This is a genomic window from Bacillus sp. XT-2 (assembly GCF_025696525.1).
Taxonomy (GTDB): domain Bacteria; phylum Bacillota; class Bacilli; order Bacillales; family Bacillaceae; genus Bacillus; species Bacillus halotolerans.
Genome location: NZ_JAHVOC010000002.1, coordinates 1 through 115,343, shown reverse-complemented (window position 1 = coordinate 115,343; position 115,343 = coordinate 1). Strand labels below are relative to the sequence as shown.

Annotated in this window: 112 protein-coding genes, 4 tRNA genes and 4 pseudogenes (1 of these 120 running past the window's edge); 39 read left to right on the top strand and 81 right to left on the bottom strand. The window is 44.6% G+C overall.

From position 1 onward, the window contains the following. Positions 1-660, top strand: the end of a protein-coding gene (locus KXD37_RS06670; protein ID WP_151174634.1) for an amino acid permease. It extends 768 nt beyond the left edge of the window; 660 of the gene's 1,428 nt are visible here — the last part of the coding sequence; the start codon falls outside the window, past its left edge; it ends in the stop codon at positions 658-660. 43 nt (positions 661-703) lie between these two features. Here the strand turns inward: KXD37_RS06670 and KXD37_RS06665 are convergent, their stop codons facing one another. From KXD37_RS06665 to KXD37_RS06580, 18 genes and pseudogenes are all read right to left on the bottom strand, one after another. Beyond that, entirely contained in the window at positions 704-2,005 is a 1,302-nt protein-coding gene (locus KXD37_RS06665) for a pyrimidine-nucleoside phosphorylase (RefSeq protein ID WP_024123413.1), read from the bottom strand. A gap of 28 nt (positions 2,006-2,033) precedes the next feature. Further along, positions 2,034-3,215: a nucleoside permease NupC gene (gene nupC, locus KXD37_RS06660; protein WP_024123414.1), complete on the bottom strand. Its 1,182-nt coding sequence runs from the start codon at positions 3,213-3,215 to the stop codon at positions 2,034-2,036. A gap of 92 nt (positions 3,216-3,307) precedes the next feature. Then, positions 3,308-3,979 carry a deoxyribose-phosphate aldolase gene (gene deoC, locus KXD37_RS06655; RefSeq protein WP_059353261.1) on the bottom strand — a complete coding sequence of 224 codons (672 nt, stop codon included), beginning with the start codon at positions 3,977-3,979 and terminating at the stop codon, positions 3,308-3,310. A 105-nt stretch (positions 3,980-4,084) separates the two neighbouring features. Then, positions 4,085-5,026 (bottom strand): DNA-binding transcriptional repressor DeoR, encoded by a 942-nt coding sequence (gene deoR, locus KXD37_RS06650; protein ID WP_103672009.1) that lies wholly within the window; start codon positions 5,024-5,026, stop codon positions 4,085-4,087. Positions 5,027-5,158: 132 nt separating this feature from the next. Continuing rightward, complete coding sequence (locus KXD37_RS06645; protein ID WP_188323396.1) at positions 5,159-5,989, bottom strand: DUF1206 domain-containing protein; 831 nt, start codon at positions 5,987-5,989, stop codon at positions 5,159-5,161. 64 nt (positions 5,990-6,053) lie between these two features. Continuing rightward, positions 6,054-7,163, bottom strand: coding sequence for an ethanolamine utilization protein EutH (gene eutH, locus KXD37_RS06640; protein WP_106019822.1), 1,110 nt, complete (start codon positions 7,161-7,163; stop codon positions 6,054-6,056). 72 nt (positions 7,164-7,235) lie between these two features. Beyond that, positions 7,236-8,582 carry an MmgE/PrpD family protein gene (locus KXD37_RS06635; RefSeq protein WP_263463425.1) on the bottom strand — a complete coding sequence of 449 codons (1,347 nt, stop codon included), beginning with the start codon at positions 8,580-8,582 and terminating at the stop codon, positions 7,236-7,238. Further along, a complete protein-coding gene (locus KXD37_RS06630) occupies positions 8,579-9,721 on the bottom strand; it encodes a M20 peptidase aminoacylase family protein (RefSeq protein ID WP_127696296.1) in 1,143 nt (380 codons plus the stop codon). The genes KXD37_RS06635 and KXD37_RS06630 overlap by 4 nt, the downstream gene beginning before the upstream one ends. Positions 9,722-9,736: 15 nt before the next feature. Further along, positions 9,737-10,486, bottom strand: a complete 750-nt coding sequence (locus KXD37_RS06625) for an amino acid ABC transporter ATP-binding protein (RefSeq protein ID WP_024123422.1) — start codon at positions 10,484-10,486, stop codon at positions 9,737-9,739. Between the two features lie 12 nt (positions 10,487-10,498). Then, positions 10,499-11,173 carry an amino acid ABC transporter permease gene (locus KXD37_RS06620; RefSeq protein ID WP_024123423.1) on the bottom strand — a complete coding sequence of 225 codons (675 nt, stop codon included), beginning with the start codon at positions 11,171-11,173 and terminating at the stop codon, positions 10,499-10,501. Positions 11,174-11,195: 22 nt separating this feature from the next. Further along, a complete protein-coding gene (locus KXD37_RS06615; RefSeq protein WP_127696295.1) occupies positions 11,196-11,990 on the bottom strand; it encodes an amino acid ABC transporter substrate-binding protein in 795 nt (264 codons plus the stop codon). Positions 11,991-12,013: 23 nt separating this feature from the next. After that, complete coding sequence (locus KXD37_RS06610) at positions 12,014-12,511, bottom strand: GNAT family N-acetyltransferase (protein ID WP_254517952.1); 498 nt, start codon at positions 12,509-12,511, stop codon at positions 12,014-12,016. A 13-nt stretch (positions 12,512-12,524) separates the two neighbouring features. Then, positions 12,525-13,850 (bottom strand): LLM class flavin-dependent oxidoreductase, encoded by a 1,326-nt coding sequence (locus KXD37_RS06605; protein WP_024123426.1) that lies wholly within the window; start codon positions 13,848-13,850, stop codon positions 12,525-12,527. A gap of 186 nt (positions 13,851-14,036) precedes the next feature. After that, positions 14,037-14,244: pseudogene (locus tag KXD37_RS06600) on the bottom strand (hypothetical protein). Further along, positions 14,240-15,226 (bottom strand): penicillin V amidase, encoded by a 987-nt coding sequence (yxeI, locus tag KXD37_RS06595; RefSeq protein WP_024123427.1) that lies wholly within the window; start codon positions 15,224-15,226, stop codon positions 14,240-14,242. Before yxeI ends, KXD37_RS06600 begins: the two are co-directional and overlap by 5 nt. Positions 15,227-15,376: 150 nt before the next feature. Further along, positions 15,377-16,189 (bottom strand): sugar-phosphatase, encoded by an 813-nt coding sequence (gene yidA / locus KXD37_RS06590; RefSeq protein WP_127696294.1) that lies wholly within the window; start codon positions 16,187-16,189, stop codon positions 15,377-15,379. Positions 16,190-16,228: 39 nt separating this feature from the next. Then, a complete protein-coding gene (locus KXD37_RS06585) occupies positions 16,229-16,789 on the bottom strand; it encodes a hypothetical protein (protein WP_024123429.1) in 561 nt (186 codons plus the stop codon). Next, positions 16,779-17,201, bottom strand: a complete 423-nt coding sequence (locus KXD37_RS06580; protein ID WP_127696293.1) for a DUF3255 family protein — start codon at positions 17,199-17,201, stop codon at positions 16,779-16,781. The genes KXD37_RS06585 and KXD37_RS06580 overlap by 11 nt, the downstream gene beginning before the upstream one ends. A gap of 104 nt (positions 17,202-17,305) precedes the next feature. Here KXD37_RS06580 and cotNE point away from each other — a divergent pair, with 104 nt between their 5' ends. After that, positions 17,306-17,671 (top strand): inner spore coat protein CotNE, encoded by a 366-nt coding sequence (gene cotNE / locus KXD37_RS06575; RefSeq protein ID WP_106019828.1) that lies wholly within the window; start codon positions 17,306-17,308, stop codon positions 17,669-17,671. 246 nt (positions 17,672-17,917) lie between these two features. Then, positions 17,918-18,271, top strand: a complete 354-nt coding sequence (locus KXD37_RS06570; protein ID WP_127696292.1) for a hypothetical protein — start codon at positions 17,918-17,920, stop codon at positions 18,269-18,271. Positions 18,272-18,314: 43 nt separating this feature from the next. Here KXD37_RS06570 and KXD37_RS06565 read toward each other — a convergent pair whose 3' ends face one another. Continuing rightward, positions 18,315-18,713: a hypothetical protein gene (locus KXD37_RS06565; protein ID WP_024123433.1), complete on the bottom strand. Its 399-nt coding sequence runs from the start codon at positions 18,711-18,713 to the stop codon at positions 18,315-18,317. Positions 18,714-18,887: 174 nt separating this feature from the next. Between KXD37_RS06565 and KXD37_RS06560 the strand changes: the two genes are divergently transcribed. Then, positions 18,888-19,853 carry an iron-hydroxamate ABC transporter substrate-binding protein gene (locus KXD37_RS06560; RefSeq protein ID WP_095712639.1) on the top strand — a complete coding sequence of 322 codons (966 nt, stop codon included), beginning with the start codon at positions 18,888-18,890 and terminating at the stop codon, positions 19,851-19,853. Positions 19,854-19,894: 41 nt separating this feature from the next. Here KXD37_RS06560 and KXD37_RS06555 read toward each other — a convergent pair whose 3' ends face one another. From KXD37_RS06555 to iolA, 15 genes are all read right to left on the bottom strand, one after another. Beyond that, on the bottom strand, positions 19,895-20,242 hold the full coding sequence (locus tag KXD37_RS06555; protein ID WP_106019830.1) for a YxeA family protein: 348 nt from the start codon (positions 20,240-20,242) through the stop codon (positions 19,895-19,897). 13 nt (positions 20,243-20,255) lie between these two features. Beyond that, on the bottom strand, positions 20,256-22,124 hold the full coding sequence (yxdM, locus tag KXD37_RS06550) for an ABC transporter permease YxdM (RefSeq protein ID WP_095712637.1): 1,869 nt from the start codon (positions 22,122-22,124) through the stop codon (positions 20,256-20,258). Further along, positions 22,099-22,872 (bottom strand): ABC transporter ATP-binding protein YxdL, encoded by a 774-nt coding sequence (gene yxdL, locus KXD37_RS06545; RefSeq protein WP_095712636.1) that lies wholly within the window; start codon positions 22,870-22,872, stop codon positions 22,099-22,101. The genes yxdM and yxdL overlap by 26 nt, the downstream gene beginning before the upstream one ends. A 143-nt stretch (positions 22,873-23,015) precedes the next feature. Continuing rightward, positions 23,016-23,993, bottom strand: a complete 978-nt coding sequence (gene yxdK / locus KXD37_RS06540) for a two-component system sensor histidine kinase YxdK (RefSeq protein ID WP_103672019.1) — start codon at positions 23,991-23,993, stop codon at positions 23,016-23,018. Then, complete coding sequence (yxdJ, locus tag KXD37_RS06535) at positions 23,990-24,679, bottom strand: two-component system response regulator YxdJ (protein WP_106019833.1); 690 nt, start codon at positions 24,677-24,679, stop codon at positions 23,990-23,992. The genes yxdK and yxdJ overlap by 4 nt, the downstream gene beginning before the upstream one ends. A 107-nt stretch (positions 24,680-24,786) precedes the next feature. After that, on the bottom strand, positions 24,787-25,659 hold the full coding sequence (gene iolJ / locus KXD37_RS06530; RefSeq protein ID WP_127696290.1) for a 6-phospho-5-dehydro-2-deoxy-D-gluconate aldolase: 873 nt from the start codon (positions 25,657-25,659) through the stop codon (positions 24,787-24,789). 20 nt (positions 25,660-25,679) lie between these two features. Continuing rightward, entirely contained in the window at positions 25,680-26,516 is an 837-nt protein-coding gene (gene iolI / locus KXD37_RS06525) for a 2-keto-myo-inositol isomerase (RefSeq protein WP_127696289.1), read from the bottom strand. An 86-nt stretch (positions 26,517-26,602) separates the two neighbouring features. Next, positions 26,603-27,472 (bottom strand): sugar phosphate isomerase/epimerase family protein, encoded by an 870-nt coding sequence (locus tag KXD37_RS06520; RefSeq protein WP_059335278.1) that lies wholly within the window; start codon positions 27,470-27,472, stop codon positions 26,603-26,605. A gap of 21 nt (positions 27,473-27,493) precedes the next feature. Further along, positions 27,494-28,528, bottom strand: a complete 1,035-nt coding sequence (iolG, locus tag KXD37_RS06515; protein WP_103672023.1) for a bifunctional inositol 2-dehydrogenase/D-chiro-inositol 1-dehydrogenase — start codon at positions 28,526-28,528, stop codon at positions 27,494-27,496. Between the two features lie 22 nt (positions 28,529-28,550). Beyond that, positions 28,551-29,867 (bottom strand): myo-inositol transporter IolF, encoded by a 1,317-nt coding sequence (gene iolF / locus KXD37_RS06510; protein WP_106021864.1) that lies wholly within the window; start codon positions 29,865-29,867, stop codon positions 28,551-28,553. Between the two features lie 14 nt (positions 29,868-29,881). After that, positions 29,882-30,775 (bottom strand): myo-inosose-2 dehydratase, encoded by an 894-nt coding sequence (gene iolE, locus KXD37_RS06505; protein ID WP_106019837.1) that lies wholly within the window; start codon positions 30,773-30,775, stop codon positions 29,882-29,884. Between the two features lie 15 nt (positions 30,776-30,790). Beyond that, positions 30,791-32,704, bottom strand: coding sequence for a 3D-(3,5/4)-trihydroxycyclohexane-1,2-dione acylhydrolase (decyclizing) (gene iolD / locus KXD37_RS06500; RefSeq protein WP_151174636.1), 1,914 nt, complete (start codon positions 32,702-32,704; stop codon positions 30,791-30,793). A 32-nt stretch (positions 32,705-32,736) separates the two neighbouring features. After that, entirely contained in the window at positions 32,737-33,714 is a 978-nt protein-coding gene (gene iolC, locus KXD37_RS06495; protein ID WP_263463424.1) for a 5-dehydro-2-deoxygluconokinase, read from the bottom strand. A gap of 23 nt (positions 33,715-33,737) precedes the next feature. Continuing rightward, the gene (gene iolB, locus KXD37_RS06490) at positions 33,738-34,553 is read right to left on the bottom strand and encodes a 5-deoxy-glucuronate isomerase (protein ID WP_263463423.1); all 816 of its coding nucleotides are present in this window, start codon (positions 34,551-34,553) and stop codon (positions 33,738-33,740) included. A 74-nt stretch (positions 34,554-34,627) separates the two neighbouring features. After that, positions 34,628-36,091 carry a methylmalonate-semialdehyde dehydrogenase gene (gene iolA / locus KXD37_RS06485; RefSeq protein WP_263463422.1) on the bottom strand — a complete coding sequence of 488 codons (1,464 nt, stop codon included), beginning with the start codon at positions 36,089-36,091 and terminating at the stop codon, positions 34,628-34,630. A gap of 409 nt (positions 36,092-36,500) precedes the next feature. Here iolA and iolR point away from each other — a divergent pair, with 409 nt between their 5' ends. The 7 genes and pseudogenes from iolR (at position 36,501) to KXD37_RS06450 (ending at position 42,346) form a co-directional block, all read left to right on the top strand. Further along, the gene (gene iolR / locus KXD37_RS06480) at positions 36,501-37,256 is read left to right on the top strand and encodes a myo-inositol utilization transcriptional regulator IolR (protein ID WP_024123450.1); all 756 of its coding nucleotides are present in this window, start codon (positions 36,501-36,503) and stop codon (positions 37,254-37,256) included. A gap of 53 nt (positions 37,257-37,309) precedes the next feature. Next, the gene (locus tag KXD37_RS06475) at positions 37,310-38,242 is read left to right on the top strand and encodes an aldo/keto reductase (protein ID WP_024123451.1); all 933 of its coding nucleotides are present in this window, start codon (positions 37,310-37,312) and stop codon (positions 38,240-38,242) included. A 216-nt stretch (positions 38,243-38,458) separates the two neighbouring features. Next, positions 38,459-39,109, top strand: coding sequence for a hypothetical protein (locus KXD37_RS06470; protein ID WP_263463421.1), 651 nt, complete (start codon positions 38,459-38,461; stop codon positions 39,107-39,109). A 3-nt stretch (positions 39,110-39,112) separates the two neighbouring features. After that, positions 39,113-39,421, top strand: a complete 309-nt coding sequence (locus tag KXD37_RS06465) for a DUF2653 family protein (RefSeq protein WP_106021861.1) — start codon at positions 39,113-39,115, stop codon at positions 39,419-39,421. 220 nt (positions 39,422-39,641) lie between these two features. Further along, on the top strand, positions 39,642-40,202 hold the full coding sequence (locus tag KXD37_RS06460) for a CGNR zinc finger domain-containing protein (RefSeq protein WP_106022022.1): 561 nt from the start codon (positions 39,642-39,644) through the stop codon (positions 40,200-40,202). A 143-nt stretch (positions 40,203-40,345) separates the two neighbouring features. Then, positions 40,346-40,834, top strand: a pseudogene (locus KXD37_RS06455) (HPP family protein). 126 nt (positions 40,835-40,960) lie between these two features. Further along, positions 40,961-42,346 (top strand): sugar porter family MFS transporter, encoded by a 1,386-nt coding sequence (locus KXD37_RS06450; protein WP_263463420.1) that lies wholly within the window; start codon positions 40,961-40,963, stop codon positions 42,344-42,346. A 44-nt stretch (positions 42,347-42,390) separates the two neighbouring features. On the opposite strand, the gene htpG is transcribed toward KXD37_RS06450, so the two are convergent. Both htpG and KXD37_RS06440 read right to left on the bottom strand, forming a co-directional pair. Then, entirely contained in the window at positions 42,391-44,271 is a 1,881-nt protein-coding gene (gene htpG, locus KXD37_RS06445; protein ID WP_024123457.1) for a molecular chaperone HtpG, read from the bottom strand. 189 nt (positions 44,272-44,460) lie between these two features. Next, positions 44,461-44,712, bottom strand: coding sequence for a hypothetical protein (locus tag KXD37_RS06440; RefSeq protein WP_106021858.1), 252 nt, complete (start codon positions 44,710-44,712; stop codon positions 44,461-44,463). A gap of 118 nt (positions 44,713-44,830) precedes the next feature. Between KXD37_RS06440 and KXD37_RS06435 the strand changes: the two genes are divergently transcribed. Continuing rightward, complete coding sequence (locus tag KXD37_RS06435; protein ID WP_106021857.1) at positions 44,831-45,652, top strand: SDR family oxidoreductase; 822 nt, start codon at positions 44,831-44,833, stop codon at positions 45,650-45,652. A gap of 33 nt (positions 45,653-45,685) precedes the next feature. Here the strand turns inward: KXD37_RS06435 and KXD37_RS06430 are convergent, their stop codons facing one another. Continuing rightward, a complete protein-coding gene (locus KXD37_RS06430) occupies positions 45,686-46,846 on the bottom strand; it encodes a TetR/AcrR family transcriptional regulator (RefSeq protein ID WP_127696285.1) in 1,161 nt (386 codons plus the stop codon). A 141-nt stretch (positions 46,847-46,987) separates the two neighbouring features. On the opposite strand from KXD37_RS06430, the gene KXD37_RS06425 reads away from it, so the two are divergent. Then, the gene (locus KXD37_RS06425; RefSeq protein WP_263463419.1) at positions 46,988-48,325 is read left to right on the top strand and encodes an aldehyde dehydrogenase family protein; all 1,338 of its coding nucleotides are present in this window, start codon (positions 46,988-46,990) and stop codon (positions 48,323-48,325) included. Positions 48,326-48,447: 122 nt separating this feature from the next. On the opposite strand, the gene KXD37_RS06420 is transcribed toward KXD37_RS06425, so the two are convergent. Together KXD37_RS06420 and KXD37_RS06415 are read right to left on the bottom strand one after the other, a co-directional pair. Continuing rightward, the gene (locus tag KXD37_RS06420; protein WP_188323405.1) at positions 48,448-48,873 is read right to left on the bottom strand and encodes a DUF5391 family protein; all 426 of its coding nucleotides are present in this window, start codon (positions 48,871-48,873) and stop codon (positions 48,448-48,450) included. A 144-nt stretch (positions 48,874-49,017) separates the two neighbouring features. Further along, a complete protein-coding gene (locus KXD37_RS06415) occupies positions 49,018-49,434 on the bottom strand; it encodes an aldo/keto reductase (protein ID WP_223203893.1) in 417 nt (138 codons plus the stop codon). A gap of 273 nt (positions 49,435-49,707) precedes the next feature. Here KXD37_RS06415 and KXD37_RS06410 point away from each other — a divergent pair, with 273 nt between their 5' ends. Then, positions 49,708-50,163, top strand: a complete 456-nt coding sequence (locus tag KXD37_RS06410) for an RDD family protein (protein ID WP_106021853.1) — start codon at positions 49,708-49,710, stop codon at positions 50,161-50,163. A 52-nt stretch (positions 50,164-50,215) separates the two neighbouring features. Here the strand turns inward: KXD37_RS06410 and KXD37_RS06405 are convergent, their stop codons facing one another. The 3 genes from KXD37_RS06405 to yxaF form a co-directional block, all read right to left on the bottom strand. Beyond that, positions 50,216-51,418, bottom strand: a complete 1,203-nt coding sequence (locus KXD37_RS06405) for a DUF418 domain-containing protein (protein ID WP_188323406.1) — start codon at positions 51,416-51,418, stop codon at positions 50,216-50,218. Positions 51,419-51,568: 150 nt separating this feature from the next. After that, positions 51,569-52,582 (bottom strand): quercetin 2,3-dioxygenase, encoded by a 1,014-nt coding sequence (locus KXD37_RS06400; protein WP_106021852.1) that lies wholly within the window; start codon positions 52,580-52,582, stop codon positions 51,569-51,571. Between the two features lie 89 nt (positions 52,583-52,671). Beyond that, the gene (gene yxaF / locus KXD37_RS06395; RefSeq protein ID WP_101859680.1) at positions 52,672-53,247 is read right to left on the bottom strand and encodes a transcriptional regulator YxaF; all 576 of its coding nucleotides are present in this window, start codon (positions 53,245-53,247) and stop codon (positions 52,672-52,674) included. 130 nt (positions 53,248-53,377) lie between these two features. Between yxaF and KXD37_RS06390 the strand changes: the two genes are divergently transcribed. Beyond that, positions 53,378-54,448: an SDR family oxidoreductase gene (locus KXD37_RS06390; RefSeq protein WP_106019852.1), complete on the top strand. Its 1,071-nt coding sequence runs from the start codon at positions 53,378-53,380 to the stop codon at positions 54,446-54,448. A gap of 70 nt (positions 54,449-54,518) precedes the next feature. Here the strand turns inward: KXD37_RS06390 and KXD37_RS06385 are convergent, their stop codons facing one another. Beyond that, complete coding sequence (locus KXD37_RS06385; RefSeq protein ID WP_095712611.1) at positions 54,519-54,950, bottom strand: MarR family winged helix-turn-helix transcriptional regulator; 432 nt, start codon at positions 54,948-54,950, stop codon at positions 54,519-54,521. A 223-nt stretch (positions 54,951-55,173) separates the two neighbouring features. Between KXD37_RS06385 and KXD37_RS06380 the strand changes: the two genes are divergently transcribed. Beyond that, positions 55,174-55,578: a CidA/LrgA family holin-like protein gene (locus tag KXD37_RS06380; protein WP_095712610.1), complete on the top strand. Its 405-nt coding sequence runs from the start codon at positions 55,174-55,176 to the stop codon at positions 55,576-55,578. Continuing rightward, complete coding sequence (locus KXD37_RS06375) at positions 55,548-56,240, top strand: LrgB family protein (protein WP_105954584.1); 693 nt, start codon at positions 55,548-55,550, stop codon at positions 56,238-56,240. The genes KXD37_RS06380 and KXD37_RS06375 overlap by 31 nt, the downstream gene beginning before the upstream one ends. Positions 56,241-56,371: 131 nt before the next feature. On the opposite strand, the gene KXD37_RS06370 is transcribed toward KXD37_RS06375, so the two are convergent. Together KXD37_RS06370 and KXD37_RS06365 are read right to left on the bottom strand one after the other, a co-directional pair. Further along, positions 56,372-56,869 (bottom strand): DUF1433 domain-containing protein, encoded by a 498-nt coding sequence (locus KXD37_RS06370; RefSeq protein WP_188323407.1) that lies wholly within the window; start codon positions 56,867-56,869, stop codon positions 56,372-56,374. Between the two features lie 3 nt (positions 56,870-56,872). After that, a complete protein-coding gene (locus KXD37_RS06365) occupies positions 56,873-57,385 on the bottom strand; it encodes a DUF1433 domain-containing protein (RefSeq protein WP_263463418.1) in 513 nt (170 codons plus the stop codon). A 60-nt stretch (positions 57,386-57,445) separates the two neighbouring features. Here KXD37_RS06365 and KXD37_RS06360 point away from each other — a divergent pair, with 60 nt between their 5' ends. Further along, positions 57,446-58,918 (top strand): DUF2974 domain-containing protein, encoded by a 1,473-nt coding sequence (locus tag KXD37_RS06360; RefSeq protein WP_188323409.1) that lies wholly within the window; start codon positions 57,446-57,448, stop codon positions 58,916-58,918. Between the two features lie 14 nt (positions 58,919-58,932). Then, positions 58,933-59,343, top strand: a complete 411-nt coding sequence (locus KXD37_RS06355) for a hypothetical protein (protein WP_106019858.1) — start codon at positions 58,933-58,935, stop codon at positions 59,341-59,343. Between the two features lie 148 nt (positions 59,344-59,491). On the opposite strand, the gene KXD37_RS06350 is transcribed toward KXD37_RS06355, so the two are convergent. Beyond that, complete coding sequence (locus KXD37_RS06350; protein WP_106019859.1) at positions 59,492-60,523, bottom strand: polysaccharide pyruvyl transferase family protein; 1,032 nt, start codon at positions 60,521-60,523, stop codon at positions 59,492-59,494. Positions 60,524-60,611: 88 nt separating this feature from the next. After that, positions 60,612-61,760: a glycerate kinase gene (locus KXD37_RS06345; protein ID WP_254517959.1), complete on the bottom strand. Its 1,149-nt coding sequence runs from the start codon at positions 61,758-61,760 to the stop codon at positions 60,612-60,614. Between the two features lie 193 nt (positions 61,761-61,953). Between KXD37_RS06345 and gntR the strand changes: the two genes are divergently transcribed. The 6 genes from gntR (at position 61,954) to ahpF (ending at position 69,429) form a co-directional block, all read left to right on the top strand. After that, entirely contained in the window at positions 61,954-62,685 is a 732-nt protein-coding gene (gntR, locus tag KXD37_RS06340) for a gluconate operon transcriptional repressor GntR (RefSeq protein ID WP_010332563.1), read from the top strand. Further along, positions 62,678-64,219: a gluconokinase gene (gene gntK, locus KXD37_RS06335; protein ID WP_254517960.1), complete on the top strand. Its 1,542-nt coding sequence runs from the start codon at positions 62,678-62,680 to the stop codon at positions 64,217-64,219. The genes gntR and gntK overlap by 8 nt, the downstream gene beginning before the upstream one ends. Positions 64,220-64,247: 28 nt before the next feature. Then, positions 64,248-65,594, top strand: coding sequence for a gluconate permease GntP (gntP, locus tag KXD37_RS06330; RefSeq protein ID WP_127696271.1), 1,347 nt, complete (start codon positions 64,248-64,250; stop codon positions 65,592-65,594). A gap of 25 nt (positions 65,595-65,619) precedes the next feature. After that, a complete protein-coding gene (gene gnd, locus KXD37_RS06325) occupies positions 65,620-67,032 on the top strand; it encodes a decarboxylating NADP(+)-dependent phosphogluconate dehydrogenase (protein WP_151174648.1) in 1,413 nt (470 codons plus the stop codon). Between the two features lie 290 nt (positions 67,033-67,322). Beyond that, positions 67,323-67,886, top strand: coding sequence for an alkyl hydroperoxide reductase subunit C (gene ahpC, locus KXD37_RS06320; RefSeq protein ID WP_024123485.1), 564 nt, complete (start codon positions 67,323-67,325; stop codon positions 67,884-67,886). A 13-nt stretch (positions 67,887-67,899) separates the two neighbouring features. Beyond that, on the top strand, positions 67,900-69,429 hold the full coding sequence (ahpF, locus tag KXD37_RS06315) for an alkyl hydroperoxide reductase subunit F (protein WP_151174649.1): 1,530 nt from the start codon (positions 67,900-67,902) through the stop codon (positions 69,427-69,429). A 106-nt stretch (positions 69,430-69,535) separates the two neighbouring features. Here ahpF and bglA read toward each other — a convergent pair whose 3' ends face one another. Together bglA and KXD37_RS06305 are read right to left on the bottom strand one after the other, a co-directional pair. Then, entirely contained in the window at positions 69,536-70,975 is a 1,440-nt protein-coding gene (gene bglA, locus KXD37_RS06310; protein ID WP_151174650.1) for a 6-phospho-beta-glucosidase BglA, read from the bottom strand. Positions 70,976-70,988: 13 nt separating this feature from the next. Then, positions 70,989-72,857 (bottom strand): beta-glucoside-specific PTS transporter subunit IIABC, encoded by a 1,869-nt coding sequence (locus KXD37_RS06305; protein ID WP_263463417.1) that lies wholly within the window; start codon positions 72,855-72,857, stop codon positions 70,989-70,991. A gap of 157 nt (positions 72,858-73,014) precedes the next feature. Here KXD37_RS06305 and KXD37_RS06300 point away from each other — a divergent pair, with 157 nt between their 5' ends. The 3 genes from KXD37_RS06300 to fbp all read left to right on the top strand — a co-directional run bounded on the left by KXD37_RS06300 (position 73,015) and on the right by fbp (position 76,076). Further along, a complete protein-coding gene (locus KXD37_RS06300; protein ID WP_254517962.1) occupies positions 73,015-73,725 on the top strand; it encodes a GntR family transcriptional regulator in 711 nt (236 codons plus the stop codon). A gap of 28 nt (positions 73,726-73,753) precedes the next feature. Beyond that, a complete protein-coding gene (locus tag KXD37_RS06295; protein ID WP_101169711.1) occupies positions 73,754-73,915 on the top strand; it encodes a hypothetical protein in 162 nt (53 codons plus the stop codon). Positions 73,916-74,150: 235 nt separating this feature from the next. Next, positions 74,151-76,076 (top strand): fructose-1,6-bisphosphatase, encoded by a 1,926-nt coding sequence (fbp, locus tag KXD37_RS06290; protein WP_263463416.1) that lies wholly within the window; start codon positions 74,151-74,153, stop codon positions 76,074-76,076. Between the two features lie 734 nt (positions 76,077-76,810). Here fbp and KXD37_RS06285 read toward each other — a convergent pair. The 4 genes from KXD37_RS06285 to KXD37_RS06270 form a co-directional block, all read right to left on the bottom strand. Beyond that, positions 76,811-78,901 carry an RNA-directed DNA polymerase gene (locus KXD37_RS06285; protein ID WP_263463415.1) on the bottom strand — a complete coding sequence of 697 codons (2,091 nt, stop codon included), beginning with the start codon at positions 78,899-78,901 and terminating at the stop codon, positions 76,811-76,813. A 109-nt stretch (positions 78,902-79,010) separates the two neighbouring features. After that, complete coding sequence (locus KXD37_RS06280; protein WP_223061515.1) at positions 79,011-80,267, bottom strand: reverse transcriptase domain-containing protein; 1,257 nt, start codon at positions 80,265-80,267, stop codon at positions 79,011-79,013. A gap of 40 nt (positions 80,268-80,307) precedes the next feature. After that, positions 80,308-80,787 carry a 23S rRNA (pseudouridine(1915)-N(3))-methyltransferase RlmH gene (gene rlmH, locus KXD37_RS06275; protein WP_044429977.1) on the bottom strand — a complete coding sequence of 160 codons (480 nt, stop codon included), beginning with the start codon at positions 80,785-80,787 and terminating at the stop codon, positions 80,308-80,310. A gap of 80 nt (positions 80,788-80,867) precedes the next feature. Next, on the bottom strand, positions 80,868-81,038 hold the full coding sequence (locus tag KXD37_RS06270; RefSeq protein WP_003236479.1) for a CxxH/CxxC protein: 171 nt from the start codon (positions 81,036-81,038) through the stop codon (positions 80,868-80,870). 183 nt (positions 81,039-81,221) lie between these two features. Between KXD37_RS06270 and KXD37_RS06265 the strand changes: the two genes are divergently transcribed. Then, the gene (locus KXD37_RS06265) at positions 81,222-81,620 is read left to right on the top strand and encodes a hypothetical protein (RefSeq protein WP_263463414.1); all 399 of its coding nucleotides are present in this window, start codon (positions 81,222-81,224) and stop codon (positions 81,618-81,620) included. Between the two features lie 32 nt (positions 81,621-81,652). Here the strand turns inward: KXD37_RS06265 and fdhA are convergent, their stop codons facing one another. The 6 genes from fdhA to KXD37_RS06235 form a co-directional block, all read right to left on the bottom strand. Further along, positions 81,653-82,879, bottom strand: a complete 1,227-nt coding sequence (gene fdhA / locus KXD37_RS06260; RefSeq protein ID WP_263463413.1) for a formaldehyde dehydrogenase, glutathione-independent — start codon at positions 82,877-82,879, stop codon at positions 81,653-81,655. A 62-nt stretch (positions 82,880-82,941) separates the two neighbouring features. After that, positions 82,942-83,112 carry a hypothetical protein gene (locus tag KXD37_RS06255; RefSeq protein WP_010332581.1) on the bottom strand — a complete coding sequence of 57 codons (171 nt, stop codon included), beginning with the start codon at positions 83,110-83,112 and terminating at the stop codon, positions 82,942-82,944. Between the two features lie 207 nt (positions 83,113-83,319). Then, complete coding sequence (locus KXD37_RS06250) at positions 83,320-83,556, bottom strand: YbeF family protein (protein WP_263463412.1); 237 nt, start codon at positions 83,554-83,556, stop codon at positions 83,320-83,322. Positions 83,557-83,574: 18 nt separating this feature from the next. Further along, a complete protein-coding gene (locus KXD37_RS06245) occupies positions 83,575-84,738 on the bottom strand; it encodes a hypothetical protein (RefSeq protein WP_263463411.1) in 1,164 nt (387 codons plus the stop codon). A gap of 10 nt (positions 84,739-84,748) precedes the next feature. Continuing rightward, a complete protein-coding gene (locus KXD37_RS06240) occupies positions 84,749-85,486 on the bottom strand; it encodes a YiiX/YebB-like N1pC/P60 family cysteine hydrolase (RefSeq protein ID WP_263463410.1) in 738 nt (245 codons plus the stop codon). Positions 85,487-85,634: 148 nt separating this feature from the next. Beyond that, positions 85,635-86,105: a GNAT family N-acetyltransferase gene (locus tag KXD37_RS06235; protein ID WP_263463409.1), complete on the bottom strand. Its 471-nt coding sequence runs from the start codon at positions 86,103-86,105 to the stop codon at positions 85,635-85,637. 109 nt (positions 86,106-86,214) lie between these two features. Between KXD37_RS06235 and KXD37_RS06230 the strand changes: the two genes are divergently transcribed. After that, positions 86,215-87,312, top strand: a complete 1,098-nt coding sequence (locus tag KXD37_RS06230; RefSeq protein ID WP_010332586.1) for a Rap family tetratricopeptide repeat protein — start codon at positions 86,215-86,217, stop codon at positions 87,310-87,312. Further along, positions 87,313-87,429 (top strand): Phr family secreted Rap phosphatase inhibitor, encoded by a 117-nt coding sequence (locus KXD37_RS06225; RefSeq protein ID WP_010332587.1) that lies wholly within the window; start codon positions 87,313-87,315, stop codon positions 87,427-87,429. It begins immediately after the preceding gene. A 39-nt stretch (positions 87,430-87,468) separates the two neighbouring features. Here the strand turns inward: KXD37_RS06225 and rocF are convergent, their stop codons facing one another. The 3 genes from rocF to rocD form a co-directional block, all read right to left on the bottom strand. Further along, positions 87,469-88,359 (bottom strand): arginase, encoded by an 891-nt coding sequence (rocF, locus tag KXD37_RS06220; protein WP_010332588.1) that lies wholly within the window; start codon positions 88,357-88,359, stop codon positions 87,469-87,471. A 73-nt stretch (positions 88,360-88,432) separates the two neighbouring features. Further along, positions 88,433-89,836: an amino acid permease gene (locus KXD37_RS06215; protein WP_229148254.1), complete on the bottom strand. Its 1,404-nt coding sequence runs from the start codon at positions 89,834-89,836 to the stop codon at positions 88,433-88,435. A 223-nt stretch (positions 89,837-90,059) separates the two neighbouring features. Then, the gene (gene rocD, locus KXD37_RS06210; protein WP_024123511.1) at positions 90,060-91,265 is read right to left on the bottom strand and encodes an ornithine aminotransferase; all 1,206 of its coding nucleotides are present in this window, start codon (positions 91,263-91,265) and stop codon (positions 90,060-90,062) included. 240 nt (positions 91,266-91,505) lie between these two features. On the opposite strand from rocD, the gene rocR reads away from it, so the two are divergent. Then, on the top strand, positions 91,506-92,888 hold the full coding sequence (gene rocR / locus KXD37_RS06205) for an arginine utilization regulatory protein RocR (protein ID WP_024123512.1): 1,383 nt from the start codon (positions 91,506-91,508) through the stop codon (positions 92,886-92,888). A gap of 443 nt (positions 92,889-93,331) precedes the next feature. Here the strand turns inward: rocR and htrC are convergent, their stop codons facing one another. The 13 genes from htrC to dnaB form a co-directional block, all read right to left on the bottom strand. Beyond that, positions 93,332-94,531, bottom strand: coding sequence for a serine protease HtrC (gene htrC, locus KXD37_RS06200; RefSeq protein WP_263463408.1), 1,200 nt, complete (start codon positions 94,529-94,531; stop codon positions 93,332-93,334). An 81-nt stretch (positions 94,532-94,612) separates the two neighbouring features. Further along, on the bottom strand, positions 94,613-95,407 hold the full coding sequence (locus KXD37_RS06195; RefSeq protein ID WP_024123515.1) for an MBL fold metallo-hydrolase: 795 nt from the start codon (positions 95,405-95,407) through the stop codon (positions 94,613-94,615). Positions 95,408-95,421: 14 nt separating this feature from the next. Beyond that, positions 95,422-96,267, bottom strand: coding sequence for a two-component system regulatory protein YycI (locus KXD37_RS06190; RefSeq protein WP_024123516.1), 846 nt, complete (start codon positions 96,265-96,267; stop codon positions 95,422-95,424). Beyond that, positions 96,254-97,621, bottom strand: a complete 1,368-nt coding sequence (yycH, locus tag KXD37_RS06185; RefSeq protein WP_106019951.1) for a two-component system activity regulator YycH — start codon at positions 97,619-97,621, stop codon at positions 96,254-96,256. The genes KXD37_RS06190 and yycH overlap by 14 nt, the downstream gene beginning before the upstream one ends. Beyond that, entirely contained in the window at positions 97,611-99,446 is a 1,836-nt protein-coding gene (gene walK, locus KXD37_RS06180; RefSeq protein WP_044160205.1) for a cell wall metabolism sensor histidine kinase WalK, read from the bottom strand. The genes yycH and walK overlap by 11 nt, the downstream gene beginning before the upstream one ends. A gap of 6 nt (positions 99,447-99,452) precedes the next feature. Beyond that, on the bottom strand, positions 99,453-100,160 hold the full coding sequence (gene walR, locus KXD37_RS06175; RefSeq protein WP_010332599.1) for a cell wall metabolism DNA-binding response regulator WalR: 708 nt from the start codon (positions 100,158-100,160) through the stop codon (positions 99,453-99,455). Positions 100,161-100,543: 383 nt separating this feature from the next. Then, a tRNA-Phe gene (locus KXD37_RS06170) sits at positions 100,544-100,616 on the bottom strand. A gap of 35 nt (positions 100,617-100,651) precedes the next feature. Continuing rightward, positions 100,652-100,728, bottom strand: a tRNA-Asp gene (locus KXD37_RS06165). Between the two features lie 82 nt (positions 100,729-100,810). After that, positions 100,811-100,882: transfer RNA gene (locus KXD37_RS06160), tRNA-Glu, on the bottom strand. Positions 100,883-100,892: 10 nt separating this feature from the next. Next, positions 100,893-100,968: transfer RNA gene (locus tag KXD37_RS06155), tRNA-Lys, on the bottom strand. A gap of 222 nt (positions 100,969-101,190) precedes the next feature. Then, positions 101,191-102,483, bottom strand: a complete 1,293-nt coding sequence (gene purA, locus KXD37_RS06150) for an adenylosuccinate synthase (protein WP_101859653.1) — start codon at positions 102,481-102,483, stop codon at positions 101,191-101,193. Between the two features lie 206 nt (positions 102,484-102,689). Continuing rightward, entirely contained in the window at positions 102,690-103,109 is a 420-nt protein-coding gene (locus KXD37_RS06145) for a VOC family protein (protein ID WP_255002557.1), read from the bottom strand. Positions 103,110-103,228: 119 nt separating this feature from the next. Then, positions 103,229-104,593, bottom strand: coding sequence for a replicative DNA helicase (gene dnaB / locus KXD37_RS06140; RefSeq protein WP_010332602.1), 1,365 nt, complete (start codon positions 104,591-104,593; stop codon positions 103,229-103,231). Positions 104,594-104,763: 170 nt separating this feature from the next. On the opposite strand from dnaB, the gene KXD37_RS06135 reads away from it, so the two are divergent. Beyond that, positions 104,764-104,964 carry a DUF2188 domain-containing protein gene (locus tag KXD37_RS06135; RefSeq protein WP_038954329.1) on the top strand — a complete coding sequence of 67 codons (201 nt, stop codon included), beginning with the start codon at positions 104,764-104,766 and terminating at the stop codon, positions 104,962-104,964. 49 nt (positions 104,965-105,013) lie between these two features. Here the strand turns inward: KXD37_RS06135 and KXD37_RS06130 are convergent, their stop codons facing one another. Then, positions 105,014-105,217, bottom strand: coding sequence for a hypothetical protein (locus KXD37_RS06130; protein ID WP_188323417.1), 204 nt, complete (start codon positions 105,215-105,217; stop codon positions 105,014-105,016). Between the two features lie 120 nt (positions 105,218-105,337). Here KXD37_RS06130 and KXD37_RS06125 point away from each other — a divergent pair, with 120 nt between their 5' ends. The 3 genes and pseudogenes from KXD37_RS06125 (at position 105,338) to KXD37_RS06115 (ending at position 108,980) form a co-directional block, all read left to right on the top strand. Then, complete coding sequence (locus tag KXD37_RS06125) at positions 105,338-105,478, top strand: YycC family protein (RefSeq protein WP_003242786.1); 141 nt, start codon at positions 105,338-105,340, stop codon at positions 105,476-105,478. Positions 105,479-105,550: 72 nt separating this feature from the next. After that, positions 105,551-106,759 (top strand): CynX/NimT family MFS transporter, encoded by a 1,209-nt coding sequence (locus KXD37_RS06120; RefSeq protein WP_188323418.1) that lies wholly within the window; start codon positions 105,551-105,553, stop codon positions 106,757-106,759. A 135-nt stretch (positions 106,760-106,894) separates the two neighbouring features. After that, positions 106,895-108,980, top strand: a pseudogene (locus tag KXD37_RS06115) (glycosyltransferase family 39 protein). A gap of 36 nt (positions 108,981-109,016) precedes the next feature. Here KXD37_RS06115 and rplI read toward each other — a convergent pair. The 4 genes from rplI to KXD37_RS06095 form a co-directional block, all read right to left on the bottom strand. After that, complete coding sequence (gene rplI, locus KXD37_RS06110) at positions 109,017-109,466, bottom strand: 50S ribosomal protein L9 (protein ID WP_010332608.1); 450 nt, start codon at positions 109,464-109,466, stop codon at positions 109,017-109,019. Then, the gene (gene gdpP, locus KXD37_RS06105; RefSeq protein WP_024123525.1) at positions 109,463-111,442 is read right to left on the bottom strand and encodes a cyclic-di-AMP phosphodiesterase GdpP; all 1,980 of its coding nucleotides are present in this window, start codon (positions 111,440-111,442) and stop codon (positions 109,463-109,465) included. The genes rplI and gdpP overlap by 4 nt, the downstream gene beginning before the upstream one ends. 36 nt (positions 111,443-111,478) lie before the next feature. Next, positions 111,479-112,408, bottom strand: a complete 930-nt coding sequence (locus tag KXD37_RS06100) for a YybS family protein (protein WP_106019885.1) — start codon at positions 112,406-112,408, stop codon at positions 111,479-111,481. A 223-nt stretch (positions 112,409-112,631) separates the two neighbouring features. Beyond that, positions 112,632-112,781, bottom strand: coding sequence for a hypothetical protein (locus KXD37_RS06095; RefSeq protein WP_010332611.1), 150 nt, complete (start codon positions 112,779-112,781; stop codon positions 112,632-112,634). Between the two features lie 145 nt (positions 112,782-112,926). On the opposite strand from KXD37_RS06095, the gene KXD37_RS06090 reads away from it, so the two are divergent. After that, the gene (locus KXD37_RS06090) at positions 112,927-113,412 is read left to right on the top strand and encodes a spore coat protein (RefSeq protein ID WP_106019886.1); all 486 of its coding nucleotides are present in this window, start codon (positions 112,927-112,929) and stop codon (positions 113,410-113,412) included. A 29-nt stretch (positions 113,413-113,441) separates the two neighbouring features. Here the strand turns inward: KXD37_RS06090 and KXD37_RS06085 are convergent, their stop codons facing one another. Beyond that, positions 113,442-113,819: a winged helix-turn-helix transcriptional regulator gene (locus tag KXD37_RS06085; RefSeq protein WP_024123528.1), complete on the bottom strand. Its 378-nt coding sequence runs from the start codon at positions 113,817-113,819 to the stop codon at positions 113,442-113,444. A gap of 209 nt (positions 113,820-114,028) precedes the next feature. Between KXD37_RS06085 and KXD37_RS06080 the strand changes: the two genes are divergently transcribed. After that, positions 114,029-114,958, top strand: a complete 930-nt coding sequence (locus KXD37_RS06080) for a manganese-dependent inorganic pyrophosphatase (protein ID WP_010332614.1) — start codon at positions 114,029-114,031, stop codon at positions 114,956-114,958. Positions 114,959-115,072: 114 nt separating this feature from the next. Beyond that, a pseudogene (locus tag KXD37_RS06075) lies at positions 115,073-115,343 on the top strand (IS3 family transposase); the annotation flags it as partial.

The following is a 115,343-nucleotide window of genomic DNA, read 5'->3' as shown; positions in this document are numbered from 1 at the left end:
GCCGTCTTCGTATTATCCGGACTGATTTCATGGAAAGAAGCAGGAGTAATTGAAAGCCCCTTTGTAGCAGTATTTGCAGAAATCGGAATCCCGTACGCCGCAGATATTATGAATTTTGTTATATTAACAGCTTTGCTGTCCGTTGCCAATTCAGGCCTATATGCCTCAACCCGTATGCTGTGGTCGTTAGCAAATGAAAACATGATCAGCTCTCGTTTTAAAAAAGTCACATCTAAAGGCATTCCACTAAATGCCTTAATCATCAGTATGGCTGTATCTTGTTTATCTCTCGTTTCCAGTATTGTGGCGCCTGGAACTGTTTATGTGGTGATGGTAGCGATTGCTGGATTTGCAGGGGTCGTGGTCTGGATGAGCATTGCGCTGTCTCAACTCTTGTTCCGAAAGAGATTTCTTAAAAAAGGGGGGAATGTAAAAGATCTGACATTTCGCACACCGCTTTATCCTCTTATGCCTATAGCCGCTCTTTTATTATGTTCAGCTTCTTGTATCGGTCTCGCTTTTGATCCCAATCAAAGAATCGCTCTCTTCTGCGGAATCCCTTGTATCATCCTATGCTATCTCATCTTCTATTTCAGAAGAAATCTTACGAAAGCAAAAAAAATCGGACAAGAGGAATACCAGGTTGATCACATCCTGTAATCAAAACAGCACACCCCACTCAGGATGGGATGTGCTGTTATTTTTATTCTGTAATTAACGTATGAATCAGCTTCGGCGCCTTCGCTTCCGCTGCGATGCGGATGTTGTCATAGACTTTCGCGATGACTTCATCAACGTTTTCGCGGTTGGCGTAAAGCGTCACGAGCGGTTCGCCTTTTTCTACCTTGTCGCCGACCTTTTTGCGGAGCATGATGCCGACGGCTAAATCGATTTCGTCTTCTTTTGTGGCGCGTCCGGCCCCTAACAGCATGGCAGCGACGCCGATTTCGTCTGCGACAATTTCGGAGACGACACCCGCTTCTTTGGCTGGCACATCAATGTGATAAGCCGCTTGCGGAAGCTTAGACGGATCATCAACAATCGAGCTGTCACCGCCTTGGTTTTTCAAGAAATCTTTGAATTTCTCAAGCGCTTTGCCGTTTTTCATGACCTCTTCAAGCTTTGCTCTTGCTTCGTCTAATGTACCTGCTTTTTTCGCAAGCACGACCATCTGGCTGCCGAGTGTTAAGACAAGCTCGTGCAGGTCTTCAGGGCCTTCGCCTTTGAGCGTGTCAATCGCTTCTTTCACTTCAAGCGCATTTCCGATCGCAAAGCCGAGCGGCTGGGACATGTCGGAGATGACAGCCATCGTTTGGCGGCCGACCTTGTTGCCGATTCGTACCATTGCTTTCGCGAGTTCAGCCGCATCTTCCTCTGTTTTCATGAAGGCGCCCGCTCCCGTTTTCACGTCAAGCACGATCGCGTCTGCTCCGGCAGCGATTTTTTTGCTCATAATGGAGCTAGCAATAAGCGGGATGGAATTCACTGTGCCCGTTACATCACGCAGGGCGTACAGTTTTTTATCCGCTGGCGTTAAGTTGCCGCTTTGGCCAATGACGGCAACCTTGTCGCGGTTCACTAGCTTAATAAATTCTTCCTTTGACAGTTCCACGTGAAACCCGTCGATCGCCTCTAATTTATCAATTGTTCCGCCCGTATGGCCGAGGCCGCGGCCGGACATTTTGGCAACTGGCACATCAAGAGCCGCGACAAGCGGTGCAAGCACGAGTGTTGTCGTGTCGCCGACGCCGCCGGTTGAATGTTTATCTACTTTAATTCCTTCAATGGCAGAAAGATCAATCGTTTCACCGGAGTTCACCATAGCCATTGTTAAGTCCGCACGTTCACGATCACTCATATCCTGGAAGAAAATCGCCATGGCAAGTGCGCTTGCCTGATAATCAGGAATGCTTCCGTCCGTATAGCCATTCACGAAAAACTGGATTTCTTCTGTGGTGAGTTCTTTTCCGTTTTGTTTTTTGATGATAATATCTACCATTCTCATTATAGTCACCGATCCTTTTCGATTATGTTCAGTAAATCAGACCTACAACTGCCGCTGTTAAAAAGCTGACAAGCGTAGCGCCGTATAATAATTTCAGACCGAAACGAGCAACGACGTTTCCTTGTTTTTCATTCAGACCCTTTACAGCACCGGCAATGATACCGATGGAAGAGAAATTCGCGAACGAAACGAGGAATACTGAGACAATCGCTGTTGTACGGCCGCTGAAATGAAAACCGTTTTGCGAAAGAGACGTCATGGCGACAAATTCGTTCGATACCATTTTTGTTGCCATAATGCTTCCGGCGTTAACAGCTTCATTCCATGGAATACCAACAAGAAAAGCGAATGGAGCAAACACATATCCAAGCAGGTCTTGGAAGGAAATACCGAGTACAGCGTTAAAAATACCATTGATCAAAGCAATAATCGCGACAAATCCGATCAGCATCGCTGCGACAACAACCGCTACTTTGAAACCATCTAAGATGTATTCTCCGAGCACTTCGAAGAAGGATTGTTTTTCTTCATTTTCTACACGAAGCATATCCTCATCTTTTGCGACCTCGTAAGGATTAATAATAGAGGCAATGATAAAACCGCCAAATAAGTTCAATACAAGAGCCGTTACGACGTATTCAGGCTTCAGCATCGTCATGTAAGCGCCGACGATTGACATGGATACGGTTGACATCGCAGAAGCGCAAAGCGTGTACAACCGCTGCTGTGACAGTAAACCGAGTTCTTTCTTTAAGGAGATAAATACTTCTGATTGCCCTAAAATCGCAGATGCAACAGCATTGTACGACTCCAGTCTTCCCATCCCGTTAACCTTGCTGAGGGCAAGGCCGATGTATTTAATAATAAACGGGAGGATCTTCCATTTTTGCAGAATCCCGATGAGTGCTGAAATAAATACAATCGGCAAGAGAACGTTCATAAAGAATGTAGATTGATCCGCATTCACCAAACCGCCAAACACAAAGTTGATTCCTTCTGCCGCATAGCCAAGCAGGTAGCTGAATCCTTGTGCAAATCCTCCGACGAGAAAATTCCCGATTCCCGTATTGAGGAGAATGTAACCGAGAATAAACTGCAAAATAAGCATGACAATAATTGGGCGGATCTTAATTCTTTTTTTGCCGCTGCTCGCGATCCACGCAAGGCCTAAAAACACGATTAAACCGATAATCCCAATCAAATACTTCATATGTGTTTCTCCTTTATTTGTATTCGCTTACATTATTATTTCCCCGGAAAGAAAAGAAGGGCACGGAAAGCGAAGTGCCTTCCGTCTGCTTCTTAATAATTATCTCCGCCGGCTCCGTTCTCTCCTTTTACAATGGAAACACCTGCGCTTGCGCCAATGCGGCTTGCACCTGCTTCGATCATCGTGTCTACATCTTCTTTCGTTCTGATACCCCCGGATGCTTTTACGCCGATATCAGGGCCTACTGTTTTGCGCATTAAAGCGATATCTTCCTTCGTTGCGCCGCCTGTTGAGAAGCCTGTTGAGGTTTTCACGAAATCCGCTCCCGCAGAAACCGCTAAACGGCATGCACGCTCTTTTTCTTCATCTGTCAGCAGGCATGTTTCAATAATAACTTTGACAAGCGCTTTTCCGGCTGCAGCTTCCACCACACCGCGGATATCCGCTTCCACTACGTCGTCTTCTTTGTCTTTCAAAGCAGCGATGTTAATGACCATGTCCACTTCAGTGGCGCCTTTTGAAATCGCATCCTTCGTTTCGAACGCTTTTGTTTCTGTTGTGTTGGCGCCGAGCGGGAAGCCGATGACTGTACATACGTCAACTCCTGTTCCCTCAAGCTCTTTTGCAGCCAGCTGCACCCATGTCGGGTTTACACATACAGAAGCGAATTTGTATGTTTTCGCTTCTTCTATTAATTTCAGAATATCCGCTTTTTGTGTATGCGGTTTCAAAGCTGTATGATCAATTTTATTGGCTAATGTCATCCTTCGCACACTTCCTTTTTTGTTAAGATATTTTTTAGCATACCCGACTTTTGAACATATGTAAATTGGTAATTGAAAATTTGTTCAACGAACGGTCTGAAGGTGTCACAAATCATTAACAAGTGCCCTTGCGGTATGCTGGTCAATGATTAACACATTGGCATATTTTCCTGTTAACGCACCATGGATGGAGGACACTTTTCGGCTTCCGCCGGCCACTAATATAGAGCGTTCCTTCAGCCTCAGATCCTCAAGCTCGACACCGATGGTCCGGTCATTGATGGCGGTGCTGCAAATCTTCCCTTCCTCGTCAAAGAAACGCGAACAGATATCTCCGACAGCCTGATGTTTCAGCAACGCTTTCTCTTCTTCGTTAAAATAGCCGAGCCGGAATAACAGCGCTTCGTCACGGACTGTTCCCACCGTGAAAAGAGCGATATTCGCCTGCTTGCCCATCTCAATGATCCGCTCGATATGACGGTCTTTCTCCACCATTTTCTTCACATCCGCATTATCAAACACGACGGGAAGCGGAAGATAGCGCGGCATCGTTTGAAAAGCCTCTGCAAACAGCTGAATCGTTTCAGCTGAATAGGTGTTTACCCGGGAATGGCTGATGCCGCCTTTCAGCTGGACGACCTCTACGCCTTTTACCTGCTTTGGCTGCATGTTTTGCGCGATCTGATACATGGTGGTTCCCCAGCTGACGCCGACGATGTCGCCGTCTTTTACCGTTTCATGCATATATTCTGCACCGTAACGGCTCAAGTCATGTGTGATTGCTGCATAGTCCGGTGTCGGAGAAAACACAACGTGCGCTTCGAGAAGCCCGTATTTCTCTTCCAGCATGGAACCGAGCGCATCTAAATCCTCAAAAGGGTCCATCACGCGAATTTGGACAAATCCTTTTTCTTTTGCGTATTGCAGCAATCGGGAAACGGTCGGCCTCGAAATGCTGAGCTGCTCTGCGATTTGCTGCTGACTGTAGTCAGACTGATAATAAAGCCTTGCCGCTTCTATGCTTAATTGTTGTTTTTCCCGATCCATTCCGCACCTCCCTTGGATCAGTTCATGGTGAACCTGCTTTTGATTTGCTTTTATTATACAGGCTGGCAACAGCTTTCATCCACCTGATTTGCAAGAAACTGAAAAACGCTCTGGCACAGATCTGCCCAGAGCTTATTTTTCCCACTTCATATATTGATAAATGCCTTTCATGATGGCGTATATTCCATATAACACAAGCCCGCACGCCAAAAAGATCAGAATCACTCTGCCATGCGGCTGCTGCGCGAGTTCGGCGAGCGCCCCGTCAAAGCCTCTTGTGTCGTCCGGATCAGAGGTGAGAGCGGTTTTTATGAGAAAGAAGCCGATGGCTGAGAAAATAATGGCACGGGCGATGTTGCCTGCGCGTCCTGTGTTTTTTGCAATACATATCATTTCTTTGCTCATTTTTGACGTATCAAATTCTCTCATAAAAGAAGCCCGGATACCTTTCATGAATTGAACCATCGCAAATAGGATAAAGCCCGCTCCTGTGAGTCCCGTCAGCCACTGCCCAAACGGCTGCGCCAATATATAAGCGGACCACGTCTGTTCTGAAGTGCTGCCGCTCCCATGATCAAAGACAAACCGAAGGGCATTCCAGGCAATCGATGCGTATACGGCGGCGCTGAATAAATTTCCTGTTCTTCGCGACAGGCCTCGTCTTCCCGTGCCATGGCCCTCTGTATCCTTAACCGCACTCAGCACCATCCATATGACATACCCGATGAGTCCAATCCCGATGAAGAAAAGCAGAATTGATCCGTATGGCATGCGTGATAAGGTTTGGAGCGCTCCGCTTGAATCCTTTGCCCCGCTGCCAGCTCCGGCAGCCGTCATCAATGCCAGAATGCCGAGCAAGATAAAAACGCCGCCGAATGTAAAATAACCAAGCCTTCCGAACCGCTGTATCCAAGGCTTGGTTTCCTGTTTTATTTTAGAGATGCACTGGTCCTTCGCATCCATGTGCCCAACCCTCTTTCCGGAAACGTTACTGTATCATTTCCCGAATGAGGAGAATTGAAACAGACTATCCTTCAAGAGAATCGTGTCTTTGCTTTTTGGCCGTATAGGCGGGTGTCGTCCACGCAGCTGCCGCGACAGCCGTAATGCCGCCAGCTAATTTCCCGACGATCATGGCCGCTGCCATTTCTTTCTTCATTCCCGTCACAAAGCCGAGATGGCTGCCGAGCACAAAGGCTGCGCTGACCGCAAACGCGACATTGATAACCTTTCCTCTCGGCGTCATGTCTTTTAATAAGGCGAGCATGGGGATAAGATGTGCCAAAGAAGCAACCATTCCCGCTGTCGCTGCCTGGTCTAAGTGTAACAGCCTGCCTAATGTATGGAGCGGTTTCTCAAAAGCTTTTGTGATAAAAGCTGTCAGCGGAAAAGCGCCCGCCAATACAACCGCGATGGTGCCTACGGTTTGTATGCCTGTTTCAATCTTTTCGAGGCCAGGTATGAATACAAAGCCTGTCATTGTTTCAATCGAGACAGCAACAAGCCCAATGATCGCAACAATACTGACAGCCTTCCCGAAAACGTGAAATACGCGGATTGTCTTGTCGGTGCAGCACCATAGTCCAAAAGCGATAACCGCAGAAAAAAGACTTGGAATCAGAATGTTTTTCAGGATCAATCCCATCTCAAATCCCGCAGCTAACCCGCCTGCGAAGCATCCGATCGGCACAGTGCACAGTCCGATTAAAATGCCTTTTGCAAAATACGGGTGATCCTGCTTTTCAATTATGCCAAGAGCGACGGGAATGGTGAATACGATCGCCGGCCCCATCATCGTCCCCAGAAATACCCATGAAAACAAGCCGGCGTCCGGATCTTTCGCCATTTCTTGTGCCAGCGCATAGCCCCCCATATCAATGGCCAAAATGGTGTTGGCAAAGGAGGAAGGGTCTGCGCCAATGGCGGCATAGACCGGTGACACGACGGGAATCAGTATGGCCGCAAGCACTGGCGCCAGCGACACAATCCCGACCATTGACAGCACAAGCGGCCCCATGGCCTTAAAGCCTTCCGCAAACCGCTCGCCAAGCCCCCACCTGTTTCCCAAGCAATAATCGGCTGCTCCCACTAATAAAAAGACTGCCAGAATACATACAACCGCATCATTTACCGTCATGGCCTTTCTCCTTTTTCAAACGTATGATTTGGCTTTATCATATCATCTGAAGGAGGGGATGAGAGGCGGATTCTAATCTAAACGCGATAAAAATTCTTTCATATCAGCGCGCTCAATGGCCTCTATGATATGCGATGCTTTTTGCACATCACTTGGCAGCGCTGATTTTAATTTTTCTTTTACGTCTTCTTCAGACAGACCGTTTCCGGGAGCTCCCTTCGGGCAGTCCACCCGCGCTTCACATATGCGTCCATCTGATAAAAACGCCCGAACAATGGTGAAACGGCCTTTCGGAACCGCTTGAGAGGCTGGCTGAATGCGATTGTCATACACACGCTGAATATGACGCATTGCGGCCTGCATATGATTTGGTATTGGCTCGCTGTTGAAATGTTCAGCAATCAGCTTCTGTCCGTGCAGGGCAAGGGCAATGACATATTCAACGCTGAAGCGGCCTTCCTCTCCTGTTTTTGGTGATCTTGCCGTTAATGCAGCATCTCCGCCAGGCGGAAAAACGACTTCAATCCGTTCTGTATTGTCAGCAGAAATGGCTTCCTGAGAGATAAGCTCGCGAATGGCATCTGCCGCGTGGTGCGCCGCAGAACAAAATGGATAGATTTTAAACCATAAACCTGGCTTCACGATTCTCCATGGTTTGCCCCAATGGCTTAACAGCGTGGTTTGAGCCTTGTCTGCATCACCGTATAGGCTGAAGAAACCTTTTTCTCCATCCAGTGCCGTACGAGAGCCTCCAACATCAGATTGGGCCAGCTTAACAGCAAGTAAGCCTGATTGAGCTGCCAGCCCTGCGTGCAGCGGTTTCATTTCTGTGCCGAATTGCACCCTCATTCCGGCAGACTGCGTTGCGGCAAAACCAATTGCTTTTTCCATTTCTTCTTGAGTGAGTTCCTCCGCGAACCCTACAGCACAGGCGGCGGCTATGGCTCCGAGCGTTCCCGTATTGTGCCAGCCTTTTTCATAGTGCGGGCTGCCAATCGACTCCCCAAGCCTTGCCATTACTTCCACACCGACAATATAAGCGCCAAGAAGCCGCTCGTCACTTTCTCGAGCGGCAGCTGAAGCAATGAGTGCCGGCAAAATAACTGCACTCGGATGTCCCCTTACATCGGAATGGACATCATCGAAATCCAGAGCATGGGCGATAAATCCATTGAGCAGCGCAGATTGCAATGGTGCTGCCTTTTTTCCTTGTCCGATGATAGGGACAAGGGGCGTGCCGCCTTCCTCTTCGATCAGCTGCAAAAGCTTTTGAATGCCGTTTTCTTCTCTTCCGGCAAATGATGCGGCTGTAAAATCGAGCAATCCCTTTTTGGCTTCACGCATCGCGTCAGTGGCGTTCTCAGGCTGTGATAATCTTACGGCCTCAGCAAGACCTGCTGTCAGTTCTGTTTGGATCATTTGATTGACCCCAGTACAATAACAGCCAGCTCAGCAAAGTAGCTGGATGCAACTTGCAGTGCGTCTTCATCCAATGTAAACGCCGGGTGATGCCACTCCTCTGTACCGTTCGTTCCCATCCACACAAAAAATCCCGGGATCTTCTCTTGATACAGAGCGAAGTCTTCTCCGCCCGGAGATTGCTCCGCATGAACCGTTTGATAGCCAAGCCGGGCCGCAGCTTCTGACGCCGCGTTCAAAAACGTGCCGTCATTCTGAACGGACGGCAAATAAGGAAACCACCGGAATTCGGCCTGTGCCCCGTAGCCCGTTGCGATTCCTTCAGCCACTCGTTTCATATGCTCCGGAACGGCCTTTCTCGCTTCTTTTTGGAAGGTGCGAACGGTGCCCTCCATTTCAGCCTGGTCCGGAATCACGTTCCATGAACTGCCTGCCTGTAATCTTGTGATACTGACGACCGCGTTTTGCAGTGAGCTGATGTTGCGGCTGACCACAGATTGCAGACCGCTGACCATTTGGCCTGCCGCTGCTATGGGATCAATGCTGTTATTGGGAATGCCGGCGTGTCCGCCTTTTCCTTTCACAACAATCTCAAACCGGTCAACGCTTGCCATGAGCGGACCTTCCTTTATCCCAATGGTGCCGACAGGCAAATCAGGCTTATTGTGCATGCCAAAAATGGCAGAAACATCATCCAGCACGCCTGCTTCTATGACTTTCCTTGCTCCTGCGGCGATTTCTTCCGCTGGCTGAAAGATAAAGCGGACCGTGCCTTTCAGCTCGTCTCTTCTTTTATTCAGCAAAATGGCCGTGCCGATAATGGAAGCTGTATGAAAGTCATGCCCGCACGCATGCATCGCGCCGTCAATCTTAGAGGCAAACGGCAGGTTCGTTTGTTCTTGGATCGGGAGCGCATCAATGTCCGCTCGTATCGCAATCACAGGTCCGTCTGACTGCCCTTTGATTTCCGCAATTACACCTGTTTCTAATTGAGGAACCTCAAGAATCTCTATATGTTCTTCCTCGAGCCAGCGGCGGATTTTTTTTGTCGTTTCAAACTCTTCAAATGAAAGTTCAGGGTGTGCATGAAGGTCACGCCGCATATTGATTAAACGTGTATGAAACGTTTCTTCGGCCATTCTTCTTCTTCCCTTCTATATAAGCTCTGCAGGCTCTCCCACCTGCTTGATAAATCGTTTCGTCCGTTCGTTTTTCGGATGGTCAAACAGTTCTTCAGGCGTTCCCTGCTCGATAATATGGCCGTCTGCCATAAAAATCACTTTATCGGCAACCTCTCTTGCAAATGCCATTTCGTGGGTGACGATGATCATTGTTGTTTGTTTTTCCGCAATCGATTTGATGACCTGAAGCACACCCGCCACGAGCTCTGGGTCAAGCGCCGAAGTCGGTTCATCCAGCAAAATCGCATGCGGATTGACCGCAAGTGCCCGCGCGATGCCGATTCGCTGCTGCTGGCCGCCGGACATTGTGATCGGGTAGCTGTCAGCTTTATGCTCTAAACCAACCTGCCTCAGAATCTCCATCCCAATGCGGTTCGCTTCATCTCGTGATTTTCTTTGAGCCGTGAGTAAAGCCTCAGTAATGTTTTGCAGGGCGGTTTTATTTTTGAACAGATTGTAATTTTGGAAGACCATGGCCGTTTGCTGACGGAGCTGGTACGCTTCCTTGCGTGTAAACTTTTCCGCGTTCAGTTTGGCTTCTCCAATTTCAATGATGCCTTGATTGGGGCGCTCCAATAGATTCAAGCACCGAAGAAGCGTTGATTTTCCGGAACCGGACGGACCGATGATCGCCACCACTTCTCCGCGTTTTACTTCAAGGTCGATTCCGTCCAGCACGACCAGATCTTTAAACGCTTTGCGAATATTTTTTACTTTTATCAACTGATTTCACCTCTAAGTCCGGTATGGCTTGCTCATGGCGCGTTCAAACAAGTCCTGCAGGATGCTGTAAATGATTGTAAGAACCCAGTAGACAATCGCAACCGCCAAATAGGTTTCAAAATACTTCAGATTTCCAGATGCATACATCTTACCTTGCGCAAACATCTCCATGACACCCAAAGTAAATGCCAATGAGGTTTCTTTTAGGAGGCCGATAAATGTATTACCCGTTGCCGGTATCGCATTCCTGACTGCTTGCGGAAGGATAATTCGTCTGTAAGCCTGAAGTTTCGTCATACCGACAGACAGGCACGCCTCCAGCTGCCCTTCATCAACAGAGTTAAGGGCGGCGCGGAAGATTTCTGCCAAATAGGCGGCGTTTTTTAAACTTAAACCGATAATGGCAGCTGTGAGAGCTGTCATCTTGCTCATCTCCGGAAACAGCTGCGGCAGCCCGTAATAAATTAAGAACAGCTGCACAAGTGTCGGCACGCCCCGGAAAAATGAGATATACAGCTTTGACAGCTGATGAAGCACTGGAATTTTGTTTTTTGTAATGAGTGCGAGAATAAGTCCTCCGATAATCGCAAAAATCATAGCTGCTACAGCCATAAACAATGTAATCGGAAGGGCCTGAATTAAAGTCGGGAATGCAGAGATCATGAATTCCCAATCAATCGTATTCATTCTGGTGGTTCACCGCCGTTTCTTAATGCTTCTGTTCTGCTGTGATATCTTCGTTAAAATATTTTTCTGAAAGCTTTTTAAGTGTTCCGTCTTTGCGCAGTTCATCGAGCGCTTTATTGACTTTTTTACGGGTCTTGTCGTGCGCGTCATCCTTGGCAAATGGGAATGCGACTTGCTCGTACACAATCGGATCTCCGGCAAGCTTCAACGGCAAGCCTGTTTTCTTAATTTGCGCGATCAGCACACTTCGGCTGTTTACGTAAGCGTCCACACGTCCGTATGCGACATCCTTCAGCGTGCCTTCTTGTGTTTCGTATGTTTTGATATTGATTTTTTTGTCAGGATCTTTGCTTTCAAGATTTTTCGCGTGATTTGAACCTAAAACAGCAGCTACTGTCTTTCCTTTTAAATCGTCTGCTGATTTGATGTCGTTGTTGTCTTTTTTGACGACAATCTGTGTTCCTGCATAAGAGTACGGTTCTGTGAAGTTGTACATTTCCTTGCGTTCATCTGTCACCGCTACCTGATTGGAAATGGTGTCAAGCTTGCCTGTTTGAAGCTCTCCCATCAGACCGCTGAATTCGAGCAGCTTCCAGTCCAGTTTCATGCCGATTTTCTTTGCAACAGCTTCCATTACTTCTACATCAAAACCTGTCAGCTTTCCGTCTTCTTTATAAGCGAACGGGTAGCTCTGTCCGGTCGCACCCACATGAAGTATGTTGTCATCCTCTTTACTGCTGCTGTTTCCATTGCCGCAAGCTGATAGCACGGCTAATAACGCAGCAACTAACAGCACAGTCCATTTTTTCATTTTCATTTGATTTTCCCGCCTTTTATCTTTTATAGGTCATGTCGCAGTTGTTTTTTCATATAGACTGTCATATGTCCTTTGCCCAGATCCTTCTCGCCTGCTCGGACATATCCTTTTCTTTCATACATCTCGATCAGCCACGGGTGCTTATCCGCTGTTCCTAGCGATACAAACGGAACCTTTAACGTATCGCGCAGGATGGTCTCCTCAAGCCATTGAAGCAGCTTTGTCCCGACTCCCTTTTGCCCGGTTTCAGGATCAACAGCGAACCACCAGATATGAGGAACGCCATATGGTCCAGGCTGCTGTCCCCAAGGCATTCGTAAGGAGATGGTCGCGATGATCCGCCCGTCTTCTTCCATGACGTAACAGGCGTTTTTTCGGATATTGTTTAAGACCAGATCCAGATCCGCTTGGGCCGCGGCAAAACGAATGCCGAGCTTTCGAATCGGTTCGTAGGCGCGCCATGTCAGCTTGAGAAGCTGTTCGGCATCACGTTCAGCTGCGAGGCGATATTGCGTCTTCATCGAGCGTTCCTCCTTACTTCGCATAACGGTTTACCGGTTTTTCTAAACCAAAATGCTCTCTCAATGTTGTGCCTTCATATTCGTTTCTGAACACGCCGCGCTCCTGTAAAATCGGAACCACTTTGTCAACGAACAGTTCAATTCCTTCCGGAAGGAGCGGAGGCATGATATTAAATCCGTCACAAGCTTTATGATCCACCCATTCCTGCATCTTGTCGGCAAGCTGTTCCGGCGTTCCGACAAAAATGTGATGGCCTCTGGAGCCTGCAACGTATTTGTAAAGCTCACGTATTGTCATATTGTCTCGTTCAGCCATTTCTTGAACAAGCTTAAATCGGCTCTTCACCGCGTTTGATGCATCCGCGTCAAGCTTTGGCAGCGGCCCGTCAAGCGGATATGCAGACAAATCAATTCCGCCTAAATAATTCTGAAGGATTTGCAGACCGACAGATGGAATGATTAAATCTTGAAGCTCTTGATATTTAGCCCGCGCCTCTTCTTCAGTGTCTGCGATGACCGGAAAAATGCCCGGCATGATCGCGATCTTCTCAGGATCGCGGCCAAACTCGGCTGCCTGCTTTTTAATTGATTGATAAAATTCCTGTGCCGATTCTAAATGGTTTTGCGCCGTAAAAATCACTTCAGCCGTTTTGGCAGCCAGCGCTTTCCCATCCCCTGATGAGCCCGCCTGAATAATGACCGGCTGGCCCTGCGGCGTTCTTGAAACGTTCAGAGGCCCGCGGACTGAGAAATAATCTCCTTTGTGGTTGAGCTCGTGCATTTTTTCTTTATCGAAGAATTCACCTGTTTCTTTATTGCGGATAAAGGCGTCCTCTTCCCATGAATCCCAAAGCCCCTTTACGGCCTCGACAAATTCTTCTGCCCGCTGATAGCGCAAGTGATGTTCGAGATGCTTTTCCCCGCTGAAATTCAGCGCTGTTGACTCAATGGATGAGGTCACGACATTCCATCCGGCACGGCCGTTGGACAGGTGATCCAGTGAGGCGAACTGTCTGGCAATGTGAAACGGCTCGCTATAAGTAGTAGAAGCTGTCGCTGTCAGGCCAATTCTTGAAGTCACCTGCGCCAAAGCTGAAAGCAAAGTAAATGGCTCAAACCTTGTAAGCACATTCGGATGCGATTTGCTGTCGATCGACAGGCTGTCTGCTAAAAACAGCATATCCAGCTTGCCCCGCTCCGCTGTTCTCGCCAGCTCTTTAAAATAATCCAAGTTCATACTCGCATCCGCAGGCGCGTCCGGATGCCGCCAAGACGCAACATGATGTCCGGTCCCCGCAAGAAAAACTCCTAATTTGATTTGCTTCTTTTTGCTTGTCATGACGTTACTCCTTTTATAATGTTTTTAGGCTGAAAAGTCCGAAAAATAAACTCCTATATTCCTAGTCGTTTAATATGAATAAATCAAAATGTACATTTGTATTGCGAGTTTGTCAATGAGTTGAGATTAATTTTTTCTATTTAAGCTGAAAAGACCCTTGCGTAACCATAATGGAACGGCATTGGTTCATTCAACTAGTGCAATAACCTGTATATCGGCAAGAAAACTGAGTCTGATGAAGCAAAGACTAAGTTTTTATATAAGATTTCGCCATTTCCTTGCCTTTGCTTTCGCTTTTAGCAAACCGCCTATCCACTCAGACGCCGTAACGATCGTATAAAAAAACAGCTGACTCCGGATTCAAACCGGAATCAGCTGATTGATGTGAATTAATTAAGCTCGTGAATACTTTCTTCTGCTTTAGCGGAAAACACTTTAGGCTCCAAACAGTCAAGGTCTTCATGAAATAAATTTACTTTTTGGATTTGCCGATTGTCATAGTGGTGGAAATAGTAGTTTCCCGTGTCGTTACACATCACGGAAGTATATTGCGTATAATGAATTTCGTCTTTTTCCGTTATCACTGCGCCCTTGGGTATCGTCATATTTGCCAAAATTTGAAGAGCGGCTGTTACACCTTTCGTTTCATCGGCCGCCGGCTCTAGGTGTTCTTTCAAATACACAGCTCTGACAAACCGGGAAGGCGGTGTATAATCCCCCGGCAGGCCTACAGTTCCTAGGCCTTGGCCAAAAGCGGAAAGGGCTAATCCGCCCATCTCTTTGCTCTCTAATTGCTTCGGTCTGATTCCTGTATATTGCTGCAGATTGGTTACATGCCATATAAAGTCGGGGCTGTTCGTCATGACACCAGGCTGATTGTCATAGACTTTGAGGCCATCTGCTCTCGGTTCTATCGTCAGGCTGCGTCCCGTCCGGTCTGACAATATCCAGTGAAGCGGTAAAACCGTATCCAATAGATCTAATTTTTTCTCTACAATCGTTAAAGATCGAATCTTTTCTTTCACGTCATCCAAAGACTGACAGACTGACAGCGCCCATGTCACAAACTCATGCGGGGCAATGTGTACGGTGTCTTCCCGTATCGTTTTTTCGTACTCCGCATAGCCCGGAAAATAAAGTGCAGCACACGATAAACCGTTTTCATTAACGCCGTCTGCAAATAAAATATTACCAAGTTTTCTCCCCATACCGATAAAAGCGTACTGTGTCTGATGGGCCTTTCCGTCAGCTTCACTACTCCAACTGTAACGGCGCGGATAGAGAATCACCTCTGTCCCCAGCTGAAATGCAAAATCCATTGTTCTCGCTAATACATGTTTACGGTCAGCAGTTTCCAATGTAAGACTTGTGCACATCTGATCAGTCCCCTTTTCAATTCAGATTAATATCATACATATTGTGAACGAATTGGTTTTATCAGCATAACGAAAGTCAAATCGATTCGTCAAAGAATTGACATTATATCAATAAAACGAAAAAATCCAGCCTTTAAAAGGCTGGATTTTTTATTTAGCCAAAACAAGCTCGTGAATCGCATGCGCAACACCATGTTCATTATTGGAGCGTGTTTGAAAGTTTGCGGCCTCAAGCACTTCCGGAATGGCGTTTGCCATGGCAACGCCGCAGCCGGCCCATTCGATCATTGTCAGATCGTTGCCGTTGTCGCCTATGCTCATGACTTCAGCCTGCTCGATTCCGAGCAGATTCGCCAGCTGACGCACAGCGTTTCCTTTGCTTGCTTCCGGATGCAGAATTTCGTAAAAGAAAGGAGCGCTTCTGACCATCGTATACCTTTCTCTAACGTCTTTCGGTATCGATGTAATGACGCGGCTTAAGTGCTCTGGTTTATCAATAAACATCACTTTCGGAATGAGAATGTCTTTAGGCATTTCCTCAATCTTGCGGTAATGAAGCGGCACCTGTGTCACGTACGACTCATATACGGTAAATTCGCTGATATCACGGTTAGGCGTATACAGGTTGGCTGAGTCGAAGAAGTGCATCGGTGTCTTCAGCTCTAAGCTCAGATCATATAATGATGCCAAATCATCATATCCTAGAGACAATTCCGTCACCACTTCTTTTGTATGCGTATTTTGAACAAGCGCCCCATTATAGGCAATGACGTAGTCGCCTTCCTCAATTAAATTGAGTTCATCTAAGTATCTCCGAACACCTCCGATAGGCCGGCCGGTGCAAAGGACAATTTTTACCCCTTCCGCTTTTGCGGCATGCAGTGCGTCGCGGACCTCCGCCGTCACTTCATGATGATCATTTAAAAGTGTTCCGTCCATATCAATTGCTATTAATTTGTACATCCTGCATCTCCTTCGTGTCGTTTTCAGGCTATAGTCCCATCATATCGTTTTTTCTTTTTGATATTCAACTGAAAGCGATGATTTTCTCCTGTTTCTGTTTAGACGTCTGCCTTGTCTCCGGATCCGCGTGCGCGGCTTTCGCTTTGGTTCTGCACCCTTTTCGCCGGTTTCTGCTTGTTTCTGTTTCATCAGCAGGAAGCCGGCAGCTAAAAATGGAATACCCGTAATATTTAAGATTGCAAGCTTCACACCCGCCGCCGTCAAAAAATATGCCCATGAAGATGAAGGATTCCGTCTGATCATCACATAAGCAGCCATTTCCAGAACAATCATGACCGCATGAAGCACTAAACAATAGATAAGCAATGCAATCACAAAAAACAGAACGTAATTCACCATGGCGCCCGAGTACATCATAGAACGCAGCATTTGCATAAACGATAACGACTGCATTGTTCCGTTTATGACATTCGGATTGTAGATCGTATAGTCACTAAATACATGTTTGATTTTGAGAAAAGCCCATAATACCAACAACCACTGAATGATATGTAAAATAAGGCCTGTTAACACCAGTCTTTCCGCTTTTTTATTTCTCATGTTTCTCCTCCTTGCCGGCCTTTGACTCGATTCTTGTCATCGTTTTTTCCTGACCATTTTGCTCCCATATCAACGTCCCGTCTTTCCCTCTTTTCAGTTTGCTTTTGAGCGGATAATAGGAGCCAAGGTACTGGATCTCAATGGAACCGTCAGCGCTTTGAGATATCACCTTGTATTCCATAAAGGGCAGCTGCACCTCTCCTCTCCCTTCAATCACCTCCGTCTCCAGCACCTTGTCTTTGGTAAATGTGACCGTTGCTGATTTCACGCCATCCATGGGACCGGGGATAATACCCTCATCCCAAGTTCCGTAATAAAACGGCGTCTCGTCTTTTGGCTTATGGCAGCCCGAAATGATGAGACATACAGCAGACAGAAACACAATAACAGGTCCTTTTCTGCTCAGCGTCATCACCGTCCTTTCTTACTTTTTTAGGCGAATGCCGTGGCACTGTGCCAATGACTACATAGATTATAAGGAATTCACCCACATTTCTTTTTAAGGAGATTGATTACATGAACCCTTATCAATATTACAGCCCGCAGCTCCCTCAGCAGGAACCCTACTATAACCAATATGAATACAATCCATATCCGCAGCAGGATGTATACCAGCCATACCAGACGGACAGACAGCCGGCATTGGAAAGAAGAGTCGCTGCTCTTGAACGGCAAAACGAACAGCAGACAAGAGAATTAACCCGTCTGTCGAATGAGGATCGCCGTCAAAACCGGGAAATTGCAAGATTGGCCGATCAGGTCAATCAGCTAAGCCAGACTGTTGAACGCCATACACGCCGCTTAAACCGTCTCAATCAGCGCCTCCGCGCCGTAGAAAACAGATTAAACATCCCATTTACTGCGGGCGAAGGCGGTTTCTGAAGCAAGAAAAGAAAAAAGCGGAATACGATTCTCCAGATTTCGGAGTTTCGTTTTCCGCTATTCTTATGTGCAGAGCGGGACATTTACATAAAAAGGGTTTTTACAAGTATACAATCTTTGCCGATTTCATTCAAAGATAGAGGGGGTAAGGAAAATAATTGTAGTTCCCCTTTTGCAGAATTTCTTTTGGTTCGGGTCGCATGATAATACCGACAAATGTCAATTGAACATACGGAGGGGTCATTTATGCACAATACGCAACACAGCCTGCAGCAGCTGAACCAGTGCCGCCAGACAGCTCAGCAGCTTATTCAGCAAACACAGCAAAGCAGCAACCAATATCGTCAAATGCTTCATCAGGAGCAGCAAAACATTCAAATGCTGCAACAGATTCTAAACCACGAACAACAAGCTGCACATACCATTCAGCAAGCGCTGCACGGACACGACATGGCCATTCAAAAGTGCCGGCAGGTTGTCAACATGTGCAACCAAATGCAACAGGAACTTACTGGACAATCCAGCGTGATGAATACGAATGTGTCTACACTTCCATTCGGCCAACAAACGCCATTCCAGCAGCATACCTATCAGCAGTAGCATATAAAAAGCTCAACACAATGTTTAGTGTTGAGCTTTTTTCTTACCGTTCTTTGCGAATATGTATATCTTGAATAGACTGTTTCGGCGCATGAAATCTGCTCTCGGCCTCACTTCTTGCCTCAGCAAAGGCCCGTGCCTCCACATTGTCTTTGTAGACATCCAGCTGAATCAGATACAGCGGACGCACTTTAAAACCGTGAATAATCGTCACAGCCCACAACGGGAGCACAATAAGCAATCCGGGCGGATCAGGCAGCACGAAAGCAAACGCAAATACGAAAAAATAAATGATTCCGTACATGATCCACTTTTTATTTCTAACCTTGATGCCAATAAATAAAAAGGCAAAAAAACTGGTAATGGCAAAAGGCATGAAAATAAACAGCATCCACCAGCTATGAAGCCATTCCCATGCGGCACCTCTTTTTGTGATTTCCATATTTTCCTCCTCCTATTTACCTATAATAATCGATTAAGAATACCGCGTCACTTGTATAACAAAAACTTTCTCCTATTAAAATAGTGATAGACGGGGCACAGGTTTCTTGCTATATTATTAATTGATAATGATAATCATTACTAATGGATCAAAATACATATTGGAGGGTTCTTGATGAAAAAGAACACATTGCTCGTGGGCATGCTGGTGCTGCTCCTCATGTTTGTCAGTGCTTGCAGCGGCACGGCTTCGAAAGGAAGCTCAGGTGATTCAGCTTCCGAAAAGACAGAAATGAGAACATACAAATCAACAAAAGGGAACGTCAACATTCCTGCACATCCGAAACGCATCGTCACTGATTTTTATGCTGGGGAATTGCTGTCTGTCGGGGCAAATGTGGTCGGCTCGGGCTCATGGTCATTTGATAATCCATTTTTAAAATCAAAGCTGAAAGATGTAAAGGATGTCGGTGATCCGATCAGCGTTGAGAAAGTCATGGAGCTTCAGCCTGACTTAATTGTTGTCATGAATGAAGAGAATGTCGATAAATTAAAGAAAATCGCTCCAACCGTTGTCGTTCCTTATAACACCGCGAAAAACGTCGAAGATACCGTTGCAATGTTCGGAGATATTGCGGGTGCCAAGGATAAAGCAAAAGCATTTATGGCTGACTTTAACAAAAAAGCGGAAGCAGCCAAAAAGAAAATAGCCGGCGTCATCGACAAAGATGCGACCTTCGGCATTTATGAAAACACGGACAAGGGCGAATTCTGGGTCTTCAATGACAATGGCGGACGCGGCGGCCAAGCTGTATACAATGCGCTTGGGTTAAAAGCGCCTGAAAAAATTGAACAAGATGTCATCAAAAAAGGAGAGATGAAACAGCTCTCTCAAGAGGTCATTCCTGAGTATGCCGCAGATTATATGTTCATTACGGACTACAATCCGAAAGGCGAAAGCAAAACACTCGACAAGCTGAAGGAATCCTCCATTTGGAAAAACCTAGACGCTGTGAAACATAATCGCGTGTTTATCAATGACTTTGACACGTTCTACCCGTACGATCCGATTTCTGTCAGCAAACAGGTGGATATCATCACCGACATGCTGATCAAACGGGCCGAAGAAAATAAAAAATAAAGAAAATGGCACAGTTATGACACTGTGCCGTTTTTTATGATTCACTTTAATGCTGACTGTACGGAGTGCGGCATATCTTCAAACCTGACTTCTTCCCAAGTCTCGACATACTTTCCTTTTGCCTTCACCTTCAAATACGCGTTCTTCCGAAGGTCTTTACCGGCGAAAAAGGTCACTTCTTCTTTTTTTCCGGATGCATGATATCCGTCTAATGTATACTCAGTACCGCCTGGGCTAAGATGTTTGCCATCTCGATCAATCTGCACATAGACATCTTGCTGGTGAATAAACGGATTAAATCTGTCTGTAACATCGTTATGAAAAAAGAGAAGCCCGCATATTATGGCAGCAGCCGCCAAGACGGCCAGGATTGCCATTGCTTTTTTCATCTTTGCACTCCCCTTACTTGTTCATTTTTTTCAAATAGCTTGACCGCACCGCGAGGAAGAACAGAAGCTGAAAAAGGAAAAACCCTCCGATGGTGAGACTGAGCGGTCCCGCTACAACGGAATAGCCATCCACGGCCAATGTTCTCAAGGCAAACAGCGTATGCATGACAGCAATGACAAATGGAAAGAAAAAGAGAATCGCCAATTGTATCGTCACGCTTTGTGACATCTCACGCTCACTCAAACCGATTTTTGCCAGCGAACGGTAACGCTCCCGATCTTCTTCTAAATCGGTGAACAGCCTGAAATATAAGAAACTTGCTGCCGCGATAAAGAAGACGATCGCGATAAACAGGCCGATGAATAAACTTAAGCTCGGCAGCTGCACCGTATCATAGTAAGTCCCGGCTTTTGCCATAAAATCAGAATGCACGTCGATATAATTGCCGTAAATCTCATTTTTCAAGGATTGGCTGAACCCAAGACTGTCTTTCCAATGATCATACCTGTAGCCGTATAATGTCGCTTTATCACCGAGTGATTTGAGCTGATCAAAGGTTTTATCGTTCACCGCAATGATGGCATTTAATGAAATCAGCGGTTTTTTGACTTCTTTTACCGACAGTTTTTGGTCAGACGGCTTGCCTTTTTGGTTCAGCAGCTTCAGCTGATCCGGCGCTTCGTTTTTGAAATTGCGGTCATACGTGCCCGGGAAAAAGACAGCCTCATCATTTTTCAGGCCGTTCAGCTTGACATGGAAGTATTTTGATACATCCGATTCGCTGATCATGTAAACAGGGGGAACAGTTTCTCCTTCCTGATAGCGAACATAAGAAACATCTATTTCGTCTTTCTTATACGTAAAGCCGTGTGTTTTCAGTTCATGGTCAATTTTTTTCAAATGAGTCTGTTCTTTTGGATTGCCGCTGTAAGATATATACTCCATCTCATAAGCGGACTCTTCCGCCCCGACGGTCGATTTGTACATCACGAGCACGCCCGTAGCCGTAAACGCAACCGCGGAAATCATGCTGACAATAAAGAACAGGCGGGCGTTGTCTTTTAAACGATAGACAAGGTCAGAAACCCAAATGATATTTTTCCCGCGCAGATAAAAGGTTTTCCACTTCTTCAGCGCGCGCAGAATCCAGATGCTGCTTTGGCTGAAAAAGAAATACGTTCCGATAACGGTGAGCAGTAAAATGATAAACGGTTCGGTCCCGTGGACATTGCCTTTAAGGACCATGCCGTACCCGCCGCACAGACAGGCGATGCCGAATAAGGACAGTAGCACGGACGGCTTTGGCTCCGGCTTAATCTTGTCAGTGCCCTTTATTAATTTGATAACCGTATTTGATCTGACAAAAAGGATCGTAAACTGCGATAAAAGGAAAAATAAGAGCAGAAATCCGCCAGCCGTAATACCGAGCGCTTTCCAAGGCATATACAAAGGCAGCGCGTCCATTTCTAAAATATAAGCGCCGACCGTAAAGAACGTCTTTGAAAAAATGAATCCTCCGATAATGCCGGCTGCAATTGACATGACGCCGATGATCATATTTTCCGCAGTAATGAGCTTTCTCAGCTGCCCCGGCGTGATGCCCTGCATGAGCAGGATGCCGAATTCTTTATTTCTCGATTTCAAAAATGCATTAACCGAATACAGAACAAATAAGAAAGAAAAAACAAAGATCATCCATTCCGCAGCGGTTAAGCCTTTTTTGGCGATGTTATTCAGGTAGCCTTCCTTTAATGCCGGATGAAACAGGAACATCGCAAAGGTAAAGAAAATCAAAACGGAAAAGGCGCTGCTTAAAAAGAATGCAAGATAGGCCCTTTTGTTTCTCGTGACGTTTTTATAAGCGAACTGAAGAAAGGTCATTTGCGTTTCCCCCCAGCATAGACAGCACATCAAGAATTTGTTCATAAAATACTTGGCGGTTTTCCCCGCGGTAAATCTCATTAAACAGTTCGCCGTCTTTTATAAAGATGACGCGGCGGCAGTAGCTTGCCGCAACAGGATCGTGGGTCACCATCAAAGCCGTGACATGATCATCCTGATTCAGGCTCTGCATCGTTTCCATGACGTCTTTTGACGCTTTGGAATCAAGGTTTCCCGTCGGTTCATCGGCCAGGATGAGTGACGGCTTATGAATGACCGCTCTTGCGATGGCGGCCCGCTGGCGCTGGCCTCCGGACACTTCAAACGTCCGTTTGTTGAGCAGGTCTTCGATTCCGAGCTTTTCCGCGATGCCTTGCAGTTTTTCTTCCATTACAGACGGTGCTTCTTTTTCAAGCGTTAACGGCAGCATGATATTTTCACCGATCGTCAGCGTGTCCAGAAGGTTGAAATCCTGAAACACAAATCCGAGCTGCTTGCGGCGGAAATGAGCGAGCTTTGTCCGCTTCAGCCGGTGCGGGTTTTCTCCGTGAATCAGGATATCGCCTGAATCCGGACGGTCGATCGTTGAAATGATATTCAAAAGGGTTGTTTTTCCGGAGCCGGACGGTCCCATCACCGCCGTGAACCCACCTTCTTCTATAGAAAATGAAATTTGCTTTAAAGCTTGATAGGACACTTGTCCTTTATAGGTTTTATTTATATGTTTGACTTCAAGCATATTCGCCATGAAAATCCTCCTTATGGTTTTATTCTTGTTGGTCTGGGCTGCTTTCATGTAGTGCCGGGGCATTTAACATAAAAATCCCCTTGACGTAAATCCATGTTATCAAGGGGAAACAAAACGGGCTATGTTGTTTTCTTAACGAAGCCTTACATTTTTGTAAGAAATGAAAATCGAACCGATGTCCCTTTACCGGGAGACGAGCTGATGTCCACCGTATGATTGAGCTTGTCCGTAATTTCTTTGACGAGATGGAGGCCGATTCCCGTAGATTCTTGGAAACGCCGTCCGTTTTCACCGGTATAATAAGGGTCAAACACCCGCTTGATGTCTTGGGAAGGAATGCCGACACCGTAATCTTTGACTTCAAGCACCGTCCTGTCTTCATCGCGGGAGACATTCAGCTCAAGTCTGTCACTCTTGCCCGCTGAATACTTGACCGCATTTGTGACCACTTGGCCGATCGCAAATTTGAGCCATTTTGCATCGGTGTAAATCTTATGATCATCGCAAATGTTCATTTTCGGATAAACGCGGTATTGAATAAAAAATCGTTTATAGCTTTGAATGACTGATTGGAGAAGCTCGGACAGGGAAACCGCTTCGATTTTAAAATCCCGTTCAAACAGGTCGAGCCTTGAAGAATAAAGAAGCGTCTCCAGCCCGAATTCAATCTGCCGGACTTCTTTTTTGATTTGTTCAAAAACGGGCTCATCCTCTTCCTGAATGATTAAATTAATGACCGACAGCGGCGTCTTTACTTGGTGCACCCATTGATTCATATACGTCACGCGCGCGTCAAGCTTGGCTTCGGTCTCATGGAGCTTCTGGTGCTGCAGCCGGATTAGCTCCATCTGCTTTTCATACAGCTCTGAACAAAACACTGAAGAACCGAGATACGGGATGTCCGTCCCTTCCTGTCCTGAACTGAGCCAATGATACACGCCGCGGTCTTTGTACCAGCGATAGGCAAGATAACCCGCCAAAATAAGAAGCTGCACGCCCAATATGTAAAACAAGTGAGAAAAAGAATGAAGACCCGCAAACCAGTAATAAAAGAAGACAAACAGCCCTTGAAGGAGAAAAAGCAGAATCAGCACTGCATGAGACCGGAGAAACAGCTTCATGACAGCGCCCTCAGCTGGTAGCCTTCGCCCCGCACCGATTCAATCGAAACAGGCGCATTCAGCTCCCGCAGTTTTTTTCTGAGCCGCGTGATATACACGTTAAGTGTATTATCATCGACGAAAATGTCGGTGTCCCACGTTTTTTCCATGAGCCGGTCTCTTCCCGTCACCTTTTCTCCCCGCTCCAGCAGCACTTCCAAAAGCTTACTTTCTTTTTTAGAAAGCTCGCTTTTTTCGTCATGAAAGCGCAGTTCAAACCGTTCCACAAAGAGCTGCACGCCGGCATATTCAACCACTTTCTCCCCCTGTTTTGCGGCGTACTCTCCGTATGCCCTGCGGATCTGGCTTTTGATTTTTGCCAGCACAATATCATAAGAAAACGGTTTTTCGATATAATCGTCTCCGCCGTTTTCAATCGCCATCACCTGATCCATTTCCCCGCTTCTGGCTGAAATGAAAATGATCGGACTTGTGGAGTGCTGGCGGATCTGGCGGCACCAATAATAGCCGTCATAGGACGGCAGGTTGATATCAAGCAGCACCACATCGGGCTTTTCCCGCAAAAAAACATCAAGAACAGCAGTGAAATCCGCGGTGACCACGGTTTGGTATCCGTATTTTTCAAGATAATTCTGCAATAGTCCGCGAATGTCTTCACTGTCTTCTACAATCATGATTTTATTCAAACTGAACCACTCCCGTTTCTTACACTGCTGCCATCATCATAATCGTTTCGGGGGTACGGACGCAACACCGCACAAAAAAACCGCCATCTCGGCGGTTTCAGGTCTCTTCAGCCGACCTGCTGCTTAGCTGCTTTACCGGCTGATCCGAACTCTCTCATTTTGCTTCGCACTGTCTCTTCCACGGCTCCAATGCCGGGTGTCATATAGCCGCGCGGTTCGTACAGATCGCTGTTTTCCTGAAACATGCGGCGTGTTTCGTTTGTCCAGGCTACCATACATTCCGTATTGATATTGATCTTCGCGTGGCCGAGCGTGATGGCTTTTTTGATCTGATTCTGCGGAATCCCGGATGCCCCGTGAAGAACGAGGGGAATATCAGTCATGCGGGAGATAGCCTCCATTTCCTTAAATCCGAGATTCGGCTCACCCTGATATTTGCCGTGTACAGAGCCGAGGGCAGCGGCTAGCGCGTCGATATTGGTTTCTTTGACGATCCGCTCACATTCCGTGATATCGGCATAGCGGACCCCGCCGACCAGCCCGTCTTCCATTCCTCCGACCGTGCCGACTTCGGCTTCTACTGACACGCCGTGCTTTGCGGCATAATCGGTGACTTCTTTTGTCATCGCGATATTCTCGTCAATCGGCTGATGAGAGCCGTCAATCATCACTGAGCTGAATCCGGCATCAATGGCCTGTCTGCAGCGTTCCGCACTGCTTCCGTGATCAAGATGAAGCACCACGGGAACGGTAATTGCCATTTCCTCCATTAACGCTCCGACCATGGAGGCAATCGTTTTAAATCCGCCTAAATAGTCGACCAGGCGATCGGAAGCCGCGGCGATGACTGGTGATTGCTCCTTTTGCGCCGCTTGCAAAATCGCCTTCGTCCACTGCAGGCCGTTGATATTAAACTGTCCGATCGCGTATTGCTCCCGCTTTGCATCTTCAAGAAGCTCTTTCATCGATACAAAAGCCATGTCCACCCCTCCTTTATCAATTACATTCTGAAATATTTTGATACCGCATCAATTGTAGTTTCTTTCGCTGTTTGAATCGTTTCTTCCGCACTGAGCTTATAGTATTCAGGCCGGAACAGCTCAACGGATACCACATCAGAGAAGCCGATTTCCTTGAGGGCTGATAAGTGGGCATCCAAGTCAATCGCCCCTTGGCCGGGCCATACGCGATCTTCATCCGTTAAAAAGCCGATTGGGAAATCTTCCGTATCGTCAATATGATAAATAAAGATTTTCTTCCCGTCCGCCTGCTTTAAGCTTTCAATATTGGATCCCATCGCATGGAAATGGAAGCTGTCAAAGACAAGCCCGACATTGTCGCGGCTGACAGTATTGATGATGTCATACGCCTGTTCAAATGTATTGACTGTACATTGCGGATGGCCGACAAACTCAAGGGCGATTTTTACGCCGTACGGTTCGGCGATATCAGAAAGCTCAGTCAGCACCTCTACACAGCTCTTTTTGATCTCTTCTTTTAAGATTTTCTGCTCCGTCACAAGCGGAACGGCCACCACATATTTCACACCGAGGGTTTTGCAGGTTTCCATCATGCCCTTAAATTCAGCAATGACCTCCTGATAGCCCTTTTCATCACGGTTATTGAAGAAAACGAGTGCGTTTAAGGCAAGCGGTTTAATGTGATGGGTTTGAAAGTATTCCGCAAGATCGGCCAATGAATGGTCTTTTAAGTACTCGGGCAGCTTATCCATTGTGCGGATTTCAATATAATCATAGCCATGCTTTTCACATAGCTCTAAATCCTGTTTAAGATTTGAGTTTTCCAATGTTGTTGCTTCATTGAAACACAGTTTCATGTCAGACTCCCCCATCTGCGTTTTAGATATGAAGGGAGTTCGGCAGGAAGGCTGTTCGCCATATCCCGCCGAACTCCATGCTCAGCTTATGCCAGACCTAATTCTTCTTTCATTTTTTTAAGCATAAATCGGCTTGATTCATCCGCTCTTTCGTCGACCCAAGCAAACACGGCATTCGTCGCAATTCCGTCGAACTTCATCTCTCTCAGCTTTCTGAAAATCGTATCAAAATCAACCTCACCTTGACCAATGTCCAAATGCTGGTGAACCGTTACTTTCGCGTCAGGCGGATTGACGATGTAGCGCAGGCCGTGAGCCGCTTTATGATTAAAGGTATCTGCAAATAAAACATGTGTGAGACGGTCTCCGGCTTCGTCAAACATTGTCGCGATATCGCCTTTTCCGTCATCGTAGAAGAACGTATGCGCAGTCGAGTAGACAAGGTTGATCCAGTCCTTGTCGAGCGCGCGGATCATATCCATCGCACCTTTGTGCGTTTCGATAAAATCGTACGGATGGGCTTGAAGATTGAGTTTAATGCCTTCTTTTTCAAAGACTGGCAGAAGTTCATCCATGGATTTGATAAATTTTTCTTCGCTTGTTAAAGGATCATATTTTGAACCGCTGAATTCACTGTTCATCAAATCCACTTCAAGTTCAACCGCAATTTCGATTGCCCTTTTCCAGTTGCGCACCGCAGCCTGGCGGCGGTCTTCTTCAGGACCCGCCCAATGGTAAAGCGGAAGGAGTGATGAAAGCTTAACACCTGTATCCCTTAAAAGCCGCTTTAATTGTTTGATCTTTGCTGAATCGACTTTAGGATATTTATAGAATGGACAAAAATCCTCGCGCGGGGAAAGTTCAATATATTCATAGCCAAGCTCCGCCGTTTTATAGACCATTTCCTCCAACGTTAAATCATCTCGATACATCGATGGATCCAATGCTAATTTCATTTTTTTCACTCCTCCATATTCCTAGTTTTCCACTGTTGTAAAGGATTGATAGAATTCCGGTTTTTCCTTCAAATCAACCTTTTCTTTTTGTCCAGATTCCTGGGCCTTTACACACGCGTCAGTCGTAACGGCAGCAATATAGCCGTCCCAAGCCGTCGGCCCGCTGACTTCGCCTTTTTTCTGGATCGAATCAATGAAGTCTTGGATTTCCACATCGTACGCATCCACAAAGCGTCTCTGCCAATCCATCAGAATATTTGTGCTGAATTTGCCTTCTTTTCTCATGCTGATGCTTGATGGTTCAGGAAGCTTGATGATGCCGTCTTCTCCGACGATTTCACATTGAATGTCATAGCCGTATTTACAGTTCACATAGATTTCAGCATTGATGACGATACCGCCTTTTGTTTCAATGACTACGATTTGCGGATCTTTTAAGTGCGGCAGGGCATTTTTTGATTTTTTCGGATAGATGACTTGAACGGACTCGTAGTCATCATTGACGAGCCAGTGCAGCACATCAATTTCATGAACAAGCGTGTCGACTACGGCCATATCCGTTGTGTAGTTGTCTCCCACAGTCGGGTTGCGGTGCGCGCAGTGAATCATGAGCGGCTCGCCGATGACATTGTTGTCGAGCGCCTCTTTCAGCTGTACGTAACCGCTGTCATAACGGCGCATAAAGCCGACTTGAACGAGGCGTTTCCCCGTTTTCATTTCCTCTTCGACGATGCGCATGCATCCTTCAGCAGTTGTCGCAAGCGGCTTTTCACAGAACACATATTTCTGGGCTTTAATGGCTTTCAGCACACTCGATTCATGCGCAGGCCCCCAGCTTGTCACTAGGACAGCGTCTACATTTTCATCTGCCAGAAGGCTGTCATCATCAGGATATACTGCTGCGTTTAATTGGTAGTGCTCGACGACATTCTGTGCGGCTTCTTGATTCACATCCGTTACAGCTACAATTTCTGCGCCGGACAGTTTGTTTGTGATGCGGTTAATATGTTCTTTTCCGATTGCTCCAGTTCCAATTACGCCAATACGTAAACTCATTGACAGCCACTCCTTCTGTTGTTTACATCATTTTGCTTTCTGTTCCTTGCTTTACTTGGCTCTGAGGAGATCCGTAGAGTTCCTCTTGAATTTGTTCAAGCGACTTGCCAGACGTATTCGGCGCGAAGAGAAGCCCGATGATCATACTGGCCGTCACACATCCGAGGAGAATTGCAGCCATCGTTCCAATGCCGAAATTGGTTATAATCATTGGGACAAACAGACTCCAAATCCCTATTGAAATACGTACGAGGAAAAACATTAGTCCTTGTGCGGAAGCACGATATTGCGTAGGAAAGATTTCACTGGCCCATAACTGATAGTTGGCTTGCTGCCCGGCTCCGTTATTGATGCCGATCACGACAATAAACAGGAGCAGAATAGGCATGCCTTGAACCGGCATCAGAAACAGCGTCCATCCGATCACCGCCATAAAAGCGGCGATTCCAAATACGGTTTTTCTATATTTGTCGGCAAAGGGCATGAAGATGAAAGCGACCCCCAACCCTGTGAAGATAAACAGTCCCATTTGCAAAAGGTTTGCCATGTTGGCAGATACACCGCCGACCTGCTGATAAATGTATGGCATAAAGAAGCCCATCACACCGGCGGCTAAATTCCAAACCAAGTACACACCCATCAAAAACAGTATGCTTTTTAGATACATTGGCTTGAGCAAATCAAAATACGATGTTTTGTTCAGTACGGCCGGCTTCTCTGTTTGTATGTCTGCGGGCTGGTTTTTCTGCTGCCACGCATCTGACTCCGGAAGCCTGATTCTCAGGATGTACGTAATCAGCGCAATGACAAGCAGATGGGCAAATACGATTTTATTCCCCAAGAGGCCTAAATCACCGACCAGTACGGAGAGAAGCAGCACAACGACAGCGCCCGCGGCCCAGGCGACTTGTGCCACGCCGCAATGGCGGGCTCGATTTTTCTTTGGCGCATTTTCTGCAATAATGGTCCATGATGCAGTAATGTCAGCTCCCACTGATAAACCGATAATCATGTAACCGCTTAACAACATGGGGAAATTAACCCCAAACAGAACCAAACAAATCCCTAATGCATAAACCAGCATGCTATTGGTATAAACAGCCTTCCGCCCGACTTTATCAGCCAGATACCCGCCAAGCAGGGCGCCGACAGCGGCAGAAATTGCATTTGCGCTTAGCGCGCCGAGCAGCCCGATTTGTGTATCAGATAGCTTTAGATAACTGACCCATAACGATAAACCAGCAGATCCAGCCACAATCGAACCGGCATCAATATAGTTAGCCAATGCTGCCGCGATTGTCCGTTTATTGAAGGCCGAATCTGCATTGGTATTGCTCATATATCCAGTCCCCATTACGCCAGATCCAGCAACTGCTCATCAATATAGTTTCTCGCGATCAATGCATACTCAAGCGGGTTTGCGACATCCGGGTCCTGTTCAGCTTCAATGACAATCCATCCGGAATAATTGTGTTTTAACAGCAGCTGATATACGTCTCTAAAATCAATGCAGCCGTCACCGGGAACCGTAAACATGCCTTGTAAAAACGCTTGCTGAAACGATTTCCCTTCGAGTTTGCATTTTTCCATGACATTCAGCCGGGCATCTTTAAAATGGACATGTTTAATGCGATCGATATGCTTTTTCAGCATGCCCATGTAGTTGCCGTCAGAAATATACGCATGACCCGTATCGTAGAGGAGGTGCACATGTGCAGGGTCTGTTCCCTCCATCAGGCGGTCCACTTCAGCCGCTGTTTGGACGCCGGTGCCGAGATGGTGATGATATACCAGCTTTAAGCCATGCTGATCGGCAATTTTCCCAAAATGATTTAATCCTTCACAAAGCCGTTCCCATTCCTCATCAGTAAAATGCGGTTTCTCTGTGAACACGTTTTTCTCCAGACTTTGCACGCTGTAGGTTTGTTCAGAGACAACTGCGACATCCGCATTGACTTGCTGCAAATACTCACAATGCAGGGTAAATGCCTTCGCCGCTTCACCAAGTCCGTCACGCAAAATAAAACTGCTGAACCATTTTCCCGCAATGCGTAAATTCCGAAGCTTAAGCTCTTTATTAAGAATGGAAGGCTCGGGGAAAAAGCCCCCGACTTCCGTACCTTGAAAACGCGCGACAACTATATCACTTAACAAATGCTGAAGTGTATTTCCCGCTCCGATTTCAGGCATATCATCATTCCGCCACCCAATGGGAGCGATCCCCCACAGGATTTCATGTTTGCCCATCATGATGCCTCCCCTCTAATACTGCTTTGCAGATTCAAGCATTTTCTCTTTTGCTTCATATGCTTTTTGAACGCTTTCTTGTTCAGATACTTCAGCCACTCCGACATGCCACCAGCTGTCATAGCCGTCAGTCATTGTTTTTGGCAGCACTTTCATTTCAATCAACGTTGATACGTCTTGTTTCTTCGCATCCTCTAACGCCGCTTTTAACTCTTCTACTGTGTTAGCACGGTACGTTTTCGCGCCATAACCCTCAGCGACTTTCGCGTAATCGACATTCAAGATTTGGTTGTCATCTGTGCGGAACTCACAGTAGTAGCTGCCGCTTCCGTGGTCCATTTGCAGGTTGTTGATACATCCGAATCCTGAGTTGTCAAAAAGCAGCACATTGATCTTCTTGTTATACTGAATCGCTGTGATCAGCTCGGAATGAAGCATCAGGAAGCTGCCGTCTCCGACAATCGTATACACTTCTCTGTCTGGGTGAGCCAATTTAAGCCCCAGTGTGCCAGACACTTCATAGCCCATGCAGGAATATCCGTACTCCAGGTGATACGTATTCGGGACATTGGAGTGCCACAAACGCTGCAAATCTCCCGGAAGAGAGCCTGCCGAACAGATAATCACACTGTCTTCAGGAATGGTCTCGTTAATCGTCAGCAATGCCGTTGTTTGCGGAAGCTCGGTATTCAACGCGTCAGCGTACTCGTTTAGAATCTCTTGAGAGAAATGATGTTTGATTTCCGGATCAAATTCTTCCCGCTTAAATGTCACTTTGCTGAGGCGGTCGCGTTCAGCGAGCCATTCGTCCTTCAGCTCCTTGATCGTTGAACCGAATTCACTCCTATAGCCTTCAAGCAGGACATGCAGCTTGCCAAGCGTCACTTTCGCATCCGCTACCACTTGGAACGCATCGAGTTTATACGCCTGCATTCGGCTGACATTGATGTTCAGAAACTTCGCTTTATCAAAATCAAAAGCGGTTTTAGAGGATGTCGCAAAATCCGTATATCTTGTGCCGATACCGATAATCAAATCAGCCTGGCGGGCCGCCTTATTTGCCGCGAGGGTTCCTGTGATGCCCATTCCGCCCAAGTTGTTTGGAAAATCAGCTTCCACTGTCGATTTGCCTGCCTGTGTTTCAACCAGCGGAATGTCATAGGCCTCAGATATGGCGATTAATTCATCGCGCGCACCGGAATATTTCGCGCCTCCGCCTACGAGGATCACAGGGTTTTTGCTGGCTTTAATCAGCTCCGCCGCACCTTGAAGCTCACGCTGGCTCGGCTGCATGCGATCAATATAGTGAACCCGTTTGACGAAGAAACTTTCATCGAAATCGTACGCTTCGCCTTCCACATCCTGAGAAATGCAAATGGTCGCCGGACCCGCTTTTGCCGGATCAGTCATGACTTCAAAAGCGCGAAGCAAACTGCTCATCAGCTGCTCAGGGCGTGTAACGCGATCCCAGTATCTCGATACAGGCTTCAATGCATCGTTTGTTGTAACCGCCGCACTGTACTCTTGCTCCATTTGCTGCAGTACAGGGTCGGGCTGTCTTGTCGCAAATGTATCTGCCGGAATGAAGAGAACAGGAATATTATTTGCCAATGCAGTGCCGGCTGCCGCCACTAAGTTGGCCGCTCCCGGTCCGACAGATGTTGAGACCGCGTAAATTTTTCTTCTCAGCATTTGCTTGCTGTACGCCATTGCGGCATGCGCCATTCCCTGTTCATTTTTCCCTTGGTACACTTTTAAATGGCCAGCATCCTGCTCAAGCGCCTGCCCAATCCCTAAAACATTTCCATGACCGAAAATCGTGAAAATCCCTTCTACGAAAGGCTCTTCCTTGCCATCAACATGGATGTACTGCTGGTTTAAGAATTTAATCAGCGCTTGTGCTGTTGTTAAGCGAATTTTCTTACCCACAAACGATCCCACCTTTACTCGATCTTTTTCAATTATGACTGTGCTTCAATAAGCTGTACGATTTCTTCCGCTGTCGGCATGGCTTCCGATGAGCTGTGCTTGCTGACAACAATGGAGGCTGAGGCGCTTCCGTATTTCAATGCCGTTTCAATGTCTTTGCCGCTGACAAGTCCGTAGATAAAGGCCGAAGCATACGAGTCACCGGCTCCGAAGGTTTTCAGCACTTTTGTCTTGTACGCTTGGGCGCGGAAGACTTCGCCGGATTTGCTGTATGCGTAAGAGCCTTCTACGCCGTGCTTGATGACGACGAGGTCGGCTGAATGGTCAAATAAAGAAGTGACAGACTCTTCATTGCTGCCGCCTGTGCGGTTTTCCATGACATCGAATTCATCCCGTGTTCCGATGACAATATCGGACTGCTCAGCGACCAAAGAATAGTAAACAGCTGTTTCATCGGCTGACTGCCATGTATATGGGCGATAATCCAGTTCGAACACGACTTTTACCTGGTGATTTTTCGCATATTGAACGGCTTTTAACACCGCTTCCCGTGACGGGCTTTTAGCGAGCGCTGTCCCGGAAACGAGCAGCATTTTCGCATTTGCAATGTAGTCCTCGCTTACCTCTGAAGGCTCAAGATAAAGATCGGCCACGTCATCGCGGTACATTAAGATGCTGCATTCTTCCGGACTCAGAATTTCAGTAAATGCGAGACCGGCTTTATGCCCTTCCTTATCAACGACCATTTGCGTTGTGTCTACGCCGGTTTTTCTCATATAGGACTCTATGAATCTGCCATGCTGGTCATCTGGAATTTTGCCGATAAAGCCCGCTTTTAAGCCGAGCTTTGAGCTGCCGATCGCGATATTCGCAGGCGAGCCGCCGACGTATTTCGAAAATGTCATCGTTTCTTCCATTGGGCGATTGTATTCAACCGCGTTCAAATCAATACACGCCCGGCCGATGGCAACAATATCAAAGTCCTTCTCTTCGTTGAATGTATACTTCATCGTAAACAGCCACTCCTCACTTGTTAGCGTTCTAAAATCCACTCATGAGCCGGATCATTGTGAAACTTCCATTTTCGCGTCGGTCCTGCCATGACATTTAAATAGTAGGACGTATATCCGTCCGGCACACCTACCGGGTGATATCCCGCAGGAACGATGACAACGTTTTCATTTTCTACAGTCATTGTCTCGTCAATGGAGCGGTCATCTGTGTAAACGCGCTGAAATACAAAGCCTTGGCCCGGATCTAATTCATGGTAGTAGGTTTCTTCCAAGAAGGACTCCTCCGGCAGGTTGTCTTGATCGTGTTTATGAGGCGGGTAGCTGGACCAGTTTCCGCTGTCTGTATAAACTTCAACCACTAAGAGGCTGTTAGCTGAAGGATCTGAATCCGGAAGAATGTTGTGAACGGTCCGTTTGTTGGAAAACTTTCCGCGATGTTCAATCCCGTTGTCTTCCGCCTTGATCAGCTTTGTCGGAAGCTGTTTCTCTGATGGCGAATAGCAAAGCGCCACTCTCGCATCACTCTCTGCCGTAATCTCAAAGGCACGGTCATTGGAGATATAGACGCTGTCTGTCGGTTTTCTCTCAAATACGCTTTCACGCGTACCGATATGTTCAAACGTAGATTCATGATCCGTCACTGTGATTTTTCCCGTCACTGCCACAATGCAGATTTCTTGTTTTTTCAATTCTTCTGTATAGCTTGAACCGGATGCGAGTTCTAACACTTTAAACTCTACATAGGTAAGATCTGAGTTTGATTTCGTTACTTCATGCACAAGTTTAACGCCTTTTGATACTTCATTCGACTGCGGCTTACGCAACAAATGACTCATGGTTAAGCCCTCCTCTTTCTATGGTAAGAATGAGTCCGAACAGCGCAGAGACACGCCGTTCGGCTGTTCGTCGTTTAGTTGAAATCAGGTGCCGGGTATCTTGCTGTCACCACTTTTTTACGCGTGTAGAAGTCAACGCTGTCCTTACCGTTCGCGTGCAGCGTTCCGAAGAATGAAGACTTCCAGCCGGAGAATGGGAAGAACGCCATCGGTGCCGGCACACCCAGGTTGATGCCGAGCATTCCCGCGTCAATATTTTCACGGAAGTAGCGGATGGCATTCGAATTGGATGTGAACAGGCAGGCGCCATTCGCAAATTCAGACTTGTTGGCAATCTCAATGGCTTCTTTCAGGTTTTTCACACGAATGACGGATAGGATAGGAGCAAAGATTTCGTCTTTCCAGATCGTCATCTCTGTTGTGACATTATCGAAGATTGTCGGGCCGACAAAGTAGCCGTCGTCAGACACATTTTCACGTCCGTCACAAACGAGTCTCGCGCCTTCTTCCAGCCCTTTTTCAATGTAGCTGAGCGTGCGTTTCTTGTTGTCCTCACGAATAACCGGTCCCAAGAACACGCCGTCATCAAGGCCGTTTCCGATTTTAATCTCAGCGGCTTTTTCTTGGAGCTTCGCCATGAATTCATCAGCGATACCTTCTTCAACTGTCACAACTGCACAAGCCATGCAGCGTTCTCCGGCTGAACCGAAGGCTGCTCCGATGATGTTTGTGATCGTGTCTTCGAGATTCGCATCATTCAGGACAATCGTGTGGTTTTTCGCGCCTGTCAGAGATTGAACACGTTTTAAGTTTTCGCTTCCTTTTTTGTAGACGTATTCACCGACCGGCTTTGAGCCTACGAATGAAATCGCTTTAATTTCAGGATGCTCAAGGATGCCATTCACAACGTCATGCGCACCGTACACGACGTTGAAAACACCTTTTGGGAGGCCCGCTTTTTCGAAGAGCTCAACCAATTTCTCCGTTAACAGCGGCGTACGCTCAGACGGTTTTAAAATAAATGTGTTGCCGAGTGCAATGGCCATTGGGAACATCCAGCAAGGAACCATCATCGGGAAGTTAAATGGTGCGATTCCGCCGACAACTCCAATTGGGTAGCGGTAGTTGGCCGCTTCCACATCCGTCGCAATAGAAGCAAGTGAGTCACCCATCATCAGAGAAGGCGCACCGGCTGCGAACTCAACGTTTTCAATCCCGCGTCCCACTTCCCCCAGAGCTTCTTTTGTGTTTTTGCCGTTTTCGATGGTAATCAGATGAGCAAGTTCTTCTTTATGCTGAGACAGCAGCTGCTGGAAGTTAAATAGAATTCTCGCACGGCGCGGAACCGCCACTTTCGACCATGTTTTAAATGCCTCACCCGCTGTTTGAGCCGCGTAATCAATATCTTCTTTTGTAGAAATCGGCACTTGGCACAGCACTTCTTTCGTAGCCGGATTGATAACGTCTTCATATTGATCCGTTTTGCTTTCAACCCATTCACCGTTGATATAGTTTTTTAATTTTCTGATTTCTGCCATTCTTATTGCCTCCTTCATTAGTAAACACATACACTTGTATGGATGGTTCAGGATAGATTCATAAGATAAGAATTAACCGCTTTCAAAAAAAACAAAAAAAATCAATGGTTAGATACACTTTTTATGTAAGCAACCATATCATCACTGAAATCACACACGGCAGGTTACTTCTTGGTCATTTCTTGGTTATATTCTAATCGTATAATACCCATAAGTCAATCACAAACACTAAATTTTTTCATTATTTTTATTATACTAATCTTTCAGTAATGCAAGAGACCGCCTGGAAGTCCGGCGAATCTTGCAAAAGATACATACCAATGTTATCATTTTTTAAGCAACTATTGATTAACTTTTGGTTTTTATTATATATTTACATTACTTTAAGATTCAAGAAGGAGTTTTTTGTATGAAACTGATGCGGATACAGGAAATGGAGGAGTACATTTTATCGCATGGCACTGTTTCCTTAGATGAGCTGTGCCAGGTTTTCAATGTCTCAAAAAACACAGTCAGACGCGATATCAACAAGCTGACGGAAAAAGGTGCGATCGAAAAAGTATACGGCGGCGTAACATCAATAGAGAAAACCGCACTTGTTCCTTTTGAGAATCGCACCATCCAGCACCAAGATGAGAAAACAAAAATTGCCCATTATGCTTCCCGGTTTATTGAAGACCATGACTTAATCTTCATTGACTCAGGAACAACAACCAAGTCGATTCTCGATACGCTTGATCCGAACAAAAATGTCACCATTTTAACCAACAGCTTGGACATTATCAATGCGGCATCGGCTATGAAGAATATCAACCTAATCATTATCGGAAACAATTATAAAAGAAAAACACGCTCCTTTGTCGGCATGGATGATCCGGGCACTTTGGAGAAGTACAATATCAATAAAGCCTTTATGTCTGCAACCGGAACAACACTGACACACGGACTGACCAATTCGGATCTGCTCGAGTATGACATTAAAAAGAGGATTTCTGAAAAAGCGAAAGAAGTGTATTTATTGGCTGACCATTCAAAATTCGGAAAATCAACGCTGCTGACCTATGCGCCCTTTGACAGACTGCACTGTATTGTGACCTCTCAGCCGTTAGATGACGAGTACACGCAGTACTGCCATGAGCACCAAATCGGCATTCATCTGGCCTAACGTTTACAATAGTGTTGAGAGTCTTTCATCAATTTTATTCCAGGAGGTAGATCATGAAAAAAGCAACGCTCGGAAAATCAGATTTGCAGGTTTTCCCTATCGGATTAGGAACAAATGCTGTCGGAGGACATAACCTCTACCCGAATCTGAATGAAGAAACCGGAAAAGAATTGGTTCGCGAGGCCATTCGTAATGGCGTGACCATGTTAGACACTGCTTATATTTATGGCATCGGCCGTTCGGAAGAGCTAATTGGTGAAGTGCTGCGTGAGTTCAATCGCGAAGATGTGGTCATCGCCACAAAAGCCGCGCACAGAAAAGAAGGAAATGACTTTGTTTTTGATAATTCGCCTGAGTTTCTGAAAAAATCAGTTGATGAAAGCCTGAAACGTTTGAATACCGATTATATCGATCTGTTCTACATTCACTTTCCGGATGAACATACGCCGAAGGATGAAGCGGTTAACGCACTGAATGAAATGAAGCAAGCCGGAAAAATCCGTTCCATCGGTGTCTCCAATTTCTCTCTGGAACAGCTGAAGGAAGCCAACAGAGACGGTTTGGTCGATGTGCTCCAAGGTGAATACAACCTGTTAAACCGTGAAGCGGAAACAACCTTCTTCCCGTATACGAAGGAACACAATATTTCATTCATCCCTTACTTCCCGCTTGTGTCAGGATTACTGGCCGGAAAATATACGGAAGATACGACGTTCCCTGAAGGAGACCTGCGAAACGAACAGGAACACTTCAAGGGCGAGCGTTTCAAAGAAAATATCAGAAAGGTCAACAAACTGGCGCCGATTGCTGAAAAGCACAACGTGGACATCCCTCACATCGTATTGGCTTGGTATTTGGCAAGACCGGAAATTGATATTTTAATCCCTGGAGCAAAACGTGCCGATCAGCTGATTGATAACATCAAAACAGCCGATGTAACGCTTTCTCAAGAGGATATTTCGTTTATTGATAAGCTGTTCGCATAAGAAAAAAACAGCCTTCTCCATGGAGAAGGCTGTTTTTTTGCCCATAAATTGGTTTGATTTTGATGCAACACTTACAAAAAGAGGCATGAATCCGATAAAATAAAGGTAGTTTATCTCAGAAAGAAAGTGATTGAAAAAGCTAAACATGATATGAAAGATTGATATGATTCAAACCAGAAATAACGGGCCGTTTCGGCGGTCTATGGAGGAAACAGAATGAAACTGAAATATGTTAAAGCCTTAGTTGCAGTAACCGTTGCTTTAGGTGTACTGCTGCCATCAGCCATGTCTCATGCAAAAAGTTTTAGCGGCCGCTCATCATCCAGTCACAGCAGCCGAAGTTCAAGCTCGTCATACAGCGGAAGCTATAAATCCAGCCCGAAATCAAGCTACAGTTCAGGATCAAGCTCTTCAAGCAACAAGTCCAAAACGTCTGATGATTCATCATCATCGATTTCACTGAAAAAGAAATCTTCCGAAAAGACAAGCTCATCAAGCTCTAATAAATCGCCAGGCACGTTTTCCGGCGCCACATCAAAAGTAAGCGGAAAGACATACAGCGGAAAAACATCTAAAGCTTATGTTGGCGGACGTTATGTTTCAGTGAATCATTATTACAATGCAGGATTCTCGCCATCAGGATGGTTTGGCTATTATAGCGGATTCACAACTAGTATGTTCATGATCAGCATGATGCACCCTTGGGGTTACACCTATCATCCAGTCGGGGGCCCGGGCTATGTTTCTTATGGCGCTTCACCCATTGCCTGGATCGTTGATGTCATCGCTTTGATCATTATTTTAATCATTGTCATCGCACTGATTCGCGCATTTAAAACACCGAAGACGTACAGAAGGAGCTTTTAGGTAATGAAGTTAGTATTAAATGAGCAAGAAATTGTAGACGGGATTTGTGTGTATATTTCTAATGGTGAAGAGATTTACCCTGAGGACGTTGAAGTAAAAGAGCTGTCTTACAACAAGCGTACAGGATTCTTCGCTGAAGCCAAATATGGCCTGCATCACAAGCAGCTTGAGTCAGATGACATTTCAGAAGGCATTATTCAGTTCTTAGAGGAATACCACAACTTCAATCCAGACGTTACCGTCGTTGAATTGCAATTTGATAAGAAAAAAGGATTCTCCGCCTTGGTTTTCGTCAACGAGGGTGAAGAATAAAAATGTCTTAATCAGAACCTTACTCCGGGCGAGTAAGGTTTTTTATGATGTTTTTTGAAATGCAGGTACAGAAACGGCTGTTTCCGGTAATGGGAGGAGCACCATCCCTAATGATCAGCAGACTGCCTGACAGATAAAATGGGAAAAAGCCTCCTTTTACTCATATCCTTGCGTGAAAAAGGTTTTGGCGCTTACAATGATTTTGAAAGGAATGATTACAATGGCAAATGCTCAATTCCCTCTTATCACACAAAACCTTTCTCTCGATCTCGTTAATACTGAAATCATAAGCTATGATAAACGGCACGATCTCATCCAGTCAGAAAAAGATCTGATGGCATGGTTTGAAATAATGGGAGAAACTGCTCCTTTTCTCAGGTCTTTTACGCTGCAGCAAGTCCAAGAACAATTGCAACGGATTCATCAATTCCGCGCTGAGCTGAGAAAACATTTTGAGAGTATCGCCGAAGGCAGTAAACCTTCTCTAGCTTTTATCGCTTTCCTGCAAGATCAAATCGCCGCCGCTCCTTTTTCTTATCAAATCTTAGATGACAAACTTGCCCGCATTCCGAATGGAAAACCAGATGATTCTATTTTATCACTTATCGCTTACGATGCCTTATGGCTGATTCATACAAAAGAAATCCAACAGCTGAAACGGTGCGCAAACGAAAAGTGCATTTTGCTTTTTCTTGATAAAACAGGAAGGCGAAAATGGTGCTCCATGAAGATATGCGGCAACAGACAAAAAGTCTCACGCCATCATAAAAAAAATCAATAATGAGTAAAAAACCGTTCCCCAGAGAACGGTTTTTTTATCGAAGTTGAAACTAACCATTAAAAATAAAATTGACAGGTTAGTTTATAGCTATTATCCTATACATACTGGGAGGGATAAATTTGGAAAACAACTTCTTTTTGAAAATGCAAGGAAAAGGAAAAACACCTTTACAGGTAAATGGAAAGGACGCCGTCACAGGCTTTTTAGGAGGATTCATCACCATTCTGGCGCTTGCAGTATTGACCTCTTATACATCAAGCCCATGGTTAATGGCCCCTTTTGGAGCGAGCTGCGTGCTGGTATTCAGCGCTTGGAATGCACCTTTATCACAGCCGAGAAATGTGATTGGCGGGCATTTTATCTCTGCACTTACAGGACTGGCTGTCCTTCATATATTCGGAGCTCATCCCTGGATTTTTGCATTGGGGACAGGGCTTGCCATCTTTTTCATGATGCTGACCAAAACCACTCACCCTCCTGCCGGCGCAGATCCCATTGTGGTCATTCAAGGGGCGTATGCTTAGAGTTATTTACTGTTTCCCGTTTTCATTGGGTCTGCCATCATCGTGATCATCGCTCTCGTGATCAATAACTTGCGTAAAAACCGCCAATACCCCTCGTTTTGGCTTTGAATTTCCTTTTGTGAAATCAATCTTTTTTCAAACAAATGTTTCAAATTGATTAGGAGAAGGGTACTAATCTATTAACTTTGTTACATAGTACATACTCATTGGCTCAAAGACTGAGGAGGAACATTTGTGAAGACAAACACAAGGAAATATATGATCTACTTTTTCGGCGCTTTAGGGGGGCTGCTTTACGGTTATGATACGGGCGTTATCTCGGGAGCGCTGCTGTTTATCAACAATGATATCCCTTTAACAACACTGACAGAAGGATTGGTTGTCAGCATGCTGCTCCTCGGCGCGATTTTCGGTTCCGCTTTAAGCGGCACGTGCTCCGATCGCTGGGGCAGGAGAAAAGTCGTATTTGTTTTATCCATCATTTTTATCGTCGGGGCGCTTGCTTGTGCATTTTCTCAAACCATTACCATGCTGATCGCGTCTCGGGTCATTCTCGGCCTGGCCGTAGGCGGTTCAACGGCGCTGGTGCCTGTATATCTTTCCGAAATGGCACCGACAAAAATCCGCGGAACACTCGGCACGATGAACAATTTAATGATTGTCAGCGGTATTTTACTTGCATATATCGTAAACTATCTATTCACACCGTTTGAAGCGTGGCGCTGGATGGTGGGGCTGGCTGCGGTGCCTGCCGTGCTTTTATTAATCGGGATCGCATTTATGCCTGAATCACCAAGATGGCTCGTGAAGCGCGGACGTGAAGATGAAGCGAAACGAATCATGAAAATCACTCATGATCAAGAAGATATTGAACGTGAACTGGCAGATATGAAACAAGGGGAAGCAGAGAAAAAAGAAACAACACTCGGCGTGTTAAAAGCCCAATGGATTCGTCCCATGCTTTTGATTGGGGTCGGTCTTGCTATATTCCAGCAGGCTGTCGGCATTAACACGGTGATATATTATGCGCCAACCATTTTTACAAAGGCTGGCCTTGGTACGTCAGCTTCTGCACTCGGCACAATGGGAATCGGTGTCCTCAACGTCATCATGTGTATCACCGCCATGATCTTAATTGACCGTGTCGGCCGCAAAAAGCTTCTGATCGGGGGAAGTGTCGGCATTACGCTGAGCTTGGCCGCACTATCGGCTGTGCTCCTGATGCTGGGGCTCTCTACATCAACAGCTTGGCTCACCGTCGTATTTCTCGGAGTTTATATCGTATTCTACCAGGCGACATGGGGGCCGGTGGTTTGGGTGCTCATGCCTGAGCTCTTCCCGTCCAAAGCGCGCGGAGCAGCGACAGGATTCACCACTTTGGTGCTATCCGCAGCCAACCTGATCGTGTCGCTCGTCTTCCCGCTCATGCTCAGCGTGATGGGCATCGCATGGGTCTTTATGATTTTCTCAGTCATTTGTCTTCTCTCATTTTTCTTCGCCCTTTACATGGTTCCTGAAACCAAAGGGAAAAGCTTAGAAGAAATTGAAGCAAGCCTGAAACAACGTTTTAAAAGAAAGAACAGCGGACAAAGCCGTATGCTCAATGAACGGACGTCATAAATAGAAAAAGGAATCGTCTCATCGGGACGATTCCTTTTTTATGGTTACACCATCACCTTGCACATATTGTTCGTAAATTCCACAGGGTCCTGAATCGGCAGACCTTCGATCAGAAGCGCCTGGTTATACAGGAGATTTGTGTACAGGCTTAGTTTCTCTTTATCTTGTTCGAAAGCGTTCTGCAGCGTCTTGAATACCTCGTGATTCGGGTTGATTTCCAGCACTTTGTCCGCTTTTACATTTTGGCTGTCCGGCATCGCGTTTAAAATTTTTTCCATCTCGATTGTCACTTCACCGTCAGCTGCAAGGCAGACCGGATGAGATTTAAGGCGTTTCGATACTCTGACGTTTTTCACTTTGTCAGACAGAATATTTTTCATTTCCTCAAACAGATCCTTGTACTTGCTTTCCTCTTCTTCAGACTGCTTTTGATCCTCTTCTGAATCGATGCCAAGATCGCCGCTTGATACAGATTTGAACTCTTTTTCCTGATATGAAGCGAGCATTTTGATCGCAAATTCATCGATATCCTCTGTAAAGTAAAGAATTTCATAGCCTTTGTCCGCTACCATTTCCGTTTGCGGCAGTTTTTCAATGCGGTCGTATGAATCACCGGTCGCATAGTAAATATATTTCTGCTCTTCAGGCATTCTGGATACGTACTCGTCCAGGCTGACCAGTTTTTTCTCTTTGGAAGAGTAGAATAATAAGAGATCCTTCAATTGATCTTTATTCGCGCCAAAATCATTGTACACGCCGAACTTCAGCTGTCTGCCGAACGATTTGTAGAAGGTCTCATATTTTTCTCTGTCTTTTTTCAGCAGGCTCTGCAGCTCGCTTTTGATCTTTTTGCTGATGTTTTTCGCAATCAGCTTCAGCTGGCGGTCATGCTGCAGCATTTCTCTGGAAATGTTCAGCGACAGGTCCTCAGAATCGACCATACCCTTTACAAAGCTGAAGTGGTCCGGCAGCAGATCCGCGCATTTGTTCATGATGAGCACGCCGTTGGAATAGAGCTCCAAGCCTTTCTCATATTCCTTAGAATAATAGTCAAACGGCATGTTTTCAGGAATAAATAAAATGGCGTTGTAGCGCACGGCACCGTCAACACTGATATGGACATGAGTGAGCGGTTTATCAAATCCGTAATGCTTTTCAGCGTAGAACGTCTCATAGTCCTCATCTGTCAGCTCGCTCTTGTTTTTTCTCCAGATCGGCACCATGCTGTTAACCGTCTGTTCCTCCTGCACCTCTTCAAATTCATTGTCGCTGCCTTCCTTCGGCTTATTAACCGTTGTATCCATTTTGATCGGGTAGCGAATGAAGTCAGAGTACTTTTTGATGATCGCTTTTAAACGATATTCTTCTAAAAACTCATCATAGCTCTCATCTTCCGTGTTCTCTTTGATCTTCAGGATAATGTCTGTGCCGACAGAATCCTTTTCACACGGCTCAATTGTATAGCCGTCTGCGCCAGCAGATTCCCATTTATACGCTTCTTCGCTGCCGAGCGCCTTACTGATAACGGTCACCACATCGGCAACCATAAATGCCGCATAAAATCCGACACCGAATTGCCCGATGATGTCATGGCCGTCCTTCAGTTCGTTTTCTTTTTTAAACGCAAGAGAGCCGCTTTTCGCGATCGTACCGAGGTGCTGTTCAAGCTCGTCCTTTGTCATTCCAATCCCTGTATCCGTGATGGTCAGTGTTCTCGCGCCTTTGTCAGCCGCGACTTTTATGTAGTAATTGTCTTTATCGAAGGTTAGCGCATCATCTGTCAGCGCCTTGTAATAGATTTTGTCAATCGCGTCACTCGCATTGGAAATTAACTCGCGAAGAAAGATTTCTTTTTGAGTGTAAATGGAGTTAATCATCATATCCAGCAGTCGTTTGGACTCTGCTTTAAACTCTTTTTTGGCCATTCAGCTCGCTCCTTTTTCATGCTTTGTGATGTTATGTAAACTCTTTTCAGCATCTATTTATCATAAATGATGACTCATGTCAATACGGTTTCCATCAAAGATTGATAGATGCATATATATGTAAATTTAACATTAGTTGGGGGTGTTTTCACTATTTTTTCTAGACAGTCTGATAAGAAAAAGAGAGGATCAGCCTCTCTTTTGTCCTGCATCATTCCATCGGCTAAACTCCCGCTTCATCCAAATATGCACCGGATAGAAAAACAAACAGAACGGTATCAGAAACAATAGATTATGCCATGAAGCATTCAGAAATGCGCTAGCTGTAACCGGAAACGTAATCTCTTGCAATAAAAAAGAGATGACAGTCAGCACAGCAAACGCAGCCGGAATCGTAATGAGACTATAAAATTTGAGTTCCTTCTTATGCTGTATCTTCAAAACACTTAAAACCTCCCAACAATTTCTAGTTCATTTTAACATATGCAGGTATTACTTTTCTCACATGTTTATCACTGCACACAGCGGGAAGACAACTAGAAAAAGGAGGATTTGTGTTATGGGAAGACTTGATAACAAAACCGCTGTGATCACAGGCGCCGCAACAGGCATTGGACAAGCAACGGCAGAGGTTTTTGCCAATGAAGGCGCGCGTGTGATGATTGGAGACATCAATACAGATCAAATGGAAGATACAGTTGAAGCAATCAGACAAAACGGAGGACAGGCGGATGCCTTTCACCTCGATGTGTCAGATGAAAACAGTGTGAAAGCATTTGCTGAGCAAATCAAGGACGCCTGCGGAACGATTGATATTCTGTTTAATAACGCCGGCGTCGATCAGGAAGGCGGAAAGGTGCACGAATACCCCGTTGAGCTGTTTGACCGTATTATGGCCGTCGACCTGCGCGGCACATTCCTTTGCAGCAAATATCTGATTCCGCTCATGCTCGAAAAAGGAGGCTCCATTATCAACACCTCCTCCATGTCAGGCCGGGCCGCGGACCTCGACCGCTCCGGCTATAACGCCGCAAAAGGCGGTATCACCAACCTGACAAAAGCGATGGCGATCGACTACGCGCGAAACGGCATCCGCGTCAATTCCATTTCTCCGGGCACGATCGAAACGCCGCTGATTGATAAACTGGCCGGCACCAAGGAACAGGAAATGGGCGAGAAATTCCGCGAAGCCAACAAATGGATCACACCGCTCGGCCGCCTCGGCAAACCGAAGGAAATGGCGACGGTGGCGCTGTTCCTCGCTTCTGACGACAGCTCATACGTCACAGGCGAAGACATCACCGCAGACGGGGGCATCATGGCGTATACATGGCCTGGCAAGATGCTGATTGATGAAAAATGGAAGGAAGAAACGAAATAAGAGAGGGGATTCAGCCCCTCTCTTTTTTGTTGTTCAAAGCAATATAATCTTATACTTCTTCACATCCAAAAACTGCAAAAACTCCCTGGCTAGCACCCCCGGATCGTGCGCCTTTCCCTCATCCAGCCGATACAACATCAAACCGATAATCATAGCGGAAACATAATAAGCATAAAGTTTCTTCCCCGCGCGGATATCAAGCTGCTGATGCAGGTAAAAAGATTCCAGGGCTTTGAACATGCTGGGTATCACATGAGGAATTCCCCATTCAGGATTGAGAAACCGGACAATGGGCGAGCGTTCCGATAATGCAGAAAGCAGGCTGGCAAGCGCCGTCTCAGCTTCCGCTAAAGAAAGCTCATCCGGACTGGCACTCACCGTCAGCCGATCAATCATATCTGCACACGATTGATGAATCATCGCTTGTAACAGGTCATCTTTATTGGCATAGTGATCATAAAAGGTCGCCCTGCGGATGTTGCTTTTTCTGGTGATATCCGAAATGGTCACCGCCGCATAGTCTTTTTTCTCCGCCAATACGTCCAGCAAAGCCTCTTGCAGCGCCTGTCTCGTGCGGACAACACGCCGGTCAATTTGCTTATTCTCCTCCGGCTCCGCTTCAGCAGCCTGCCCAAACAGCCAATAAAACCGTTTCTGAGAAACGAGTTCCCATACCTTGTGGCTGATGGCTTGCGGAGATGCAGACGCATCCTCATTCAGCCAGTACAAAATAATCGCATACGTATACAATGCTCTGTAATGTCCGTAAATCTCCTGCTCCATCGGCGTTAAATTCACATGAATCGGAGACAGCATGACATCCTGCTGAAACACATCTTTAAAAAACCGGTGGAAATTGTGATACGGTACGTTGTCTCTGACCATCATTGCTGAAAAAAAGGATTGATGCTGATGAACAAAAGACAATGTCGGATGCACTGTTTGCCGCTTTTGGCTGAGATGAAGTGTATCCATGTGCTTGAAAGCTTCGTAGAGCGCTTCGCTCAATCCTTCCTGCATGTCACTCATCAAATCCTCAATGATTGAAAACTTATCCTCGTAATAAAGATAGAGTGTCCCGCGGCTCACTTGTGCGTGTTCAGCAATTTCTTTCATTGTAATCTGTCGAATATCCCTTTTTTCTAATAAATCCAGAAGCGCCTGTTTGATTTGAGCCTCAGCAGATTCCGGCAAAAGAGTCACCTCCAAACTTAGACAGATGTTCGATATATGTACGGTAACGTATAGATGATTCTCCGTTGTCTTTCTTATAGAAAAGATACCACTTTATAATAGTTCCGAGATAAGCAGAAAGCAAATGAGGGGGATTTTACAATGGAACAGCAAGTAAAAGACGACATTCAGCGCGTCTTCCAGCTTCAGAAAAAACAGCAAAAAGTGCTGCGCGCTTCAACAGCGGAACAGCGTAAAGAAAAGCTTCAGCGCTTTTTGGATTCCGTCATTGCACATGAAGAGGAAATCATCGAAGCGATCCGCAAAGACGTGCGGAAGCCATATCACGAGGTCAAAAAAGCGGAAATCGAGGGTACAAAAAAAGCGATCAGAGATAATATGAACAACCTGGAAACATGGATGGCACCCAAAGAAGTCGGTTCATCCTTAAGCTCTGATGCCAACGGAATCCTTATGTACGAGCCTAAAGGCGTCACGCTTATACTCGGTCCGTGGAACTACCCGTTTATGCTGACGATGGCGCCGCTTGCCGCTTCTATCGCTGCAGGAAACAGCGCCATTGTAAAGCTGTCAGACTTTACGATGAACACAAGCAACATTGCCGCAAAAGTCATCCGAGATGCTTTTGACGAAAAAGAAGTTGCCATTTTTGAAGGAGAGGTTGAAGTGGCCAATGAGCTTCTTGATCAGCCGTTCGACCACATTTTCTTCACCGGAAGCACAAATGTCGGAAAAATCGTCATGACAGCCGCCGCCAAACACTTGGCATCTGTCACGCTTGAGCTTGGCGGCAAGAGTCCGACCATCATCGACAGTGAATACGACTTAATGGACGCAGCGAAAAAAATTGCTGTCGGCAAGTTCGTAAATGCCGGCCAAACCTGCATCGCACCGGATTATATCTTCATTAAAAAAGACGTGCAGGACAAGTTCGCAGGCATTTTACAAACCATTGTCAACGCAGGATTTATGGAAGATGATTACACGCCGGATCGAAACAAATTTACGCAAATTGTCAATGACCGCAACTTTAACCGCGTCAAAGCGTTATACGACGATGCCATCGAGAAAGGCGCGGAAGTCGTGTTCGGCGGCGTATTTGATGCAAGCGACCGTACGATCTCGCCAACCGTTTTAAAAAACGTTACGCCAGATATGAAGATCATGCAGGAAGAAATCTTTGCACCGATCCTGCCGATGATGAACTATGAAGACATCGATGAGGTCATTGATTACGTAAATGACCGCGATAAACCGCTCGCGCTTTATGTATTCAGCCACAACCAAGACCTGACCGACAACGTCCTTCAGCACACCACATCAGGAAATGCAGCGATCAATGATGTCGTCGTTCATTTCAGTGACGTCAACCTGCCATTCGGCGGCGTAAATACAAGCGGAATCGGCTCTTACCATGGGGTATACGGATTTAAAGAGTTTTCTCATGAAAAAGGTGTGTTTATTCAAGCAGCTAAATAAACATGGTTCAGAGAATCTGCATCATCTTGCAGGTTCTCTTTTTCTATCATCCCCGACAAAGTTTCATAACAATAAATAAATGTAGTTCACAGAAAAATCATGCATTAACACAAAATAGAAAACTATGTAAAATCCCTTGTGACAGGTTTCTTTGGCGCAGAACGAAACGCTGCAAAAAACCAAATGATGTTTACAGCCGCTGAAGCGAGACAGAGCCCCATCACAGTGATCACATCAGAGAGCGGATGGTCACTGAATATACTGACCATCAGCACAATGGCGGCAGTAGATAAGTGAATCAGCAAACCCATGCCGCAAAGCGCCGCCATCACATATCTCATTGCATCCACACCCAGCATGTAAATGAGGATTGGAATGAGATAGAAAACAAGTATCATACCAATTGCCGACCACATACCGATAGAGTTGAACTGATTGGCTGAGGACCCCGTGTCTGCCAGCGGAGAAAGTGAAGCCGCAGCAATCATCACGCAAAAAAGAAATGCAGAGATCGCAGTCATGATCACCACGCTATTTTTTCTGGACATGATCAATTGACACCTCCTAAAATAGAAATATTAACCTTTATTATCATAAGGTAAAATCTAATAGAAATCGATGGGTTTTCTAAAAACACCCATAAAAAAAGATATACTCCATTCATTTGAAATAGAGTATAACTGGAAAAAACGTTAAGAACTGAACATCTGATCCATTTGTTTCAGTTCATCTTCTGATAAATGAAGATTTGCTGTTTTGATATTCGTCTTGAGCTGGCCAAGCCGAGTGGCTCCAGGGATGATCAAATCAATCCCAGGCTTATGCAGCAGCCATGACAAAGCGACCTGTGCCGGCTCCGCTTGTTTTTGTTCAGCAAACCGCTTTAATTTCTCCAGCTTCGCTTCGATCAGCTCCCACACCTGCTGCAAGTCACTTTGCTTCTGTTTCAATTTCTCCTGGTAATTTCTTAGCAGCTCGCGCTGAGTATCATCCAAGCGATCTGTCTGTTCCTGCAGGCTGAGGAACGGCTTCATTTCCTCTAAAGACATGCCCGTTTTCTTCAAACATCTGATGAACAGCAGTCGTTTCTTATTATCCTCACTAAACACCCGATGCCCTTCGCCTTTCGTTTATCCGGCAGAAGCAAGCCGATTTTCTCATCATAACGAACCGCATCCTCAGTCATTTGGCACTGCTCCATGACTTCTTTTAATGTATAAAGCTTGTTTTTTCACCGTCCGTGGTAGATTTATATAGTAAAAAACAAAGGATAAAAGACTCATTTTTCAGTAATATCAGGATTTTATCACCATATCATATTGCAAAAGCTTTTTTTACAAAGTATACTGTTCCAGATTAATTCAAAGGAGAGAGAAATATACATGGAAAAACCGGCAGGATTTTGGATTCGTGTTTTAGCTTATTTGATTGATGGCATTATTGTATCTGTTCCTAGCTATATTATTCTATTTATTATCAATTCCGTATTTATCGCTGGATCCATCGCAACAGACCCATATATGACACAAGACGAATATATGGTGAAATACTTGACACTTGCATTTTTGCCAACCATGCTGATTATGATTGTCATCAGTGTGTTATATTACGGGCTGCTTACAGCTTCTAAAATGCAAGGCACGCTCGGCAAGAAAATTCTCGGGCTGAAAGTAGTCAATGAACAAGGCGGACGCGTGTCTATCGGGCAGGCAATCGGCCGTTACTTTGCGTACATAGTATCTGGAATTATCTTTTATATCGGTTTTATCATGGTGGCATTCGGAGAGAAAAAAGGCCTTCATGACATCATTTGCCGTACGCGGGTTGTATATAAATAATTGAAAACATGAAAAGTCTAGACGTCAATTATGAGTCTAGACTTTTATTTATCTATGATTTCTTCAAGATCGGCTGCCACTTCATATACGTAAGGCTCCTCCAAAACCATTCAAACGGTCCCATTCGGAATGCCCGCAGCCAAAGGTGACTGGTGATCATTTGAAGGGCACATACCGCGATCGTGATCAGCACGCCCGCAGCCGGATATACTTTTCCGTATAACCCTAACCCGTAATGATAGAAAATCCACGTACAAATGATTGATTGCATGAGATAGTTGGTAAATGCCATTCTCCCGACTGCGGAAAAGTATTGCAGCGGCTTAGCCAGTCTTGTCTTATGATAAAGATACACAATCGTTGTGACGTAGAAAAACATAAGAAAAGGCGCTCCAACCAGCAAAAATACTTCTATTTCGGTCACACTGTACAATAGATGAGCGCTGATGCCAATGACCAGCCCAGACAGCCATACTCTTTTTAACGCTTTGCGGTGCTTTTCCGGCTGATGCAGCAATCTTGATTTTGCCGCCGCAGCTCCCAGCAAAAACATACTGAAATATGGGATGGAGGCAAAAAAGAAATTCAGCGGATTATAGGTCAGCATGCCATTCATTGACATATAAACGAGCCGATCGTGGATTCGCTGTTCCGCAATGTCTTTCAGGCTGCCGTTTCCGTAAGCATGCAGCGCCTGCTTCGCTTGCTGAATGGCTGCTTGTGCCCATTCTTGTCCGTTTGCTTGATGAAAGCTTGCCAAAATGAACGGAAGAGAAAACAGGAGATACAAAGAGACTGCCCATATCAACAGTGTTTTCGGCTTTGCTTTTCTGAACAAAAGTAAAACCAAACCAAGCAGGGCGTATTCCGTTAAGATATCCCCGTCCCATATCAAAAAAGCATGAATGGTTCCAAAGATGAAGAGTGCCAATAATCTTCTGATATAAAGCGGGACAAAACGTTTTCCTTTGCTTAACGCTCTCTCCATCATCACCACCATGCCAAACCCAAATAAAAATGAAAACAGTAAAATACATTTGGTTTGAATCAAAAATTTCAATATTTCTGCTGCAGCAAAGTCTGCACCAGACCACTTTTCCGTGAAAAAATTATCCTTTCCAAGCATAGACAAATACATATCCGGATAACTGAAGTGCGCCAAATTCACAAATAGGATGCCGAAAATGGCAATTCCTCTTAACACGTCAAGCACACCAATCCGCTCATTTGTCAGAGTCGGCTGTAATGAAGCCATATGAATCACGCTCCTTTTTTCTATACCTCAATCGTATGAAAAAAAGAAGCGAAGAAACATCGATTTAGGTGGCAGCGCAAAGGAAAAACCTTACAATCTCGTCACCTTCACAATAAAAAACCAGGCTTCACAGGAAGCCCGGCGGAGATATTATGGTTTCATGACCTTTAAATCTAATGTGTCGATATTCTGCAAGACACGGTCGAATCGCAAAGCTTGAGGCTCACTCGGGAAAATATGCCCTTCATACGGATCTCCTAACGTGCGGAAAAACGGCTCGAATAAGCCCGGAACCAATACACCCACCATTTTTGTATAGTGAGAATCCAAGCGATATGAGTGTACAGTGTTGGCAGGAACATGCAGGAAATCTCCAGGATTAAGCTGAATTTCTTCACCATCGGCCCACATCGTCATTTGCCCTTCAAGGCAATAGAAAGTTTCTGTATGATGCTCATGGTAATGATCAACGATGCGATCGCCTTTAGGACCTTCAGATGATACAACGATAAATTGCCCGTCCGTATTCTTTTGCGCAGCCACAATGCGGTGAAGCTGATCGCCCGTCAATAGGCGGTCTCCTTCTCCAGACTCAAGCACGTATGGAACAACGCCAGCCGGAAGTTCTGTCTTCTCCACTAGTTTTGGAGCACCGGCACGGTTTTCATCCTCCGCAAATATAATGTCCGCCGCCTCAGCCGCTTTTGAAAAACGCTCTTTTGATACCTCTTCGCTTGCGTGCGGCGGATGTTCAGCGTGATCATACGGCGTTCCAAGCACGGAATACATATGTGCGACATTCCCTTTCATTGTGTAAGACACCAGCCGTGTTCTGTGGCTCTGCATCCGGTAGCTGTGCGGCGTTCCGGCCGGAATGTTCGCATAATCACCAGCTGCTAAAAGATGATGTTCTCCATCAAGCGTCAGTTCAAGCTTACCGTCCAGAACAAGAAGCCCTTCATGCGTATTTTTGTGAATATGAAGCGGAAAGGCATCTCCTTTTCCCCCAGAAAGCAGCACGATCTCGAACAAATCTCCCGTGCTCTTTCCGTTTGCCATCACTGTCGCGACCTGTCTGCCGAACAAATAGCGCTCTCCCTCTCCGCTGCGAAGCAAGTAAGGCACTTTTTCTTTGGGCAGTGAATGTTTACTTAACGTTTTCATGTTACGTCCTCCAATTTAGACCAGTCTATATATTTTAGGTTTCCTACTAGACCGTTCTATATAATTGTAGGGGAAAGGATAACAAATTGCTACCCTTTTTTCCTCACCAATACTGGAATTTGTTCGGCAATGAGAAGAAGGGGCGTTTTGTCTTTATTCGTTAAAGAAAGCATAATGCCGCCTTCAATCATCGAATTAATCAGCATTCCCAGCTGGCTTGCTTCTTCTTCTCCAAATCCGTTTTCCATTAATTTTCTGGCGAAAACCGCTTCCCAGCTTTTAAACACCTTCATGCAAACCGTACGCAGCGGCTCGCTGATTAACGCCGTTTCACTCGCCAGCAAGCCGACTGGAATCCCTTGAATGCTTTCCGTATTGTCAAACTGGCTGGCGGTTTTTTTGATAAAACGCTGAATCGCTTCAACAGGATCAGAGGATTCATCCATGCTTTTCTGTATCACATGTTCAACGATCTTACCCGTATATGTAACCGCTTCAATTGCTAATTCTTCTTTGCCATTCGGAAAAAAGTGATAAAGCGATCCCTTAGGAGCACCGCTTTCCTTCACAATCTGGTTTAAGCCCGTCGCGTGATATCCTTGCAGCTGGAACAGACGTGACGCTGTGTGAAGGATTTTTTCACGTGAATCTCCTCTGCTAGTCATTGAAACATTCCCTCCTAGGTATGGTAGAGCGACTTATATAATATAAAAAAGAACCATGGGATTGTCAAAAGGGGTAATAACCTTCTGGATGGGGTAAATGTAGACAAACATGTCTAGGAGGGGATTCTCGATGACAACTGATGATACGGTCACCAATACTGAACAGCTTGAAAAACAGCAAAACCCGAAAACGAAGCTCAAACTGAAAAAAGTAAAGGATCAAGTCATCGTCATTACCGGTGCTACAAGCGGAATCGGCCTCGTCACCGCGCGAATGGCGGCCGAAAAAGGAGCAAAAGTCGTCGCAGCAGCCCGAAATGAAGACGCCCTTCAGGAGCTCGTTGATGAAGTAAAGAAAAAAGGGCACGAAGCCATCTATGTAAAAGCGGATGTGGGAAAAGAAGAAGACGTCAACCGCATCGCAGAAACCGCGATCAGCACATTCGGCCGCTTTGACACATGGGTTAACAACGCCGCTGTTTCGGTTTTCGGACACGCCATGGATGTTACCACCGAAGACATGAAACGCGTGTTTGACACCAATTTCTGGGGTCCGGTCTATGGAACAAGGGCAGCCGTCAAACACTTTACAAGCAGAGGCGGTCCGGGTGCTCTCATCAATATAGGAAGCCTGTTCGGCGACAGAGGAACCGTTATTCAATCCACCTACGCGTCTGCGAAATTCGCGCTTCACGGATGGACAGAAAGCATCCGAATGGAGCTTGAAAAAGAACTGGCACCCGTCTCGGTCACACTCATCCATCCAGGCAGAATCGACACGCCTTACAACGAACACGCCAGAAGCTACCTGGACAAACAGCCGGCTCATTACCGCTCTATGATCTACCCGCCGGAAGCTGCAGCCGAAGCCATTCTGTTTGCCGCTGAACATCCGAAACGCGACATGTACATCGGCTCACAGGCAAAAGCCATCGCCATGCTGGGTGCACTCTTTCCCCGGCTGACCGACAGACTGATGGAAAAAATCATGTACTGCAGCCAGCATGCGGAAAGGCCGTCCAAACCGCGTGAAGAAAGCGCGCTTTACCATGCGGGCTACGGCATGCATGACAGAGGGACAAATAAAGGGTGGCTTCGGTCAAGAAGCTATTATGCAAAGGCCACAAAGCGCCCGGCGGTAACTGCGGCTGCGGCTGTCGGGCTTGCTTGCGTCTGGGCTGCCGTTAAACGCACCAAATGAGACCTTCCATCATTTAATTGCACACCATAAAACCCATGCAGACGTAACATAGCGCATGGTTTTTTTGATGTTAATCGACAAAGGCCTTGTTCATACGCTGGAGAAGTTCGCCAAACATCTCTTTTTCATGTATTGACCACTCTTTCAGCATCTGTTCATAACGTTCTAAGCGCATCTGCTGATCTGCCTTTAATGCTTGTTTGCCGAGTTTTGTAATGGTAAACAGACTGACTCTTCTATCGGAAGGGTCGGTAAAACGATAGATGAGCTCCTTGGCCTCTAAAGCTGCAGCTTGTCTGGAAAGAGTAGAAATATCAAGCTTAAACGACTCCGCCAGCTCTTTTACACGAGCGGGTCCAAACTCATCCAATTGTCTCAATAATAAGTAAGAGGATCTCTCCAAATTCCCTGTTCTTTTCTCTGATTGATCCAGATAAACAGCTCTCCTGATAAACGTGGTCAGCTCATATTCAATCAATTCGACTGGATTCTGTTTTTGCAATGGCTTTCGCTCCCCATTCCGATGTTTGACATTGACAGCATTCTATATACTTGTATAATACAAATGTATAAGATCTGTATGAATAAGTATTGGATGATAAAATCTATTTATTTACTTGTATAGTACAACCATATAAAAAGAAAGTAAAGTCATTCCTCAGAACAAACAAAAAGGAAGTCAATCAGAAAGGAGGAAGCTGTTCTAATAGAGAGCAGTACTTGCTGTGAAAATCATTCGAATAATTTTGCAAGTGTTGATATTATATGTGTTTTTTATCATCGGAGAAGCACTTCAGCATCTGTTTCATTTACCGATATCAGGAAGCATAGTCGGCTTGGTATTGCTGCTGATCTGCTTAGCCCTCCGTATTGTGCCGGTTGCCATTATTGAAGACGGAGCCGGGTTTTTATTGTCCTTTCTGCCATTGTTATTCATTCCAGCTATGACCGGGGTGATGAAGTATCCATCTCTCGTTTCATTAAATGGGTTGATGTTGCTGATTACAGTCGTTTTGAGCACCATCTTCACGATCATTGCAGCAGGAGCCGCCAGCCAAGTTCTGGAAAAGAGAGCCAACAAACGAAAGGAGAAAAAGAAATGCAGCAAGCATGTATCGCAATCATTATAATTCTTTTGACAGTTGCGGCTTACTTAGCGATGGTACAGCTCTACAAGCGATTCCCTTTTCCATTTCTTATCCCTGTTCTGACAACGACAATTTTGATTGTCGCGTGTTTGGCGATGTTCCATATTTCGTATGAAGGCTATATGATCGGGGGAAAATGGATCAATTCTTTGCTTGGGCCGGCTGTTGTGGCACTGGCATATCCGCTTTATAAACAACGGCACATTATTATGAAATACAGTATTCCCATTATAGGCGGTGTGCTGGTCGGGTTGTGTATGGGGATGATCAGCGGACTCATTTTCGCAGAAGCATTCGGGATCAATCATGACCTCGTATTGTCCATTCTGCCGAAGTCGATCACAACCCCAGTTGCTATCCAAATTGCCGCCGGCCTTGGCGGTGTTCCTTCCATGACAGTCGTATTTGTCATGATCGCGGGTTTTTCAGGCGTCATTCTCGGGCCGCTGATCCTAAAATGGCTTCGTATCCGCAGTTCACTCGGAAAAGGCATCGCATTAGGCAGCGCCTCCCATGCACTCGGCACCTCAAAAGCATTTGAATATGGAGAACTGGCCGTATCCATGAGTTCCGTCTCAATGACGCTTTGTGCGGTACTCGGCTCATTCTTTGGGCCGCTCGTCGTCTGGCTGTTTCATATTTAACAAAAAAAGACTGCCTTCAGCGGGCAGTCTTTTTCCATATCTATTTTACGCTGCTGATGCCGAACTGGCGTCTTGGAAAATGGCAAAGAGGAGAAAGTAAACCGATCAAAATAAACAGGCATTTCGCCTGTTTATTTTAATTCTCCAATGTCTTTTAAATATTGTTCCCGTTCTTCTTTCGTCAAACTATTTAAAAAGTCTTCTTTAACCTCTTTATCAAAATCATCCCAGTTTTCAAATCGATCCGCTAAGTCTTTAGAATAACCTATTGAATCTACTTTATCAGTTCCATATCTTAAGGAGACATCGAATGAGAACTTTTCAGGATTGTTGTTTACGTACCCTGTTAGTTCAATCATTCCCATTGGACTTATCGTAACCTTCTCATTAAACTTAATATCCTTAATAAAATGATGAATATCCTCTTTTTTCAATTTTTCCTTTATTTTCGGTTTCATCTTTTCAGCGTACTCTTCAGCTTTTTCTTGTTCACTTTTTTCTTTACTAGTTATGTATTCTTTATCCTTAGAAGTGTCTGACGTTTTTTTGATGTCATAAATGAAGCCAACCATTAAAATTAACAAAACGCTAACAAAAGCTAGCAATTTAAATGGCGCTTGTTTTTTCATAGATTATTTCATTTCCCCTATGTCTTTTAAATATTGTTCACGCTCTTTTTTATCAGGGTATGCGGTTTTGATATATTTATCTTTTACCTCTTTGCTATATTCGCTCCAATCTCTGAAACGGTCTGAGACATCTTGGGAATAGCTTATCCCATCAACTTTATTGGACTCGTATATCAAATCTGCGGAAAAATCGAATTTCTCTGGGTTGTCATTTATATAACCATTCACTACAATTCTTCCCATCGGGTTTATATTAACTTTATCTTCAAAAGTCACAGACTTTATAAAATGATGAATATCCTCTCTTCTTAACTCTTCTTCTATTTTTGGCTTCATTTCCTCAACGTATGCTTCTGCTTTTTCTTGTTCGCTTTTTTCTTTATTATTCATATTTTTTTTACCTCCTGTGACCTCCGATTTTTCTGGTTTATTTAGTTGATGATTAATATAAAAAGCACATGTTAGTGAGATTAATAGAACTGCCCCTACAATTAGTATTTTTTTGGTATTTATCATGGTATTTCATCCTTTTTTATTTTATTATACAAGATAGGTAAAGTTTGGGGGAATAGTGAAATGGCTATAAGAAAAAACACTTTGAAAATTAGTGATGAAGATTATAATGAAATTTCCAGTTCAGCATATAACCTTAAAAAATACCACATTGGTCAAACAATAAAAATTAGCAACGGCCAAAAGCTGTATGTTGTTGATTATAAAAAAACTGAAAAGGGTCTTGATGCCTTAACTCTTGTTAATGAAAGAGATTATACAATTTCAAACAATGGAAAAGACAAAGAAAAAATCCAAAACGCCATCATCGCATACCGCGGGTCAGAACCTATCAGCACTAACCAATTAAAAGAAACGATTAAGGAAACAAATCAGCGTGGAAAAAGAGAAGAGCTCATTAAAGAACTAGAGAAAAAAGGGATCAATATTCCAGCTGAAGAAGATGGGTCTTCTTTTGACTCAGTAACAGGTTTCTCTGAATATGCAAATGAGATCATCCAAGATTGGCTTCACATGGATACTAGTTATCTAGTTGGCAAAAAGCCGTTTGATGATGGAACAGATAACCAGGCCATTCAGGCAGATCAATATGCAAAAAAAATACATAAAGACTTTAAAAATGCTGACATTCAAGTAACGGGTCACTCATTAGGCGGATCTAATGCAAGCTATGCAGTCGTGATGAATGACTTTATCAAACGCGGTGTCACTTTCGAGAATCCTAACATATATGAAAACCTGCCTGAGGATGTAAAAGCCCAGGCGTTAAAGGGAGAGTTTCGCAGCCGTTTAACAGAATATATTAATTTAAATGATGGATTATCCTTGCTGAATCGGGATGCTGCTGAAGTAGGCAAAGTAAAAGTGATGTATGACGAAGCTTTGCCCAATGGTGTACAGAATAATAGCCTCCCTGATGAAGTGAAAATGCTGGGTCTTGGACTGAAACATTATGGCAATCAATCTCTTGATATCACACTATTTGCTGAAGCCTTGATGGGAAGTCACGGCTTGGATCGATACAGCTTCCATTCAGATGGCTCTGCCCAAACTGTGGATGATGTTTTAAAGAACAACCCTGACTTTGCATTAACGATGCTAAACCAAATGAAATCAACGAATGTGAAGGCCAATACAGGTGTTTCGATTCTTATCAAATCACATGTATTAATGAATACAAGTACTCAGTTGAAACATATTGCCGAAACGGAATGGTCAAAAATGATTCGCCAGATTGAAAGAATTGATGACAAAGTAAAGGATTCAATTGAGGATGTCAGGAATATGCATACACGAATGGTTGGTTTTGGCGCCTATGATGAATTATCAGTTTCCGATGTCGATGATCTGATCAATAAGATCAAAATGAACAAACCGCACCACCTTTTTTACTCAAAAGAAAAATATGATCAGGCAGTAGATGCAGCGCTCAATCTGCAACACTTTCTACAAATGATTGCAGATGATCTCGGACATATGGGACATGCGTATCATGATGCAGATCTGGCAGCGGCCAGTCGAATGGGGATTTCATAAGGAGAGAAAGAAACATGGATTTTATGAATAAGAAACCAACAGATGCTGACCGTTTTATGCAAAGAGTGACGAGTCAGCATTCAAGCACTTCGATTTTTTCAAACACTAATGTAAATACCTCTGAAATGACACCTGAACAATTGGCGGCGTTCAAAGAGAAGAAGAGACAAGAACAAAAATTGGCGTTAATGAATTCAATCAAAAAACAATTAAGCTATGCATTTCAGGAAGACCGTAAGAATTTGTCTTCGATCCTTGAAAACATTACAGATGCCGAGCAGGCTATAAAGACAAAACGAGAAATCCTCAACCATCATATGTCTGGAAAAGCAATAGATAGTGTCACTGATAAAATGAAAGATCGCCTTTCATTTGATAAAGTTCATTCTGATGTTTCGAGTGTAATCAATTCCATTGGCTTATAAGGTAGAGAGTCAATATAGCTTAAAATAAGGAAGATATTATCTCCGACAAAGCGGCGCAGCGAGAACGAATCACGAATGAAACTGTGCGTCTGGAAAACGATCATTAGCACAGAAAAAAAGCAGACTGTTCCCAGTCTGCTTTTTTCCATTACGATCTAAAGAAATCAACCAGCGGCTGAAAATCCTTAGACAAATCAACATCATTCGGCTCTGCTTGAAGCAGGCGGTCAATCATTTGCTCTAATTCCTCAATATCATTTTTATCTGTGTATTCAATGAAGTTTAAGCTTTCAAGCCAATCCCGGTAGGAATGTTTAGCTTTGCCGTAGCTATTTCCAAAGACGAGGCATGGCGTTTTTGTGATAATCGAGAAGATCATAGCGTGAAGGCGGTCGGTAATGACCAATTTACTTGAACCGATGCGGTCAAGCATCTCCATAAAATGCTTTTCCCGATCCTCGTAATCAATCATATCGACCGTATCAAGCACCGTGTCTGTACGCTCCGCGTAGGTTGTTTTTTCTGCCCATTTCATCATGTGTGAAATAAAATCTTCATCCGTTACCTTCTCCTTGTCCGCTCTTAAAATAAAAAGAACGCCGTCCCGTTCAAGCTCTTTCGGTACGATATCCAAAGACAGCACCATATCCGGTGTAAAGATCACATCTGAATTAAAGGTTTCTTTCACAACATCGAGCGTCTGTGTCTCCCGCGCGGCAATCGTTAAATTTGGATTTTGATGGTACGCATCCTGTGTTTTTTTCTTTTCTTTGTTTCCGTCCTCTGTATCTTCAAAATAGACGGATTGCGGAAGAGAAATGGATTTGTAGTCTTTAAACGCTGCAAATACCTTCCTTCTGTCCTCCTCAATATCAAGGTAAAGGTTCCCCAGATTTCCTCCGCCGGTAAAGCAGACAATATCGTCTTCACGGATGATCTCCTTCACCAATTCGATGCCTTCGTCCGTCGCGTAGTCCATAATTTCAATATATTCATAGTACGGAAAATGATTTTTAATAAATTTCTCTTCCGCATACGCAATCGCTTGGTCTCCGATGTTTGTGTAACTCGGGGAACCAAACAAAAATACTTTTCGTTTATCGTTTAATAAGGCTTCGGGTTTTACATTCGGCGCGATCCCTTTACCTAGTTTTTTGCCTTTGATTTCTTGTACAGTCATGTCTGTGTCCTCCTTCTAGGTTGTGCTTGGTTATCTGTCTGTACCCAGAAAGGAGGGTGAATATGCACGGGCATGTGCTTGACTGGCTTTATATCAGATACATCGATTTCGCCAGTTTTAAAGATGCCGCAATGTTTCTTGCCGTTCTTTCCATATTCTCGGCTGCATGCCCAAGTGCGTCTGCAAGGGGCACGGCTCCCGGCACGATGCTGAAAAGGGCATCCATCCCGTGTGCATAGACCGCATCACTGTCTCGCGAAACTGATCCCGCAAGTCCAATGACAGGCACATCGTATGCCTTAGCCGCTTTGGCCACGCCAATCGGCGTCTTGCCGTAAACTGTCTGGCTGTCAATCCGCCCTTCGCCGGTAATCACAAGATCTGCATCCTGAACCTCGCTTTCAAACTGGACCGCATCGAGGACGATGTCAATGCCTCTCTTCAAATCAGCACGGAGAAAAGCAAGAAGACTCCATCCGAGACCGCCTGCTGCACCGGCGCCCTCTGTTTCCCTGAAGCTTGTTTCAAGCGTTTTCTCTGCCACATCCGCAAAGCGGGACAGGTTCTGGTCAAGGATACGCACCATGTCAGGCGTGGCGCCTTTTTGAGGACCGAAAACAGCGGAAGCCCCTCTTGGCCCTGTTAACGGGTTATCCACGTCGCAGGCGACTTCGATTTTTACATTTCGTAATCTGGGATCAAGTCCTGCCATATCTATTGAAGAAAGCTGAGAAAGCGCACCGCCTCCGGGTCCAATTTCATGGCCTGATTCATCAAGAAGCCTTCCGCCCAGCGCTTGAACCATCCCGGCTCCGCCATCGTTTGTGGCGCTTCCGCCGATTCCGATGATCAAATGCTCTGCACCCGCATCAAGAGCGGCTCCGATTAATTCTCCCGTTCCTCTAGTAGAAGTGGCAAACGGATTTCTCTTCTCTGCGGGCACAAGGTGCAATCCCGATGCGGCAGCCATCTCAATCACAGCCGTTTTTCCGTCTCCCATTAGGCCAAAAAACGCTTTTACCGGTTCCCCGAGCGGACCCGTAACCATCTGCTCTTTTATGATTCCGCCTGTGGCATCGATTAATGACTGTACCGTTCCCTCACCGCCGTCCGCCATCGGCAGCTTCCGATATTCAGCATTCGGGAAAACTGTTTTGAAGCCTCTTTCTATGGCGTGAGCCGCCTCCAACGCTGATAAGCTTTCCTTAAAAGAATCTGGTGCAATAATGATTTTCATCCAATCGCCTCTTTCAAAAAGTGATGATTTACAGTGTCTTTTCTTCAATTTACCATAATTACTTTTGGCGATATATACCAATTTACCAGGAAAAATTTTATTAAAAATTAGAAATGAAAGTGTTTGCATTAATAAAACATTCACGTTATCATACTTGTATACAAGTATACTCCTTAGTGAAGAAGGTGAGCGTATGCTAGACTCCAAGGACCTGTTATATCCCGCAAAATGGCTTTCAAAAGCGTCAACCGGCGTTCGCGTTGCTTGCGAGCTGAGAATGCGAATTATTTCAGGCATGATTGAAAGCGGTACCATTCTATCAGAAAATACAATCGCGGCTGAGTTTTCCGTAAGCCGTTCGCCGGTTCGCGAAGCGTTAAAAATACTGGCTTCCGAAAAAATCATTCGTTTAGAACGAATGGGAGCGGTTGTGATTGGGTTAACTGAAAAGGAAATCGCAGAAATATATGACGTGCGTTTATTATTAGAAACGTTTGTCTTTGAACGGCTTGTCAAAATCGACGTTGAGCCTTTAGTCAAAGATCTCAGCAAGATTCTAGAAATAATGAAAGTCTCCATCAAATACGAGGACGCGGACGAGTTTTCATTTCAGGATGTGTTATTCCATGAAACGATTATCCGCGCCATTGATCACTCATACATTCAGATGATCTGGAACAATCTAAAACCCGTAATGGAAAGCTTTATTCTTTTATCAATGCGGGTACGGTTAAAGGAAAAGTACGAAGATTTCTCAAGGATTCTGGACAACCATGAGCTATATATTCAAGCGATCAAAACAAAGGACAGGGCGCTGATGGTTCAGTCTCTGCACCAGAATTTTGACGATGTGCAAGAAAAAGTAGAGGACCTCTGGCTCTCACAACAAATGCTGGCAAAAGGAGCTGAACACCAAAATGACTAGTTATATGTTAGGAATCGATATCGGTACGACCAGCACAAAGGCTGTATTATTCACTGAAAACGGAGACGTGGTACAGAAAGAAAGCATCGGCTACCCGCTCCATACACCGGACATCTCAACAGCTGAACAAAATCCGGAAGAGATTTTTCAGGCTGTCATCCATACAACAGCAAAAATCACGAAACAGCACCCCGAAAAACAAATCTCATTTATTTCCTTCAGCAGCGCCATGCACAGCGTCATTGCCATGGACGAAAATGATCAGCCGCTAACGCCATGCATCACGTGGGCAGACAACCGAAGCGAAGGCTGGGCGCATAAGATTAAAGATGAGCTCAATGGGCATGAGGTTTACAAACGAACAGGAACACCCATTCATCCCATGTCACCGTTAAGCAAAATTACATGGATCACAAACGAACGAAAAGAAATTGCTTCTAAAGCCAAAAAATATATCGGCATCAAAGAGTACATTTTTAAACAGCTATTTAATGAGTATGTAATCGATTACTCATTGGCATCAGCGACAGGGATGATGAACCTGAAAAGCTTGGATTGGGACGAGGAAGCACTGACGATCGCAGGCATTACGCCGGATCACTTATCCAAACTCGTGCCGACAACCGAGATCTTTCAGCACTGCAGCCCGAAATTAGCGATACAGATGGGAATCAATCCGGACACACCTTTTGTCATCGGCGCAAGCGACGGCGTCCTGTCCAATCTCGGTGTGAATGCCATTAAAAAAGGAGAAATCGCCGTTACGATCGGTACGAGCGGCGCTATCCGAACCATTATCGACCAGCCGCAAACCGACGAAAAGGGGAGAATTTTCTGCTACGCGTTAACGGACAAGCATTGGGTTATCGGCGGTCCGGTGAACAATGGGGGCATCGTTCTTCGCTGGATCAGAGATGAATTTGCTTCATCAGAAATCGAAACAGCGACAAGACTGGGAATTGACCCGTATGACGTGCTGACGAAGATTGCTGAACGCGTCAGACCGGGTTCTGACGGCCTGCTGTTCCATCCGTATCTCGCCGGGGAACGCGCTCCGTTATGGAACTCGGATGTACGCGGCTCATTTTTCGGCCTGACCATGTCACATAAAAAAGAACATATGATACGTGCAGCATTAGAAGGGGTCATTTACAACCTGTACACTGTGTTCCTGGCGCTAACAGAATGCATGGACGGACCGGTCACCCGAATTCAAGCGACTGGCGGCTTTGCAAGATCAGAGGTTTGGCGGCAAATGATGTCGGATATCTTTGAATCAGAGGTTGTCGTTCCGGAAAGCTATGAAAGTTCATGTCTCGGCGCCTGCATTTTAGGCCTGTATGCGACAGGGACAATCGATTCGTTCGATGCCGTGTCCGACATGGTCGGCAGCACGTACAGACATACGCCAATTGAAGATTCAGCCAAAGAATATAGAACATTAATGCCGATTTTCATTAATCTATCAAGATCATTAGAAAATCAATATACCCAAATTGCAAATTACCAAAGAAGCCTAATTACACACAAATAGCACATGACATGAAGGGGAGGGCATTACCATGCCGTTAATCATTGTTGCACTTGGGATCCTAGCTTTACTGATTTTGATTATGGGCTTAAAATTAAACACATTTATTTCATTACTGATCGTATCATTCGGCGTGGCACTGGCACTTGGGATGCCGTTTGATAAAGTGGTCAGCTCCATTGAAGAAGGTATAGGGGGGACACTTGGCCACATCGCACTCATCTTCGGACTCGGTGCGATGCTGGGCAAGCTGATTGCTGATTCAGGCGGCGCACAGCGTATAGCAATGACGCTCGTCAACAAATTCGGCGAGAAAAATATACAGTGGGCTGTTGTGATTGCTTCCTTTATTATCGGAATCGCGTTGTTCTTTGAAGTAGGATTGGTTCTATTAATCCCGATCGTATTCGCGATTTCAAGAGAATTGAAGATTTCTATTTTATATCTCGGTATTCCGATGGTCGCAGCATTATCCGTCACACACGGGTTCCTGCCGCCGCACCCGGGACCGACAGCAATTGCCGGAGAATACGGCGCAAATATCGGGGAAGTGCTGCTGTACGGCTTCATTGTTGCTGTTCCGACAGTCCTGATTGCAGGGCCAATATTTACAAAGTTCGCGAAAAAAATCGTTCCTGCATCATTTGCGAAAAACGGAAATATTTCGTCACTCGGCACACAAAAAACATTCAAGCTTGAAGAAACACCAGGCTTTGGAATCAGTGTGTTTACAGCCATGCTTCCGATTATCATTATGTCGATTGCAACCATCATTGATTTGCTTCAGGAAACAATAGGATTTGCGGATAACGGTCTTCTGGCTTTCATCCGTTTGATCGGGAATGCATCGACTGCCATGATCATCTCACTGCTCGTCGCTGTTTACACAATGGGGATCGCACGCAACATTCCCATCAAAACCGTCATGGACTCTTGTTCAACAGCCATCTCGCAAATTGGCATGATGCTGTTGATCATCGGGGGAGGCGGCGCCTTTAAACAAGTGTTAATCAACGGCGGTGTCGGCGACTACGTAGCGGATTTATTCAAAGAAACGGCATTATCGCCGATTCTGCTGGCATGGCTCATCGCAGCGATCCTGCGCATCTCCTTAGGATCAGCAACCGTTGCCGCATTAAGCACGACGGGGCTCGTCATTCCATTGCTGGGACAGTCCGATGCCAACCTTGCATTAGTGGTGCTCGCAACAGGCGCAGGAAGCGTCATCGCTTCACACGTCAACGATGCCGGCTTCTGGATGTTCAAAGAATACTTTGGATTAAGCATGAAAGAAACATTTGCCACATGGACCTTGCTGGAAACAATTATCTCCGTTGCTGGACTAGGATTTATATTATTGTTAAGTTTAGTTGTATGAATTTAATGAAGGAGATGTAACACACATGTTCAATACAATTGGTGTCATAGGCTTAGGCGTAATGGGAAGCAATATCGCCTTAAACATGGCAAATAAAGGCGAAAAAGTCGCCGTCTATAATTACACCAGAGATTTAACGGACCAGCTTGTGAAAAAGCTGGATGGACAATCGCTGAGCCCGTACTACGAGCTTCAAGATTTTGTTCAATCACTAGAAACACCCAGAAAAATCTTTCTGATGGTCACAGCGGGAAAACCGGTCGATTCCGTCATCCATTCGTTAATGCCTTTGCTTGAAGAAGGAGACGTCATCATGGACGGAGGCAACTCCCACTACGAAGACACAGAAAGAAGATATGACGAGCTGAAGGAAAAAGGAATCGGCTACTTGGGAATCGGCATTTCCGGCGGGGAAGTCGGCGCATTAAAAGGGCCTTCCATCATGCCGGGCGGAGATCGAGACGTCTATGAAAAAGCCGCTCCGATCCTGACCAAAATCGCCGCACAAGTCGGAGAAGACCCATGCTGTGTCTACATCGGACCAAAAGGGGCAGGGCACTTTACAAAAATGGTGCACAACGGCATTGAGTATGCAGATATGCAGCTGATTGCTGAAGCCTATACATTTCTTAGAGAAACGCTTCGTCTGCCGCTCGAAGAAATCGCCAGCATCTTTGAAACGTGGAACCAAGGTGAGCTGAAAAGCTATTTAATAGAGATTACAGCGGAGATTTTACGGAAAAAGGACGAACATACAGGTCAGCCGCTGATCGATGTCATTCTTGATAAAACCGGCCAGAAAGGCACAGGAAAATGGACAAGCATGCAAGCTATTGATAACGGCATTCCATCCGCTATTATCACCGAGTCCTTGTTTGCCCGCTACCTGTCGTCCTTAAAAGAAGAACGTATGGCGGCTGAACCATTGTTAGCCGGTCCGGAAACAGAGGAAAAACATTACGATAAGGATCTCTGGATCGAATACGTCAGACAAGCCTTATACATGGGAAAAGTATGCGCCTACGCACAAGGCTTTGCTCAATATAAAATGTCATCTGAGCTTTACGGATGGAACCTGCCGCTTAAAGACATCGCTTTGATTTTCCGCGGCGGCTGCATCATCCGCGCGGATTTCCTGAACGTCATCAGCGAAGCATTCCAAGAGCAGCCAGATCTCTCAAACCTGCTGATTGCACCTTATTTTTCAGAAAAGCTTAAAGCTTATCAGACAGGCATGCGAAAAGTCGTTTGCGAGGGAATCAGCGCCGGAAGCGCATTCCCATGCTTAAGCACCGCGCTCTCTTACTACGACGGCTACCGCACAGGGCGTTCCAACGCCAACCTGTTACAGGCGCAGCGCGATTATTTCGGCGCCCATACGTACGAGCGGACAGATATGGATGGCGTTTTCCATACCAATTGGTCTGATGCAAACTAATAGATAAGGCTGACAGCTGGAGCTTTTATACCAGCTGCCAGCTTTTTTTATAGGCTAAACTCACATATCGCAACTAATTGAGAATCAGACATATAAAATTTGAATATTTGTCAAAGTGTAATTTATGCTGATCACACCAGCACTTTCCTACACGATGAAAGGAAAAAGAGAAAATAATTAAGGGGTTTTGTCTTGACAAAAAATATATATTAATTAATAATTCATATATAATTAGAATTATTATTGAAAGCACTATTGCTTTCTAAACCATTTTTAGGAGGAATAACATTATGTCTTTAATCGGTAAAGAAGTACAACCATTCGAAGCAAAAGCATTCAAAAACGGTGAATTCATCGATGTAACAAACGAATCTCTAAAAGGTCAATGGAGCGTATTCTGCTTCTACCCAGCAGATTTCTCTTTCGTATGCCCAACTGAGCTTGAAGATCTTCAAAACCAATACGCTGCACTTAAAGAATTAGGTGTTGAAGTGTACTCTATCTCTACAGATACTCACTTCGTACACAAAGGCTGGCATGACAGCTCTGAAAAAATCGGCAAAATCACTTACGCAATGATCGGTGACCCATCTCAAACGATCTCTCGCAACTTCGATGTTCTTGACGAAGAATCTGGTCTTGCTGACCGCGGAACATTCATCATCGATCCAGATGGCGTGATCCAAACTGTTGAAATCAATGCAGGCGGTATCGGCCGTGACGCAAGCAACCTGATCAGCAAAGTAAAAGCAGCACAATACGTTCGTCAAAATCCAGGTGAAGTTTGCCCGGCTAAATGGGAAGAAGGCGGCGAAACGCTTACACCTAGCCTTGATCTAGTAGGTAAAATCTAAGGAGTGCATTCAATTGGTACTTGATCCAAATATCAAAGCACAATTAAATCAATACATGCAGCTAATTGAGAACGACATTGTTCTCAAAGTGAGTGCAGGTGAAGATGACACTTCTAAGGACATGCTGGCTCTCGTTGATGAGCTGGCTTCCATGTCATCTAAAATCACTGTTGAAAAAGCTGAATTGAACAGAACGCCAAGCTTCAGTGTGAACCGCGTCGGAGAAGACACTGGCGTCACTTTCGCCGGTATTCCTCTTGGACACGAATTCACTTCTTTAGTGTTGGCATTGCTGCAAGTGAGCGGCAGACCGCCTAAGGTAGATCAAAAAGTCATTGATCAGGTGAAGAAGATCAGCGGTGAATACCACTTTGAATCTTATATCAGCCTGACATGCCACAACTGTCCTGACGTTGTACAAGCTTTAAACATGATGAGCGTGCTGAACCCGAACATCACTCACACCATGATTGACGGTGCAGCATACAAATCAGAAGTTGAAAGCAAAAACATTATGGCAGTGCCAACGGTTTATCTAAACGGCGAATCCTTCGGAAGCGGCCGTATGACCCTCGAAGAGATTCTTGCGAAAATGGGCAGCGGCGCAGATGCATCTGAGTTTGCTGACAAAGATCCTTACGACGTTCTTGTTGTCGGCGGCGGACCTGCCGGCGCAAGTGCAGCCATTTATACGGCGCGTAAAGGAATCCGCACAGGTGTTGTCGCTGAACGCTTCGGCGGACAGGTTCTCGACACACTGAGCATCGAAAACTTCATCAGCGTAAAAGCAACTGAAGGACCGAAGCTTGCTGCAAGTCTTGAAGAGCACGTGAAGGAATATGATATTGATGTCATGAACCTTCAGCGCGCAAAACGACTTGAGAAAAAAGATCTGTTCGAACTTGAACTCGAAAACGGTGCTGTCCTGAAAAGTAAAACAGTCATCCTTTCAACAGGTGCCCGCTGGCGCAATGTCAACGTACCTGGTGAACAAGAGTTCAAAAACAAAGGTGTCGCATACTGCCCGCACTGTGATGGCCCATTGTTTGAAGGCAAAGACGTAGCCGTTATCGGCGGCGGAAACTCTGGTATCGAAGCAGCGATTGATCTTGCAGGTATTGTCAATCACGTCACTGTGCTAGAGTTCGCGCCGGAACTGAAGGCAGACGAAGTCTTGCAAAAACGTCTCTACAGCCTGCCAAACGTCACTGTACTTAAAAATGCACAAACAAAAGAAATCACAGGCGATCAGAGCGTAAACGGCATCACATACGTAGACCGCGAAACAGGCGAAGAAAAACACGTTGAACTCCAAGGTGTATTCGTCCAAATCGGTCTCGTGCCAAACACTGAATGGTTAGACGAAACCGTTGAACGCAACCGCATCGGCGAAATCGTAGTCGACAAACATGGCGCTACAAGCGTCCCAGGCTTATTCGCTGCCGGCGACTGCACAGACGGCCCTTACAACCAAATCATTATTTCAATGGGATCAGGAGCAACTGCCGCTTTAGGCGCGTTTGATTACCTTATCCGTAACTAATATGAAAAGCCGCTATGCTGCTCGAGCTGCAGTATAGCGGCTTTTTTTGCACATCAAAAACCCGAACCAGGCACTTCGGTTAAGTGCTCGATTCGGGCCATCTGCTTTATAATTCCTCACCATTCGTTTGAATGACGTTTTTGTACCACTCAAATGAATCCTTCTTATACCGCTTCATGGATCCGTTTCCTTCGTTGTCACGATCGACATAGATCATGCCGTAGCGTTTTTTCATTTCGCCTGTTGTGAAGGAGACGATATCAATAATGCCCCACGGCGTATAGCCGATTAAATCAACACCGTCGTAAGTGACCGATTTTTCCAGTGCTTCAATATGTGATTTCAAATATTGAATTCGTTCCGGGTCATGGATGGCGCCGTCCTCTTCCAGCGTATCAACCGCCCCAAAGCCGTTTTCAACGATGAATAATGGAATTTGGTATCGATCATAAAAGCGATTTAACGTGTATCTCAAACCAGTCGGATCAATCGCCCAGCCCCAGTCACTGGAGGTGATGTACGGATTTTCAACACTATTAGGCAGCCCGCCGTTTACGACATCTCCTGTATTGTCATTTTCGACATCGCTTTTCACAGTTGTCGACATATAATAACTGAAGCCTAAATAATCGACTGTCCCGTTTCTCAAAATCTCGTCATCGCCGTCTTCGAAGATAATATTGTAACCTTCTCTTTCAAACTCTTTTAACGCATACTTCGGATAATAACCGCGAACCTGCACATCCGGGAAGAAATAACGCTGTCTCATTTCTTCTTCAGCAAGCATCACATCTTCCGGATTAGAGGAGTAAGGATAAATCGGCACGTGTGACACCATGGCCCCAATTTGGAACTCAGGGTTGATTTCCTTTCCTTTTGCCACTGCCAATGCGCTTGCAAGTAACTCGTGGTGCGCCGTTTGATACATGACTTCCTTGGCATTTTCATTTTCTCCGACCACGACACCTGAGTTCGTCCATAGGAACAGAGGGTTGTTCACATCCATCTGGTTATTGATCTCATTGAATGTCATCCAGTACTTCACTTTATCTTTATATCGGTTGAAGCAAACCTCAGCAAATTTGACGAAAAAGTCTACGACTTTGCGATTTCTGAAGCCGCCGTATTCTCTTGCAAGATGCAGCGGAAGTTCAAAATGAGACAGGGTAATCACCGGCTCGATTCCATGCTTCAGCAATTCATCAAATACATTATCGTAGAACTGCAAGCCTTCTTCGTTCGGTTCAGCCTCATCGCCTTTCGGGAAAATCCGGCTCCAGCCGATGGACGTCCGCAAGCATTTTAATCCCATTTCCGCAAACAAAGCGATATCTTCCTTGTATCTGTGATAAAAATCAATGGCTTCATGGTTCGGATAAAATTCGTTCTCTTCAATGGAATCCGTGATTTTTCTCGGTACGCCGTGCGCACCCGCTGTCATCACATCGACGACACTTGGCCCTTTACCGCCCTGATTCCATCCGCCTTCAAATTGGTGGGCAGCTAAAGCGCCGCCCCATAAGAAATCCTTCGGCATTTTTTCCATCTTTTATTCCTCCCTAGCTTACGACTGTAAAGATTTTTTGGTCTAGCGCACTTTCTTCAAGATCCTCAATAAGAATTTCCTGATACGCATGTGAATTGGTAATGATGACTGGAGTAATCGTTGTTAACCCTTTTTGTTCAATGAATGCTTTATCAAATTCAGCAAGCACCTCGCCTTTTTTGACTGTATCGCCCTCTTTGACCTTCAAGGAAAAAGGAGTTCCGTCTAACGTCACTGTATCCAGCCCGATGTGCACAAGCAATTCAACACCAGAGGTTGAACGCAGGCCGATCGCATGCTTTGTAGGCGCGACCATGACGATGGTTCCGTCAAACGGAGCATAGAGTTTACTATCCGATGGCTCTATCGCCAACCCTTGTCCCATGGCACCCGAGCTGAATACTTCGTCAGGCACCTTAGAAAGCGGGATGACCTTGCCGCTAAATGGCGCATATACTGTCTCTTCATTTGCCTGTTCCGCCAGAAGATTGTCCTTTTCCGTCTGTGCAGCAGTATCTTCACCGTAGCCAAAGATCTGAATCAGCACAACAGGAAGAATCACCGCAATCGCAGCTCCGATTAAAATGCCCCAGATAGAAGTTGGGAATTTTTCATTGATTCCATTTACGATCGTCAGCGGTCCCGGAAGTCCCGCATAGGCAAAGTAATACAGATGAAAAAAGCTTGCTACGACTGCGCCAACCGCGCCGGAAATACAGCCAAAGATAAACGGCTTCTTAAATCTTAAGGTCACACCGTAGATCGCCGGCTCTGTAATGCCAAACAGTCCGGTTATCCCAGCTGACACACTGACTTTTCTCGTTTCCTTATTTCTCGCCTTTAAGATAACGCCAAGCACTGCGCCAACCTGTGCAACCACCGCAATCGTTTGATACGCCTGGAATGAATCCCGTCCGTATAGATCATAGTTCGCCAATACCATAGGCGTAATGCCCCAATGTACGCCAAAGATCACGATGACCTGCCAGAATGCGCCGATGATGGCTCCAGCCAAAGCCGGCACGTTCTCCGCCAAGAAGTTGTAACCGTTTGCAATTCCGTTTGCGCCTAATGTTGTCACAGGGCCAATGAGGACAATTGTTACTGGCACCATAATGACCATACATAGGAAAGGAACAAATAACGGTCTGACCACTTCGTTCATTCTCTTATTCAAGAATCGTTCAAGGTAAGACAACATCCACACTAAAAATAATGGCGGCAGCACGGAAGACGTATATGTCGTTTGCGATAAAGCAATCCCTAAGAAGGAAATGCTCTTTCCGTCTGCGATTTGAGTCGCCATCTCCGCCCATGTCGGGCTGACTAACGCGGCACAGCATGCTACAGCAATATACATGTTGGTTTTAAAATGTTTTGATGCCGTAATCGCGATAAAAATAGGCAAAAACGTAAACGGCGCCCATGATATGAAACTAAAAACCTGATAAGTTCCCGTTTTCTCAAAGCCATCAAACAGTAAATTAATGAGAATTAATGCACCTTGCAAAATACCGGCCGCAGCCAAAATGTACACAAATGGCGCAAATACCGCTGACATAGTCGCAATAACACGGTTCAGGATCGTTCCTTTATTTTCGCTCTGGTCACCAGACAGATCAATATTGACCAGCTTCGAAAACGCTTCGAAAACGTCCCCTACGTGCTGTCCAATGACAATCTGAAATTGGCCGCTGTTCTCCACGACCGTAATCACGCCGGGCATGGATTTAACGATATCCTTCGCTTGCGGCTTAGACCGCTTCAGCACCAAGCGAAGCCTGGTTGCGCAGCGAGAAGCCCCTATCACATTCTCTTCCCCGCCTACGGCCTCCAAAATGTCTTTCGCTAGTCTGGTATAATCTCTCACATTCCCCGACATTTTCACCCACCCCTTTATTTTGGTTACGCTTTCATTATAATTGTACCGGTATAATTTATCAATACTCTAACAAAGTATTTATACCTTTATCATTTCTGTAAGCGGTTTATGCTATAATTTTGACAAGTGAAACTAAACGAATGAATGAGGAATGCGTATGTTAAAGTACCAGCAAATCGCAGCGGAAATCGAAAAGTATATAGAAGAACACGAGCTTAAACAGGGAGATAAGCTGCCAGTGCTAGAAACCCTCATGGCCCAGTTTGAGGTCAGCAAAAGCACAATCACAAAGTCTCTGGATCTACTGGAACAAAAAGGCGCGATCTTTCAGCTCAGAGGAAGCGGCATTTTCGTCCGAAAGCATAAACGAAAAGGCTACATCAGCCTCCTGTCGAATCAAGGATTTAAAAAAGACCTCGAGGATTTCAATGTCACCTCAAAGGTCATTGAGCTGGACGTGAGAAAACCAACACCGGAAGCGGCAGAAAACCTCAACATCGGACTTGATGAAGACGTCTACTATGTCAAAAGGGTCCGCTATATCAACGGACAAACCCTATGCTTCGAAAAATCCTATTACAACAAATCCATCGTGACGTATTTGAACAAGGAAATTGTTTCTCACTCAATCTTTCATTACATCCGGGAAGGATTGGGACTGAAGATCGGTTTTTCTGATTTGTTTCTTCACGTGGGTCAGCTTAATGAGGAGGAAGCGGAGTATTTGGGGCTGGAGGCTGGACTGCCGAAGCTGTATATAGAAAGTATTTTTCACCTGACAAATGGGCACCCGTTTGATTACTCGAAGATTTCTTATAATTATGAGCAGTCGCAGTTTGTCGTACAGGCTAATAGTTTTTTATTATAGGGCTGCTTCTCTACGGAAGGGGGTCGACATGTACAAAATCATCATTCCTGCCATACTAGCCATCTTTGCGCTCTGGATACTCTTACAGATTTCACTAGAGATGAGCATCGTTAAGAATCCAATGAATTACTTTATCGTATTCATTATCTTCTTTCTCTTTATAAAGATGGTGAAAGAAAAACAGCAATAGTTTCCTTTTGAACGACTATAAGAAACCAGATTTGTATTGAATCTGGTTTTTTGTGTTTCATTTTATCCTCACTCATTTCGCCACCCTCTTTTCCTCATTTTCATTGTCTCTAAAAGGAGTTATGCGTTACTATCATATAAGGTCCAATGATGAAAAATAATGACATACTTTTAAATTAACCTGATATGCACATGCTCATAAATAGGGGTTTATTCTAAAAAGGGGATGGACGGTTTTGGAAAGCAAGTACTTAGATTTACTCGCACAAAAATATGATTGTGAAGAAAAAGTGGTAACGGAAATCATTAATTTGAAAGCGATACTGAACCTGCCAAAAGGCACCGAGCATTTTGTCAGTGATTTGCACGGGGAATATCAGGCATTCCAGCACGTGCTGCGTAATGGTTCAGGACGAGTCAAAGAGAAGATACGCGACATTTTCAGCGGTGTCATTTACGATAGAGAAATTGATGACTTAGCAGCATTGGTCTATTATCCGGAAGACAAATTGAAGTTAATCAAACATGATTTTGATGCGAAAGAAGCGTTAAACGAGTGGTATAAAGAAACGATTAACCGAATGATTAGGCTTGTTTCTTATTGCTCCTCGAAGTATACCCGCTCCAAACTGCGTAAAGCACTGCCTGCCCAGTTTGCTTATATTACGGAGGAGCTGCTATACAAAACAGAACAAGCTGGCAACAAGGAGCAATATTACTCCGAAATCATTGACCAGATCATTGAACTTGGCCAAGCCGATAAGCTGATCACCGGTCTTGCTTACAGCGTTCAGCGATTGGTGGTCGACCATCTGCATGTGGTCGGCGATATTTACGACCGCGGACCGCAGCCAGACAGGATTATGGAGGAGCTGATCAACTATCATTCTGTCGATATTCAGTGGGGAAATCACGATGTCCTTTGGATCGGCGCCTACTCCGGTTCCAAAGTGTGCCTGGCCAATATTATCCGTATCTGTGCCCGCTACGACAACCTGGATATTATTGAAGACGTGTACGGCATCAATTTAAGACCGCTGATGAATCTGGCCGAAAAATATTACGATGATAATCCAGCGTTCCGGCCGAAAGCAGACGACAACAGGCCAGAGGATGAGATTAAGCAAATCACAAAAATCCATCAAGCCATTGCCATGATCCAATTCAAGCTTGAGAGCCCGATTATCAAGAGACGGCCGAACTTTAATATGGAAGAGCGGCTGTTACTGGAAAAAATTGATTATGACAAAAATGAAATCACGCTGAACGGAAAAACATATCAGCTGGAAAACACCTGCTTTGCGACGGTTAATCCGGAACAGCCAGATCAGCTATTAGAAGAAGAAGCAGAAGTCATAGACAAGCTGCTATTCTCTGTCCAGCATTCCGAAAAGCTGGGCCGCCATATGAATTTTATGATGAAAAAAGGCAGCCTCTATTTAAAATATAACGGCAACCTGTTAATCCATGGCTGTATTCCTGTCGATAAAAACGGCAATATGGAAACGATGATGATTGAGGATAAATCGTATGCGGGCCGTGAGCTGCTCGATGTATTTGAACGATTCTTGCGGGAAGCGTTTGCCCACCCGGAAGAAACCGATGATCTGGCGACAGATATGGCTTGGTATTTATGGACAGGCGAGTATTCCTCCCTCTTCGGAAAACGCGCCATGACAACATTTGAGCGGTATTTCATTAAAGAGAAGGAAACGCATAAAGAAAAGAAAAACCCGTATTATTATTTACGCGAAGACGAGGCAACCTGCCGAAACATCCTGGCAGAATTCGGCCTCAATCCAGATCATGGCCATATCATCAACGGCCATACACCCGTAAAAGAAATCGAAGGAGAAGATCCAATCAAAGCAAACGGAAAAATGATCGTCATCGACGGCGGCTTCTCCAAAGCCTACCAATCCACAACAGGCATCGCCGGCTACACGCTGCTATACAACTCCTACGGCATGCAGCTCGTCGCCCATAAACACTTCAACTCCAAGGCAGAAGTCCTAAGCACCGGAACCGACGTCTTAACGGTGAAACGATTAGTGGACAAAGAGCTCGAGCGGAAGAAAGTGAAGGAAACGAATGTGGGTGAGGAACTGCTGCAGGAGGTTGCGATTTTGGAGAGTTTGCGGGAGTATCGGTATATGAAGTGAAGGGAATATAGAGTTCAGAAATGATGATATGCTCCCCTAAAGGTAGACAGATGGAATAAAAAACCTGTTTGTTTTTGGGGAGTTTTTTCACGGCCGGAAAATAGTACTTAAAAGAATAAAAACTAAATATACTTTCAGAATGTGATTAGGGAATGCTTCGGTGAAAGAGATTCAGTAAAATATGACATTCGCACCGAATGGAGTCATAACATAGCCGGCGTTAAGAGCCGGAATACTCAATACCATAAGTTCTTTATTACGGAACTGAAAAACTCTTCCGTGAATGGTTTTTTACCCGAACCGGACAACACTCTCAGTGAGATATCAGGAGAAAATACTAAAAATTTCTTGGTAAAACTGTGTTGAACAAATGGGGAAGCTATATGATGTTCATCTAACTTAAAAAATAGAGAAATTAGAAGAACACTGCTTTCCAAAAAAAGGGGATCATGCCTAACAATCAATCCTATTACAATTTAATAAATGCAGAAAAAGAACTGATCGGCACTGCTGTAACTAAAACCCACTTCAGGTCTGCAAAACAACACAGTAGGCATTCATCGAAAGAAAAAGACCAAGATAGTTCTTGGTCTTTATGTTAAATTATCACTTTATATAAATTTAAACAATATATTGAGTATCGACCGTAATAAATGAACACATTGATTTAAAGTATATTACTCAAAAAATCGTTTAGGTATCGATAGGAATCCTTTTGAGTAAAATCTTAGCATCTATCTCGAAATATTTATTGGATCTATAATATCTGGATTAAAAACTGTTCTATCCTTTGTATAAAAATAAAATTTTTTATGATAACTTTCTTTTGTGAAACTCCATTCTATAAAATGATTTTTTGATTCTAACAAATAGTCTAGTATTAAACATTTAGCCAATTCACTAGGTGTATACTCCAACTTATCTTTAGCCTTACAATTCCTTGACGTACACTCCGACTTATCTTTAACCTCACAATTACTTGACTTACACTCTAACTTATCTTTAACCTCACAAATTTTCTTTTTTATAAAATTTTTATTATTTTTGCTTAAATTCGGATAACTATAAAAAATAAATACCCACCAAGAAAATTCATCTTGAAAAAAGTCTTCCCAATTTAACTGTTCAAGTTTTCTTTTTACTATTTGATTTAAATTTCGTACAAAATTCGATAACTCAATATAATTTGTTTCGTAAAACAAACATACTGAAGCAATATGTACTGGGTTTTCTTCACTTAATATCTTATTTGTTATCTGTTTTAACAAACTATTAGATATATCTATATTATAACTCGAAATAAACAGCAACAGATCTATCCAATCGCCTGTATAATTATTAAATATATTATTTTTAAAGCTTTCGATACAGTCTTCAATTGAATGCTTTATATTTTCCTTAGTCTTAAATAACAATGTGAAAATCCTTATTACTTTTTGAGTAGAAACATATGAAACCTTTTTTGAATATATGAAAAATACCAACCTAACAAGATCATTCTCTTCCATATTTATATGCAGGGCATCACTTTTATCTTCTTCTATCTTTATTAAAATTACACTTAAAATATAAGAACAAATAAAAGAATTTTCATTTGTTTTTTTAATAAGAAAATTAATGTTATTTCTTAGTTCAACATATCTGATTTTATTTGTTTTTATTTGTTCAAAATTATTTATTGTATTTAACTTTTCAGTGGTCGTTGCAGCTTCAAGATATCCAACTTTAATCTCCTCATTTTGTTCAAACAGCTGATTATAATCTTTTAAAGGTTTCTTTACATATATAAACGCTTTATCGATTAAATTTAATATGTGTGGAAGCTCAAGAATCCATTCATTAAGGTTATCTTCCTTATCGTATATATTGACCTTAGAAGTATTTACTTTAAGTTGGTATTTATTAAGGATAAATTCTAATTTATCTTTTATTATATTAAGTGTATTTTTATTATTAGATAAAACAAAGTAATCATCGACAAATCTGAATATTTCATAATCAAGTTCTTTTGTTATATTTTCTTCAGCTAACTGTTCTATTAATTGCTGATCAATATGTATCAATAAAAATTCTGCTAAGAACCTACTTAATTCTGGTCCGATAACTATACCGTTTGTTTTTGAGCCATTTAAATTCTGCAAAAATGCATCTATGTTCTTATATATACTATTTGATTCTTTAAAGTTTTTAGAGTCATAGGTTTTATTAGAAATTAGCCATTTATAAGAGTGAGTATATATACTAGAAAAACAATTTTGTATATCAATAGTTAATAATAAATCATATTTATCTCTTGAATAAATAAACATGTTACTATTTAAAAGTTCAGTCATACTTTTAAAAGGGTAATGTTTAAAATACGTTCCTTTTGACTCCAAAGAAAGAAGTAACTGCTTTTTAGAATAGAGGTCATTTGTATAGAAAACTGTCTGATTATTATTTTTTTTATAAGTTAAGCTATTAACCCTTCTTGCTTTTCTGGTTGAAAAATCTACCTTATTGTGACTTATATTAATTAAGTCATCTTCAAATACATTAATAAAAGCCAGTGACTCAATAAGCCCGAGAGGATTTATTAAAGATAACTCTCTAAAGCCACCATTTGTTTTAGATATCTTAAATTTTAATGGTGATGAATGCCAAGTGGAATCAAAAAAAGTATCACTCTCCTTAGTTTTTTTTACAATTTTATTTACCTTATTCTTATTCTTTTGAAGATATTCATATAGAAACAAATGTGTAAAATGGTTTCCTTTTTCATAGGGGAGAAGTTCAGTAAGCAAAAAATCAATTGTTTGTCGATTAAACTTATTTTTAGATTTCATGTTTTGACTCCCATAATATTTTTTGGTATTCTTTTAATACACAATATCGAGAATATGCACTTAGCATATTCTTAAAAGAAACAGCGGAATTTCATTCCGCTGTTTCTATTTATTTTATCTTTACCAGTAATAACCTTGCTAATTCGTTATAGCTAAGACTTTCTATATTTTTTTCATTAAATTTGCTTAAATGATTTATTAAATCTTCCTTGTTAAGACCCAGTTTAGGGTGTATTAAAAAAGCCTTATTGTTTTTAAAACAAGAAATAAATTTATTGTTTTTTATTTGATTATTAATTTTAGGAGGTATTTCTATATTATTTTTTTTAAAACAATTTGTGATTTCCTCTTTAAATAATTTAAGAGTATCTCTTGTAATTAGCTTGTCTAAATTAGTTTTATGCATAAATCGTTTCAATTCTTTATAACTGTCACTTATACCTCTTACTTGCCATCGGTAATTACCATCATTATTTCTATCTCCAAAAAAAACTATTCTTTTGAAGAACAACTCTAGCCTAAAACTTAATAATTCAATATTTTCAGTTTGACCATATTCTAATATTATTGTATTAAGCTTACTAACGTGTTTTTTAAGTTTTTCCTTATCGATACCAATTTTATATTTACTTTTCCAAAATTGTCCTTTTTGAAAGCAATAGCCTAAATAACTGAATGCATAATTTGTATGGTTAGTAGAATGAAAGGCTGTTTTATCATTATTAAGCTCTAGTTTTTTCCCAAAATGCTTTTTCATTATTTTTAAAATGATTTTTTCTAAATCAGTTTTTTTACTTGTCTCATCTAAAATAATAATGCAATCATCCACATATCTTGAATAATATAATAAACCTCTATTTTTGAATTTAGATTTGACCTCTTGGTCAAATCTCATTCCACATATTTCTATCAGCGAGTTATGCAAACCTATTCCAGGTCTATAGCAATCTAATTCCTTCGTATATTTTTCAAAGAATTTGAGCTCCTTTAATCTTAGAGTAGTTGAACTAGATAATAACTTATAACTGTGAGCAGGAGACACATTATTAAAAAAATTTTTAAAGTCAAACTTGTAAATTGTATAGTATTTATATAAATGTAAATTCGGTAATAAATTCATTAATTCTGTCATTATATAAGATCTATTGGGGAATTTGATATTGTAATTAACGTTTAAGAGAATTTTGTAGTAATCTAACACTATTTGTTCTTCTAAAGAAATTGAGTATTTATCAATAACTTCTTTTTCCTTTACTTTTTTAAGTATAAAAGGTGTTATATGATCATAAGAGTTTATTATTTGTAAAATATGGGCCGGATCTTCACCGTAAATATTGGAAATTTCTTTGATTATTCTTTCTCTCATTATTTCTAACCTCTTTTTACATTTTTAATAAAAACCCCACTCACTTATGATAAGGCTCCCCACGATTAATCCGAAAAGCCCGATAAACCTGCTCCACTAGAATCAACCGCATCAACTGATGAGGAAACGTCATTTTCGAGAACGACAGCTTCTCATCCGCTCGCTTCATTACCGCGTCACTCAATCCAAGTGATCCGCCGATGACGAAGGTGACTTTGCTTTTTCCATAAGTAGCCAGCTTATCTATTGTATCGGCTAGTTCTTCGGATGTTTTCATTTTTCCTTCGATGGCGAGAGCGATGACGTGGGCGTCGGGGCTGATTTTTGATAGGATGCGGTCGCCTTCTTTGTCTTTTATGATTTTCATGTCCTGGTCGCTTAGGTTTTCCGGCGCTTTTTCGTCCGGGAGTTCGATGATGTCGATTTTTGCGTAGGCCGAAAGTCGTTTGGTGTATTCTTCAATGCCTTGCTTGAGGTATTTTTCTTTTAGTTTTCCGATTGTCACAATATTGATATTCACAGGTCATCCCCACTTTAGAAACAAGTTATTCATATATGTTGTCCACAATTGTGGATATCTTTTCTGTATTTTGTGTAAGATCATTCGTTCCCCACTATATATACTGCGGGGTCTCCACATAATTCACAGGCTGTGGATAAACTGTTAGTATGTTCGATTTTTCTGATTTCGGGCGGCAGCTCGTGGTCGTCTATGTACATATCCAGCACGGTTTCGATGTGTTCTTCACAGGAATAATACGTTTGTTTCATGTCAAATCCTCCGATGGTTTCTTGCATTTTTGCAAATATTCTCTTCCCAATATAACCTATTTATTCACATGTTAGTAGTGCTTCGGGCTGAGTTTTATCCACAAATCGACAAACAAGCTGTTGATGACTCTATTTCGCTCGTATGTTAGTTTGGTTGTAACCGATGTTTGGGGAGATCTGCATGTGCGCTTCAGATGGGTTTGGCTTTTTGTGATCATGTTGCTGCTTGCTGGGTGTCAGTCGTCTTATTGGGTGTTAGAGAAGGATCGGATCGGTGAAGGGAGTTCCGAGCTAGAATTAAACGCAAATTACCTTCAAACACATGATGAAGTGAAAGGATACCAAGTCTTCACCATATCAGAAGGCAAAAAAATGGTCGTGGTCTCTCTCGGAAGCAGCGAGAAGGATAAGAAGCTTGAGGTGTCAGTCGTCAAATTCTCGCCTAAAGAAACGATTGTGACTGTGAAGCGAAAGCCGGTTTCCGAGGAAAATGAGAAAAACCCTTATATTCTGATTGGACTGGACAAAATCGACCAAGACGAATCAGGAGATCGCTTTGAAGAAACCGATTATCAGCAATAAAGCCGGCGTTCGATTGAACCGCCGGCTTTTTTTTATTTCAATGTTCCATGCGGATCAATCACAAATTTCTTCGCCGCTCCTTTGTCAAAATCGCTGTATCCTTTTGGCGCGTCGTCCAGAGAAATGACGGTGGCGTTGACGGCTTTTGCGATTTGCGCCCTGCCGCTCAGGATCGCTTTCATCAAGTTGCGGTTGTATGTCATAGCGGGTGTTTGTCCGGTGACGAAGGTGTGGGCTTTGGCCCAGCCGAGTCCGAAACGGATTTTTAATGAGCCTGTTTTGGCGTCCGTATCCTTTGCACCGGGATCTTCGGTCACGTATAAGCCTGGAATACCGAGACTTCCACCGACCTGGGTGACATCCATGATCGAGTTCAGCACGGCGGCTGGCGCTTCTCCCTGGCTGCCGTGTCCGGACGCTTCAAAGCCGACACAGTCCACTGCGGCATCCACGGTTGGTTCACCTAGTATTTGTTCAATTTGCTCGCCGAGGCGGTCGTGTTTTTGTACGTTGACCGTTTCACAGCCGAAGCTTCTCGCCTGTGCCAGTCTGTCCTCATTCAAATCGCCGACAATGACCGTCGAGGCGCCAAGCAGCTGGGCGGAGTGCGCGGCGGCTAAGCCGACAGGTCCCGCTCCTGCGATATAAACGGTAGAACCTGTTTGCACGCCCGCTGTGTACGCCCCGTGGAAGCCGGTCGGAAAAATGTCGGACAGCATGGTTAAATCAAGAATTTTCTCCAACGCCTGTTCTTTATCCGGGAAGACCAGCAGCTGAAAATCAGCGTACGGCACCATGACGTATTCCGACTGCCCGCCGACCCAGCCGCCCATATCGACGTAACCGTAAGCCGATCCCGGCCGATCCGGATTCACATTCAGGCACACGTGCGTTTTCTGCGTTCTGCACATCACACAGCGTCCGCAGGCAATGTTGAAAGGAACGGAAACAATATCGCCTTTTTTGATAAATTCAACATCCCGTCCCGTTTCAATGACTTCTCCCGTAATTTCATGCCCGAGCACCAAGCCATCAGGCGCCGTCGTGCGGCCTCTGACCATGTGCTGGTCGCTTCCGCAAATGTTTGTGGTAATCACCTTCAAAATCACCCCGTGCTCACATTTCCGATTCACATTCGCCTTCGGAACGCCAGGCCCGTCCCTCAAGATTAACTCCGGATAGCCGATATCCTCCACCGCCACGTTTCCTTTGCCTTTGTACACAACCGCTTTGTTTCCTGTCAACGCCATTCCTCCCATTCATGTGTTTGGACTTTGCGTCCTTGAACATGACTTCGGTTCAGCATGACCCTTTCCCTTTTTCACGCCTGCTTTTTCTGTATTCTTACAACAACAAATATGCCAAGAAAGCAGCCGATAATGATTCCGATGATGTCGAACCAATCTGCTTTACCTCCGTTTAACAGGAACATCGTAGCCGCCGAAATCAGACTGATGATAACTGCCAGAAGAATGACCCGTTTGGTGCGCATATGCTTCCTCCTTTATCTGCATCCATTTTATATATTCATTTTACAGTAATTAACACCTGTTTGCTTGAAAAGGCCATTTAAGCTTTATAGTTTTGAACCATGTTTAAATGGAGGCTGGACAATGTTCTATCATTGATATGTATCAAATTGCGCAACAGAAAAAAGAGACTTCACAAGTCTCTTCATAAACAGTGGTCAGTTGAATAATCATTTCCTGAGAAATAATGTGACAATACTGGCTGCTAACGCAATTGCAGTATAAAGCATAACCCAAAACATGAATGAACTGTTGCCAGAGGCTAACGTAAACAACAATATCAAACTCGCAATAAGCACGATGAGCGGACCCATCCAAACTTTCTTACATATGAAATAACCCGCTGCACCAATTACGCCTGACATCATCGGAAAAACAAAAACGATGAGCAGTATAACGGCTCCCAAGTCGGAACCCCCTTCACCTTAAAAATTCTTCATCATCTCAAAATCATACAGCTTCAAATGACTCTTCGGCGCCACAATCTCCTTTACCTTCCCGATCTCTTTTTCCTTCACTTTCTTTCCGGTTTTCAGGCTGTATTGTTCAATGTATGCAGGCTGGTTGTAGGTGTATGTGAAGAAATAGAGGCTGCTGCCTTTTTGGGTGATTTCTTTGAAATCGGACTTCATTTTTTCTGGGGAAAGGGCGAAGGCAATCCGGCTTTTTCCTGTCTTTGCATCGATCTTGTATACCTTTCCGAAGCCGTCAATGAAATACAGGGACCCGTGATACGAGAAAAAGCTTTTTTTGAAGCTGAACGGCATAGAGCTGTATATTGTTTGCTCGTCGTTTTTGTATTCGGCGATATCGTAAAGCTCCACCTTGCCGTTTTTCTTATTAATTTTCACCATTTGATAGAGATTGCTGGCTTTTTGCCCCCGAACCATCACATATACAGCTTGATCGTCCGCAGCAAGCTGAGACTCGATTGAGGCTCCTTCCCGATACTGCCATTCCGTGATGGCGTGATAGGTAAGCTTCTTTTGATCGGCCTGAATCTGAAGGAGCTGATAGCCTTTCTCGTCGTCTGTCGGGACAAGTGCGGAAATGGCGCCACTGTGAAAACCTGAGGCTCGGATGTAGTAGGGGATGACGTCTTTTTTCCACTCCCCGTCCAACTGGCGGTACAGCTCTGAGCGGTACCCGTCTCCCTTTTTGTCGTAGCCGGAGTTGTAGAGGGTGTAAAAGCCGTCCGTGTTTTGCAGAAACCCCGCGCTGTCGCCTGTATGCTGATAGGCTCTTTTATGGGATTGCAAGCCGTTTTTGATCGTGAAAATCGTGTGTTTGTCCTCCAGCATCACACTGTCGTCATGAACCTTGGCGGAACCCAGCTCAAGGCCCTTCATCTGAAATGAAGACAGCGTCCCGTCTTGGCTGATAAACAGGGCATAGCTTTTCCCGCCGCCGAATGCATCTTGATCTGCAGAGGTTGAGAAATACAGCAGGACTTCTTTGTCGGTCAGAAATTCAGGGTCTCGGAGATCCTGCTGACTCACGGCTTTATGGCTTTTGAGAGGAGAAACGAAGACAAATAGTGCGATTCCTGCGAGAATCAGCATGACAATAGTGATCATCCATTTTTTCATATCTGTCTCCCTAATTGATCGTCATGACGGTTGTCGTATAGGAAGAACTTGTGATGTCGCGCGGGTAAACGCCTAATCCTTTATTGCTGTCGATATCAATGCCGGCTTTTAGCAAAAATGCAGACCATAGGAGCTTCGAACAGTTTTTGGCGCCGTCATGGCCGGTATTTCTGTTATTGACGAAGTTAAATGAATATGGGTCGCCGACTCTTGATACCGCCCAGTCGGCAGCGGATGTTTTTTTAGATGAGGTGACGTTGACTGTTTGTACGATGGAGTTGTCTTCCACGTCTCTGGCATTATAAGCGATCTGCCTGACGCCGTCGCTTGGAACCGATTCAACAATCTTGTCAGCGGCGGAGTACATGCCGACGTGGCCATGGTTGTAGTAGGCTGTGTAGGAGTTGGTGTAGTAGATGTTTCCTTTCGTGCTAGTGGGAAGTTTTTTCGTACCGGATGAGCCGCCCATCACGGACATGCCGCTTTCCTTGGCGAGCTGGTCTCCTTCTGCTTTATCGGCGGTGATTTCCTTGTAAAACTGTTTGAGAATCACATCGGTCTTTACGCGCTGCTGTTTGGCAATCTGGCTGGCGGATTTTGTGATTTCTTCTGCGGTCGTGCCTGGCTGAAGCGCTGCGATTTCTTCAGCATAGTTCGTGGTCCTTGCAGCTTTTGCGGGAGAAACAAACAGGCCGACGCACATTGTAAGCGCTACCAAAATAATTGATACCTTTTTCTTCATACTCATGACATCTCCTCTTTTCATGTGTGTAGGAAAGATGCTTTCCTTTATCAACATTATATTAGGGAAATGTGGAAGGTAACTAGGTGATTTACAGAATTTTTAGAAATCATTTACAGGAAGGTTGTCTCACAAAAAAGGGCCTTCCCCAGGCCTAAAGCTTCTTACTCATGATCACATCAGTCTCCTGAAATCCAGTTTGCTCATACAGCCGCCTTGCCGTCTCATTGTGAGCGAATACGTGGAGAGACAGCTTTCGAATGCCCATGTTTCCTGCCATCTCATCCAGTGCGTTCAAGGCTTGCTTCGCAAAACCTTTTCCCCGATATGATTCATACAATCCGAAATCGTAAATAAACGCTTCCTGCTGCGGGTGTTCCGGTTCTGCGTGAATCCAGAGCCAGCCAGCCGTTTCCTTACCGTTCAGGATGATACTCCACAGATGGTGATGATGCGTGTGCAGCCCATTCGGCAGCAAATCAGAGAAAGTCTGTTTGGACAAAAGCATGGCCTCTTCAGGGAGCCACGATCCTGCCTTTATCTTTTCTTTTGCATAATGCTTAGTCGTGTATGTCAGATAGGATCGAAATTCCTCGGCTTGCATAGGTGTCAGCATAATGGTCATATCGCCTCTCCTTTATTTATTGACTAGAGGATTTTACATAAAATAGAAGGAGGTGTTACTATCATGATAAGCAATGAGATTGATAAATGAATAGAGAAGGGAGTTTCAAATGAATAAGATTGCACCTGCAGAAATCGCTAACATGCTCAACGATTGGTACCTTGCGATCAAGAAACATGAAGTTGAAGAGTCCGCCCGTATCTTTGAAGAAGTGAAGCCTTTATTGGATGATATGGAAGAGGATCAGGAGGTGCTTGCCTACTTCTCCTTATTAGAACTGCGACATAAAGTATTGCTTCATGAAGCGAGAGGGCTGGGCTTTCAGCATGAGGAGTCTCCTCATATGAATGCTACGTCAGACATGCTGAAATATTACTTTTTTCTGTTTGAAGGCATGTATGAAGCCTATAAAAATCATTACGAAATTGCCATCGGGCTCTATAAAGAAGCGGAGCAGTATCTCAGCAACATCCCCGATCCGATCGAAAAGGCCGAATTTCATCTGAAGGTCGGAAAGCTCTATTATAAGCTGGGACAAAATATTGTGTCTCTCAACCATACACGGCAAGCGGTCAAAACCTTCAGAGAAGAAACGGATTACAAAAAGAAACTCGCCTCCGCGTTAATTACGATGTCAGGCAATTTTACCGAGATGAACCAGTTTGAAGAGGCGGAAAGCTATTTGGATGAAGCCATTCGCATGACGAGAGAATTAGAGGACCATTTTTTTGAAGCCCAGCTTTTACATAACTTTGGACTTCTCCATGCCCAAAGCGGAAAATCAGACGAGGCGATCTCAAAATTAGAAGAGGCGTTACAGAACGAAGAATACGCCCGATCTGCCTATTACTATCATTCTGTTTACTTGCTGATACGAGAGCTGTTTAAGACGGAAAAGAAAGAACAGGCCCTAGCTTATTACCAAAATTTGAAGGAAAAATTAAATACTGAGCCGAATAAGGTATGTGAGGCAAAAATTGATATTTTATATGCCATTTACGCAGAAGGAGGTCATGCGGAAACGTTTCACTTATGCAAAGAACATATGGATGTGTTGATGTCGGAGAGAGAATACGACAGTGTAAGAGAACTTTCCATTTTGGCTGGCCAACGGTATAGGGAAAATGAGCTTTACAAAGAAGCTGCCCACTTTTTTTATGAAGCATTACAGATTGAAGAACTCATTAAACAAACGGAGGTTATGTAAATGAAAAAATTTCTAATTGGCGCAGGCGTTGCAGCAGTGATTTTATCCGGCTGGTTTATTGCAGATCATCAATCCCACTCACAAGAGATGAAAGTCGCTGAGAAAATGATTGGATAATAAAAAAACCCCCGCTGGGATGCGGGGGTTTTCACATGTCTACAGCAACTTCTTCCCTAACAGGGATTCTACAAGCTCTACTGCTGTTTGGCCAGTCTTGTTTTCATGATCAAGGATCGGGTTGACCTCAACGAATTCAGCTGAGGTGATGATGCCTGCGTCATACAGCATTTCCATAGCCAGGTGGCTTTCGCGGTAGCTGATGCCGCCGACGACAGGGGTTCCGACACCCGGTGCGTCGTTTGGATCAAGTCCGTCCAGATCAAGACTGAGATGGACGCCGTCGCAGTCTGACAAATAATCGAGGGTTTCTTCGATCACCTTTGTCATGCCGAGACGGTCGATTTCATGCATCGTGTACACCTTCATGCCGCTTTCCTTAATATACTGGCGCTCTCCTTCATCAAGTGACCGGGCGCCGATAATGACGACATGTTCCGGTTTGATTTTAGGCGCGTAGCCTTCAAGGTTAACCAGTGACTCGTGCCCGATGCCGAGGCTGACCGCAAGCGGCATGCCGTGAATATTGCCTGAAGGTGATGTTTCAAGCGTATTCAGGTCACCGTGCGCGTCATACCAGATGACGCCGAGCTTATCGTAATGCTTCGCTGTACCTGCGAGCGTGCCGATCGCGATACTGTGATCGCCTCCCAGAACAAGCGGGAATTTTTTCTCTTCAATCACGGTGTTCACCTTTTGAGCGAGCTTTTCGTTTCCTGCCAGTACGGAATTTAGGTTTTTCAGTTCTTCATCGTTTTTGATCTTTTCACGGCTGATCGGAATGTCACCGAGATCTTCAACCGTATAACCCATTTCTGACAGCCTCTCAATCAGATGGGCATACCGGATGGCACTTGGTCCCATGTCCACTCCGCGTCGTGCTTGTCCTAAATCCATTGGCATTCCAATAACCGAAATCGTTTTATCCATCTGTGATTCCACCTCAACATATAAGATAATGTCCTATGCGGGTTATAACAAAGATGACTTACGGACAACGTTTTTAAAGCTCTAGCTGACGATTTGCCTGCTTGCGTTTTTTAATGACGACATGATAAATGATGTAGCAAATGACCATAAACGGTACTCCGCAATACAGCGCGATACGCTGCTCCGGATCAAACGCGAGACTGATGAGAACGACTGTATTTAACGTTAGGCCGATCAGCGGAAGCACCGGATATAGCGGTGTTTTAAATTTCAAATCTTCCGTCTTGCCGCCTTCACGGATATATTTGCGTCTAAACATGATTTGGGAAAGCGAAATCGTAATCCAACCGACCTGTGCGCTCATGCCCGCCAAGGATAGAAGCACCATATATACGGTTTCAGCCTGCGCAAATTTTGTCAGAAGTGACAGGCAGGCAACAGCCATCGTTACGATTAACGCGTTCATCGGCACACCGCGTTTATTTGTCTTGCCAATCGCTTTGAAGGCCTGTCCTTCATTCGCCATCGCGAACAGGATACGTGTCGATGCGTATAGTCCTGAGTTTGCAACGGATAACAGCGCGATTAAAATCACAAAGTTCATGATGTCAGCAGCGTATGGAATTCCGATTTGCTCAAATACGACAACAAACGGACTCTCCACGACTCCCGCCTGTTTCCACGGAATCATGCCGGCAATGACAACGATTGATAGAACAAAGAAGAACAGTGTTCTCCAAACCGTCTGTCTGATTGACCGCGGAATCGTTTTTTCAGGGTTTTCACTTTCTCCCGCAGCAACCCCGATCAGCTCTGTTCCCTGGAACGCGAAGTTCACAGTAATCATTGTGATCAGCATTGCTTTTATACCGTTCGGGAATAACCCATCTTCATAAAAATGCGTCAGAAACGGTGCTTGCTCTCCGCCTTTTAGGTCAATGAAGCCGAACATAGCGGCTCCGCCGAGAATAATAAATAAAAGGATAATCAATATTTTAATGCCCGAAAACCAAAATTCAGATTCTGCAAAGGCTTTCGCGGTTATCGCATTTAAGGTAAACATGAGGGCCGCAAAGACCAGACACCAGATCCAGACCTCCACATGCGGAAACCAGCGCTGCATCAGCTGTCCCGCTGATAAAAATTCAATAGCGCATGTAACCGCCCAGCCGAGCCAGTATAGCCAGCCGAACGCAAACCCGAAGGCCGGGCTGATAAATTTTGTCGCATAGGTCTGGAAGGACCCAGACACAGGAAAGGCGACCGCAAGCTCCCCTAAGCAAAGCATGGTCAAAAACATGATAAAGCCGCCCACTAAATAAGACAGAACCGCACCGAGCGGCCCTGCTTGGTTAATGGTAAACCCGGTTCCCAGGAAGAAACCGGTTCCGATCACTCCGCCCAATGAAATCATAAACAAGTGGCGAGATTTCATTGTCCGCTGGAGCTGATTTCCGTTATCTTGGTTCGTATTCACATTCTGCACCCCTTCAGCAACTTGTATTGGATCTAAGCTGGAACATCTACATGGTGCGTATCCCAGTTTGCTGTCCAAAGAGTCTCTATCTATTTAATATAAAATTCACTTCTTCTCATAAAGATACATTATACTAAAATACTGTAGCTGAGCAAATAGGGAGTGCTAATTTTTATGTTGTAAATTTATACAAACGAAGTGAATATCCCGCCATGATGCGGATTTATGCCTTTTGCAGCACATGCTTAATTTTTTCAATCGCCCAATCCAAATCCTTTTTGGAAATGATTAATGGAGGGGCAAAACGAATGACGGTATCATGCGTTTCCTTGCATAAAAGTCCTTCATCTTTTAAACGCTCACAATACGGACGCGCCGCTTCCGTCAGTTCCACACCGATAAACAGCCCTCTGCCGCGGACTTCTTTAATGATAGGGTTATCAATGCTCTCCAGCTCTTGTTTAAAATACTCGCCAAGCTCAAGAGAACGCTCCGCCAGCTTTTCATCTTCCAGCACTTCCAGTGAGGCGATGGACACCGCACACGCCAGCGGATTTCCGCCAAATGTGGAGCCGTGTGAGCCCGGGTTAAACACGCCTAAAACGTCGCGGTCCGCCGCAATGCATGAGATCGGGAACACACCGCCGCCAAGCGCTTTCCCCAAAATGTACATATCAGGATCAATGCCATCCCAGTCACAAGCGAATGTCTTGCCTGTACGTCCGAGACCCGTCTGAATTTCATCGGCAATCAACAGCACATTCTCTTCCTTACAAATCGCCGCCGCTTCCTGCAAAAACCCTTCAGGCGGAATCACAATGCCCGCTTCGCCTTGAATCGGTTCAAATAAGAATGCCGCTGTGTTTGGCGTAATCGCCTGACGCAGCGCTTCCGCATCTCCGTAAGGGATTAGTTTGATTCCCGGAAGCATCGGACCGAATCCTCTTTTATACTCTTCTTCAGAAGAAAGAGAAACCGCCAGCATCGTCCGGCCATGGAAGTTCCCGACACATGCAATAATTTCCGCTTGATTGTCGGCTACGCCTTTCACTTCATAAGCCCAGCGCCTCGCTGCTTTTACCGCAGACTCAACCGCTTCAGCCCCCGTATTCATCGGCAGAATCATCTCTTTGCCCGTCAGCTTAGCCGCCTTTTCGTAAAACGGTCCGAGCTGATCGTTGTGAAACGCGCGAGACGTCAGCGTAATTTTATCAGCCTGATCCTTTAATGCCTGAATGATCTTCGGATGTCTGTGCCCCTGATTCACCGCAGAATAAGCACTCAGCATATCCATATATTCATTGCCTTCCGGGTCCTTTACCCAAGCACCCAGCGCTTCAGAAATAACAATCGGCAGCGGATGATAATTGTTGGCACCGTAATGAGACGTCTGATCAATAATTTCTTTGGATTTTGATAAAGCTGGCATATTTGAATTCCCCCTTGTTTTCTGTTTCAACACTATATCCTGCTTTCCCTTTTTATAAATGCAAGTTTCGTGCCAACTCGCACATTCGTGTATTTTCTACAATATTCGAGGCAAGGGTGCAAAAATATTCAGATATTTTGAGCGGGATTTTCATATAGTGCAAAATTCTTTTGCATATCCTCTCCATTCTTTTATAAAATAGAAGCAATATTAAGAAAATAAATGAGGGAGGTTTATACTTTGGTCAAAGACAGCGAATTCCTCACATTAGTGTTTCAGAGCATTTTGGATGAAATTGATGTCGGCCTGCACGTGGTGGACGAGCATGGAAACACGATTGTTTATAACAACAAAATGATGCAAATTGAAGATATGGAGAAGCAGGACGTTTTAAATAAAAACCTGATGGATGTATTTATGTTTTCGAAGCAGCAGGACAGCACACTTGTGCAAGCCCTCCAGGAAGGCAAAACGATCAAAAATGTAAAGCAAAGCTATTTCAATAATAAAGGCCAGGAAATCACGACAATCAATCATACATATCCGATCGTCCAAGACGGCAACATCAAAGGCGCTGTCGAAATTGCCAAGGACGTGACAAAGCTGGAACGCCTGATCAGAGAGAATATGCATAAAAAAGGAAACGCGACTTACACATTTGACAGCATTCTCGGCACCAGTCCGGCGATTCAGGATGTCATCGAAAATGCCAAGCGGGCGACCCGAACGTCTTCCTCGGTTCTTCTCGCAGGTGAAACCGGCACGGGAAAAGAGCTGTTCGCACAAAGTATCCATAACGGCAGCGACCGATCAAGCGGCCCGTTCATTTCTCAAAACTGTGCGGCTCTGCCTGACAGTCTGGTGGAAAGCATCCTGTTCGGTACGAAAAAAGGCGCGTTTACAGGTGCCGTTGACCAGCCTGGCTTGTTTGAGCAAGCCCATGGCGGCACACTTCTGTTAGATGAAATCAACTCACTGAATTTGAGCTTGCAGGCAAAATTGCTGCGCGCCCTGCAAGAACGGAAAATCAGACGCATTGGTTCGACCAAGGATACACCGATTGACGTGCGCATTATCGCCACGATGAACGAAGACCCGATTGATGCCATTGCGGGTGAACGAATGCGCAAGGACTTGTATTACAGGCTGAGCGTCGTGACACTGATCATCCCGCCGCTTCGGGAACGCAAAGAGGACATTTTGCTTCTCGCGTCAGAGTTCATCCAGAAAAACAACCACCTGTTTCAAATGAATGTCGAACATATCAGTGAAGATGTGAAGCAATTTTTCTTATCCTATGATTGGCCGGGAAATATTCGCGAACTTGAGCATATGATCGAGGGTGCGATGAATTTCATGACAGATGAACAAACGATTACGGCCAACCATCTGCCATATCAATACCGCATGAAAATCAAGCCGGCAGACATCTCGAAGCCGGAACCCGCAGGGCATCAGCCCGCCGCTGATTTAAAAGAAAAAATGGAGAGCTTCGAAAAATATGTGATCGAAAACATCCTTAGAAAACACGGCCATAACATTTCAAAAACCGCTCAGGAGCTCGGCATCAGCAGACAAAGCCTGCAATACCGGCTGAAGAAGTTTTCTCTGCACGCAAAATAACAATCTTCTTTACCCGAGGGGAGCCGGATCAGAAAAACCGTTCCTCTTCCGATTTCACTTTTCACTTCAATTGTCGTTTACATCTGATGATAAGGAGGAAATACCAAGGGACTGTTCAATCAGCTCAAATGAAGAAAGTGGAGAAGATGGCAAACTTCATACCTTCAATGTCCACAGCAGCAGCATGAAAGTAATGAAGTATCAGTTTCAGAAAAAACAAGTCGCCATCACAAAAGCAAAAGCACATAGCATTGCGGTCACAAATACAAAGGTACCGTGAAATCTTCTACGTTGTCGAAAGAAAACGAAAGTATTTGCAGCTGACAAGCCCTTACACACTGTTTCACGTGTAACATCCATGTATTTTCTATGGAACGGACGTAACCCCCGTTCCGTTTTTTTGCATAAAAAAACAGCCTGGCATCAGTGCCAGACTGCTTTTATTAACTTCCTAACTGATCTGCGGAGGACAGCTTCACTTCAACGGATTTTTCTTTTCCGCCGCGGTAAAACGTCACCTTCACCCGATCACCGACTCTTTTCTGATAAAGCCGCTTTCGAAGATCCACAATATCATTTATTTTTTGCCCGTCAAATTCAGTGATGACATCCAGCTCCTTGAGTCCCGCTTTTCCGGCAGGTGAAAAGGCATCTACACCCATTATCACCGCTCCATTGGTCACATGTTTAGGAAGCTTCAGTGTTTCATCCCAATGGTAGCTTGCAATATCGCTTAACGATTTCATTTCAATTCCAAGGAACGGACGCTTCACTTTGCCGTATTGCTCTAAATCCTCTATCACCGGGATCACAAGCTTAGATGGAATGGACAGGCCAATCCCTTCAACCGCTGACTCCGCGATTTTCATTGAATTGATGCCAATGACTTTTCCGTCCATATTCAACAAAGCTCCGCCGCTGTTCCCCGGGTTAATGGCCGCATCGGTTTGCAGCACCTCTGCATTCCAGTCAGGCTGACCGTCATCATTGGAATCAACCGGAATCGCCCTTTCTGTTCCCGATATAACGCCCTGTGTGACAGAACCTGCAAATTCAAGGCCTAACGGATTGCCGATCGCAATCACCGGTTCACCAGATTTCACTTTATCTGAATTGCCAAAATCAGCGACAGCTTTGATTTTATCGCTTTTCACCCGCAAAACGGCAAGATCCATCAGCTGGTCGCTGCCGACAAGCTCAGCAGACACGCGCGAACCGTCTTTTAAACTGATTTCAATTTGGGAAGCGCCCTCGATCACATGATGATTGGTCACGACATAAGCAGAGTTGTCATTTTTCTTATAGATGACGCCTGAGCCGCTCCCAGCCTCACCGCTTTCTCCCCAAATATCTGTTTTTTGAATGTTTACGACACCGACAACAGCCGGCGACACTTTGCTGACAATCTGAGTGACAGCGTTGTTCACACTGACATTCACTGTTCGAATTGATTCCCGGCCGTTGGTCTGCTGCTGATCCGCCTCGCCCGTATCAAACCCCTCATTTGAAAGGTACGGCATAATAAACGCCATCAATACAGCGCCGACAATCACCCCGATCAGGCTTGAAAGAAAATAACCTTTTTTGCTTCTCTTCGGCTGTTCAGGAGTATTATGTTCTTCCTCACGCTCGTAATCCACCATATTCCATCCTTTCAGAGAACGTTGATATGGTTATATTGTGGATTAGAAACTCCTATAATAGTCATGTTACACAAGAAAAAATTATACAGCGCAAAGCGGAGTAGCCTTTTTCGGATCGGTATCAAACAAATCAAATGTTTCGCCTGTCACAAATCCTTTGGAAGCCAATGTCTGCTGGACAGACATTCTGGCCAGCTCTTTCATATTGTTGTCCTGACTCAAATGAGCGAGGTAGATACGAGACGTCTCGTCGCCGATGACATCAGTCATCGCCAACGCAGCGTCTTCATTTGAAACGTGCCCGACGTCACTTAAAATCCGCCGCTTAATGCTCCAAGGGTATCTTCCCATTTGCAGCATGCCGACATCATGATTGCTTTCAAAAACGAACACATTCGCCGAGCGGATAATGCCCTTCATCCGGTCGCTGACATACCCTGTATCTGTCATTAACGCGAGCTTGCGCCCATTACAATGAAACACATAAAACATGGGCTCTGCCGCATCGTGAGAGACGCCAAACGATTCTACATCAAGTCCGCCAAACGACTTCACCGTCTCCATCGGAAACTCAAACTTTTGATCGGTATCAATTTTGCCGATCTGGTTCTCCATCGCCTTCCACGTCTTCTCGTTCGCATAGATCGGAAGCTTGTACTTTCTGGCGATGACGCCGAGGCCTTTAATATGGTCACTATGCTCATGCGTCACAAAAATGCCGTCCACATCATCCAGCTTACGTCCGATTTGCGCCATTAATCCGTCCATGGCTTTCCCGCTCAAACCGGCGTCCACTAAAAACGCGTGATCCTCTGTTTCCAGGTAAAACGCATTTCCCGTACTCCCGCTCGCAAGAACGCTAAATTGCAAGCTCATTTCAGTTCACTCCATTATTTTGATTGGTCTGTATCTAAAATCGTACTCTCCAAAGCATTCACAGTAAAATACTCTTGCACTTTCTTTTTCTCGCCGTTCACTTTTTTATCATACTCCACCGTAACTCTCCATACCGGAGCCAGCACCTGCGTGCTTGTCAGCGGATATTGCGCCACATAGCCGAATTTCACACTCTTTATGGTGCAGTATTCTTTTAATTGATTTTGATAGTACAATAATTCAACCGCATCAAGCTCAGTAATTAAGTTTTCCTTCTGAATCTGTTTAAAGGTTTCAAGCGTCGACTGCTCGTATGACACAACCTCGTTTTTATCGTTTAAGTGCAAAATCACTTGTCCGATCATATTAGAGGAGTTGTCAGTCTTCTGATAAATGTAATGACCTTCATACGTTTGGAAGTAAATGATTTCTTTTTTAGATTTATCCACCTTCCAAAGCTTATATTTTTCACCATCTTGAATTTTAGAAGACACAAGCGCCTGTGCATCGTCCTCTATGTTTTTCTTTGAAAGGGCAATCGGGCTCGTAAACTTCATCTTTAGGTTCGTTACTTTATGATCATCACTAGGCATATCCATCATAGGCTTTTGATCCTTGAGTGATTCAATATCATCCTTCGTGAAGACTTTTTGATTGGCTGTGATCCGATAGCCTTCTATCGCTTCTTTATCCAGACCTTCATACGTGATATGGTCTGCCTTCATGTCATGCTCTACATCATTTTTAATGACTTCATATTCTTTACTATTAGATCGCTTCTCAAAAAATTGATAGCCTAAGAAAATATCTAAAATGAGGAAGGCAACGATGAAGATTGTTTTTGTCTTATTCCACTCCATTGTCTGCCCCCTCCTTCGTCAATAATTCCTTCGTAATCGGCACCATTTTTCCGTTTATTTTCATAGCCCAAACCGGTTCAAGCTCAACAAGAGGATCATCGTTGGTTGATGTTGAGATCATCTGATACGCAGGGAAAATCTGATCAATTTTGTCCGTATCATACGCCGTTTGTTTGGACAGAAGGGCCCTCACTTCCCTGCCGCTCATCAGCTGTGTCTCACTTGTTTTAATCGGATTGGTCCCAAGACTGTAGTTCGGCCGTTTATAGCTGAGAATATCGTCATTGGCCCATTGGACGGTGATTGCCGAAGTTCCGCCAAACGGTTTAGACATGCTGTTAATGACCGGGAGCTGATCCATAAAGATATAGAAGCTCAGCTGCTGGCTGTCGTTGATATTAAAAAATTGATAGTGATCCGTCCAGCTTCCTGTATCCTCTAGGTACTTCTGGCTCTTTTTGATTAATTCACCTGTTTGATACGAAGTGCTCTGCACTAAATTACGCTGCTGGAATTGAACCTGCCGCTGGGTCAGGCTGACATCTAAACGGCTGATGCCGTCCGTCAGTACATTTCTGTTATTATAATTCGAATCTTCTCTTACAATGCTCGGATCGCTGAACAGCGCTTGTTTAAAAGTGTTTGTTTTAATTGATTCCGTGACAAATTCCTTTTTATCCATCGTAAGCGATTTGTTCGGCAGCAAAAACTCTTTCTTTGTGCCGATCGAGAACAAGCTGTACGCAGGCATATTTGATTCTTTGTTTTTTAAATCGTTCATGATATTCCGGTAGTTTGCTGATTCAACCGTCACTTCCAGAATAAGCTGCTTGCTGTAAGATACCAAATAAATCTTCTTATTCGTTTTTGTTTCATCGAATGGGATCATAATATGATCAAACGAGCTGTATTCAAACGATTGATTGGACCATTTAAACAGCGTTTGAATAATATCAATAGGTATCGTGTCACTGAATTGCAGATCAAGCTTGGCAGCAGAACCGCCTTTTCCATAAAACCAGCTCTTAAATCCGGCCTTATCATATTGATCCGATATATCTTTAATGCCTTTTACATCCCAATGCGGCAAATCTGACCAGACTTCATCATAAAGCGTTTCATCATCGACCTTATAATGAGCCCCGTCATCATGAATAAACATTTCCCGCGGTTTTACCGTTTCAGACAGCTTTTGAGTATTTTTTTCAATTTTATGCTTCTCACGCACCATAGACTCTGCTGATGACGAGTCTTCAGAAAAATTAGGCTGAAATGTCCATATGCTCCATGTGAAAACAAGACTGATGACGACGAGTACCGTAAGTAATATTGTTTTTATATTTTCACGCTTCATCCCAATCATCCTCTTGTTCCTCTTTATATGGAAGAGTAAAAGTTATCGTTGTGCCTTTTCCTTCTACACTGTCTGCCCAAATATCTCCGCCGTGCGCCTGAACCATTTCCCTGGCAATAGCAAGTCCCAGACCGGTCCCGCCGAGCTTTCTCGTTCTCGCTTTATCAACCCTGTAGAAGCGGTCAAAGACTTTTTCGACATCCTTTTTCGGAATCCCGATCCCTTCATCCTTAACGCTGATATAGAGAAGTTCTTCCTCTTCATTTACGTCAATCGAGAAGGTGACATGTCCGCCTTCAGGCGAGTATTTTAAAGCGTTGGATATAATATTATCGAGCACCTGCGTAATTTTATCCTGGTCAATCTCCACATACAGGTTTCTGTCCGGCAGATTGCGGATAAATTCCACATGCTGCTCCTTCGTCATTTCAAAACGATCAATAATGAGCGACATAAATCGGACGATTTGAATCCACTCACGATTAAATTGATAATCCTTGCTGTCAAACTTAGAAAGCTGAAGCAAATCGTTTACAAGCCGAATCATCCGCTCTGTTTCATTCTGCGTCACCATTAGGAAACGCGGTGCAATGTCTTTATTTTCCCACGCGCCTTCCGCTAATGCCTCTAAATAACTGCGCATGGTCGTAAGCGGCGTCCGCAGCTCGTGTGATACATTCGCTACAAACTCTCTGCGTTCCTGGTCAATTTTCTCCTGCTCGGTTACATCGTAAATGACAGCAATTAAACCGTCGATTTTGCCATGCTCCCTTTGAATCACGGAGAAATTGACACGAAGCACTGTCAATTCATCGTCGCGCTCAATTTCGAGCAGCATAGAGTCCTGCTGTTCGACTAAATCTTCAAAAGTATAATTCTCTTGAATCCCCAGCAGGCTTGTAATCGGCATTTCTAAGGCTGTTTCACGTGAAACGTTCAGCAGCTCCAGCGCCGGGCTGTTCAAGAGAATAATCGCGCCGTTTCGGTTTGTGGCAATAACGCCATCCGTCATATAGGCAATAACAGAGGAAAGCTTTCTGCGTTCACCCTCTGTCATTGCCTGAGCATCTTCAAGCTCTCTCGTTAAGTGATTAAACGTTGTGGCGAGCTGTCCAATTTCATCATGTCCGTACTTTCTAACCTTCCTGGAGAAATTTCCTTTCGCAAGCTCCATTGCCTGCTTCCTCATATCTGAAAGCGGGTGGGTAATGGTTCTGGCCAGAAAAATACCGAGAAGGGCTGTCAAAACGAGGGCCAAGCCAGTGCCGGAGGCCAGTATCGTGTTGATGGTCTTCATTTGGCCAAAGACATCTTCCATGCTCGCTACTACATAAATCGCTCCGACAACCTCTTGGTTTTCAGTCGTAACGGGCTTTGCGGAAATGAGGACTCTTATTTTGCTTTTCGGGTCATAATATTTTCTAGAATAAGACTGTTTCGTAGAAAAAATTCTTTTGAAAATGAGATCCGTCGTTTGTTTCCCTGCAACTTCTTCTCCATATGGCCTTGAAGAGCCTACCACTTCATAGCTTTTATCAACAAAACTAATTTCCCGAATCTCATCACTCTTCGTAAAGTCATTCAAAATACGGCTGACATCATCCTTAATGACGGTGCTGTCATTATCACTCTTATATTCCTGCTCAATATAATAAGAAAGGTTGTCGATTCGCTGATTAAGCGATTGTTCATAAGAGGTAATCAGCGACTTCTCTACCTGATTGACAAAATACACACCAATGACTTGCATCGCGATGATAATCAAAAGCACATAAATCAAGGTAATCTTAAATTGGATCGACCGAAAAAAACCAACCTTATTCATTGGGCATTAGTCCTGTTCTGGGTTTCTCAAGTAATAACCGACGCCGCGGCGTGTGACAATCCAATTTGGATGGCTCGGGTTGTCCTCAATTTTTTCACGAAGGCGGCGCACTGTTACGTCAACCGTTCTGACATCCCCAAAGTAATCGTAGCCCCATACTGTTTGCAGCAAGTGCTCACGTGTCATGACTTGTCCGATGTGTTTTGCCAGGTAATGCAGCAACTCGAACTCACGATGGGTTAATTCGATCGTTTCATCCCGTTTTGACACTACATATGCGTCAGGGAAGATCACGAGGGAGCCGATATGAATGTCGTTGGAAGATGATTCTTCCTCCGCTGGCGCTGTTGTCAGCTGGCGGCGCAAGTTCGCTTTCACACGGGCTAAAAGCTCTCGTGTGCTGAATGGTTTCGTAACATAGTCATCCGCGCCGATTTCAAGCCCGATGACCTTATCAATTTCTGAATCCTTAGCCGTCAGCATAATGATAGGCATATCGTATTTCTTTCTGACTTCACGGCATACTTCAACGCCGTCTTTATTCGGAAGCATAATATCTAAAAGAATTAAATCAGGCTGAAGCTCTTCCACCATTTCAACGGCTTCATTTCCGTCATAGGCGCAATGCACTTCATAGCCCTCTTTTCTTAAGTTAAATTCTAATATATCTGCAATCGGTTTTTCATCATCTACTACAAGGATCTTTTTATCCATCATTTTTGATTTCCTCCTGCCGAATGGTCTTCATTTCATCTATATCACATTCGTTACATCACTTATGGCCCAAATAGAACAATGGGTCCTTGTCTATTATAACGGTTTAAGGTCAAAAGATAAAAAAAATAAAGGTTTAGAAAAAAACACATTTTTCACCTTCATCCACCAGTTGTTTATCTTTTGTCATGTTTTTCAACTTTTCTTAAAAAAGATAATTTAAATGAAACCTCCCCTCACCTGCGTGCGTCATTTCATTGACGTCTTCTTCTTTGAACCGGCCGCAGGGCCGGTTCTCCCTTTTTCTTCTATTATAACACTCCGCATGTTTATCTTTTTTATAAAGAAAAAACGCACCTACGATTGCAGATGCGTTTGGTAAGTGGCTCGGGACGGAATCGAACCGCCGACACACGGATTTTCAGTCCGTTGCTCTACCAACTGAGCTACCGAGCCAAATCATTTATTTTTCTCTACTAAGTAAAGTAAAATGGCGGTCCGGACGGGACTCGAACCCGCGACCTCCTGCGTGACAGGCAGGCATTCTAACCAACTGAACTACCGGACCTTACAGTAATTTGTCTGGAGAGCTGTCGTGTCAACTCTCGCAGACAAATAAGGAATTTAGCAATAACGCTAAAGTAAATCAATGACCCGTACGGGATTCGAACCCGTGTTACCGCCGTGAAAGGGCGGTGTCTTAACCGCTTGACCAACGGGCCTTCACAAAAATGGTGAGCCATGAAGGACTCGAACCTTCGACCCTCTGATTAAAAGTCAGATGCTCTACCAACTGAGCTAATGGCTCTTAAGATGCCGGATTTTTCATAGAGCAAACGACTTGGATCAAGTTCTCATCTTGTACTCTATTGAAGCAGTTTCCGTAACAACGAGATTTATAATATCACGAACAAATAGAAGTGGCAATAACTTTTTTGGTTTTTTTTCATATTTTTTTCTCAGACCAACTTATCTGCAGTTTTCAAACAAAAAACAAGCCCCTGAAAACAGGGGCTTGCGGGTATTCTGCTTAGTTCGCACGGTACACGCTGCGAAGGACATTTGTCTGTGAACGGTCTGGACCGACAGAGAAAATAGAAAGCGGAATGCCTGTCAGCTGAGACACACGCTCAAGATAGTGGCGCGCGTTTTCCGGAAGCTCGCTAAGGCTCTTCGCACCTGTGATATCCTCAGTCCAGCCTGGCATTTCTTCATAAACCGGTTCACATTCTGCAAGTGCTTTAAGGCTTGCAGGGAACTCTTCGATGACTTCTCCTTTGTAACGGTAAGCCACACAAATTTTCAGTGTTTCAATACCTGTTAACACGTCAATTGAGTTCAATGAAAGATCTGTGATTCCGCTGACACGGCGGGCGTGGCGGACAACGACACTGTCAAACCAGCCGACACGGCGCGGGCGGCCTGTTGTTGTTCCGTATTCACGTCCGACTTCACGGATTTGATCGCCGATTTCGTCTTTCAGCTCAGTCGGGAAAGGACCATCGCCGACACGAGTCGTATAGGCTTTTGAGACACCGACTACGTGCTTTATTTTTGTCGGGCCGACACCTGAACCGATGGTGACACCGCCGGCAACCGGGTTAGATGACGTAACAAATGGGTATGTTCCTTGATCGATATCAAGCATAACCCCTTGTGCGCCTTCAAATAACACGCGGCGTCCTTCATCAAGCGCATCATTTAAAACAACGGATGTATCGCAGACATATTTCTTAATCTGCTGTCCGTATTCATAATACTCATCTAAGATATCTTCTATTTTAAATCCTTCTGTCTCGTACATTTTCTCAAGCAGACGGTTTTTTTCTTCAAGATTGCGTTCGAGTTTCTCCGCAAACGCGTCACGATCCAACAGATCCGCGATACGAATGCCGATACGGGCTGCTTTATCCATATAAGCAGGGCCGATTCCTTTTTTCGTTGTGCCGATCTTGTTTGCTCCTTTTCGCTCTTCTTCCACTTCATCCAACTTCAAATGATACGGCAGAATCACGTGAGCTCTGTTGCTGATTCTCAGGTTATCTGTACTGACGTTGCGCTCATGAAGATACGCAAGCTCTGTGACTAATGCTTTTGGATCTACAACCATTCCGTTTCCGATCACACACGTCTTATCTTTATAGAAAATTCCAGACGGGATTAAGTGAAGCTTGTATGTGACTCCGTCAAACTTGATGGTGTGCCCTGCGTTATTTCCGCCTTGATAACGGGCGATCACTTCTGCATTTTCTGACAGGAAATCTGTGATTTTACCTTTCCCTTCATCGCCCCATTGCGTACCTACTACAACTACTGAAGACATGTCCGTGCACCTCCGTTAACCTTTCAAAAACGATTCTATTCAAACAAATCAAGTTTATCAGTGAAGAAACAGAAAGTCAATTGTAAATCCGAACATTAAATTCTTGTAAATCCAAATTCGTTCGCTTTAATTGACTTTAGAAGCGTTTTCTTAAAGATTTGCCTTGAAAAGCTCATGAAACTTTTATCCTTTAGCAGGAGAAAGGATTACTTGCCTGAAATCCCTTTTGTGTTCATGAACACGATCCGCCAGCCGTCTGGATCCTCTATCGTCACCCCTCCATGACTCCAGTACGGGTTCTCAGGTTCAGCCTCCTGATAGCCCATGTTTTTTAATTTTGCAGTGATGGCTTTGATTTCTTCTTCGCTCGGCACATAAAAGACGAGCAGGCTGTCTGGGTGGGGAACGGGGGCTGTTCTTTCCTCGTCATGCTGGGTGAATTCCAAGTGGTAATCGGTATGCGGGAGGCCAAACATGACTCCGTCAAACCCATTATGCTGATGAAATTCACCAATTCGTTTTAAGCCCAGCCCTTCTTCATAAAAGCGAATGATCTGATCAAGCCGGCCCGTAGGTCTTGCTATCCTAATTTGTGCGGCATGAAATTGTGAAAAACGCTTTCTCATTGTTACCCTCTCCTTTTTGTCTCATTTTATTAAAACGTTTTCATTTTTACATCAGCTAAGTGGCTGGTTTCTCCTCCGTCTTTTGGATGAAAAAAACCCCAAGAAGAAGCTCTTGGGGTTTACGCACCGGGCGGAACACCTGCGTCGTCAAAACGCCGTTCCAGGTTGACGAATTTATTGTATTCTTTTACGAACGCAAGAGACACGGTTCCTACCGGGCCGTTACGCTGTTTGGCAATAATGATTTCGATAATGTTTTTGTTCTCAGTTTCTTTGTCATAGTAGTCATCACGATAAAGGAACGCGACAATATCCGCATCCTGCTCAATACTTCCTGATTCACGGATATCAGACATCATCGGACGTTTATCCTGACGCTGCTCAACGCCACGCGAAAGCTGAGAAAGCGCGATAACAGGGACTTGAAGCTCCCTGGCGATCGATTTCAGTTCACGGGAAATTTCTGATACTTCCTGCTGACGGTTATCTTTTGAACGGCCGCTTCCCTGGATCAATTGCAGGTAATCGATCAAAATCATGCCAAGACCGCTTTCCTGCTTCAAACGGCGGCATTTGGCACGGATTTCACTGACACGGATACCCGGTGTGTCATCGATATAAATTCCGCTGTTGGACAGGCTTCCCATCGCCATCGTCAGCTTTCCCCAATCCTCTTCTGTCAGATTTCCTGTACGAAGGTTTTGGGCATTGATATTTCCCTCGGCACAAAGCATACGCATAACGAGCTGCTCGGCACCCATCTCAAGACTGAAAATGGCTACACTCTCGTCGGTCTTCGTCGCTACGTTTTGCGCGATATTCAAGGCAAAGGCCGTTTTCCCTACTGACGGACGGGCAGCCACAATAATCAAGTCATTTCGCTGGAATCCGGCAGTCATCCGATCAAGCTCAGAAAACCCTGTCGGAATCCCGGTAATATCGCCTTTTCGATTGTGAAGCTGCTCGATGTTATCATACGTCTGAACAAGGACATCCTTGATATTTTGGAAGGCGCTTGTATTTTTGCGCTGCGCCACTTCCATAATCGTTTTTTCCGCTTCACTGAGTAAATCTTCGACCTCGTCCTCGCGGGTATATCCGTCCTGAGCGATTGTTGTCGCTGTTCTGATTAACCGGCGAAGAATTGATTTTTCCTCAACGATCTTTGCGTAATATTCTATGTTAGCCGCTGTCGGCACCGAGTTTGCGATATCAGTCAGATACGATATGCCTCCCACTTCTTCCAGCAGATCCGTGTTGGCAAGCTCTGACGTCACCGTAACTAAATCAACCGGTTCACCGCGGTCTCCGAGCACCAGCATCGCATTATAAATTTTTTGGTGGGACATTCTATAGAAATCATCTGGAATCAATACCTCTGAAGCCAGTGTTAAAGCAGACGGCTGTAAAAAAATAGCGCCTAACACGGCTTGTTCGGCTTCTATATTTTGCGGCGGCAGCCGATCATTCAGAAGGTCTGTCATGCTAAGCACCGTCCTCTCATTAAAAAATCTCCAAACTCCATTTTACCATTTATCCAGAAAAAAAATAGAAAAATTCTTTGTTTCCCATTTTTTTCAGTCAGCAGATTGGATAGTTTCGGACAGTGCCAGGCTGGGAAAAAAACTGATAAAACTTGAGGGAGGAATGAATGATGCTGAAAAAATACGCCGTAACACCCAACGTCGATGCGGACGGCTGGTTTATCAAAGTGGAGAATGTGGCGCCTACAGCTTTATACACCTCAAAAGACGCCGCTATTGAAAAAGCGAAGCAGGTAGCCAAAGAGAACAGCCCGGCAAAGCTTGTGATTTATGACCAGCATAAAAATGTGGAAGACGAACTCTCTTTCTAACAAACTGAAAGCCTTCGCTGCCGCGGGGCTTTTTTTAGCGCGTACCACGCTATTCCATCCATTTGAATCCAATACGCATCATGAGATCCGCCGCCTTTTGATACATCTCCCACTCTTCAAAGGAAGCAAATTTCCCCATCAGCTCCTGAAGCTTATGCCGCAATGCAATATATTCTTCCAATGTGACAGCTTTCTCTGTGTCTATCTGATGCTCATACAGCATTTGTTTTAATAATGATAACGGTTTGTTCATGATGAACCCTCCTTATCTCTTTTACAAGGGGCATTTTCCGAATGCACCATCCCTTTGTGATATCTTCTTACGTTTCACATCTGATTCTTGTACAATGGACAAAAGAGAGGAGGGATCTTTGTGAGACCTTTGCAAATTTCTGCTGAAACTGCACAAAAGCTTGCAGAGTCTTTGAATCTGCCGCTTGAACAGATCATGCATATGCCTCAACATATTCTGCTTGCCAAAATGGCTGAATTGCAGAAAGAGGACAAATCATAACCTGCACTCGCATACTTGCTTACATGTATCGGAATGATATTAAGTATATGTTAGAAAAGAGGAGTAACTGCTTTGCCACATCCACAAAATAAAAAAATCCAATCGTTTTGGCTGATTGCCGGTATTATCTTTATCGCGTTTAACTTAAGACCCGCAATCACTTCAGTCGGGCCGGTCATCAGCTCCATCAGGACCGAGCTGCACATGTCCAACGGGGCAGCCGGGTTTTTGACCGCATTGCCGCTGCTTTCGTTTGCCGTTCTTTCTCCGCTCGCGCCTAAGCTAGGACGTCGTCTTGGAAATGAGCGAACCTTATGGCTTGGTCTCCTGGTACTGTTTGTCGGTGTTTTGATTCGCTCTGCCGGCTATACTGCCGCTTTGTTTTTCGGAACGGCACTTATCGGAATCGGAATTGCGATCGGAAACGTACTTTTGCCAAGCTTAATCAAACATAAATACCCTGAAAAGCCAGGGCTCATGATCAGCCTGTATACGACATCAATGAATATATTCGCTGCTTTAGCATCAGGTATCAGCGTACCTTTAGCGTCCCAGTTGGATGGCGGATGGAAACAGGGATTTCTTTTATGGGGAGGCTTAGCATTTCTAGCCTTGCTGATTTGGATACCTCAGCTCCGACATCGGGATGCGTCCAACCAGACGCCGCAGCTTAAAACCAGTCCGATTTGGGCTTCCAAAGTGGCATGGTTCGTCACCATCTTCATGGGCCTGCAATCATTTTTATTTTACAGCAGTATCGCCTGGTTTCCTGAGATTCTCCGTTCACACGGGATTGATACGTCAACCGCCGGATGGCTTGTATCACTCATGCAATTTGCGAGTCTGCCTTCCACTTTTCTGACACCGGTTTTAGCTGACCGCGTGAAACATCAGCGCGGGATCGTTGCAGCGCTGACCGCAGTCTATCTGATCGGTCTATGCGGATTATTAACGGGCGGCAGCCATGCCATGCTTGCCATCTGGATGGTGATTATCGGTATCGGACAAGGCTCCAGCATTAGTCTGGCACTCACTCTCATTGGGCTCCGCAGTGAAAATGCGTATCAGGCTGCAGCGCTGTCAGGCATGTCACAGTCATTCGGCTACCTTCTTGCAGCCGTCGGGCCGATCTTTGTCGGGTATCTCTTTGACCAGACACATTCATGGACAATGCCGATTGTGCTTCTTATTGCTGCTTTAATCGTCATGGGAACAGCAGGACTTGGGGCTGGACGCGATCGATACGTCCTTCAGACAGAGAGAAAGAGAAATTCAGCGTAGAAAAAGGGCGGGGAAGATGTCTCTGCCTCTTTTTTTATGAAAAAACGGTCAGACATTCTTTGAATCTTTATGGTTTATTCATAAGTTTTTCATATTTGTTTTTTACAATAAGACATCATAAAGAGGCGAAAAACGATGAAAACCAAACGTTTCGACACAGTCCTTATTGTTATTTTGCTTGCAGCGGCTTTTCTCAACACCTATCACATTTGGCAGGATGACGCTGCGAACCAATACTATCTGGCAGCGGTGAAAAGCATGACGCAAAGCTTCCACAATTTCTTCTATGCGTCATTTGACCCTTCCGGATTTGTAACAGTTGATAAGCCGCCTGTTGTTTTATGGATTCAAACGATCTTCGCGCTGATCTTTGGTGTTCATACGTGGAGTGTCATCATTCCTCAGGCTCTCGCCGGGGTTGGATCGGTATTCCTTCTGTACAGAATGATCAAACCGACATTTGGCATTGGAGCGGCCCGCGCCGCCGCGCTTGTCATGGCGCTGACACCGATCGCAGTCGCCGTCAGCCGTACAAACAACATTGACAGCATGCTTGTCTTTACCTTATTGCTTGGTTCATCATGCCTGCTTCGGGCGGCCAAACAAGGCAAGCTCGTTTGGCTCCTGACAGCTTTTGGCCTGATCGGCCTTGCATTTAATATGAAAATGATGCAAGCCTTTATGGTATTGCCTGCATTTGTGTTATTCTACCTGATTGCTTCTCGGATTTCGCTAAAGAAAAAAAACAGGATCGCTGATTCTGTCTCTTATCCTCCTAACCGGTATATCGCTCTCATGGGCGGTTATTGTGGATTCAACATCCTCCTCCAGCCGGCCGTATATCGGAAGCAGCCAGACAAACTCTGTGTTAGAACTCGCCTTCGGATATAACGGCACAGAGCGGCTGCTTGGGCAAACCACCGGCCTTGCACGCGGTGATATGAATGCCGCAGGCGGCGATAACATGCAGAATAATGGCACAAGGCAAGCGCCAAATCACAATGAATCATCTGATGGAACCTCTTCATCTGAGAACGGAAACAGCAAGGCAGATGGAAATCAAAACAGCACCGGTTCCTTCGGGGGCAATGCACAGGCTCCTCAGCCGCCTTCTGGACAAAGCGGCGCTTCCAATGGAGGAGGCACACCTCCAACAGGCGGACCAGGGAATGGAGGACCCGGCGGGGGCGGCGGAAAAAGCATGAACATGTTCGGCACAGGTGATGCAGGACCGCTTCGTCTCTTCCAATCTGCTCTTTCCGGCCAGATCAGCTGGATGCTTCCATTCGCATTGATCGGATTACTTGGTGTAATTGTCAGCTGGTACCGTAATCGTCGCGGTCAGACTAATGAAATGAAAGAAACGCTATTCTGGACAGCATGGCTCATACCTGTGGCAGGTTTCTTCAGCATCGCGGGATTCTTTCATCAGTATTACTTAATTATGCTGGCACCGCCGATTGCCGCCCTTTCCGGTATCGGATGGTATACAATGTATCGCCTATACAAAAACAATAAAGATTGGACAAGCTGCCTGCTGCCAGCGGCCGTCTTCATTACAGCCGCATTCCAAGTGTATATTTTCAGTGCTTATACAAGCCAAATCGGCAGTGTGTGGATGTATGTACTTGGACTCGCAGGACTCGGTATCACCATTGCTCTGCTCATGCTCAAACGCAGTCATCCTTTTGGCAAACAGCTAACCATAGTCAGCTTATGTGTGCTGCTCCTCGCACCAATCTACTGGTCAGCAACGCCGCTTTTATACGGGGGCAACAGCGTTCTTCCTGAATCCGGCCCGCAGCTTAAAAGCTCGGCAAACGGAGGAAACATGTTCTCCTCAGAAATGGACACCGGTCTCCTGTCTTATCTGAGGGAGCATAATACCGGCGAAAAGTATTTATTTGCTACGTTGACAACCGTAACGGCTGCGCCTTATATCATCAATACAGATGAATCTGTCATGGCACTCGGCGGCTTCAACGGAACAGATCCGATTCTGACTGTCTCCGAGCTGAAAAAACTGGTCAATGAGGGCAAAGTGAAATACTTCCTGCTGTCAGAAACTAACTCAGGCAATACTGAGCTCGTTTCTTGGATCAAGAAACACGGTCAAGAAATATCTTCTGACGAGTACAGCAGTTCCTCGAGCAGCACAAGCAGCCAGCAAGGCATGAAAGGTGGCGGAGAAAGCCAGCAAACCCTTTATCTCGCAGAATAAAAAAAGAGGCTTGGATCAATCCAAGCCTCTTTTCTATTAAGCTTCTTCTTTCACATGTACCTTTAACACAGCCTGCACCTCAGGATGCAATTTCACAGGAACGTTTGTATATCCTAACGCACGGATGCCGTCCGGCAGTTCCAGCTTCCGCTTATCCACTTTGATGTTATGGTCTTTTTGAAGCTGTTCAGTAATTTGCTTGCTTGTGACAGAGCCGAACAAACGGCCGCCTTCACCTGATTTCGCGCTGAGCTCAACAGTCAGTTTTTCTAATGTTTCTTTTAAGCTCTTTGCCTGCTCAAGCTCTGCGATGGCTTCTTTCTTCTCTTTCTGCTTTTGACCGTTTAGTACACTGATGTTTGACGCGTTCGCTTCAACCGCGAGGCCTTTTTTAATCAGAAAGTTATGCGCATAACCGTCTGCTACGTTTTTCACTTCGCCTTTTTTTCCTTTTCCTTTTACATCCTGTAAGAAAATAACCTTCATCTTTGTACGCCTCCCTCAAAATACTCATCTATGGCGCCCTTCAGCCGCTCCAGCGCTTCCGTTACTGAAATGCCGGATAACTGAGTCGCCGCATTTGTTAAATGTCCTCCGCCTTCCAGCGCCTCCATGATGATCTGAACATTCACATCGCCAAGAGACCGCGCACTGATACAAACAGTTTGTTCATCACGTCTTGCTACCGCAAATGAAGCCTCAACCTCGCTCATCGACAGCAGTGAATCCGCAGCCTGCGCAATCAGCACTTGATCGAAATATTCATCCTCATTCTCAGGCAGAGACGCAATCGCGATGTTCTCTTTATAGAGGGCCGTATGCTGGATCAGCTTCGCCCGTTTAATATAGGAATCAACGGTTTCTTTGAGGAACTTCTGCACAAGCACCGTATCGGCGCCTTTCGCTCTTAAATATGAAGCTGCATCAAAGGTCCGCGAGCCAGTGCGGAGTGAAAAGCTCTTTGTATCCACTATTATACCAGCTAATAGGGCGGTTGCTTCAATCATATTGATTTTTAAGCGCTTCGGCTGATACTCAAGCAGCTCTGTCACCAATTCCGCTGTTGATGAAGCGTACGGCTCCATATAGACGAGCAGCGGGTCTCTGATAAATTCTTCGCCTCTGCGGTGATGGTCGATGACCACAATATGTTCAATTTTGTTTACCAGCCGTTCTTCCATAACAAGCGACGGCTTATGTGTATCCACGATGACAAGCAGCGTATCGTCATTGGCAATTTCCATCGCTTCTTCAGGCGTAATGAACCTTGACCACAGATCTTCATATTTTTTAATTTCCTCAATCAAGCGCTGCACACTTGAACCGATTTGATTCGGATCAATCACAATAAATCCATCTTTGTTATTTGCCTGTGACACCTTTAATATCCCGATCGCCGCGCCGATAGAATCCATGTCGGGGAATTTGTGACCCATGATAATCACATTGCTGCTTTCAGAAACGATTTCCTTTAAAGCATGAGAAATCACGCGGGCGCGCACCCTTGTTCGCTTCTCCATCGGGTTCGTTTTACCGCCGTAAAACTTCACTTTTCCGTTTGGCAGCTTAATGGCTACCTGGTCTCCGCCGCGGCCCAGTGCTAAGTCCAGACTGGATTGCGCCAAATCGCCAAGCTCTTTCAGCGATGAGACCGAAGCTCCGACACCAACGCTTAAGGTCAGCGCAACGCCGTCAAATGAAGTTTTTTCCCGTACCTCATCCAGAATCGAAAACTTCGAATTTTCAAGTTCGGTTAAAATGTGTTCATTAAGCACAGCGATGAAACGTTCTGATGAAGTCCTTTTCAGGAATATTCCATACTCCTGCGCCCAAGCGTTGAGCAAAGATGTCACTTGGCTGTTCATCGTGCTTCTCGTCTGGTCGTCTAATCCTTGCGTCACATCATCATAGTTATCAAGGAAAATATAGGCCAGCACAGTTCTTTCATTTTCATATTGCTTTTCAATCTGTATCTGTTCCGTCACATCGAAGAAATAAAGCAGACGCTCATCCCGTTTGATGACCACTTTAAATTTTCGGTCATTCAATGTAACCGTTTCCGATTCTACCTCTTGTTTGATGAGCGGCACAACTGATTCACACGTATCATAAAGTGATCTCCCCACTAAAGTACTTTCATTAAAGCAAGAAGAGAGAAACGGATTTGCCCATTCTATATAGTATTGATCATTAAAAAGCATGATGCCGATCGGCATTTCCATCAATGCCTCTTCACCGACTTTTTTCAACCTGTAGGATAACGTAGAAATATAAGCGTCAATCTCTTTTCGAATAAGAGAATCCGCACGTTTTATAAAAAACAGTATAACTGCAAGCAGCAACACTTCGACGGTTCCTATGATCCAGTTAAAATAAAAGCTGATGAGGATTGTAATGATTGACAAAGCAATCAATGCATAGATGGGATACCGAAACAACGGTTTTTCATAAAAGCTTGGCATTTCTATCACTCCCCACCATGTGAGTAAAACTCATTTTCACTTCACCTTATTCCTTATGTTAAAGCCCATGTCTATAACGCCTAAAATGCGAATGGCTGCCATAAAAATCGGTTGCAGCAGACCAAGAATGACTGCAATGACGGCCACTGCCTTTGGATATTTTTTCTTATGGCAATAGAAAAAGATAAATGATAAACCTTGGATAAAAATAAGAAATCCGAGTATAAACTCCCCATTTAAAGCGATAGAGTACAGCATTTGGCCTTTTTCTAAAGGCAGAAATGAAAGCATGACAATCAACAAATACAGCACTACAACACTTTGCGGAAACTTCAACTCTCTAAAAGGCTTTAGACTAGGAATATCGGGGGAGAATCGCCTTAAGAGCGGCTTAGCGATAAGGTAACTGAGGAAAGAAAAAATGGCTCCTACCATCACGATAGCTGTTGGAAAAAGATATTGAACCGTACTCAATTGTTCTTCCATCAGTTTCATTTGTTTCTCAAGCTCTTCAGCATTACCCGATTGTTTCAAAACGGATTCAACGATATCGAGTGATTGCCGGTATTGTGTCATTGCTTCATCAATGATATTGATACCCAAAAACTGAATGCTTATCACAAAATAGAACACGATACAAAGCATATAAATAAGGGCACCCGAAATAATAGCATGACCGGGTTCTCTTTTTTTGAAAAAATGCCCCATGGCAATGCCTGCACAAGCTGACATAAAAGCTACAATAAGTCCGTTAAAGGACCCGACAATAAAGACAACAGGAAGACTGACAGCGCCCATCCATAATCCTAATTTCAATCCATATCTGATCGTATAAAGAATCATAGGCAGCGGCAGTGCAAATAACAGAATTGTTCCAATCAATGGAACATAAACGACCAACAGTGTGATGATCGCAAACAAACTGATTAAAATAGCACCTTCCATTAATGCTCTTGTTTGTTTCACTTAGTCACCTCGTATCATACTGAACATACGAATAGAAAAGAGCAGCATAAACGACTGCTCTTTTTTTCATCGCCGCAACATGTTTTGCACCAATGTTTTCATATCATCTCTAAAATTACTTTTATATTTTAACATAAGTCCAAATCGCAAGTAAAATACGCCAATGTTTCATGTGAAACATTGCAAACGAAAAGACATTCTTTAAAAGAATGCCCATCACTTCTTATTCTTTATCATCCATAAAACCAGAAGATTCTTTGTTTTTCTTCTTCGTTTTTCTGACATACACAAATATTAAAATCACAAGTAAAAGGGTTGTTGCTTGCAGAACGCCGCTGCTAAACAAGAAAAAGTTCTTTATCATGTCCCACATCGTGTTTCACCTCTTTTTGGATGTTCTCAACCCGTATCCTATATAAGGTGAATTTCCCTTTTTAAAAACTTCAAAACATCATGAACAACATTGAACGTTGGGCATATGCTGATACAGAATCTGATTGATAAAGGAGATTTGTTACATGGATGAACGCAGAACGTTGGCTTGGCATGAAACATTAGAGATGCATGAGCTGGTTGCTTTTCAGGCAAACGGGCTCATTAAACTGAAGAAAATGATTAGAGAAGTTAGCGATCCTCAGCTCAGACAGCTTTATAGCGTGTCCATTCAGGCCGTTGAGCAAAACTTAAAAGAGCTTCTCCCGTTCTTCCCTCAGGCGCCGATGCCTCGCGATGATGAAGAAGAAGAGCGCGCGGATAATCCATTTTACAGCGGTGACCTGCTCGGCTTTGCCAAAACATCTGTCCGCAGCTATGCCATTGCAATTACAGAAACAGCAACACCTCAATTAAGAACCGTACTTGTCAAACAGCTAAACGCTGCCATTAAGTTGCATGCGCAGGTTTATCAATACATGTATCAGCATGGATACTACCCATCTTACAACCTTTCTGATCTGTTAAAAAATGACGTCAGAAACGCCAATAAAGCCATTTCGATGAAATAAAAGAAGCAGCAAAGGCTCTCCCTTTGCTGCTACTTCTGCTGTTCTTTTAATAAACTGTTCGAACGACGCGCCTCCAATACTTCTCGGTTGGCGTCACCCCATTCTTTCATTTGCAATACAATCGGCTCAAGCGTTCGCCCGAATTCTGTCAAAGAATACTCGACCTTGGGCGGCACCTGGTGATAAACTTCGCGATGAACAATGCCATCCGCTTCAAGCTCCCGAAGCTGCAGGGTCAGCATTCGTTGGGTAATACTCGGGCAGATTTTGCGAAACTCATTGAACCGTTTCTTGCCATCTATCATGTGATAAAAAAGGATTCCTTTCCACTTTCCGCCAATGACATCTAGTGTAAATTCAACTGGACAGCCTTCTTTGTTCGGATAAATATTATTTTTTCGGCTCATGTTCGACCCTCCAATAGTACCTTTTTTGATACTACAGATCATTTTGCAACTGACCTACCCAGTATTTTACACACCTTTCCTCTTCCACTCAAAAAAAATGCTTTTTATTCACATCAATTTTTAAGGGTTTGCATGATTACACCCGCAGCAAGACGTGTTAAACTATAAAAAGAATGTTTACACTACTTAAAAAAGGATAAGGAGTTATCATGGAAAAAATACTTATTTTCGGACACCAAAATCCAGACACAGATACGATTTGCTCTGCTATTGCTTACGCTGATTTAAAAAACAAACTCGGTTTCAACGCTGAGCCTGTCAGACTTGGACAAGTCAACGGCGAAACACAATACGCGCTAGATTACTTCAAACAAGAAAGCCCTCGTCTTGTAGAAACAGCTGCAAACGAAGTGAACGGCGTTATCCTTGTTGACCACAACGAACGCCAGCAAAGCATCAAGGATATTGAAGACGTTCAGGTTCTTGAAGTCATCGACCACCACAGAATCGCAAACTTCGAAACAGCTGAGCCGCTTTACTATCGTGCTGAGCCTGTCGGCTGTACTGCTACAATCTTAAACAAAATGTACAAAGAAAATAACGTAACAATCGAGAAAGAAATTGCCGGCCTTATGCTGTCTGCTATCATTTCTGACTCTCTGTTATTCAAATCTCCAACTTGCACTGATCAAGACGTAGCGGCAGCAAAAGAACTTGCTGAAATCGCTGGCGTAGATGCTGAAGAATACGGCTTAAACATGCTGAAAGCCGGCGCTGACTTAAGCAAAAAAACAGTTGAAGAGCTGATTTCTCTTGATGCAAAAGAATTCACACTCGGCAGCAAAAAAGTCGAAATCGCACAAGTCAACACAGTGGATATTGAAGATGTCAGAAAGCGCCAAGCTGAGTTAGAAGCAGTGATTTCTAAAGTTGTGGCTGAGAAGAACCTTGATCTGTTCCTTCTTGTGATCACAGACATCTTAGAAAACGATTCACTTGCACTTGCAATCGGTAACGAAGCGGACAAAGTGGAAAAAGCATTCAACGTCACATTAGAAAACAATACAGCCCTTCTTAAAGGCGTTGTTTCTCGTAAAAAACAAGTCGTTCCTGTGTTAACAGACGCGATTGCAGAATAATAAAAAAGCATCCCGCTCCGGGACTGACCCCATAAGATGAGACAAATAAAAAACACCTTCAAGTTTGAAAACGGATAGTTGTTATCCGAAAAAAGACTTGGAGGTGTTTTTTGTATGGGAACAAGAATGAGTTATCCGATTGAAGTCAAACAGAAGGCTGTAGAAATGAGATTGGCAGGCGTGCCTATGAAAGAGATCATGCAGGAATTGAATATCAGGAATAAGACGCAGGTTCAGACATGGGTTAGATGGCATAAAGCTGGGGATACACATCGATTTGAACAGCCTGTTGGTAAGCAATACACTTACGGAAAAGGTCCGGAGTATTCTTCCGAATTAGAGAAACTGCAGGCAGAGAACCGTTATCTGAGACAACAAAATGAAG

Coding starts and splice junctions, on each gene's coding strand:
- walK (WP_044160205.1), bottom strand. CDS start 99,446: ATGAATAAGGTTGGTTTTTTTCGGTCGATCCAATTTAAGATTACCTTG.
- KXD37_RS06240 (WP_263463410.1), bottom strand. CDS start 85,486: ATGAGTATGAAGAAAAAGGTATCAATTATTTTGGTAGCGCTTACAATG.
- iolE (WP_106019837.1), bottom strand. CDS start 30,775: ATGGGCAAACATGAAATCCTGTGGGGGATCGCTCCCATTGGGTGGCGG.
- KXD37_RS06345 (WP_254517959.1), bottom strand. CDS start 61,760: ATGAAAATCATTATTGCACCAGATTCTTTTAAGGAAAGCTTATCAGCG.
- iolF (WP_106021864.1), bottom strand. CDS start 29,867: ATGAGCAATACCAATGCAGATTCGGCCTTCAATAAACGGACAATCGCG.
- KXD37_RS06475 (WP_024123451.1), top strand. CDS start 37,310: ATGAAAAAAGCAACGCTCGGAAAATCAGATTTGCAGGTTTTCCCTATC.
- KXD37_RS06090 (WP_106019886.1), top strand. CDS start 112,927: ATGGATGAACGCAGAACGTTGGCTTGGCATGAAACATTAGAGATGCAT.
- KXD37_RS06135 (WP_038954329.1), top strand. CDS start 104,764: ATGCTGAAAAAATACGCCGTAACACCCAACGTCGATGCGGACGGCTGG.
- yxdM (WP_095712637.1), bottom strand. CDS start 22,124: ATGACCTTTCTTCAGTTCGCTTATAAAAACGTCACGAGAAACAAAAGG.
- gntK (WP_254517960.1), top strand. CDS start 62,678: ATGACTAGTTATATGTTAGGAATCGATATCGGTACGACCAGCACAAAG.
- rplI (WP_010332608.1), bottom strand. CDS start 109,466: ATGAAGGTTATTTTCTTACAGGATGTAAAAGGAAAAGGAAAAAAAGGC.
- KXD37_RS06460 (WP_106022022.1), top strand. CDS start 39,642: ATGGCAAATGCTCAATTCCCTCTTATCACACAAAACCTTTCTCTCGAT.
- KXD37_RS06145 (WP_255002557.1), bottom strand. CDS start 103,109: ATGAGAAAGCGTTTTTCACAATTTCATGCCGCACAAATTAGGATAGCA.
- fdhA (WP_263463413.1), bottom strand. CDS start 82,879: ATGGGAGGAATGGCGTTGACAGGAAACAAAGCGGTTGTGTACAAAGGC.
- KXD37_RS06295 (WP_101169711.1), top strand. CDS start 73,754: ATGTACAAAATCATCATTCCTGCCATACTAGCCATCTTTGCGCTCTGG.
- cotNE (WP_106019828.1), top strand. CDS start 17,306: ATGAACCCTTATCAATATTACAGCCCGCAGCTCCCTCAGCAGGAACCC.
- ahpC (WP_024123485.1), top strand. CDS start 67,323: ATGTCTTTAATCGGTAAAGAAGTACAACCATTCGAAGCAAAAGCATTC.
- KXD37_RS06350 (WP_106019859.1), bottom strand. CDS start 60,523: ATGACTGTACAAGAAATCAAAGGCAAAAAACTAGGTAAAGGGATCGCG.
- iolA (WP_263463422.1), bottom strand. CDS start 36,091: ATGGCAGAAATCAGAAAATTAAAAAACTATATCAACGGTGAATGGGTT.
- KXD37_RS06305 (WP_263463417.1), bottom strand. CDS start 72,857: ATGTCGGGGAATGTGAGAGATTATACCAGACTAGCGAAAGACATTTTG.
- KXD37_RS06435 (WP_106021857.1), top strand. CDS start 44,831: ATGGGAAGACTTGATAACAAAACCGCTGTGATCACAGGCGCCGCAACA.
- yycH (WP_106019951.1), bottom strand. CDS start 97,621: ATGAAGCGTGAAAATATAAAAACAATATTACTTACGGTACTCGTCGTC.
- KXD37_RS06300 (WP_254517962.1), top strand. CDS start 73,015: ATGTTAAAGTACCAGCAAATCGCAGCGGAAATCGAAAAGTATATAGAA.
- KXD37_RS06620 (WP_024123423.1), bottom strand. CDS start 11,173: ATGAATACGATTGATTGGGAATTCATGATCTCTGCATTCCCGACTTTA.
- KXD37_RS06230 (WP_010332586.1), top strand. CDS start 86,215: ATGAATAAGATTGCACCTGCAGAAATCGCTAACATGCTCAACGATTGG.
- KXD37_RS06645 (WP_188323396.1), bottom strand. CDS start 5,989: ATGGATGCGAAGGACCAGTGCATCTCTAAAATAAAACAGGAAACCAAG.
- KXD37_RS06225 (WP_010332587.1), top strand. CDS start 87,313: ATGAAAAAATTTCTAATTGGCGCAGGCGTTGCAGCAGTGATTTTATCC.
- KXD37_RS06520 (WP_059335278.1), bottom strand. CDS start 27,472: ATGAAATTAGCATTGGATCCATCGATGTATCGAGATGATTTAACGTTG.
- deoC (WP_059353261.1), bottom strand. CDS start 3,979: ATGACATTAGCCAATAAAATTGATCATACAGCTTTGAAACCGCATACA.
- KXD37_RS06405 (WP_188323406.1), bottom strand. CDS start 51,418: ATGGCTTCATTACAGCCGACTCTGACAAATGAGCGGATTGGTGTGCTT.
- gntP (WP_127696271.1), top strand. CDS start 64,248: ATGCCGTTAATCATTGTTGCACTTGGGATCCTAGCTTTACTGATTTTG.
- KXD37_RS06665 (WP_024123413.1), bottom strand. CDS start 2,005: ATGAGAATGGTAGATATTATCATCAAAAAACAAAACGGAAAAGAACTC.
- KXD37_RS06605 (WP_024123426.1), bottom strand. CDS start 13,850: ATGACAAGCAAAAAGAAGCAAATCAAATTAGGAGTTTTTCTTGCGGGG.
- KXD37_RS06570 (WP_127696292.1), top strand. CDS start 17,918: ATGCACAATACGCAACACAGCCTGCAGCAGCTGAACCAGTGCCGCCAG.
- KXD37_RS06630 (WP_127696296.1), bottom strand. CDS start 9,721: ATGGCCGAAGAAACGTTTCATACACGTTTAATCAATATGCGGCGTGAC.
- gdpP (WP_024123525.1), bottom strand. CDS start 111,442: ATGCCAAGCTTTTATGAAAAACCGTTGTTTCGGTATCCCATCTATGCA.
- KXD37_RS06360 (WP_188323409.1), top strand. CDS start 57,446: ATGGCTATAAGAAAAAACACTTTGAAAATTAGTGATGAAGATTATAAT.
- gntR (WP_010332563.1), top strand. CDS start 61,954: ATGCTAGACTCCAAGGACCTGTTATATCCCGCAAAATGGCTTTCAAAA.
- KXD37_RS06580 (WP_127696293.1), bottom strand. CDS start 17,201: ATGACGCTGAGCAGAAAAGGACCTGTTATTGTGTTTCTGTCTGCTGTA.
- htrC (WP_263463408.1), bottom strand. CDS start 94,531: ATGGTGGATTACGAGCGTGAGGAAGAACATAATACTCCTGAACAGCCG.
- KXD37_RS06245 (WP_263463411.1), bottom strand. CDS start 84,738: ATGAAAAAATGGATGATCACTATTGTCATGCTGATTCTCGCAGGAATC.
- rocD (WP_024123511.1), bottom strand. CDS start 91,265: ATGCCAGCTTTATCAAAATCCAAAGAAATTATTGATCAGACGTCTCAT.
- iolJ (WP_127696290.1), bottom strand. CDS start 25,659: ATGGCTTTTGTATCGATGAAAGAGCTTCTTGAAGATGCAAAGCGGGAG.
- KXD37_RS06390 (WP_106019852.1), top strand. CDS start 53,378: ATGACAACTGATGATACGGTCACCAATACTGAACAGCTTGAAAAACAG.
- KXD37_RS06635 (WP_263463425.1), bottom strand. CDS start 8,582: ATGATCCAAACAGAACTGACAGCAGGTCTTGCTGAGGCCGTAAGATTA.
- htpG (WP_024123457.1), bottom strand. CDS start 44,271: ATGGCCAAAAAAGAGTTTAAAGCAGAGTCCAAACGACTGCTGGATATG.
- iolI (WP_127696289.1), bottom strand. CDS start 26,516: ATGAAACTGTGTTTCAATGAAGCAACAACATTGGAAAACTCAAATCTT.
- KXD37_RS06095 (WP_010332611.1), bottom strand. CDS start 112,781: ATGTGGGACATGATAAAGAACTTTTTCTTGTTTAGCAGCGGCGTTCTG.
- iolG (WP_103672023.1), bottom strand. CDS start 28,528: ATGAGTTTACGTATTGGCGTAATTGGAACTGGAGCAATCGGAAAAGAA.
- purA (WP_101859653.1), bottom strand. CDS start 102,483: ATGTCTTCAGTAGTTGTAGTAGGTACGCAATGGGGCGATGAAGGGAAA.
- KXD37_RS06465 (WP_106021861.1), top strand. CDS start 39,113: ATGAAGTTAGTATTAAATGAGCAAGAAATTGTAGACGGGATTTGTGTG.
- dnaB (WP_010332602.1), bottom strand. CDS start 104,593: ATGACAGACCTTCTGAATGATCGGCTGCCGCCGCAAAATATAGAAGCC.
- nupC (WP_024123414.1), bottom strand. CDS start 3,215: ATGAAGTATTTGATTGGGATTATCGGTTTAATCGTGTTTTTAGGCCTT.
- KXD37_RS06585 (WP_024123429.1), bottom strand. CDS start 16,789: ATGAGAAATAAAAAAGCGGAAAGACTGGTGTTAACAGGCCTTATTTTA.
- rocF (WP_010332588.1), bottom strand. CDS start 88,359: ATGGATAAAACGATTTCGGTTATTGGAATGCCAATGGATTTAGGACAA.
- KXD37_RS06130 (WP_188323417.1), bottom strand. CDS start 105,217: ATGAACAAACCGTTATCATTATTAAAACAAATGCTGTATGAGCATCAG.
- deoR (WP_103672009.1), bottom strand. CDS start 5,026: ATGGATCGGGAAAAACAACAATTAAGCATAGAAGCGGCAAGGCTTTAT.
- KXD37_RS06235 (WP_263463409.1), bottom strand. CDS start 86,105: ATGACCATTATGCTGACACCTATGCAAGCCGAGGAATTTCGATCCTAT.
- KXD37_RS06615 (WP_127696295.1), bottom strand. CDS start 11,990: ATGAAAATGAAAAAATGGACTGTGCTGTTAGTTGCTGCGTTATTAGCC.
- walR (WP_010332599.1), bottom strand. CDS start 100,160: ATGGATAAAAAGATCCTTGTAGTAGATGATGAAAAACCGATTGCAGAT.
- KXD37_RS06425 (WP_263463419.1), top strand. CDS start 46,988: ATGGAACAGCAAGTAAAAGACGACATTCAGCGCGTCTTCCAGCTTCAG.
- KXD37_RS06555 (WP_106019830.1), bottom strand. CDS start 20,242: ATGAAAAAAGCAATGGCAATCCTGGCCGTCTTGGCGGCTGCTGCCATA.
- yxaF (WP_101859680.1), bottom strand. CDS start 53,247: ATGACTAGCAGAGGAGATTCACGTGAAAAAATCCTTCACACAGCGTCA.
- KXD37_RS06375 (WP_105954584.1), top strand. CDS start 55,548: ATGCAGCAAGCATGTATCGCAATCATTATAATTCTTTTGACAGTTGCG.
- KXD37_RS06370 (WP_188323407.1), bottom strand. CDS start 56,869: ATGAAAAAACAAGCGCCATTTAAATTGCTAGCTTTTGTTAGCGTTTTG.
- KXD37_RS06080 (WP_010332614.1), top strand. CDS start 114,029: ATGGAAAAAATACTTATTTTCGGACACCAAAATCCAGACACAGATACG.
- KXD37_RS06355 (WP_106019858.1), top strand. CDS start 58,933: ATGGATTTTATGAATAAGAAACCAACAGATGCTGACCGTTTTATGCAA.
- KXD37_RS06420 (WP_188323405.1), bottom strand. CDS start 48,873: ATGTCCAGAAAAAATAGCGTGGTGATCATGACTGCGATCTCTGCATTT.
- KXD37_RS06285 (WP_263463415.1), bottom strand. CDS start 78,901: ATGAAATCTAAAAATAAGTTTAATCGACAAACAATTGATTTTTTGCTT.
- KXD37_RS06255 (WP_010332581.1), bottom strand. CDS start 83,112: ATGCGCACCAAACGGGTCATTCTTCTGGCAGTTATCATCAGTCTGATT.
- iolR (WP_024123450.1), top strand. CDS start 36,501: ATGAAACTGATGCGGATACAGGAAATGGAGGAGTACATTTTATCGCAT.
- gnd (WP_151174648.1), top strand. CDS start 65,620: ATGTTCAATACAATTGGTGTCATAGGCTTAGGCGTAATGGGAAGCAAT.
- KXD37_RS06470 (WP_263463421.1), top strand. CDS start 38,459: ATGAAACTGAAATATGTTAAAGCCTTAGTTGCAGTAACCGTTGCTTTA.
- yxdK (WP_103672019.1), bottom strand. CDS start 23,993: ATGAAGCTGTTTCTCCGGTCTCATGCAGTGCTGATTCTGCTTTTTCTC.
- KXD37_RS06190 (WP_024123516.1), bottom strand. CDS start 96,267: ATGGAGTGGAATAAGACAAAAACAATCTTCATCGTTGCCTTCCTCATT.
- yidA (WP_127696294.1), bottom strand. CDS start 16,189: ATGTACAAATTAATAGCAATTGATATGGACGGAACACTTTTAAATGAT.
- eutH (WP_106019822.1), bottom strand. CDS start 7,163: ATGACGGTAAATGATGCGGTTGTATGTATTCTGGCAGTCTTTTTATTA.
- KXD37_RS06410 (WP_106021853.1), top strand. CDS start 49,708: ATGGAAAAACCGGCAGGATTTTGGATTCGTGTTTTAGCTTATTTGATT.
- iolB (WP_263463423.1), bottom strand. CDS start 34,553: ATGAGTCATTTGTTGCGTAAGCCGCAGTCGAATGAAGTATCAAAAGGC.
- iolC (WP_263463424.1), bottom strand. CDS start 33,714: ATGAAGTATACATTCAACGAAGAGAAGGACTTTGATATTGTTGCCATC.
- KXD37_RS06365 (WP_263463418.1), bottom strand. CDS start 57,385: ATGATAAATACCAAAAAAATACTAATTGTAGGGGCAGTTCTATTAATC.
- bglA (WP_151174650.1), bottom strand. CDS start 70,975: ATGGAAAAAATGCCGAAGGATTTCTTATGGGGCGGCGCTTTAGCTGCC.
- KXD37_RS06280 (WP_223061515.1), bottom strand. CDS start 80,267: ATGAGAGAAAGAATAATCAAAGAAATTTCCAATATTTACGGTGAAGAT.
- KXD37_RS06270 (WP_003236479.1), bottom strand. CDS start 81,038: ATGAAACAAACGTATTATTCCTGTGAAGAACACATCGAAACCGTGCTG.
- KXD37_RS06195 (WP_024123515.1), bottom strand. CDS start 95,407: ATGAGCTTGCAATTTAGCGTTCTTGCGAGCGGGAGTACGGGAAATGCG.
- KXD37_RS06610 (WP_254517952.1), bottom strand. CDS start 12,511: ATGAAGACGCAATATCGCCTCGCAGCTGAACGTGATGCCGAACAGCTT.
- yxdL (WP_095712636.1), bottom strand. CDS start 22,872: ATGGCGAATATGCTTGAAGTCAAACATATAAATAAAACCTATAAAGGA.
- KXD37_RS06400 (WP_106021852.1), bottom strand. CDS start 52,582: ATGAAAACGTTAAGTAAACATTCACTGCCCAAAGAAAAAGTGCCTTAC.
- KXD37_RS06085 (WP_024123528.1), bottom strand. CDS start 113,819: ATGAGCCGAAAAAATAATATTTATCCGAACAAAGAAGGCTGTCCAGTT.
- yxeI (WP_024123427.1), bottom strand. CDS start 15,226: ATGTGCACAAGTCTTACATTGGAAACTGCTGACCGTAAACATGTATTA.
- KXD37_RS06560 (WP_095712639.1), top strand. CDS start 18,888: ATGAAAAAGAACACATTGCTCGTGGGCATGCTGGTGCTGCTCCTCATG.
- KXD37_RS06565 (WP_024123433.1), bottom strand. CDS start 18,713: ATGGAAATCACAAAAAGAGGTGCCGCATGGGAATGGCTTCATAGCTGG.